The 86,026-nt window shown below is 63.0% G+C and carries 84 protein-coding genes and 2 tRNA genes; 40 read left to right on the top strand and 46 right to left on the bottom strand.

Annotated features, from left to right (window positions below):
* Both G6N73_RS36325 and G6N73_RS15300 read left to right on the top strand, forming a co-directional pair.
* The coding region (locus G6N73_RS36325) for a hypothetical protein (RefSeq protein WP_206078867.1) at positions 1 to 218 on the top strand (218 nt) is incomplete at its 5' end.
* Positions 211 to 987, top strand: coding sequence for a sulfite exporter TauE/SafE family protein (locus tag G6N73_RS15300; RefSeq protein WP_165028987.1), 777 nt, complete (start codon positions 211 to 213; stop codon positions 985 to 987). The genes G6N73_RS36325 and G6N73_RS15300, both read left to right, overlap by 8 nt.
* A 23-nt stretch (positions 988 to 1,010) precedes the next feature.
* Here the strand turns inward: G6N73_RS15300 and G6N73_RS15295 are convergent, their stop codons facing one another.
* Positions 1,011 to 1,628 (bottom strand): TetR/AcrR family transcriptional regulator, encoded by a 618-nt coding sequence (locus G6N73_RS15295; protein ID WP_165028984.1) that lies wholly within the window; start codon positions 1,626 to 1,628, stop codon positions 1,011 to 1,013.
* A 94-nt stretch (positions 1,629 to 1,722) separates the two neighbouring features.
* On the opposite strand from G6N73_RS15295, the gene G6N73_RS15290 reads away from it, so the two are divergent.
* The 4 genes from G6N73_RS15290 (at position 1,723) to G6N73_RS15275 (ending at position 5,040) form a co-directional block, all read left to right on the top strand.
* The gene (locus G6N73_RS15290; RefSeq protein ID WP_165028982.1) at positions 1,723 to 2,487 is read left to right on the top strand and encodes an NIPSNAP family protein; all 765 of its coding nucleotides are present in this window, start codon (positions 1,723 to 1,725) and stop codon (positions 2,485 to 2,487) included.
* A gap of 97 nt (positions 2,488 to 2,584) precedes the next feature.
* Positions 2,585 to 3,982: a class II fumarate hydratase gene (fumC, locus tag G6N73_RS15285; protein WP_165028980.1), complete on the top strand. Its 1,398-nt coding sequence runs from the start codon at positions 2,585 to 2,587 to the stop codon at positions 3,980 to 3,982.
* A 101-nt stretch (positions 3,983 to 4,083) separates the two neighbouring features.
* A complete protein-coding gene (locus G6N73_RS15280) occupies positions 4,084 to 4,509 on the top strand; it encodes a DoxX family protein (protein ID WP_165028978.1) in 426 nt (141 codons plus the stop codon).
* A gap of 129 nt (positions 4,510 to 4,638) precedes the next feature.
* Positions 4,639 to 5,040 carry a DoxX family protein gene (locus tag G6N73_RS15275; protein ID WP_165028976.1) on the top strand — a complete coding sequence of 134 codons (402 nt, stop codon included), beginning with the start codon at positions 4,639 to 4,641 and terminating at the stop codon, positions 5,038 to 5,040.
* A 15-nt stretch (positions 5,041 to 5,055) separates the two neighbouring features.
* Here G6N73_RS15275 and ppx read toward each other — a convergent pair whose 3' ends face one another.
* Both ppx and G6N73_RS15265 read right to left on the bottom strand, forming a co-directional pair.
* Positions 5,056 to 6,594, bottom strand: a complete 1,539-nt coding sequence (ppx, locus tag G6N73_RS15270) for an exopolyphosphatase (RefSeq protein WP_165028974.1) — start codon at positions 6,592 to 6,594, stop codon at positions 5,056 to 5,058.
* On the bottom strand, positions 6,594 to 8,795 hold the full coding sequence (locus G6N73_RS15265) for an RNA degradosome polyphosphate kinase (RefSeq protein ID WP_165028972.1): 2,202 nt from the start codon (positions 8,793 to 8,795) through the stop codon (positions 6,594 to 6,596). The genes ppx and G6N73_RS15265 overlap by 1 nt, the downstream gene beginning before the upstream one ends.
* Positions 8,796 to 8,960: 165 nt before the next feature.
* Here G6N73_RS15265 and G6N73_RS15260 point away from each other — a divergent pair, with 165 nt between their 5' ends.
* Positions 8,961 to 9,203, top strand: coding sequence for a zinc-finger domain-containing protein (locus tag G6N73_RS15260; protein WP_165028970.1), 243 nt, complete (start codon positions 8,961 to 8,963; stop codon positions 9,201 to 9,203).
* Between the two features lie 20 nt (positions 9,204 to 9,223).
* Positions 9,224 to 10,438: an FAD-dependent monooxygenase gene (locus G6N73_RS15255; RefSeq protein ID WP_165028968.1), complete on the top strand. Its 1,215-nt coding sequence runs from the start codon at positions 9,224 to 9,226 to the stop codon at positions 10,436 to 10,438.
* A 24-nt stretch (positions 10,439 to 10,462) separates the two neighbouring features.
* On the opposite strand, the gene G6N73_RS15250 is transcribed toward G6N73_RS15255, so the two are convergent.
* From G6N73_RS15250 to G6N73_RS15235, 4 genes are all read right to left on the bottom strand, one after another.
* Positions 10,463 to 11,266, bottom strand: coding sequence for an amino acid ABC transporter ATP-binding protein (locus G6N73_RS15250; protein ID WP_165028966.1), 804 nt, complete (start codon positions 11,264 to 11,266; stop codon positions 10,463 to 10,465).
* A 22-nt stretch (positions 11,267 to 11,288) separates the two neighbouring features.
* Positions 11,289 to 12,443 (bottom strand): amino acid ABC transporter permease, encoded by a 1,155-nt coding sequence (locus G6N73_RS15245; protein WP_165028964.1) that lies wholly within the window; start codon positions 12,441 to 12,443, stop codon positions 11,289 to 11,291.
* 4 nt (positions 12,444 to 12,447) lie between these two features.
* Positions 12,448 to 13,695, bottom strand: coding sequence for an amino acid ABC transporter permease (locus G6N73_RS15240; RefSeq protein WP_165028962.1), 1,248 nt, complete (start codon positions 13,693 to 13,695; stop codon positions 12,448 to 12,450).
* A gap of 65 nt (positions 13,696 to 13,760) precedes the next feature.
* A complete protein-coding gene (locus G6N73_RS15235) occupies positions 13,761 to 14,789 on the bottom strand; it encodes an amino acid ABC transporter substrate-binding protein (RefSeq protein ID WP_165028960.1) in 1,029 nt (342 codons plus the stop codon).
* 397 nt (positions 14,790 to 15,186) lie between these two features.
* Here G6N73_RS15235 and G6N73_RS15230 point away from each other — a divergent pair, with 397 nt between their 5' ends.
* A complete protein-coding gene (locus G6N73_RS15230) occupies positions 15,187 to 16,365 on the top strand; it encodes a cystathionine beta-lyase (protein WP_165028958.1) in 1,179 nt (392 codons plus the stop codon).
* Positions 16,366 to 16,433: 68 nt separating this feature from the next.
* Here G6N73_RS15230 and G6N73_RS15225 read toward each other — a convergent pair whose 3' ends face one another.
* The 5 genes from G6N73_RS15225 to G6N73_RS15205 are packed head-to-tail and all read right to left on the bottom strand — an operon-like array spanning position 16,434 to position 19,888.
* Positions 16,434 to 16,616 carry a DUF5985 family protein gene (locus G6N73_RS15225; RefSeq protein ID WP_206078866.1) on the bottom strand — a complete coding sequence of 61 codons (183 nt, stop codon included), beginning with the start codon at positions 16,614 to 16,616 and terminating at the stop codon, positions 16,434 to 16,436.
* An 8-nt stretch (positions 16,617 to 16,624) separates the two neighbouring features.
* Positions 16,625 to 16,822 carry a DUF5985 family protein gene (locus tag G6N73_RS15220; RefSeq protein ID WP_206078865.1) on the bottom strand — a complete coding sequence of 66 codons (198 nt, stop codon included), beginning with the start codon at positions 16,820 to 16,822 and terminating at the stop codon, positions 16,625 to 16,627.
* A 26-nt stretch (positions 16,823 to 16,848) separates the two neighbouring features.
* Positions 16,849 to 18,090, bottom strand: coding sequence for an arsenite efflux MFS transporter ArsK (gene arsK / locus G6N73_RS15215; protein ID WP_165028956.1), 1,242 nt, complete (start codon positions 18,088 to 18,090; stop codon positions 16,849 to 16,851).
* Positions 18,087 to 19,514, bottom strand: a complete 1,428-nt coding sequence (locus G6N73_RS15210; protein ID WP_165028954.1) for an NAD(P)-binding domain-containing protein — start codon at positions 19,512 to 19,514, stop codon at positions 18,087 to 18,089. Before G6N73_RS15210 ends, arsK begins: the two co-directional genes overlap by 4 nt.
* Positions 19,515 to 19,567: 53 nt before the next feature.
* Positions 19,568 to 19,888, bottom strand: coding sequence for an ArsR/SmtB family transcription factor (locus tag G6N73_RS15205; RefSeq protein ID WP_165028952.1), 321 nt, complete (start codon positions 19,886 to 19,888; stop codon positions 19,568 to 19,570).
* Between the two features lie 358 nt (positions 19,889 to 20,246).
* Between G6N73_RS15205 and G6N73_RS15200 the strand changes: the two genes are divergently transcribed.
* The 3 genes from G6N73_RS15200 to G6N73_RS15190 all read left to right on the top strand — a co-directional run bounded on the left by G6N73_RS15200 (position 20,247) and on the right by G6N73_RS15190 (position 23,059).
* Complete coding sequence (locus G6N73_RS15200) at positions 20,247 to 20,561, top strand: co-chaperone GroES (protein WP_165028950.1); 315 nt, start codon at positions 20,247 to 20,249, stop codon at positions 20,559 to 20,561.
* 59 nt (positions 20,562 to 20,620) lie between these two features.
* Positions 20,621 to 22,252 carry a chaperonin GroEL gene (gene groL, locus G6N73_RS15195; protein WP_165028948.1) on the top strand — a complete coding sequence of 544 codons (1,632 nt, stop codon included), beginning with the start codon at positions 20,621 to 20,623 and terminating at the stop codon, positions 22,250 to 22,252.
* 252 nt (positions 22,253 to 22,504) lie between these two features.
* Positions 22,505 to 23,059 (top strand): adenylate/guanylate cyclase domain-containing protein, encoded by a 555-nt coding sequence (locus G6N73_RS15190; protein ID WP_425484091.1) that lies wholly within the window; start codon positions 22,505 to 22,507, stop codon positions 23,057 to 23,059.
* Between the two features lie 51 nt (positions 23,060 to 23,110).
* On the opposite strand, the gene G6N73_RS15185 is transcribed toward G6N73_RS15190, so the two are convergent.
* Positions 23,111 to 24,724 (bottom strand): glycoside hydrolase family 43 protein, encoded by a 1,614-nt coding sequence (locus G6N73_RS15185; RefSeq protein WP_165028944.1) that lies wholly within the window; start codon positions 24,722 to 24,724, stop codon positions 23,111 to 23,113.
* 290 nt (positions 24,725 to 25,014) lie between these two features.
* On the opposite strand from G6N73_RS15185, the gene G6N73_RS15180 reads away from it, so the two are divergent.
* The 3 genes from G6N73_RS15180 (at position 25,015) to G6N73_RS15170 (ending at position 25,559) form a co-directional block, all read left to right on the top strand.
* Positions 25,015 to 25,091 (top strand) — tRNA-Pro (locus G6N73_RS15180).
* Between the two features lie 27 nt (positions 25,092 to 25,118).
* The gene (locus G6N73_RS15175; protein ID WP_165028942.1) at positions 25,119 to 25,424 is read left to right on the top strand and encodes an ETC complex I subunit; all 306 of its coding nucleotides are present in this window, start codon (positions 25,119 to 25,121) and stop codon (positions 25,422 to 25,424) included.
* 58 nt (positions 25,425 to 25,482) lie between these two features.
* Positions 25,483 to 25,559, top strand: a tRNA-Arg gene (locus G6N73_RS15170).
* Between the two features lie 275 nt (positions 25,560 to 25,834).
* Here the strand turns inward: G6N73_RS15170 and G6N73_RS15165 are convergent.
* Positions 25,835 to 27,085, bottom strand: a complete 1,251-nt coding sequence (locus tag G6N73_RS15165) for a glycoside hydrolase family 5 protein (protein ID WP_165028940.1) — start codon at positions 27,083 to 27,085, stop codon at positions 25,835 to 25,837.
* A gap of 299 nt (positions 27,086 to 27,384) precedes the next feature.
* Between G6N73_RS15165 and G6N73_RS15160 the strand changes: the two genes are divergently transcribed.
* Positions 27,385 to 28,185 (top strand): class I SAM-dependent methyltransferase, encoded by an 801-nt coding sequence (locus G6N73_RS15160; protein ID WP_165028938.1) that lies wholly within the window; start codon positions 27,385 to 27,387, stop codon positions 28,183 to 28,185.
* Positions 28,186 to 28,331: 146 nt separating this feature from the next.
* On the opposite strand, the gene G6N73_RS15155 is transcribed toward G6N73_RS15160, so the two are convergent.
* From G6N73_RS15155 to G6N73_RS15140, 4 genes are all read right to left on the bottom strand, one after another.
* Complete coding sequence (locus G6N73_RS15155; protein WP_165028936.1) at positions 28,332 to 29,108, bottom strand: GGDEF domain-containing protein; 777 nt, start codon at positions 29,106 to 29,108, stop codon at positions 28,332 to 28,334.
* Between the two features lie 90 nt (positions 29,109 to 29,198).
* The gene (gene hdaA, locus G6N73_RS15150; RefSeq protein ID WP_206078870.1) at positions 29,199 to 29,900 is read right to left on the bottom strand and encodes a DnaA regulatory inactivator HdaA; all 702 of its coding nucleotides are present in this window, start codon (positions 29,898 to 29,900) and stop codon (positions 29,199 to 29,201) included.
* A complete protein-coding gene (locus tag G6N73_RS15145) occupies positions 29,887 to 31,083 on the bottom strand; it encodes an AI-2E family transporter (RefSeq protein WP_165028934.1) in 1,197 nt (398 codons plus the stop codon). Before G6N73_RS15145 ends, hdaA begins: the two co-directional genes overlap by 14 nt.
* Entirely contained in the window at positions 31,055 to 31,612 is a 558-nt protein-coding gene (locus tag G6N73_RS15140) for a CDP-alcohol phosphatidyltransferase family protein (RefSeq protein ID WP_165028932.1), read from the bottom strand. The genes G6N73_RS15145 and G6N73_RS15140 overlap by 29 nt, the downstream gene beginning before the upstream one ends.
* Before the next feature lie 183 nt (positions 31,613 to 31,795).
* On the opposite strand from G6N73_RS15140, the gene purM reads away from it, so the two are divergent.
* From purM to G6N73_RS15115, 5 genes are all read left to right on the top strand, one after another.
* Positions 31,796 to 32,860, top strand: a complete 1,065-nt coding sequence (purM, locus tag G6N73_RS15135) for a phosphoribosylformylglycinamidine cyclo-ligase (RefSeq protein WP_165028930.1) — start codon at positions 31,796 to 31,798, stop codon at positions 32,858 to 32,860.
* Positions 32,857 to 33,570: a phosphoribosylglycinamide formyltransferase gene (gene purN, locus G6N73_RS15130; protein WP_165028928.1), complete on the top strand. Its 714-nt coding sequence runs from the start codon at positions 32,857 to 32,859 to the stop codon at positions 33,568 to 33,570. Before purM ends, purN begins: the two co-directional genes overlap by 4 nt.
* Before the next feature lie 28 nt (positions 33,571 to 33,598).
* A complete protein-coding gene (locus G6N73_RS15125) occupies positions 33,599 to 34,111 on the top strand; it encodes a SixA phosphatase family protein (protein WP_165028926.1) in 513 nt (170 codons plus the stop codon).
* A 95-nt stretch (positions 34,112 to 34,206) separates the two neighbouring features.
* Positions 34,207 to 34,494 carry a type II toxin-antitoxin system ParD family antitoxin gene (locus G6N73_RS15120; protein WP_165028924.1) on the top strand — a complete coding sequence of 96 codons (288 nt, stop codon included), beginning with the start codon at positions 34,207 to 34,209 and terminating at the stop codon, positions 34,492 to 34,494.
* The gene (locus tag G6N73_RS15115; RefSeq protein ID WP_165028922.1) at positions 34,487 to 34,783 is read left to right on the top strand and encodes a type II toxin-antitoxin system RelE/ParE family toxin; all 297 of its coding nucleotides are present in this window, start codon (positions 34,487 to 34,489) and stop codon (positions 34,781 to 34,783) included. The genes G6N73_RS15120 and G6N73_RS15115 overlap by 8 nt, the downstream gene beginning before the upstream one ends.
* Before the next feature lie 27 nt (positions 34,784 to 34,810).
* On the opposite strand, the gene G6N73_RS15110 is transcribed toward G6N73_RS15115, so the two are convergent.
* A complete protein-coding gene (locus G6N73_RS15110; RefSeq protein WP_165028920.1) occupies positions 34,811 to 36,919 on the bottom strand; it encodes a molybdopterin-containing oxidoreductase family protein in 2,109 nt (702 codons plus the stop codon).
* A gap of 106 nt (positions 36,920 to 37,025) precedes the next feature.
* Positions 37,026 to 38,903 (bottom strand): ABC-F family ATP-binding cassette domain-containing protein, encoded by a 1,878-nt coding sequence (locus tag G6N73_RS15105; protein WP_165028918.1) that lies wholly within the window; start codon positions 38,901 to 38,903, stop codon positions 37,026 to 37,028.
* A gap of 241 nt (positions 38,904 to 39,144) precedes the next feature.
* Here G6N73_RS15105 and G6N73_RS15100 point away from each other — a divergent pair, with 241 nt between their 5' ends.
* Together G6N73_RS15100 and G6N73_RS15095 are read left to right on the top strand one after the other, a co-directional pair.
* Positions 39,145 to 40,071 (top strand): ABC transporter ATP-binding protein, encoded by a 927-nt coding sequence (locus G6N73_RS15100; protein ID WP_165028916.1) that lies wholly within the window; start codon positions 39,145 to 39,147, stop codon positions 40,069 to 40,071.
* Positions 40,068 to 40,829 carry an ABC transporter permease gene (locus G6N73_RS15095; RefSeq protein ID WP_165028914.1) on the top strand — a complete coding sequence of 254 codons (762 nt, stop codon included), beginning with the start codon at positions 40,068 to 40,070 and terminating at the stop codon, positions 40,827 to 40,829. The genes G6N73_RS15100 and G6N73_RS15095 overlap by 4 nt, the downstream gene beginning before the upstream one ends.
* A 2-nt stretch (positions 40,830 to 40,831) precedes the next feature.
* On the opposite strand, the gene G6N73_RS15090 is transcribed toward G6N73_RS15095, so the two are convergent.
* Both G6N73_RS15090 and G6N73_RS15085 read right to left on the bottom strand, forming a co-directional pair.
* Complete coding sequence (locus tag G6N73_RS15090; RefSeq protein ID WP_165028912.1) at positions 40,832 to 42,148, bottom strand: amidase; 1,317 nt, start codon at positions 42,146 to 42,148, stop codon at positions 40,832 to 40,834.
* Positions 42,141 to 42,653, bottom strand: a complete 513-nt coding sequence (locus tag G6N73_RS15085) for a DinB family protein (protein ID WP_165028910.1) — start codon at positions 42,651 to 42,653, stop codon at positions 42,141 to 42,143. Before G6N73_RS15085 ends, G6N73_RS15090 begins: the two co-directional genes overlap by 8 nt.
* Positions 42,654 to 42,723: 70 nt before the next feature.
* On the opposite strand from G6N73_RS15085, the gene G6N73_RS15080 reads away from it, so the two are divergent.
* Together G6N73_RS15080 and ndk are read left to right on the top strand one after the other, a co-directional pair.
* Entirely contained in the window at positions 42,724 to 43,416 is a 693-nt protein-coding gene (locus tag G6N73_RS15080) for a glutathione S-transferase family protein (RefSeq protein ID WP_165028908.1), read from the top strand.
* Positions 43,417 to 43,510: 94 nt separating this feature from the next.
* Positions 43,511 to 43,933, top strand: coding sequence for a nucleoside-diphosphate kinase (gene ndk / locus G6N73_RS15075; RefSeq protein WP_165028906.1), 423 nt, complete (start codon positions 43,511 to 43,513; stop codon positions 43,931 to 43,933).
* A gap of 72 nt (positions 43,934 to 44,005) precedes the next feature.
* Here ndk and G6N73_RS15070 read toward each other — a convergent pair whose 3' ends face one another.
* The 6 genes from G6N73_RS15070 to G6N73_RS15045 all read right to left on the bottom strand — a co-directional run bounded on the left by G6N73_RS15070 (position 44,006) and on the right by G6N73_RS15045 (position 50,669).
* A complete protein-coding gene (locus tag G6N73_RS15070; protein WP_425484090.1) occupies positions 44,006 to 46,252 on the bottom strand; it encodes a putative bifunctional diguanylate cyclase/phosphodiesterase in 2,247 nt (748 codons plus the stop codon).
* Between the two features lie 149 nt (positions 46,253 to 46,401).
* Positions 46,402 to 46,878, bottom strand: a complete 477-nt coding sequence (locus tag G6N73_RS15065; protein ID WP_165028902.1) for a molybdenum cofactor biosynthesis protein MoaE — start codon at positions 46,876 to 46,878, stop codon at positions 46,402 to 46,404.
* 1 nt (position 46,879) lies between these two features.
* Positions 46,880 to 47,134, bottom strand: coding sequence for a molybdopterin converting factor subunit 1 (gene moaD, locus G6N73_RS15060; RefSeq protein ID WP_165029002.1), 255 nt, complete (start codon positions 47,132 to 47,134; stop codon positions 46,880 to 46,882).
* An 8-nt stretch (positions 47,135 to 47,142) separates the two neighbouring features.
* Positions 47,143 to 47,733, bottom strand: coding sequence for a CDP-diacylglycerol--glycerol-3-phosphate 3-phosphatidyltransferase (pgsA, locus tag G6N73_RS15055; RefSeq protein WP_165029000.1), 591 nt, complete (start codon positions 47,731 to 47,733; stop codon positions 47,143 to 47,145).
* Between the two features lie 93 nt (positions 47,734 to 47,826).
* Complete coding sequence (uvrC, locus tag G6N73_RS15050; RefSeq protein WP_246252075.1) at positions 47,827 to 49,830, bottom strand: excinuclease ABC subunit UvrC; 2,004 nt, start codon at positions 49,828 to 49,830, stop codon at positions 47,827 to 47,829.
* 74 nt (positions 49,831 to 49,904) lie between these two features.
* The gene (locus tag G6N73_RS15045; RefSeq protein WP_165028898.1) at positions 49,905 to 50,669 is read right to left on the bottom strand and encodes an SDR family oxidoreductase; all 765 of its coding nucleotides are present in this window, start codon (positions 50,667 to 50,669) and stop codon (positions 49,905 to 49,907) included.
* 394 nt (positions 50,670 to 51,063) lie between these two features.
* Here G6N73_RS15045 and G6N73_RS15040 point away from each other — a divergent pair, with 394 nt between their 5' ends.
* Complete coding sequence (locus G6N73_RS15040) at positions 51,064 to 51,729, top strand: outer membrane protein (RefSeq protein WP_165028896.1); 666 nt, start codon at positions 51,064 to 51,066, stop codon at positions 51,727 to 51,729.
* A 70-nt stretch (positions 51,730 to 51,799) separates the two neighbouring features.
* On the opposite strand, the gene G6N73_RS15035 is transcribed toward G6N73_RS15040, so the two are convergent.
* Both G6N73_RS15035 and G6N73_RS15030 read right to left on the bottom strand, forming a co-directional pair.
* Positions 51,800 to 52,396 carry a glutathione S-transferase family protein gene (locus G6N73_RS15035; protein WP_165028894.1) on the bottom strand — a complete coding sequence of 199 codons (597 nt, stop codon included), beginning with the start codon at positions 52,394 to 52,396 and terminating at the stop codon, positions 51,800 to 51,802.
* 89 nt (positions 52,397 to 52,485) lie between these two features.
* Positions 52,486 to 53,208, bottom strand: a complete 723-nt coding sequence (locus G6N73_RS15030; protein WP_165028998.1) for a winged helix-turn-helix transcriptional regulator — start codon at positions 53,206 to 53,208, stop codon at positions 52,486 to 52,488.
* Between the two features lie 191 nt (positions 53,209 to 53,399).
* On the opposite strand from G6N73_RS15030, the gene G6N73_RS15025 reads away from it, so the two are divergent.
* On the top strand, positions 53,400 to 54,572 hold the full coding sequence (locus G6N73_RS15025) for an acyl-CoA dehydrogenase family protein (protein WP_165028892.1): 1,173 nt from the start codon (positions 53,400 to 53,402) through the stop codon (positions 54,570 to 54,572).
* Between the two features lie 63 nt (positions 54,573 to 54,635).
* On the opposite strand, the gene G6N73_RS15020 is transcribed toward G6N73_RS15025, so the two are convergent.
* The 6 genes from G6N73_RS15020 to G6N73_RS14995 form a co-directional block, all read right to left on the bottom strand.
* On the bottom strand, positions 54,636 to 55,355 hold the full coding sequence (locus G6N73_RS15020) for a ribonuclease T2 family protein (RefSeq protein WP_246252072.1): 720 nt from the start codon (positions 55,353 to 55,355) through the stop codon (positions 54,636 to 54,638).
* 139 nt (positions 55,356 to 55,494) lie between these two features.
* Complete coding sequence (locus G6N73_RS15015; protein ID WP_165028890.1) at positions 55,495 to 55,971, bottom strand: hypothetical protein; 477 nt, start codon at positions 55,969 to 55,971, stop codon at positions 55,495 to 55,497.
* Between the two features lie 83 nt (positions 55,972 to 56,054).
* Positions 56,055 to 56,915 (bottom strand): 23S rRNA (adenine(2030)-N(6))-methyltransferase RlmJ, encoded by an 861-nt coding sequence (locus G6N73_RS15010; protein WP_165028888.1) that lies wholly within the window; start codon positions 56,913 to 56,915, stop codon positions 56,055 to 56,057.
* 10 nt (positions 56,916 to 56,925) lie between these two features.
* Positions 56,926 to 57,540 (bottom strand): hypothetical protein, encoded by a 615-nt coding sequence (locus G6N73_RS15005; protein ID WP_165028994.1) that lies wholly within the window; start codon positions 57,538 to 57,540, stop codon positions 56,926 to 56,928.
* Between the two features lie 28 nt (positions 57,541 to 57,568).
* Positions 57,569 to 58,018 carry a DNA polymerase III subunit chi gene (locus G6N73_RS15000; RefSeq protein WP_165028886.1) on the bottom strand — a complete coding sequence of 150 codons (450 nt, stop codon included), beginning with the start codon at positions 58,016 to 58,018 and terminating at the stop codon, positions 57,569 to 57,571.
* 21 nt (positions 58,019 to 58,039) lie between these two features.
* The gene (locus tag G6N73_RS14995; protein ID WP_165028884.1) at positions 58,040 to 59,539 is read right to left on the bottom strand and encodes a leucyl aminopeptidase; all 1,500 of its coding nucleotides are present in this window, start codon (positions 59,537 to 59,539) and stop codon (positions 58,040 to 58,042) included.
* 337 nt (positions 59,540 to 59,876) lie between these two features.
* Between G6N73_RS14995 and lptF the strand changes: the two genes are divergently transcribed.
* The 7 genes from lptF (at position 59,877) to G6N73_RS14960 (ending at position 67,826) form a co-directional block, all read left to right on the top strand.
* Complete coding sequence (gene lptF, locus G6N73_RS14990; RefSeq protein WP_165028882.1) at positions 59,877 to 61,079, top strand: LPS export ABC transporter permease LptF; 1,203 nt, start codon at positions 59,877 to 59,879, stop codon at positions 61,077 to 61,079.
* Positions 61,076 to 62,164 (top strand): LPS export ABC transporter permease LptG, encoded by a 1,089-nt coding sequence (lptG, locus tag G6N73_RS14985; RefSeq protein ID WP_206078864.1) that lies wholly within the window; start codon positions 61,076 to 61,078, stop codon positions 62,162 to 62,164. The genes lptF and lptG overlap by 4 nt, the downstream gene beginning before the upstream one ends.
* A 159-nt stretch (positions 62,165 to 62,323) precedes the next feature.
* A complete protein-coding gene (locus G6N73_RS14980; protein ID WP_246252070.1) occupies positions 62,324 to 64,603 on the top strand; it encodes an LPS-assembly protein LptD in 2,280 nt (759 codons plus the stop codon).
* 92 nt (positions 64,604 to 64,695) lie between these two features.
* A complete protein-coding gene (locus G6N73_RS14975) occupies positions 64,696 to 65,634 on the top strand; it encodes a peptidylprolyl isomerase (RefSeq protein ID WP_165028876.1) in 939 nt (312 codons plus the stop codon).
* A 5-nt stretch (positions 65,635 to 65,639) separates the two neighbouring features.
* Positions 65,640 to 66,656, top strand: a complete 1,017-nt coding sequence (gene pdxA / locus G6N73_RS14970; protein ID WP_165028874.1) for a 4-hydroxythreonine-4-phosphate dehydrogenase PdxA — start codon at positions 65,640 to 65,642, stop codon at positions 66,654 to 66,656.
* The gene (gene rsmA, locus G6N73_RS14965) at positions 66,653 to 67,480 is read left to right on the top strand and encodes a 16S rRNA (adenine(1518)-N(6)/adenine(1519)-N(6))-dimethyltransferase RsmA (RefSeq protein ID WP_165028872.1); all 828 of its coding nucleotides are present in this window, start codon (positions 66,653 to 66,655) and stop codon (positions 67,478 to 67,480) included. The genes pdxA and rsmA overlap by 4 nt, the downstream gene beginning before the upstream one ends.
* A 4-nt stretch (positions 67,481 to 67,484) precedes the next feature.
* Entirely contained in the window at positions 67,485 to 67,826 is a 342-nt protein-coding gene (locus G6N73_RS14960; RefSeq protein ID WP_165028870.1) for an ASCH domain-containing protein, read from the top strand.
* 11 nt (positions 67,827 to 67,837) lie between these two features.
* On the opposite strand, the gene gmk is transcribed toward G6N73_RS14960, so the two are convergent.
* The 8 genes from gmk to fabD form a co-directional block, all read right to left on the bottom strand.
* Positions 67,838 to 68,494 (bottom strand): guanylate kinase, encoded by a 657-nt coding sequence (gene gmk / locus G6N73_RS14955; protein ID WP_206078863.1) that lies wholly within the window; start codon positions 68,492 to 68,494, stop codon positions 67,838 to 67,840.
* Positions 68,495 to 68,498: 4 nt separating this feature from the next.
* The gene (locus G6N73_RS14950; RefSeq protein WP_165028868.1) at positions 68,499 to 69,389 is read right to left on the bottom strand and encodes a YicC/YloC family endoribonuclease; all 891 of its coding nucleotides are present in this window, start codon (positions 69,387 to 69,389) and stop codon (positions 68,499 to 68,501) included.
* 92 nt (positions 69,390 to 69,481) lie between these two features.
* Positions 69,482 to 70,666, bottom strand: coding sequence for an endolytic transglycosylase MltG (mltG, locus tag G6N73_RS14945; RefSeq protein ID WP_165028865.1), 1,185 nt, complete (start codon positions 70,664 to 70,666; stop codon positions 69,482 to 69,484).
* Between the two features lie 99 nt (positions 70,667 to 70,765).
* Positions 70,766 to 72,028, bottom strand: coding sequence for a beta-ketoacyl-ACP synthase II (gene fabF, locus G6N73_RS14940; RefSeq protein WP_165028863.1), 1,263 nt, complete (start codon positions 72,026 to 72,028; stop codon positions 70,766 to 70,768).
* 35 nt (positions 72,029 to 72,063) lie between these two features.
* Positions 72,064 to 72,300 carry an acyl carrier protein gene (locus tag G6N73_RS14935; RefSeq protein ID WP_008836051.1) on the bottom strand — a complete coding sequence of 79 codons (237 nt, stop codon included), beginning with the start codon at positions 72,298 to 72,300 and terminating at the stop codon, positions 72,064 to 72,066.
* 215 nt (positions 72,301 to 72,515) lie between these two features.
* The gene (gene fabG / locus G6N73_RS14930; protein ID WP_165028861.1) at positions 72,516 to 73,253 is read right to left on the bottom strand and encodes a 3-oxoacyl-[acyl-carrier-protein] reductase; all 738 of its coding nucleotides are present in this window, start codon (positions 73,251 to 73,253) and stop codon (positions 72,516 to 72,518) included.
* 18 nt (positions 73,254 to 73,271) lie between these two features.
* A complete protein-coding gene (gene relB, locus G6N73_RS14925; RefSeq protein ID WP_165028859.1) occupies positions 73,272 to 73,493 on the bottom strand; it encodes a type II toxin-antitoxin system RelB family antitoxin in 222 nt (73 codons plus the stop codon).
* A gap of 65 nt (positions 73,494 to 73,558) precedes the next feature.
* Positions 73,559 to 74,497: an ACP S-malonyltransferase gene (fabD, locus tag G6N73_RS14920; protein ID WP_165028857.1), complete on the bottom strand. Its 939-nt coding sequence runs from the start codon at positions 74,495 to 74,497 to the stop codon at positions 73,559 to 73,561.
* Positions 74,498 to 74,678: 181 nt separating this feature from the next.
* Between fabD and G6N73_RS14915 the strand changes: the two genes are divergently transcribed.
* Together G6N73_RS14915 and G6N73_RS14910 are read left to right on the top strand one after the other, a co-directional pair.
* Positions 74,679 to 76,649 (top strand): LTA synthase family protein, encoded by a 1,971-nt coding sequence (locus tag G6N73_RS14915; RefSeq protein ID WP_246252067.1) that lies wholly within the window; start codon positions 74,679 to 74,681, stop codon positions 76,647 to 76,649.
* A gap of 177 nt (positions 76,650 to 76,826) precedes the next feature.
* Positions 76,827 to 79,226, top strand: a complete 2,400-nt coding sequence (locus tag G6N73_RS14910) for an EAL domain-containing protein (protein ID WP_165028989.1) — start codon at positions 76,827 to 76,829, stop codon at positions 79,224 to 79,226.
* A gap of 364 nt (positions 79,227 to 79,590) precedes the next feature.
* On the opposite strand, the gene G6N73_RS14905 is transcribed toward G6N73_RS14910, so the two are convergent.
* The gene (locus tag G6N73_RS14905; RefSeq protein WP_165028853.1) at positions 79,591 to 81,225 is read right to left on the bottom strand and encodes a pilus assembly protein; all 1,635 of its coding nucleotides are present in this window, start codon (positions 81,223 to 81,225) and stop codon (positions 79,591 to 79,593) included.
* Positions 81,226 to 81,649: 424 nt separating this feature from the next.
* On the opposite strand from G6N73_RS14905, the gene rpsF reads away from it, so the two are divergent.
* The 4 genes from rpsF to G6N73_RS14885 all read left to right on the top strand — a co-directional run bounded on the left by rpsF (position 81,650) and on the right by G6N73_RS14885 (position 84,629).
* Positions 81,650 to 82,144: a 30S ribosomal protein S6 gene (rpsF, locus tag G6N73_RS14900; RefSeq protein ID WP_165028851.1), complete on the top strand. Its 495-nt coding sequence runs from the start codon at positions 81,650 to 81,652 to the stop codon at positions 82,142 to 82,144.
* Complete coding sequence (gene rpsR, locus G6N73_RS14895) at positions 82,144 to 82,392, top strand: 30S ribosomal protein S18 (RefSeq protein WP_006203718.1); 249 nt, start codon at positions 82,144 to 82,146, stop codon at positions 82,390 to 82,392. The genes rpsF and rpsR overlap by 1 nt, the downstream gene beginning before the upstream one ends.
* A 250-nt stretch (positions 82,393 to 82,642) precedes the next feature.
* Positions 82,643 to 83,218 carry a 50S ribosomal protein L9 gene (gene rplI / locus G6N73_RS14890; RefSeq protein ID WP_165028849.1) on the top strand — a complete coding sequence of 192 codons (576 nt, stop codon included), beginning with the start codon at positions 82,643 to 82,645 and terminating at the stop codon, positions 83,216 to 83,218.
* A 121-nt stretch (positions 83,219 to 83,339) separates the two neighbouring features.
* Positions 83,340 to 84,629, top strand: a complete 1,290-nt coding sequence (locus G6N73_RS14885; RefSeq protein WP_165028847.1) for a cyclopropane fatty acid synthase — start codon at positions 83,340 to 83,342, stop codon at positions 84,627 to 84,629.
* Positions 84,630 to 84,675: 46 nt separating this feature from the next.
* On the opposite strand, the gene G6N73_RS14880 is transcribed toward G6N73_RS14885, so the two are convergent.
* Positions 84,676 to 85,659 (bottom strand): NAD-dependent epimerase/dehydratase family protein, encoded by a 984-nt coding sequence (locus G6N73_RS14880; protein WP_165028845.1) that lies wholly within the window; start codon positions 85,657 to 85,659, stop codon positions 84,676 to 84,678.
* Positions 85,660 to 86,026: the final 367 nt, after the last annotated feature.

Genomic DNA, 86,026 nt, shown 5'->3' with positions numbered 1-86,026 from the left:
CGGCGAATCCCGAACCATCCGGCGATGAGGCCAATTGGGGCCCGAGGATTCGCTTTTCAAAATTTGCGCGGCGTCACGATATTTCCGCCAAGCCGGCCGCCGTCTCTGGAATATCGTACTTTGCCCACAGGGGGGCCGGCATGCTCTACAATGCGGAAGGGCAGGCCCGATCCACAGGCCTGCATACAGCGCACTTCATGGCGGACACCAATGACTGAATTCATTCTGTTCGCCATAGTCGGCTTTCTGGCCCAGGCGGTCGACGGCGCGCTCGGCATGGCGTATGGCGCGATCTCCTCCACGGTTCTGCTCTCCTTCGGCGTCCCGCCGGCGCAGGCTTCAGCCGCCGTGCACGCGGCGGAAGTGTTCACCACGGCTGCATCCGGCACGGCGCACCACTACCACCGCAATATCGACTGGAAGCTGTTCTGGCGGCTTGCACCGTTCGGCATCCTCGGCGGCTGCCTCGGCGCCTTCGTGCTGACATCCTTCGACGGCGACATGGTGAAACCCTACGTCACGACTTATCTCGCCGTGATCGGGCTCTGGCTGTTCCTGCGGTCGTTCCGCAAGATCCCCACCAATCCGGTTCCCACCCGCCTTGTGGCGCCGCTGGGCACCGTCGGCGGCTTCCTCGACGCGGCCGGCGGCGGCGGATGGGGTCCGATGGTCGTGACTGGTCTTCTCGGCGCCGGCGCGCCGCCACGCTACGTGATCGGCACCGTCAATGCCGCCGAGTTCCTGATCACGCTCGCGGTGTCCATCACCTTCATCGTCGCGCTCGTCACCGGGCACTGGCAGGAAGCGGGGGCGCTGTCGACGCATGCAAGCTCGGTGCTGGGGCTGATCGTGGGCGGCATAGTCGCCGCTCCGCTCGCCGGATGGATGGTCAAGGCCATACGCGAGCGGACGCTTTTGCGCCTCGTCGGCTTCCTGATCATGCTGCTTGCTCTGTTCCAGACCGCCCAGCAACTGGGATTCGTCTGAGGAGCGAACCGGTTCCGGTAGGTTCAGCGGGTCCCTTGCCCCGCGGCCAAAGCCTCGGCGCACACCTTCAGCATCGCGGCGTCCTGCTCGGTTTTGGCCATCGACATCGCCCCCGAATAGGCCGCGACAGTCAGCGCGGCGAAGCGGTCCGGGTCGACGCCTTCTTCGGCCCCGGCTTCCTGGTCGAGGCGCATCCTGTCGGCGATCGCCGCCCGCCACGCCTCGAAGATGCCGGCAAGCACCATGCGGAAATCGTCGTCGGCGAGCGACAGTTCATGCGCCAGATTGTTGAGCGGACAGCCGCGCACGAAACCCTGGCGCTCCAGTTCTTTGGCCACCGCCGCAAAAACCTGCGCAACGCCCTCGCGCGCGGAAGGGGCTTCTTCGATCCGCCTCAACCAGGTCTCCTCGACCGAGGCCGCCACCCGTTCGGCGATCACCGCCATGCCGAGCGCCTTCTTGGTCGCGAAATGGTGGTGCAGCGCACCTCCCGTTACCCCCGCCGCATGCATCAGGTCGCCCAGGCTGGTGGCGTGGTAGCCCCGCTCCTGGAAGGCCAGTTCGGCTACGTCCAGGATCCTCTGCCGCATGCCTTCGGGGTCGTTCGTCCGCTTGCGCGCGGGCTCTCGCGTTTCGGCCATGATGCTCTCCTTCATGGCAAAATAGCACATTGACAAAACCGGACAACCGGTCTGTTATAAACAGGACGATTGACCTGTTTTTGGAGGAAGCGTTTTGTACGAGCAAGCACAGGATGACGTCGCATCAGCGGCAGGGTCACGAGCCACCTTCTCGCCGGTTGTCGAACTTCGCCAGTATACGCTTCATCCCGGCAAGCGCGATGCGCTGATCGATGTCTTCGACAACCATCTCGTCGAACCGCAGGAAGAGACCGGCATGAAGGTCATCGGCCAGTTCCGCGACCTGAACCGTCCCGACCGATTCGTCTGGCTGCGCGGCTTCGACGATATGGAATCGCGACGGGCGTCGCTGAGCGCCTTTTACGGCGGCCCGGTCTGGGCCGAGCACAAGGACGCCGCCAACGCGACGATGATCTCGTCCGACGACGTGCTGCTGTTTGGGCCGGCCTGGCCAGGTTCAGCCTTCGATCTGGCAGGGGCCGAGCGCGGCAGGCGCGACCCGGCAGACGCGATCGTTACGGCGAGGATCTTTCATATTGAACCTGCCGGAGAAGGCGATTTCGTGGAGTTTTTCCGGAACGAGGCAGCGCCGTTGCTTGCCGACCTCGGCGCGCCGCTCCTCGCCGCTTTCGTCACCGAGCACGCCGAAAACAGCTTTCCGCGCCTGCCGGTCCGGGCCGACGAAAATGTCTTCGTCGCGTTCTTCCGCTTTGCCGATGCCGCAGCGCATGCGCGCTATGAAACCGCACTGGCCGATTCCGCCGCTTGGCAAGGCGACCTGCTCCCCCGCCTGCAGAGGCATTTTTCCAGACAACCGGAGACGCTCAGGCTCGCACGAACGGAGCGTTCGCTGCTTTGAACCGATTTGCATCTGGCGCGCACCCAATCTCTGCTTGAAGCCTATTGTGCAAAGCGGTAGGCCGTTGCCGGCATTGCAAAATTTCCGGGAGACGGCCGTGGGCGCTGAGAATTCCAGAACCGAAACCGATACATTCGGGCCGATCCAGGTCGCCGCCGACCGCTATTGGGGCGCGCAGGCCGAGCGCTCGCTCGGCAATTTCAAGATCGGCTGGGAAAAGCAGCCTCTGTCGGTTGTTCGGGCGCTGGGCATCGTCAAGCGCGCCGCGGCGGAAGCCAATATGGAACTCGGCCGCCTCGATCCGACGCTGGGCGAAACGATCGTCAAGGCGGCGCAGGAAGTCATAGACGGCAAGCTCGACGAGCATTTCCCGCTGGTGGTCTGGCAGACCGGCTCCGGCACGCAGTCCAACATGAACGCCAACGAGGTCATTTCCAACCGCGCCATCGAAATGCTGGGCGGCGTCATGGGGTCGAAAAAGCCCGTGCATCCCAACGACCACGTCAACATGAGCCAGTCGTCGAACGATACCTATCCAACGGCGATGCACATAGCCTGCGCCGAGCGGATCGTTCACCACCTGCTGCCTGCCCTGCGGCATCTGCACGCCGCCCTGGAAGCCAAGACCAGAGCATTCGCCGATATCGTCAAGATTGGCCGCACCCATACGCAGGACGCCACGCCGCTGACGCTCGGCCAGGAATTTTCCGGCTACGCCGCGCAGGTCGCCTCGTCGATAAAGCGGATCGAACTGACCCTGCCGGGGCTCATGGAGCTGGCGCAGGGCGGTACCGCTGTCGGCACCGGCCTCAACGCGCCGGTCGGCTTCGCCGAAAAAGTCGCCGAGCGTATTGCCGCGATCACCGGGCTTGCCTTCGTCACCGCGCCCAACAAGTTCGAGGCGCTGGCCGCGCACGATTCCATGGTGTTTTCGCATGGCGCGATCAACGCCGCCGCCGCCGCTTTGTTCAAGATCGCCAACGACATCCGTTTCCTCGGCTCGGGCCCGCGCTCCGGGCTCGGAGAACTGGCGCTGCCGGAAAACGAACCCGGCTCGTCGATCATGCCGGGCAAGGTCAACCCGACCCAGTGCGAGGCGCTGACGCAGGTCTGCGTGCAGGTGTTCGGCAACAACGCAGCCATTACCTTTGCCGGCAGCCAGGGCCATTTCGAGCTCAACGTCTACAATCCGCTGATGGCCTACAATTTCCTGCAGTCGGTGCAGTTGATGGCCGATGCGGCGGTCTCGTTCACCGATAATTGCGTCGTCGGCATCGAGGCGCGTGAGGACAATATCAAGGCCGCTCTGGACCGCTCGCTGATGCTGGTGACGGCGCTGGCGCCGAAGATCGGCTACGACAATGCCGCCAAGATCGCCAAGACGGCGCATAAGAACGGTACGACATTGCGCGAGGAGACGCTCGCCACCGGCCTCGTCACCGCTGAGGAATATGACCGGCTGGTCCGTCCCGAGGACATGACGCGTCCCGGCTAAAACTATTTCTGTTGTGAACGATCTGTCGTCAAATTCCGGGCTTTGGTGAACGGCCGGACTTGTTTATCTGGGGGAGGAACAAACCCTCCGGAGAATCTCGCATGTCTTCTTCCAATGTCGCTGTCGTCAAGAGCGGCTTCGTCGTCAACAACGCCGCCCTGATCGCCGTCGGGCGCGTCCTGCTTTCGCTGATCTTCATCCTCGCCGGCTACGCCAAGCTCACCGGCATCGCCGGAACGGCCGGCTGGTTCGGCAGCATCGGCCTGCCCTTCCCGACGGTTGTTGCGGTCCTGGTCGGCCTGCTAGAACTCTTCGGCGGCCTCGCCATTCTGGTCGGCTTCCAGACGCGGCTCGCCGCGATCGCCCTGGCGCTCTTCACCATCGCAGCCACCCTGATCGCGCATCTCGACTTCGCCGACCAAGTCCAGCTTCTGTTCTTCCAGAAGAACCTGGCGATTGCCGGCGGTCTGGCCGTGCTTGCCGCGTTCGGCGCCGGAGCGCTTTCAGTCGACGGCCGCCGCGGCTGATCTTCTCTGCATCGCTTAGGAAAGCCCGGGTTCGCCCGGGCTTTTTGCGTTCGGGTGCTCCCTCAGCCGTGATTCGCCCGCAAAAGAAAACGCGATATCTTTTCCCGATCTGCAATTCGGGAAATCACCATGACTGGCAGCGCAATTGTCCTCGTCGGCCGGATCCTCCTTTCGGCCATGTTCATCCTCGCCAGCTTCGACAAGTTCGGCGACATCGCCGGCACGACTGACTATTTCGCTGGCCTCGGCCTGCCGATGCCGGGCCTGGTGACGCGGGCGAGCGGCCTCTTTGAATTGATTGCAGGGCTGTGCATCCTCATCGGTTTCGAGACCGCGATCGCGGCCTACCTGCTCGCCGCTTTCTGCCTCGTGGCCGCGTATATCGGCCACTACGGCCAGGGCGGCGACGATCCGACCCTGGTCCTGATGAACATGCAGGCGCTTATGAAGAACATCGCCATTGCCGGCGGCTTCCTGGTGCTCGCAATCCATGGGCCCGGCTCGCTGTCGGTCGATGCGCGGCGCAACTGACGCGTGGCTGGCCGGTTATTTGGCCGCGAAAATCGCCTGCTCGCCTTCAACGGCGAGTTCGAGCCTGCGCCCAGTGAGCTTTGCCAGTTGCGCCAGACGCCCGGCAGGGCGCTCGCCGTCCAAGCCCGCATGGCTGGCCGGGATGACCAGAGCCAGGGCGCCGTTGGCGCGGCTTTCCCATCTGAGCTTCGGAATGACGCCAGGCATGGAGGCCGACAGCAAATAGACGACGCGCAGCAGTCCGCCGAGCAGCCGCGCTCGCTCGACATAACGCGGCGTGGCCAGCGCGGTCAGTTCCGAAGCGGCCGCCTCGGTGAACAGCCCTTCATGACGGTAGAAATTGGCCAGCGCCAGGAAGGCGCGCCCGGGATGGTCGACCCCGATGAAGGAAGCATGCGCGATGATGTTCAGCGACTGCGTGCCGCGATATTCGGGATGCGCGCGCCAGCCGATATCGGCGAGCAGGCACGCGGCGTGGCGATAGCGCGCCTCCTCTTCAGTCTCCTCGACCCCGAAGGCGGCAAGCGATTGCCCTGTCCACTGCACCAGTTCGTGGGCATGCGTGACCGAACGGGCTCGCAGCACGGCAAGCTCCTCCGACGCAGTAATCAGCGGGTCGAGGCGCTGCTCCTCTTCGGACAGCAGTGAAAACAGGAAGCCTTCACGCACGCCGAGCGCCGACACCACGATGTTCGACGGCTTCATGGCGGCGATGATCTCCAGCAGCACGGCGGCTCCATAGGGAAGAAGCGCGCGGCGGTTCTTCGAGATTCCCTCGATGCCCTTCATCTTGTCGATGTCGCCGCGCGCGACCTGCCTCAGGAAGCTGGCCGAGCTTTCGATGCCGACTTCGTAATGGTGCATGACGTTGAGCGGGTAGCCGGTCATGTTCATGTGCAGCCGGGCAAGGTTTCGCCATGTGCCGCCGACGGCGTAGAACACCCTGCCCTGCCCGGCTTTGAGCAGCCTGGCCCTGGCAAGCTCCTCGCGAACGATCCGGGCTGCGACGCCGGGCGAGTTCTTCGACATGTCCTGCAATCTCAGGCCGCCGAGCGGCAGGGTAATGCCGTCGCCGATCGCCTCGCCGGCGACGTCGACCAGTTCCAGGCTGCCGCCGCCGAGATCTCCGGCGATGCCGTCTGCCGGGTGGAAGCCCGATATGACGCCGAGCGCCGAATAATAGGCCTCTTCGCGGCCGCTAAGAACGCGGATTTCCGTGCCGAGGATTTTTTCGGCGCGATGGATGAAATCGGGACCGTTCACCGCCTCGCGGGCCGCGGCGGTGGCGATCACGAAAAGCTCCTCGGCGCCGGCCTGGTCAGAGAGGGCACGGAAACGGCGGAACTCCTCGATGGCGCGGGTCACTGCTTCCGGGTCGAGCTTGCCGGTCGAAACGATGCCGCGGCCGAGACCGGCCAGCATCTTTTCGTTGAACAGAACGGTCGGCGAGCGGGCGATGCCCTCATAGATGACGAGGCGGATCGAGTTCGACCCGATGTCGATGATCGACAGCGGCCGGCGATTCTGCAGCCGGCCCTGGGATTGGGCAATCATCAGTCGACGGACGCGACGGATTTCTTGCGGCGCTTGAACTGCGCGATGCGCTTGGGCGCATGCGATTTCAGCGCGTCACCCCGTCCCGAAAGGCTAGGATTGGTCATGAAATATTCCTGGGCGTTGAACGGCTCTTCGCCCTCGTCCAGCGTCACGCGCCGCGAGGTACCGTCAGGCAATACTTCGAAACTTTGCTGGTTGTCCATAATGTTGCCGAGCATGATCTGGCCGAGCACCTGTTCGTGCACAGTCGGGTTGGTGATCGGCACCATGGTCTCGACGCGGCGGTCGAGATTGCGCGGCATCAGATCGGCCGAGCTGATATAGACGATGGCCTCGTCCGACGGCAGGCCGTGGCCGTTGCCGAAGCAATAGATGCGGCTGTGCTCGAGAAAACGGCCGACGATCGACTTGACCCTTATGTTTTCCGACAGGCCGGGCACCTGCGGCCTCAGGCAGCAAATGCCGCGCACTACGAGGTCGATTTCGACCCCGGCGCGGCTGGCGTCGTAAAGCGCGTCGATAATGACGGGATCGACCAGCGAATTCATCTTCATCCAGATGCGCGCCGGATGACCTTCGCGCGCATGCGCTATTTCATCCGAAATGTGCTGGAGAATGCGGCTTCTCAGCGTAAACGGCGAAATCGCAAGGCGCATCTCCCCCGCCGGCTCGGCATAGCCTGTGATGAAATTGAACAGTTGCGCGACGTCGCGGGCGATCTGCGGGTCGGTGGTGAAGAAGGACAGGTCGGTGTAAATGCGCGCTGTGATCGGGTGGTAATTTCCCGTGCCGAGATGGACGTAATTGCGCAGGCGGCCGTCCTCGCGCCGAACCACCAGCGATATTTTCGAGTGGGTCTTCAGCTCCAGGAAGCCGAACACCACCTGCACGCCGGCACGTTCGAGGTCGCGCGCCCAGCGGATGTTGGCTTCCTCGTCGAAGCGCGCCTTGAGCTCGACCAGCGCCGTCACCGACTTGCCGGCTTCGGCCGCGTCGATCAGCGCGCGCACGATAGGGCTGTCGTTGGAGGTGCGGTAGAGCGTCTGCTTGATCGCCACGACTTCAGGGTCGGCCGACGCCTGGCGCACGAACTGCACAACGACATCGAAGGATTCGTAGGGGTGATGGACGATGATGTCCTTCTCGCGGATGGCGGCAAAGCAGTCGCCGCCGTGCTCGCGGATGCGCTCCGGGAAACGCGGATTGTAGGGCGGGAACTTCAGATCGTCGCGGGGAACGGCGACAATCTCGGAAATCTGGTTGAGCGCCAGCGGGCCGGTCAAAACGCTGATGCGGCTGCCCGATACGCCAAGTTCGCCGGCCACGAAGTCGCGCAGTTCCCACGGCATCTGCGCGTCGAACTCGATGCGGATCACTTGGCCGCGCCGCCGGCGCTTCAGCGCCGTCTCGAAGAGTTGCACCAGATCCTCGGCTTCTTCCTCGACCTCGATATCGCTGTCTCGGATGATGCGGAAAGTGCCCGATCCCCTGACCTCGTAGCCCGGAAACAGCTTGCCGATGAAAACGCCGACGGTTTCCTCGATCGGGATGAAGCGGACCGCACCCTTGCGATCGGGCAGCCTGATGTAGCGCTTGAGCGCGACCGGCAGGCGCAAGAGCGCCGTCATCTGCTCGCTGTTCTTGCGGTGACGGAGTTGCAGCGCGATCGAGAAGCCGAGATTTGGAATAAACGGGAACGGATGCGCCGGATCAATCGAAAGCGGCGTCAGCACCGGAAAAACCTGTTCCAGGAAGTGGTCTTCCAGCCAGATCTTCTCGTCTTTGGTCATCGCCTCGGCAGTGACAATCTCGATGCCTTCCTTCTTGAGGAGGCTCATCAGTACCGACAGGCTTTTCTGCTGATCCTCCTGCAGACGCCCGACCTCGAGCAGCAATTGCTCGAGCTGCTGTTCCGGCGTCCGTCCGTCAGGGCTTCTGAGCGCGATGCCCTCGCGGATCTGGCCGGCGAGGCCGGCGACGCGGACCATGAAGAACTCGTCTAGATTGTCGGCCGAGATCGACAGGAAGCGCACGCGCTCCAGTGCCGGATGATTCGGGTTGAGCGATTCCTCCAGCACCCGCCGATTGAACTGCAGCCAGGAGAACTCCCGGTTGACGAAGCGGTCGGGATTGCCCGACACGTCGGCCTCAGCCGCGACCGTGGTGAATTCGGACTGGACTGGTTTTAGCTCGTTCATCGTTGCCGCTGCCCTTCTTCGCTCTCGTTCGCTCTCGGCCGTTATCCGGCTCAGCTTAGCTTCTGACAGGCTTTTGCGACAGTTTGATTTCACATGGCTTGCAAACGGATTGGCTATGCTGCAAGCGCTTGCTGTGACGCGACGCGCAAGCGACAGGAGACGATGATGGCCGGCGGCACCATTCCCCACTTCCAGAACGATGCGGGCCATCCCGTCATCGAAATCGGCGTCAAGGAATTCATGTGCGTCGGCGCCAATCCGCCTTTCGACCATCCGCACGTGTTCCTCGACATGGGCAGCGACGACGAGAAGGTCTGCCCCTACTGCTCGACGCTCTTTCGCTTCAACAAAGCGCTGAAGGCCGATGAGACCCGACCGGAAGGCAGCTTTTACCACCGCGCCGCCTGATTGGGCCGCTTGGCCGTCCGGTGAACGGCGCCCGCCACACTGAAATCATTATAGCCGGCGCAGGCATTGCCGGGCTCACCGCAGCACTGGCCTTCGCGTCGCGCGGCTATGCGGTGCAGGTGTTCGAGCGCGCGCCGCAACTGGAAGAAGTCGGCGCCGGCATCCAGCTCTCGCCTAACGCGACCCGCATCCTCGCCCGGCTCGGCGTTCTGCCTGCGCTGCTGAAAACCGCTGTGCGGCCGGACGCCGTGCTCTTGCGAGAAGGCCGCACGCTAGCCGAACTGGCCCGGGTGCCGCTCGGCGAGGCGGCAGAAAGGCGCTGGCAAGCGCCCTACCTCGCGCTTCACCGCGCCGACCTGCAAAGCGCGCTGCTTTCACGGGTGGTCGAAACGCCCGCAATCCGCCTGGTCGCAAACGCCGCCGTCACCGGCGTGGCGCAATCGAGCGCTGGCGTTGCGGTGACAATCGTCAGCGAGGCAGAGCGAAGCGAAGCGAGCGGCGTGCTGCTTGTGGGGGCCGACGGCGTCCGGTCGGCGGTCCGGGCTTTCTTTGGCCCATCCCGCGAGAGCCGTTATTCCGGGGAAGTCGCCTGGCGAACCACCCTACCGGCCGACAGCGCCGCAGGCCGGGCCTTGCTCGAAGCGACACCCGCTGACACCGTCACCGCCTTCCTCCACAGCGGCTTTCACCTGATCGCCTATCCGGTGCGCGGTAGTGCTGCAATCAACCTCGCCGCCTTTACGGCGGGAGCGGGCCTTGCCGAAAAATGGCTGGGCAAAGTGGATGTCGCACCGCTGCGGAACGCGATGCGCGCCACTGCACCGGTGCTTTCCCGGCTCGCCGACGAAGCCGGCCCATGGACCGCGTGGCCCATTCACACCGTTGACCGCCGGCCGGCCTGGACCTTCCCCGGCGTAGCACTGATCGGCGACGCCGCCCATGCGATGACGCCGTTTGCCGCGCAGGGCGCGGCGATGGCCATCGAGGATGCATGGACGCTCGCCGCCTCCGTCACAGCCGCTCCGGGCGATCTCGCGGGAGCTCTTGCCGCCTGGGAGGCCGCCCGCCGCTCGCGCGTTGAAAAGGTAGCGCGGCGCGGTGCCTTCAATCGCTTCGCCTGGCACGCATCCGGACCGGTGGCGCTCGCTCGAAATCTTGTGCTGAAAACCCGTCCGCCGGGAAAACTCGCCGCCGACCTCGACTGGCTCTACGGGTGGGAGCCGCCCGACTTCTGAGTTCCGGCCGATCACTGTCCGTGATCAGTGCAATATCTGACTCAAGAACAGTTTCGTGCGCTCGTGCTGCGGGTTATCGAAGAACTGGCCCGGCGTGTTCTGCTCGACGATCTGGCCCTGATCCATGAAGATCACCCGGTTGGCGACCTTACGGGCAAATCCCATTTCGTGGGTCACGCAGATCATCGTCATGCCCTCTTCGGCGAGGCCGACCATGGTTTCGAGCACTTCCTTGATCATTTCGGGATCGAGCGCCGAAGTCGGCTCGTCGAACAGCATGATGCGCGGGTTCATGCATAGCGAACGCGCGATCGCCACGCGCTGCTGCTGGCCGCCCGAAAGCTGACCCGGATATTTGTTGGCCTGTTCGGGGATCTTCACCCGCGTCAGGAAGTGCATCGCGATTTCTTCCGCCTGCTTCTTCGGCGTCTTGCGCACCCAGATCGGCGCCAGCGTGCAGTTCTCCAGGATGGTCAGGTGCGGGAACAGGTTGAAGTGCTGGAACACCATGCCGACTTCGCGGCGGACCTCGTCGATCTTCTTCAGATCGTTGGTGAGTTCCTTGCCGTCGACGATGATCTTGCCCTTCTGGTGCTCTTCCAGCCGGTTGATGCAGCGAATCATAGTCGACTTGCCCGAGCCGGAAGGCCCGCAGACGACGATGCGCTCTCCGCGCATCACCCTCAGATTGATATCCTTCAGGACATGAAAATCGCCGTACCATTTGTGCATGTTGACAATGTCGATGGCGACATCCGTCTCCGAAATATGCATCTTGCCGACGTCGACCTTGATCTCTTCGGCGCTTACAGCGTTTTCTATGGCCATCGGCCTTCCCCTTGTTTTTCTATCATTTGTGGCCGGTATCGAGCCGGCGTTCCATGAACATCGAGTAGCGCGACATGCCGAAGCAGAAGAGCCAGAACACGAAGCCGGAAAAGACCAGCCCGCTCATCGGCGTCTGGGCGGACGCCCAGGCGGCGTCGGCGAAATTCTGCCGGACGATGCCGAGCAGATCGAACATGCCGATGATGTAGACGAGGCTGGTGTCCTTGAACAGGCCGATGAAGGTGTTGACGATGCCGGGAATGACGAGCTTGAGCGCCTGCGGCAGGACGATAAGGCCGGTTTTCTGCCAATAGCTGAAGCCAAGCGAATCGGCGCCTTCATATTGCCCCTTCGGAATGGCCTGCAATCCGCCACGGATCACCTCGGCCATATAGGCCGACGCAAACAGCGCCACCCCGATCAACGCCCGAAGGAACTTGTCGAAGGTCATGCCGGCAGGCAGGAACAGCGGCAGCATGACGCTCGCCATGAACAGGACGGTGACCAGCGGCACCCCGCGTATGGCTTCGATGAAGATGACGCAGACCATCTTGACCACCGGCAATTTCGAACGCCGGCCAAGCGCCAGAACGATCCCGAGCGGCAACGACACGGCGATGCCGACGAAGGACAGGACCAGTGTGACCATCAGGCCGCCCCAGAGCTGCGTCTCGACATAGGGCAGGCCAAGGACGCCGCCGACAAGCAGGACGAACGCGACGATCGGAAAAATGCCGAAAAGCATGATGGCGTTCAGTCCCTTGTAGGGAGCGCGCGGGATCATCAGCGGCACGAGCAACGCCACGAACATGATGGCCACCAGCCATACCCGCCAGCGTTCCGAGATCGTGTAGCGGCCGACCATGAACTGCTCGAATTTGGCGTTGACGAACGCCCAGCAGGCGCCGGACCAGCCGTCCGGCTGGAGGCCTCCTTGCGAGACGGTTGCACAGACGCTGCGGTCGGGGCCGCTCCATTGCGCACTGATAAACAGCCAGTTGACCAACGGCGGCAGCACCAGCCCAAGAATGGCGATGCCGATGACGGTCATGATGGCGTCCGCCGGCGTGGCGAAAAGGTTGATGCGCAGCCAGCGGACGAGGCCGCGCTCGCCCAAAGGCGCGGCCTGCGCATTCACCATCTCGGCGCGGACGTAGGAGAGATCGTGTTCTTGCATGATCCTACCTCTCGACCAGCGCCATTTTGGCGTTGAACCAGTTCATGAAGGCGGATGTTGCAAGGCTGAGGCCGAGATAGACCACCATCCAGATGGCGACGATCTCGATGGCCTGCCCCGTCTGGTTGAGGATGGTCCCGCCGATAGCCACAAGGTCGGGATAGCCGATCGCGATGGCCAGCGACGAGTTCTTGGTCAGATTGAGGTATTGGCTGGTCAGCGGCGGAATGATGATGCGCATCGCCTGCGGAATGATGACCAGCCGCAACGCCTGGCCCGAGCGCAGGCCGAGCGCGTAGGACGCTTCCGTCTGGCCTTTGTTGACGCCCAGAATGCCGGCCCGAACGATCTCGGCGATGAACGCCGCGGTATAGAAGGACAGAGCGAGGTAAAGCGCCAGGAACTCCGGCTTGACCTGGAAGCCGCCGACCAGGTTGAAGGTCGAGGCGGTCGGGAATTCCAGCGTCAGCGGGAAGCCGGCCAACGCGAAGGCCAGCAGCGGCAGGCCGATGATCAGCGCCACCGACGTCCAGAATACCGGGAATTGCTGCCCCGTTGCTTCCTGGCGCTGGCGCGCCTTCCGGGCGACAAACCAGATCATGGCAATCGCAACGACGATTGCGGCGGCGATGAGCCAGGCGCCATCGCCCCATACCGTCTTCGGCAGGAAGAAGCCGCGATTGTTGAGATACGAGCCGAAGCTCAGGAAGTAATCCAGCCCATAGAAACCCCGTGAGGTTTCGAAGCCAAGCGGAATGCCGAGCGCAATGCTGTCGCGCGGCGCAGGCAGCACCGAGATGACGCCGAAATACCAGAAGAAGATGACGAGCAGCGGCGGAATGTTCCGGAACACCTCCACATAGACCATGCAGATCTTGCGGATCAGCCAGTTCCTGGAGAGCCGCCCGACGCCGACGATGAAGCCGATGATCGACGCCGTCACGATGCCGACCCCGGCCACGAGCAACGTGTTGAGAAGTCCGACGAGCAGTGCGCGCGAATATCGTGAATCGGAGGAGAATGAGATCAGGCTTTGACTGATGTCGAAGCCGGAGCGGCCGTTCAGAAAGGCAAAGCCCGACGAGATGTTGGCGCGCCTGAGATTCTCGACCGTGTTGCCGACGATCCAGTAGATGAAAAACACCAGCGCGACGAAAAGCAGAACCTGATAGGCGATCCCGCGGATCTTCGGATCATTCAAATAAGTGGCGAGTGAGCTCTCCGCCCGCCCGGCTACATCCTGCGAAGCCATGTTGTCTCCTTTGCACGGAGACCGGAAGGCGGATTCCCGCCTTCCGGATCGCCAAGTCGTTCAACTCAGCGGATCGGCATCGCGTATTGCAGTCCACCCTTGGTCCACAGCGCGTTAAGGCCGCGGGCGATCTTGAGCGGGCTGCCCTGCCCGATGTTGCGCTCGAAGCTCTCGCCGTAATTGCCGACGCCCTTGATGATATTGACCACCCAGTCATTGTTGAGGCCGAGGTCGGTGCCGAGCTTGGAATCGGCCTCCTGCCCAAGGATGCGCTTGATGTCGGGGTTCGGCGAGTTCTTCATTTCCTCGACATTCGCCTGCGTGATGCCGGCCTCTTCGGCCAGGACCATCGCGTAGAGGGTCCACTTCACGATGTCCATCCACTGATCGTCGCCCTGGCGGACGGCGGGGCCGAGCGGCTCCTTCGAAATGATCTCGGGAAGAACGACATGATCGTCCGGAGCAGCCAGCGTCAGGCGGATCGAATAGAGGCCCGACTGGTCGGTGGTGTAGGCGTCGCAGCGGCCGGCATCATAGGCGGCGTTGACCTCCTCGAGCTTCTCGAACACCACCGGATTGTATTCGAGGTTGTTGGCCTTGAAATAATCGGCGAGGTTGAGCTCGGTGGTCGTGCCGGTCTGCACGCATACCGAGGCGCCCGAAAGCTGCAGCGCGGAGTTCACGCCGGGGAGCTTCTTGGCATTGATCATGAAGCCCTGGCCGTCATAGTAGTTGACGCCGGCGAAGTTGAAGCCGAGCGAAGTGTCGCGGCTCAGCGTCCAGGTGGTGTTGCGGGAGAGAAGGTCGATCTCACCCGACTGCAGCGCAGTGAAGCGCTCCTTGGCGTTGGTGGGGGTAAACTTCACCTTGGTCGGATCGCCAAAGATCGCAGCCGCGACTGCGCGGCAGAGATCGACATCGAAGCCGGTCCATTCGCCTTTATCATTCGGCGCAGAAAAGCCCGCCAGCGCCGTGTTGACGCCGCATTGCACGAACCCCTTCGCCTTGACATCGTCCAGCGTGGCGGCGGAAGCGGCCGAGGCCGCCATTCCGAGCGCGGCCGCGCCGAGAATGACTTTCACAGTGTGTTTCATACCCACTAACCCTTTTCTGTTGTTCGGGATCAAATCCCTGTTTTTTTCGTGCGAAAGCAGCAATGCCGTCCCGGCCCACTTCCGAAACGTCGCCTCGCGTGCTGCGCTGCTGCCGTGCTCCCGTTCACGAACTGCATCGAAGGCGATTATTTTAGTGAGGTCAAGTGGAATGACTGAATCGGGCTGAGTTTGAAAATCCGGCGCCCAAAATGACCATTTGCTGGGCCGAATGCGCGCGAAATGGCCGTCGGGAGACCGGTTTTGACGCGAATTTGGGCTCGACAGGGCCAAGGGCCGTTCTGGCTCAAACGACTTCTCCCGGCTCGCTAGCCTGTCCGGTTGCGTCCGCTACTGCGCCGCTCTATGCGTTGGGCCTCATCAGCATGGCAGGACCAAGATGGCCGGACAAGATTTCGACAGCATGGGAATCCACACGCGGCTGGCGCATGCCGGCAATGACCCGCGCAACTATTTCGGCTTTGTCAATCCGCCTGTCGTGCATGCCTCGACTGTGCTGTTTCCAGACGCCGCGACAATGGCGGCGCGATCGCAGAAATACACCTATGGCACGCGCGGCACGCCGACCAGCGACGCGCTCGCGGAGGCCATAGATGCACTTGAAGGCTCGGCCGGCACAATCATAGTCCCGTCGGGGCTTGCGGCCGTCACCATTCCGCTGCTCGCCTTCCTGTCGGCGGGCGACCATGTGCTGATCGTCGATTCCGTCTATTTTCCGACACGCAATTTCGCCAACACGATGCTGGCGCGCCTCGGCGTTGAGGTCGAGTATTATGATCCGCATGTCGGTGCGAGGATCGCGGCGCTGATGAAGCCGAATACGAAAGTCGTCTTCACCGAATCGCCCGCCTCCAACACCTTCGAAATGCAGGACATTCCCGCCATCGCCAAGGCGGCGCACGCCGGCGGCGCGGTGGTGATGATGGACAATACCTGGGCGACGCCGCTCTATTTCAAGCCGCTCGATCACGGCGCCGACATTTCCATCCACGCGGCGACCAAATACCCAGCCGGCCATTCCGACGTGCTGCTCGGCACGGTTTCGGCCAATTCCGAATGTTGGCCGAAACTGCAGGAGGGGTTCATCACGCTCGGCTGCTGTTCCGGTCCCGACGACGTCTACCAGGTGCTGAGGGGCTTGCGCACGATGGGCATCCGCCTGGAAAGGCACCAGGAAAGCGCGCTCGACATTGCGCGCTGGCTGGAGACGCAGTCGGGCGTCGCACGCGTCCTGCATCCGGCGCTGGAAAGCCATCCCGGGCATGCGCTATGGAAACGCGATTTCTGCGGTTCGAGCGGCATTTTCTCGGTGGTTCTGGCCGGCGGCGGCGTGAAACAGGCGCACGCCTTTCTTGACGCGCTCAGGATTTTCGGGCTGGGCTATTCCTGGGGCGGCTATGAAAGCCTGGCGGTGCATATCTCGCTCGCCGACCGCACCATCGCCAAGGGACCGTATGAAGGCCCGATCATCCGGTTGCAGATCGGACTGGAAAACGTCGAGGATCTGAACGCCGACATCGCCAGGGGGCTGGCGGCCGCCGCGGCCGCCTCAACCTAAGCGCGCCGGCTTTTCGCGATCACGGCTAAAAGTATCAGGGTAAAGGCGCCGTGGCGCAACAGATAGAGCTAGCTGCGCTCCTCGATCGGAATCCGCACGAAAACGAGCAGCGCCTGGTTGGCGGCCAGCATCAAGAACGCGACGGCGACGGCGGCGCACAGACGATCGCCCGTTCGCCGCCAGAAGCGGAGGAAGAACAGGCCAGCGACCACGAAACCCATGGTGATCAGCCCCGAACCGAATTCGAACATGGCCGCTCCTATTCCGTTTCCCAAACCAGCCCGAGCAGCAGGGTTCCCACCGCCGCCAGCGAAGCCGCGTGGCGAAACACCTGCAAATTGGCGCTGGGGAAGACCAGTATGTCGAAAATGACGACAATGCTGTTGAGCGACAGGAAGCCGAAGCACAGGCCGCTCCAGAACAGGAGCCGCGTGCCGCTGCGCCAGTAGCCGCGCAACCCGCGGCTGCGGCACGGGCGTCCGGCTAACCAGATCCGCCTTCCATCGCGAGTTGAGTTCGACCACTCCGCGGCCTGCGGCACATAAAAGCGACTGCCGCGAATGCGAGGAGGCCGAGAGCGCCCACCGCGGCCAGCCAGCCCAGCGCGGCGGCCGTGCCTCCGAGCGCGATCATCATCGACAGGCCGAACGGCGCGACGGAGGATGAAAGCTGGCGCGCGGCGGACACCCAGCCCAGCCGGGCGCCGTAGCCCTGCCTGCCGAAGAGTTCGAGCGGCAGCGTTCCTCCAACGATGCTGGTCAGGCCCGAGCCGAGCCCGAACAGGATCACGAAGGCAAGGCCGCCGGCCAGCATCGGGGACGTCAAAAGGAGCATGCCGAGGCCGATCGGAAGCAGGCCGGCGGCGATCACAGACAACCTTGTCTGCGCCAGCCGCCCGCCGAAGAGCATGTTGGTCAGGCGACTCAACACCTGCGCCGGACCAAACAGGGTCGTAACGAACACGCCCGCCGCTCCGAACCCGAGGGCCGCTGTCAGCGGCACCATGTGCACCAACACCGACGAAAGAACGAAGCCTTCTATCGCGAAGCCGGCGAGCATCAGCAGGAATATTCCGGGCCGGCCGATTGCGCGTCCATTGTTCTCAACGCCTGGCGCCGGCTGCGCTGCATCCTCACCCGCCGATTTAATCTCGGTCCGGACCGGAAGGCGGGCGAGCCAGATGTGGATCGGCAGGCACAGAAAGAGATTGAGAGCTGCGAAGACGAAATAGACTTCGCGCCACTCCAGATGCGCATGCAGCGCCGCCGTCAGCGGCCAGAACAGGGTCGAGGCGAAGCCGGCGATCAAGGTGAGATGCGTGATGCTGCGTTGCGCGCCCTGCCCTCCGATCTGCACGATTGCCGCAAAGGCCGTGCTGTAGAGGACGAAGGAGGCCGCGATTTCCAGGATGATCAGCGCCACCACGAATATCGGACCTGTCGGGGCAAGCGCCGATGCAGCAAGCGCCAGGGCAGCGAACACCGATCCGAACGCCATCAGGCGGCCGGCGCCGAAGCGGTCCGCCCAATGGCCGGCCACCGGAGCCACGATCGCTCCGGCGAGCAGCGACGCCGACAGCGCCCCGAAAATCCACTGCTCGGGCCAGCCGAAATCGGCGGCCATCGCCGGCGCAAGAATGCTGAACCCGTAGTAGAGCGTGCCATAGCCGAGGATCTGGGTGAGCCCCAGCGCCCAGATGACGGCGGCCGGCGTCTTCTGTGTCATTCGGCGGGTTCCATCGACTTGTCCAAAGCATTCGCTTTAATGGCTGCGGATCTGTCGCCGCAACCGCAGCCGGCGCGGCCCTCCGCCCTGGCGTCCGCATCGGCAACGCAGCACGCGTCGACCTGTTTCGGCGCAGGTCCGCCACAGCATCCAGCCGAAGAGGCTGGCGTGGCGCTGCAGACGCCGGTCTCCGGCAGGACGAGGCGCACCTCGCGTGCGGCGCGGTGGTCGCCGGCTATCTCGGCGACCACCGAGCGGACCTGCTCGTAGCCGGTCGCCATCAGGAAGGTCGGCGCGCGGCCGTAGGACTTGGACCCAACGATCGTGAAAGCTGGCTCGGGATGGGCGAGTTCGTCTATGCCATGCGGCGGGACTGTGCCGCAGGAATGAAGGTTCGGGTCGATTAGCGGTGCAAGCGCCGGCGGCGCTTCGACGGCTGGATCGAGCGCGATGCGGATTTCGCTTAGGAACGATAGATCTGGCCGGAAACCTGTCGCGACGACGATGCGGTCCACCGACAGGCTGAAGGGTTTTCCCGCGAGAGTCGCCTCGATCGTGAGATCGTCGCCCGTCGTGTCGATGCGCTCCACCGAGAAAGGAGCCAGCATGTTCATGCTGCCGTTCTCGATCGCCCGCTTGGCGGCAAGGCCAAGCGCGCCGCGCTCCGGCAGCTGGTCGTTCAGGCCGCCGCCGAGAAGCTTCGCGACGCTGTTTCGGCGGAGCGCCCAGAAGATCTCCGTGCCCGGCGCCTCGCCCTGGAGCTCCATCAGCGCCAGCGCGACGTTGATCGCGGAGTGTCCGCCGCCAATAACGAGCACGCGTTTTCCGGCATAGTCGCTCCTCCGCGACCCGATGACGTCCGGAATGCCATAGGCGATCCGGCCGCCTGCCTCGCGCTCACCTGGAACAGGCAGACCGTCGATGCCGATCGGATTTGGCCGCGACCAGGTTCCCGATGCGTCGATCACGGCACGGGCAAGAATGCGGCGCTCCCCATCCGCGTCCCTATAGCGGACGACGAATGGCGACTCCTGCCTGCCTTCATCGGATACCTTGTCGTGTCCCCGGCGCGTGATCGCAGTCACGGTCGCGCCGAGTTTCAGGTGAGGCGCGATCTGCGGAAGCGTCGCCAGCGGCGCAAGATAGTCCCTGACAATTTCCGATCCGGTCGCCAGCGCCGCGTCGTCCGGCGCACGCCAGCCCGATTGCTCGAGCAGCAACCGTGCCGCCGCATCGATGTTGTAGCGCCACGGCGAAAACACTCGGACATGACCCCATTCGAGCAGTGTCGAGCCGATCCTCTCGCCCCGTTCGAAGACAATCGGCGTCAAGCCGCGCGATACAAGATGGGCAGCCGCCGCCAAGCCAACGGGGCCGGCGCCGACGATCGCGACAGGAAGTTCTCCGTTCAACGTCATGACCATTATCTTCGATCCTTCTGGTAGTTTCGAATTAATAAGCCAAAAAAAAGCCGCCCTTATACGACGGCTTCTTTCGCCACTGGCGGGCAGGTTCCGTCAGCGCAGCATTCGTCAGCCAGATAGCCGATCAGCGCCTGCATGCCGGGATAATGGGCGCGGCAGATCAGCGTCGTCGCCTGCCTCTCCTGCGTCACCAGCCCGGTGTCGACCAAGCGCTTCAAATGATGCGAGAGCGTCGAGGCGGCGATGTCCAGCTTTTCCTGGAGGCGCCCGACCGGCAGCCCCTCATCACCCGCGCGAACAAGCGTGCGGTAGAGCTGAAGCCGGGTCGGATTTCCCAGCGCTTCGAGTTGATCGGCTGCTTTTTCGAGTTTCATGGAAATACCCTATTGTCGGCTTTGCGGGTTGTCAATAGAATTTCGATGAAACTCGAAATAGTGTGATGGCGCGACCGGAGTCAGCTTTGGCGGCCTTGCCTGCTCGGACGGACAGCTGCTCGAAAATGCAAGCAGTTGCCTTCAATCTAGACCAGGACAACCACGGATCACGGTGTATTGGCACTCGATGGCTATGAGTGCTAAAATTTCTGCTGATGCCTCTTGAAAGCCGAAAATGGCTGAATTAGCTCGATATATGCGCGATGCCTGAACAAGGGTTGCGGCTTCCCGCGCCGTCCGTTTTCGCCGGTCCGGCGCGCAGGAACCTCAAAAACTGTTTGTCCATGAGGAGAACACCATGACGTTCCGTCCATTGCACGACCGTCTCCTGGTCCGCCGCGTCGAGGTCGACGAAAAGACGGCCGGAGGCATTATCATTCCCGACACCGCCAAGGAGAAGCCGCAGGAAGGTGAAGTCATCGCCGCCGGACCCGGCGCGCGCAACGAAGCCGGGCGGCTTCAGCCGCTCGACGTCAAGGTCGGAGACCGTATCCTGTTCGGCAAATGGTCCGGCACCGAGATCAAGCTGAATGGCGAGGATCTGCTCATCATGAAGGAAAGCGACGTGATGGGCGTGATCGAGAAGACCGCTGAAATGAAGAGCGCCGCCTGACGGCTTCTGACGGCAAACCAACCAGTCAACGAAAGCTGCCTATTTGAAGGAGTGATCCAATGGCTGCCAAGGAAGTGAAATTCCACACCGAAGCGCGCGAAAAGATGCTGCGCGGCGTCGACGTCCTCGCCAACGCCGTCAAGGTGACGCTCGGCCCGAAGGGCCGCAATGTCGTCATGGACAAATCGTTCGGCGCCCCGCGCATCAGCAAGGACGGCGTCACCGTCGCCAAGGAAATTGAGCTCGAGGACAAGTTCGAGAATATGGGCGCGCAGATGGTGCGCGAGGTCGCCTCCAAGACCAGCGACGTCGCCGGTGACGGCACCACGACCGCGACCGTGCTGGCTCAGGCCATCGTCAGGGAAGGCGCCAAGGCGGTTGCCGCCGGGATGAACCCGATGGACCTGAAGCGCGGCATCGACAAGGCCGTGGAAGCGATTGTTGCCGAACTGAAAAGCAATGCCCGCAAGGTCACCAACAATGACGAGATCGCGCAGGTCGGCACCATCTCGGCCAATGGCGATACCGAAATCGGCCGCTTCCTTGCCGAGGCGATGCAGAAAGTCGGCAATGAAGGCGTCATCACCGTCGAGGAAGCCAAGACCGCCGAGACCGAGCTCGAGGTCGTCGAAGGCATGCAGTTCGATCGGGGCTATCTCTCGCCCTACTTCATCACCAACCAGGACAAGATGCGCGTCGAGCTGGAAGAGCCCTACGTGCTGATCCACGAGAAGAAGCTGTCGAACCTGCAGGCGCTGCTTCCCGTTCTGGAAGCGGTGGTCCAGTCCAGCAAGCCGTTGCTGATTATCGCCGAAGACGTCGAGGGCGAGGCTCTGGCGACGCTGGTGGTCAACAAGCTGCGCGGCGGACTCAAGGTCGCGGCCGTGAAGGCACCGGGCTTCGGCGATCGCCGCAAGGCCATGCTGGAAGACATCGCGATCCTGACCGGCGGTACGGCCATTAGCGAAGACCTCGGCATCAAGCTGGAGAATGTCACGCTGGAGATGCTCGGCCGCGCCAAGAAAGTGGTGGTCGAGAAGGAGAACACCACCATTGTCGACGGCGCCGGCTCGAAGACCGAAATCCAGGGCCGGGTAAGCCAGATCAAGGCGCAGATCGAGGAGACCACCTCGGACTACGACCGCGAGAAGCTGCAGGAGCGGCTGGCCAAGCTCGCCGGCGGCGTCGCCGTCATCCGCGTCGGCGGCTCCACCGAGATCGAGGTCAAGGAGCGCAAGGACCGGGTCGACGACGCGCTGCATGCGACGCGTGCCGCCGTCGAGGAAGGCGTGCTGCCAGGCGGCGGCGTGGCGCTGCTCAGGGCCGCCAAGGCGCTCGATACGGTAGAGGTGGACAATCCCGACCAGAGGACCGGCGTCGAGATCGTGCGAAAGGCGCTCGAGTGGCCGGTGCGGCAGATCGCCGAGAATGCCGGCGCCGAGGGTTCGATCATCGTCGGCAAGCTGCGTGAGAACGCGGATTTCGGCTATGGCTGGAACGCTCAGACCAATGAGTTCGGCGACCTTTTCGGCCAGGGTGTGATCGACCCGGCCAAGGTGGTGCGCACCGCCCTCCAGGACGCTGCTTCGATAGCCGGCCTGCTCGTGACGACGGAGGCCATGATAGCGGAGAAGCCGAAGAAGGAAGCACCGGCTCCGGCCATGCCGGGCGGCTCGGGCATGGACTTCTAGCACGGCGCAGGTCCACGCTCCCATTGCTGGGCGTGGACCTTGCCTGAACGGCTGCCAGACATGCGAAGCTGGTCTGCAGCTATGCCTTCCGGCAGCGTTTGAACCGTGTGCGATCGGCGTTAAGTAACTCCGATGGACCGAGATACCAGCCCGGCACGGAGTTCCGCCGACGCGGCGGCTACCGTCGCCTTCATAGACCTTGCCGGTTTCAGCGCCATTGCGGACGTCTATGGAGACGCAGCCGCGATAGACGTGCTCGAGATCTTCGAGAAAATGGTCCGCGAAGCGCTGCGCGGGTATGAACCGCCGATCAAATGGATCGGCGATGAAGCCATGCTCTCGTTTCCCGAGCCGGAAATCGCGATCCAGGTCCTTGGGACCCTATTACAGGCATGCCGAAAAGAGCCGCGCCTGCCGCTAACGCGCGCAGGGCTGAACCATGGGCAGGTCATCCGCAGGGGGAATGATCTCTTCGGATCGACCATCAACATAGCAGCGCGCATTGCCGCGCTTGCAGGCCCCGGCCAGTTGCTTGCTACCCAGCCCATTGCCGAGACTGCTGCCGCCAAAGGCATCCTGGTGCGTGATCTCGGAAAAATGGCGCTTCGATCGGTAGCCGATGAGGTCCCTCTTTACGAGATCGAGCTTGCTCCGTCGCCGGAGCCGGCCTGGATCGATCCGGTATGCAAGATGCATGCTCCCTACGCATCGTATCGGCGGGCTGCTCCGGACGGCCCGTGGTTTTGCTCGCCCCAATGCGAAGAGGCGTATCGGAAGTCGCCGCAGACTTATCCGTTGCCTCGATGAGATGCTAGCCATTTTCGAGACCAACCCCGCCCGCGTCGCCAGAGCGTCGCGTCAACCCTCGCGCCTGGTATAGCTGAAATAGTCGAAATCGGCTGGCATGCCGGAGCCGCTTGTGTCGAAAGCAGCCATGCCGATGAAGGCGCCGGTGAAGGAGCCATGTTCCCCGCGGCCGCCCTCGTCGGAGATGACGCTGGCGTCCAGCACCGGTCCAGCCTTCGCCCAGTCGCCGCCGTCGCGATACCAGAACTGCAACGCATCGCCCGCCACCTCGGCGGCGAGGCCAACCGGACCGTCGGCGCGGAGCGGCAGCGGATCGGCGAGCAGAAAATCGAGCTTGCCGTTCGGCCAGTCACCGGGGCAAGACAGGATGGTGAGCACGCGGCCGCGGCGGGCGTCATGCGTGACGGCCAGGAAATGAAACTTGTGGCGGTTGTAATAATGCGTCAGCCCGGCCGCCTGCTGGAAATTCTCCGGCGCAAAGGCGAGTTCGGTTTCGGCGCGGAACGAAAAATCCTCCTGCCGCCGAGCGACCAGCGCCTGCTCGTACCAGCTGCCGATCGATTCGCGCCCGAATAGGCGCAGCACACCGGGCTTTTCGGACAGAGATAAAAGCCGTTCGGGATACGGCGTGCGCAGCCACTGGAAATCGAGCGGCAGTTCCGGCCCGTCGAAATCATGGCTTATGGTCTCCCGGCGCGGCTTGCTCGTAACCGCGACTGGCGCCAGCACCTCGACCTCCGGCACGGGTCCGCCCTTCTCGAGCCGCAGCCAGCCGTCCTCGCCCCACACGCACTTTTGGATCGCGGTCTCGCGGCCGAGCGGCGAGCGCCGCAACCCCGGCAGGGGCCGCGAGCAGAGATGCGTGTGATAGACCGCGCCTTCGGGCGTCTCGACGATCTGGCCGTGGCCGGCGCGCTGCAGCACGGCCGCCGGCGCATCCTTCGAGGTGATGACGTGAGTGTCGGGGTGAAGCTCGTACGGGCCACCGATGTCGCGCGAGCGGGCCATGGTGACGGCGTGGTCGTAGCCGGTGCCGCCTTCGGCGGTGGTGAGATAATACCAGCCGTCGCGCTTCAAGAGATGCGGCCCCTCGACCAGCCCATGCGGGCTGCCGGCAAAGATGTTCCGGACCGTCCCGACGAGCTTCTTCGCCTCCGGGTCATACTCCTGGAGAAGTATGCCGGCGAAGGATGGATGCCTGGGGCTGCCGCCGACACCGGTGGAGATATGGTTCCAGACCATGTTGAGGAACCATTTCCTGCCGTCGTCGTCATGGAAGAGCGACGGGTCGAAGCCGCTCGAATTGACGTAGACCGGATCCGACCATGGGCCTTCGATCGAGGGCGCCGTCACGATGTAGTTGTGCGCATCCTTGAAATTGCCGTCGAGCCGCTTGACGTCGGTATAGACCAGCCAGAACAGCCCGTCGGCATAGGACAGGCACGGCGCCCATATGCCGCCGGAATCGGGAGCGCCGCGCATGTCGAGCTGGGCGGCGCGATCGAGCGGGCGCTTGACCAGCCGCCAGTTCACGAGATCGGTCGAATGGTGGATCTGGACGCCGGGATACCATTCGAAAGTCGAGGTGGCGATGAAGTAGTCCCGCCCGACGCGGCAGATCGACGGGTCGGGATTGAAACCGGGCAGGATCGGATTTCGGATCATTCGGTGTCGCCTGTTGCTTGCGGGCCGGCGCTCTTCCTAGCGCGTCGGTCTGCCGCCGCAAAGACCTCGATGACTTCATCGCTCGGAATGATTTCTTCTGGGCGAATTGCATCGCGAATCGCTAGTCAAATCCGAGAACGATGTTGAACGCTGGTGGGATTTCCGTGGGGATTTCGGCGCCAATCCGTACCGCTCCGGACGATTTATCCCTATTTATGGCGCGGTCACGTCGTTCTGGCCTTGCGCCAGAACAGCGGAAACTCTAGGGAATTCAGCGCCGAACGTCGGCACGGAGCGTAGCGCAGCCTGGTAGCGCATCTGGTTTGGGACCAGAGGGTCGCAGGTTCGAATCCTGCCGCTCCGACCATCGGCTCGAAACAAGAATGAGGGATCGATGTCCGCGCGCATTTTCAGCCCCGCCAAGACCGCCATGCAGTCGGGCAAGGCCAAGACCGGCTTCTGGGTTCTCGAATTCGACGCCGAAGAGCCGCGCAAGATCGACCCGCTGATGGGCTACACGTCATCCGGCGACATGAAGAGCCAGATCCGCCTCACCTTCAATTCGAAGGAAGAGGCCCTCGCCTATGCGCAGAAGCACGGCATCGCGTTCAGAGTGCAGGAGCCGAAGGAAGCCAAGCGCCGGCAGATTTCCTACGCGGAGAATTTCCGCTATGACCGCAAGATCCCCTGGACGCATTGAGCGCGAATTCTCGCGCTAAGGCGTCCGCGGCGGACGCTGGCTTCGTATGCCGGCATGCGGTCCCGTAGCTCAGCTGGATAGAGCACCGGCCTTCTAAGCCGATGGTCGCAGGTTCGAATCCTGCCGGGATCGCCAAAATTCAAGGGTCCATTCCGGACACATAGGTTACATTTTATACCGGAGACATGGGTAACAGTTTGTCCCTAAGACATAGGTGACAAACTCGTGCCGCTCGCTTGATCCCCTCCCCGTTGCCCGGCGGCGCTTTGGGCGCATCCTGCGCGGCGCGTGGCGATCGCATTTCCATCGTGCTGCGCGACCGCGATCTCTCGTCGCCGGACGACCCAAATTATCGCTACGAGACGTACTGAACGCTCCCTACGGCATCGCCAGGGCGGAAATGACTGTTCTCATTCGCCAACTTGTTTGATCACTTCCAGAACATCCTTCTCAGCTTTCTGTCCGCCAAATTCTTCGACGATGCCGAAAGCCCCGCCATATCCCCAAAGCGACCACGCGAATCCGCGGTCTTCGGCAAGCCCAATCATGTCGCGCACATAGGCGGCCCGCCATTGCGGGGGCATAATGGCGGGATTTCCGTATTCCTGGCGGATCATGCCGAACTCGCTGAGTATGATATCGCTTGGTTCAATGCCGTTTTTCTGCGCCCACTCCGCCACCACACGAAATGGCGCACTCATCTCCGCTTCCAATTCCTCCTTGGTATCGACCAGTGCGATTTGCTCTTCGAGATAGGCGAGCATGCCCGGGCGGCGCGTCAAGGGAGCGTCGCTGCCAATCTTTTGACGCGCGTTCTCGACGCCTTCGGCCAACTCCTTTGGAAAGGCATAGGGCGGATAGGGAATGCCGGTCACGTAACGGATGAAATCGCCGGCCCATTGGGCTCCCTGCATTGTAAGGATGAATGGCGCGTAGGAGTGAAATCCCCAAAGAATATTGTCATCCCAAATCGCTTTTGGATCGACAGCGGCAAGGCCTTCCGCACTGCTCCAGCAGGCGCCGGTAAGCACCAGGGTCAATCGTGGTGCGGAACTGCGAGCAGCGGCAAAGAGCCGGGTCAGCTTGTCGCGCCACTGGTCGGCCTCTTCCCCTTCGCAGCCGATAACCGGCTCGTTCATGAGCTCGAAGGCAACGCGCTCGGGATCCTGGCCTGAAAGCGTGCGACCCATCTCACGAACGAGGTCGAGATAACGCTCGAACAGCGCTTCGTCCCGCAAGAGCTCTTCGGCTCCGGCAAAGCGGTCAGCCCCGAGCGGGATCGGATGCAGGTCCACGATGGCTTTCAAGCCGGCGGCGTTAGCAAGCTGCACCGCTTCCAGAACCGAGGCAAGCAGGCGCGGCCTCAGTGCTGCCGATTGCGACGACAAGAACGGCAGCGGGTCGACCGGTATGCGAACAAAGTCAAAGCCCGTTCCCTTCAAGGCGGCCAGTTCATCGAGACCGACCGTTCGCCGCCATTCAGGGTAAGGAAGCAAGACGTCCTCTTTTGACCACTCCGCTTCATCCGGCCAGGTGACCCAGAGGTCGAGATTGATTCCGCGTTTGGCTGAGAAGCTGGCAGCGTGCAGCGGCGTCAAGGAAAGAAGCAGGGCTGCCCCGACCAGGACCAAAGGATTTTTGAAGAAAGCGGCTTTTATCATCGAGCGCCTGCAAAATGGAATCATCGTCAGACTTCTTTGGTTAGCGCTGTGGCGGCTGCCGATAATTTTGCGCTTAAACCTCGCTCAAGTCGGTTGAATTGCTGGTCATCAAAGTTCGTTTTCTACGAAGACCGAGGCGAATTAACCGTGCTTCAACTCGCCGGCAGCCTCCTCCTTGAGCTGCCGCCATGACGGCGTATAAGAACTGAACTAACGAACCATAACAATTTCAACTCGCATTTTCTGAACGCGGCAGTTGCCGATTTCTGGCGATAAGCAATGGCGCAGGAGCTGGATACATGACGGTGGTTGACCGATGGCGACCAGAGACGGCGGCGGGCGGATTTACTCGGGACGATGAGGACATAGCGTTCTACACGCATGTCAACGCCCTGGTGAGCCCAGATATGGTCTTGGTCGATTTGGGAGCTGGACGGGGGTCCCGCTTCGATGACGGAAGCGCTCCATTTCGCAAATCGTTTTGCAACTTTCAGGGCCGCGTCAGGAAGGTCATCGGGTTAGACGTCGATCCTGTTGTCATGAAGCATCCACATCTTGACGAAGCTCACGTCATCGAGGCGGGCGCCAGCCTGCCGCTGGCGGATAGCAGCGTCGATGTCATCTTCTGTGAATGGGTGATCGAGCATGTCGAACATCCCAAGGAATTTGCACGGGAGGTCCAGAGGATTCTCAAACCCGGCGGATGGTTCTGCGCGCTTACACCAAACCGTTTTGGCTATGTCGGCATCTCCAACAGGATCGTCCCGGAAGCGTTCAAGGACCGCCTGATGCGGCGTGTGTGGCCAGAGCGGCCGCAAGAGGACGTGTTCCCCACATTCTATCGAATGAACACTTTGGGCAGCATCCGGCGCGCATTGGGCGAAGAAAACTGGACGCACCACGGGTATACTTCCAACGGCACCCCAAGATATCACGGAGGGACGGCAGTCGGGTTTGCCCTCGTCTCGCTTCTGCAATGGTCCATGCCGCCTGCTATGCGCACCAATCTCCTTGTGTTCTCCCAAAAGCGGCCGCAGGCGACAGGTGCGCACGCATTTTCACTGGACGCTGTTCGGGGAGGTTCGCAGCTAACTCACTAATGACGCGATACTGCGGCTTGATGTGCGGCGATGATCGTCGGGCGGGTCCACACCTGCGCGGCGCGGTGATCGGATCTCCATCGTGTTGCACGACAGCGACCTCTCGTCGCCGGACGACCCGGACTATCTCCACAAGACGTGCTGAGTTACGCCACCGCCGGCACGGCGTAGTCGAATGCGACGCGGTTGCGGCCAAGCCGCTTGGCTTCGTAGAGGCAGCGATCGGCCTGACGCAGCACATCGGCGATCTTTGCAGAGCTTCGGTCCATCACCGCCCCACCGATGCTGACGCTCAGCCCTGGCGCTTCCGAAACGTCGAGCTGCCACGGGATGCACTGGACCTGCCGCCGGATGAGGTCGGCCATCTGCATACCTTCCTCGAGGCTGACCGAGACCAGCAATATACCAAACTCCTCGCCACCGATCCGGCCGACGACATCCTTCCGGCGCACCGCATATTGGAGCGCCCTGGCGATCTTCATCAGCGCCTCGTCGCCCTTGGGATGCCCGTAGCGGTCGTTGATGCGCTTGAAGTGATCCGCATCGGCGATCAGCACCACATGGCTGTCGTTGCGCCCGCGGCACTGCTCCAGCTGGTGCAAAAAGCCCTCACGGTTGAGCAGGCCAGTCATCTGATCGTGACGGGCGACGAAGGCCAGGCGCTCATGCGCCTTGTTCAGCTCGAGATGCGCCTTCTCAAGCTTCGCGTGGGCAGCCTGCAGATCCTCGCCCTGGGAGAAGACGTACCAACCTATCGGCGTTCCGATGACGATTGGGATCACCAGGCACTCGACCCAGCTCAGCCAGTCTATCGGCATGCCCGCCGCCCACCGCACGGAAAAGGAAATCGTATAAGTCGCCGCCACTGCGATGGCGGTGACGATCGAGATCCGGCCGAGAATGCGCTTTGTCCGCTGGTCCATGGCTCGACCATAGCGGATACAAGATGAAACGCCGTTTATTGAATTTCGTAAATTTTTAGCCGCGCGCTCGAATAGAGCGCCCTCTCGACCTCAAATATCGAACTCGGCCTGGCCGCGATCGATCGCGTCGATCGTATCTGCGGCGAGGTTGCGGGTAATGCGCGTCTTCTGCTCGAGCGCGGCGCGGTCCAGCCGATCGACGATGCGTATGGCCGTCGCCAGCGAGCGCTCTATGCGCCGGACCAGGAACTGCACCACATTGGCGTCGACCTCGATCTGCCGGTCGGCGAAGAGCTTGGTGATGACTCCGGCCAGGAGCAGATCGTCCGGCTCGTGGATTTCTACCGTTGCGGCGGCCTTGAGCCGTGAGATGAGGTCGGGGAGCGTCACACCCCAGGCCGCCGGAAAGCGCCGCGCGGTGAGCAGCACATGCGCGCCGGCCGCCCGCGCCGCATTGATCAGGTGGAACAGCCCCTGCTCGTCGAGGCCGCCGCGGTCGGCATCGTCGATAAGCGCAGGCCGGCCGGCTTCGAGCGCGGCCGCATCCGTTTCGATCCGTGCCGGATCGAGCACCACCGCGCCGGTCGCTTCGCGCCAGATCGAAGCCAGATGCGATTTGCCCGAGCCGGCAGGACCGGCCAGCACGACCACCGTCGCCGGCCAGTCCGGCCAGCGGTCGATCAGCGCCACGGCCTGCCTGTTGGCTTGCGAAACCACGAGGTCGTCGCGCGAATAGCCCGTGGAATGGCCGAGATCGAGCGGCAGCTGGCGCGGTTTTTCAGGCGCGCGCATCGCCGTCACGTTCACCGTCGCCGCCCGTCGGCTTTGTCAGCCGGACGGCCTTGGCCTTTACCGGTTCTTCGACATGGCCCTTGTAGAGAGGCGATTCGAGATAACGCGAGATGGCAAAGCGCACCAGCACCGCCACGGCCGCAGCGGCCGGCACCGCGATCAGCAGCCCGACGAAACCGAACAGCGCGCCGAACGCGAACAGCGCAAACATCAGCCAGACCGGGTGCAGCCCGACACTCTTGCCAACAAGGCGCGGCTGCAGGATGTTGCCCTCGATGAACTGGCCGGCGAAGAAAACGCCGGCAACCGCAAGCACCATGGTCCAGTCCGGCCAGAACTGCACGACCGCAAGACCGACGGATAGCACCAGCCCGACCAGCGACCCGACATAGGGGATGAAACTGATCAGCCCGGCGAACAGGCCGATGAGGATGCCGAAGTTCAAGCCGGTGAGCGTCAGCCCGAAAGCATACATGGCGCCGAGGATCAGGCAGAGTGTGCCCTGCCCGCGCACGAAGCCGGCCGCCGCTGTGTTGATGTCGGTAGCCAGTTGGCGGACCGTCTCGACATGGTCGCGCGGCACCCAGCCGTCGACAGTCGCCACCATACGGTCCCAGTCGAGCAGCATGTAGAAGGCCACGACCGGGGTGACGATAAACAGGCCGGCAATGCTGAATATGGCGACGCCTGAGTTCCAGATCGACTGGAACACAGTGGCGACGAGGCCCATGCCCGATGTCAGCAGCGAATTCAGGCCTTCCTGCAGGCTGCCCGCATCCAGTCCGAATCTCTGTTCCAGCCAGTTCGGATCATAAGAGGTGACCAGGGCCTGGAACCGGCTCAGATATTCCGGCAGCTTGACGAGAAAATCGGAAAGCTGGGAGGCGAGCACCGGGATCAGTATCACCAGCGCAAGCACCAGCACGATGAGGAAGGCGATCAGGATCAAGATCGTCGCCATCACCCGCGACAGGCCGATCCGCTCGAGCCGGTCGGCGACCGGATCGAGGAAATAGGCGAGCACCATCCCGGCCACGAAAGGCAGCAGGATGTCGCTGAACAGATAGACGAATGCGGCGAGAATGATCGCGGTGATGATCCAGAACCGGATCTGCCGGCGGAACGCCGCGGAGGCGGCGTCCTGGAGCGTCACGTCAACCGTCTGGAGTTTTGCTTTCGCCATAGCCGCTCATATGCCTCAGCCAGGCCACGAGATAGGCTGCGGCCGAAGCGACGGTCAAGAGCCCGGACAGGAATATCAGGCCCGTGCGGAGCGGGCCGAAAGGCGTCTCGAAGGCCAGTTCGGCAAGCACCACGGCCGCCAGCACGATCTGGATGAGCGTGTTGGCCTTCGAAACCAGCAGCGGTTTCATCGCCACCGGCTTGCCCATGATCGTCGACAGAAGCACGGCGCAGACGATGAGCGCGTCGCGCGAGACGGCGGCGATCACCAGCCACAGCGGCAGCTCGCCCATAAAGCCAAGCACGACGAAGACACTGACCAGAAGCAGCTTGTCGGCCATCGGGTCCATATAGGCCCCGAGTTCGGAGCGCTGGTTGAAATGCCGGGCGACGAAACCGTCGACGCCGTCCGAAATGCCGGCGATCAGGAAGCCGGCGAAGGCCCAATCCATGCGGCCGACCAGCAACGCGTAGACGACGCCCGGCACCAGCACGAAGCGCAGGATCGTGATCATGTTGGCGACGGTCACATCATCTCCATATTCAGATCGACCCTTCCGATACATGGTCAAGGCGAGCATCGGCCGCAAGGCGCGGGCGCGCAAGGTCTGTTTTCCGGTGCGCCAAACCGTTCCGCAACCGAGCGTCGTCTTGCGACCTTGTCTGGTTCATGCGAATAGCGCCATGATAGCGGCCGCAGCCAGGGAAGCGAAATGGGCGAACGGAAAAACGGGCTGACCTACGCCGAGGCTGGCGTCGACATCGACGCCGGCAATGCGATGGTAGAAAAGATCAAGCCGCTGGTCCGCTCGACCAGGCGTCCCGGCGCGGATGGTGAGATCGGCGGGTTCGGCGGCCTGTTCGACCTGAAGGCTGCCGGCTTTTCCGATCCCATACTGGTCGCCGCCAATGACGGCGTCGGCACCAAGCTCAGGATCGCGATCGAGGCTGGAAAGCACGACACGATCGGCATCGATCTCGTCGCGATGTGCGTCAACGACATCGTCGTGCAGGGCGCCGAGCCGCTGTTCTTCCTCGACTATTTCGCCACGGGTAAGCTCGACCCCGAGCAGGGCGCCGCGATCGTGGCGGGCATCGCCGAAGGCTGCCGCCAGGCCGGCTGCGCGCTGGTCGGCGGCGAGACCGCGGAAATGCCCGGAATGTATCACGGCAACGACTACGACCTCGCCGGCTTCGCCGTTGGCGCCGCCGAGCGCGGCCAGCTCCTGCCCACCGACGACATCGTCGAGGGCGACGTGCTGCTCGGCCTCGCCTCCTCCGGACTGCATTCCAACGGCTTTTCGCTGGTCCGGCGCATCGTCGCCGCAAGCGGCGTCGGCTGGCAGGATGCCGTGCCTTTCGCCGACGAAGGGACATTGGCCGAAACGCTGCTCGAACCCACCCGCATCTATGTGAAGTCGGTGCTCAAGGCGATCCGCGGCACCCACGGCATCAAGGCGCTGGCGCACATCACGGGCGGCGGCTTTCCCGAAAACATCCCGCGCGTGCTGCCCAAGGACTTTTCCGCCGAACTCGACCTTGAAGCCATCGACGTGCCGCCGGTCTTCGGATGGCTGGCCAAAACGGGCGGCGTCGCGCCCACCGAAATGATGCGCACCTTCAATTGCGGCGTCGGCATGATCCTCGTCGTCGCCTCGGGCCAAGCAGCGCAGGTCGCCGCAGTGCTTCAGGAGGCCGGCGAAACCGTATCGCCGATCGGCCGCATCGTGCCGCGCCGCGACGCCGGCGTCATCTACCGGGGAGCGATCGCGTTATGAGCATCAGCCGCAAACGCACGGTCATCATGATTTCCGGACGCGGCTCCAACATGGCGTCGCTGATCGAAGCAGCTTCCGAGCGGAGCTTCCCGGCAGAGATCGTCGGCATCATCTCGGACAAGGCGGACGCACGCGGCCTCCACATCGCCGCCAGCAGGGGCCTGCCGGCGCGCATCATCGCCCGGGGCGATTTTTCCAGCAAGGAAGCTCATGACGCGGCCATCGATGATGCGCTGTCGACCTTCGAGGCGGAGATCGTCTGCCTCGCCGGCTATATGCGGCTCTTGACCACCGGTTTCGTGGAAAAATGGCAAGGCCGGATGCTTAACATCCACCCTGCCCTGCTTCCTGCTTTCCGGGGACTCGACACCCATGCGCGCGCGCTCGAAGCCGGCATGCGCATCCATGGCTGCACCGTCCATTTCGTCACGGCCGAAACTGATTCCGGCCCGATCATCACGCAGGCCGCGGTTCCGGTGCTTCTCGACGACACCGAGGCTGCGCTCGCCGCCCGCGTGCTCAAGGCGGAGCACCATCTCTATCCGCTCGCCCTGCGCATGGTCGCGCTCGGCATGGCGCGGATGGAAGGCGGCCGCACCGTCTTTGCCGATACCGAGCTGGTCGAGCAGAGCGCAGGCGGCTTCCTGTCGTCACCGAGCGCCGTCCGCGAAGCCGTGGACCTGGAGCAGCTAGCTCGCTTCACGCCGTGACACGGCCCGTCAACCGCGAACCGGGTTCATGAAACTGCTTCTGCTGCGCCATGGCAAGTCAAGTTGGGACGATCCGTCCCTCGCCGATTTCGACCGGCCGCTCGCACCGCGTGGACGCAAAGCCGCTGAGCGCATGGGGCGAGAACTTGCCGCCCGCAACTGGCTGCCGCAACTGGCGCTGGTGTCGCCGACCGCGCGCACGTGCGAGACGTGGGAGGTGGTCGCGGCCGCATTGCCCGGCTCCGTGTCGGCTGATTTCTCCGACACTCTCTACGACGCTACAGCGGAAGACGTGCTGTCCGAAATTCAACGAACGCCGAAAGCCGTAAAAACGCTGCTCATCCTCGGCCACAATCCGGGCCTCGAAGACCTCGCCAGACGACTTGCCGGCGCCAACTCCGAGGCCAAGGCTTTGCAGCGGCTTCGCGAAAAATTCCCGACCGCGGCGCTGGCCCGCTTTGATTTCGACGGCAAATGGGCTGAACTTGGCTTCGGCCGCGCGCGGCTCACACATTTTCTGCGGCCGAGGGACCTGGGCTGACGGTCGGAAGGGGCATGCCTGCGGAAATCCTAATCGATACCGAATCTTGAACCCGGTGGCAAAATTTGCTACCAGTCTCCCAGGGAGTTCGCTGAATGTCGTCTGTCGAAAAAGTAAGCATAGCGCTGTCGCCGGAATTGCTTGACGTGGTCAAGAAGGCCGTCGCCACTGGTGAATATGGTTCGGCAAGTGAGGTCATCCGCGAGGCTCTGCGTGAGTGGCGGCTTCGGCAACCCCTGCGCCAAGCCGAGTTAGATCGGCTAAGAAATGCCTGGGCCCAAGGGCTTGAAAGCGGCCGGCCCGAGCCTTTTGATATCGACGACATTATGCGGCGCGCGCGCAATCGGTTCGAGAGCGGATCGGACACACCGCGCAATGGCTGAGTATCGGATCGTCCGAAGCCCGGCGGCTGAAGACGATCTCATTGATATCTGGTGCAGTATCGCGATGGACAATCCCGCCGCAGCAGATCGGGTTCTCGAAACCTTTGCTGTTCGGATCAAGCAGCTTGCGACATTCCCCGATTCAGGCTCGCGAAGGCCCGATATCGCTCCAGATGCCCGCGCGCTGGTTGTCGGAAGTTATCTGGTGCTCTACCGCAACACGGATAAACACGTCGAGATTGTCCGCATCGTGCACGGCGCGCGAGATATCACAGCCCTGTTGTTGTAGTCCCTCTTCCGCCGCGAACAGCTCGCCTTATTCCGCCACCCGCACCCACACCTTGTTGTCGTGGAACGCCGCGCCGCCATAGGGCGCCGGAGCATCGGCGCCGGTCAGCACGTTGATCCCCTCGCCGCGTTCATGCGCATCGTTCGGCCAGATGCCCTCTGCGATCACCACGCCGCGTTTCACCCCGTCGAAAAGCTTTGCGTGCAGCACCACTTCGCCGCGCAGATTGCCGATCTCGACACGGTCGCCGCCGGCTATCGCCAGTTCGGCCGCGTCTTCGGGATGGATAAGCAATTCCGGCCGGCCTTCGCGGGCCTTCGAAACCGGCGTCTCGGTGAAGGTCGAGTTCAAGAAATTGCGCGCCGGCGAGGTCGCCAGCCGGAACGGATGCGCCTCGTCCGCTACTTCGATCAGTTCGACATGGTCGGGGAATTCCGGCAGAAGCTCATGCGGGCCGAAGATGCCCATGCTCTTGGGCGGACGATTGGGCGCGGCCTGCCCGATCCAGTCGGGCTTGAAGCGGAATTTTCCGTCGCGATGTCCGAAACCTTTAAGAAAATGCGCGTCTTCGAAATCCGGCTGCAGGTCGGCCCAGCGCTGCTCCCTGAAGGTGTCGAAGCTGCCCAGTCCCTTCTTCTCGAGCATAATTTCGATGTGTTCACGCTCCGTCATGCCGAAGCCCGGCAGATGCGACACTCCCAGCCGCTTGCCCAACTCCTCGATCACGAAATGGTTCGTGCGCGGGCCTTCCGGCGGGTCGATCAGCTTCGGGCCGAGCGTGATGTGCTGGTTGCCGCCGCCCTTGTAGATATCGTCATGTTCCATGAACATGGTTGCTGGCAGCACGACATCCGCGAGTTTCGCTGTGTCGGTCATGAACTGCTCGTGCACGCAGGTGAAGAGGTCGTCGCGCAGAAAACCCTGCTTCACCAGCCGCTGCTCGGGCGCCACATTGGCCGGATTGGTGTTCTGGATCAGCATCGCCGTAACGGGCGGGCCGCCGTAGAGAGCATCGGCGGCGCCCGTAAGCACCGCCCCGATCCGCGAATGGTCGAGATAGCGGATTTTTGGATCGCGCAGCCGCGTGCCCTCGTGCAGTTCGCCATTGAGCTTGAGCACACCCGAATTGGAATGGAAGGCGCCGCCGCCCTCATACTGCCAGCACCCCGTCACCGACGCGATCGACATCGCCGCGTGCATGTTCACCGAGCCGTTGCGCTGGCGCGAAAAGCCGTAGCCAAGCCTGAAGAAGGTCCGCTTGGTGGTGCCGACCAGCCGCGCGAACGCTTCGATCTCGGTCACAGACAGCCCCGTGATCGCCGCCGCCCATTCCGGCGTGCGGGTCGCCAGATGCGCTTCCAGCCCCTTCGGATCGTCAGTGTATTTTTCGAGGTAATCGCGATCGGCCATGCCGTCGCGGAACAGCACATGCATGACCGCGCAGGCCAGCGCGCCGTCGGTGCCGGGCTTCAGCACCAGCCCCATGTCGGCCTGCTTCATCGTCGCGTTCTCGTAGACGTCGATGACGACGATCTTCGCCCCACGTTCCTTGCGCGCCCTGACCGCGTGGGTCATCACATTGACCTGGGTGACCACCGCATTGGTGCCCCAGATCACGACGCAATCCGACTTCGCCATCTCGCGCGGGTCCGGCCCCCGCAACGCTCCGGCGCCCATCATCCAGCCCGTCCAGGCCAGATTGGTGCAGATCGATCCGAAGAAGCCCGAATATTTTTTGGCGTGGCGCAGCCGCTCAATGCCGTCGCGCTGCACTAAACCCATCGTCCCGGCGTAAAAATACGGCCAGACCGTCTCCGAGCCGTGCTTCTCCTCGGCGGCGACGAACTTTTCCGCAACGAGATCGAGCGCCGCCTCCCAGCTTGCGTCCTTCCAGACGCCCTCGCCCTTGGCGCCTGCGCGGACCAGCGGCTTCAGCAACCGGTCGGGGTGGTGAACGCGGTCGGCATAGCGCGCGACCTTGGCGCAGATCACGCCGGCCGTGTAGCTGTTGTCCTTCGCCCCGTGCACCCGTCCGATGCGGCCGCCGTCGAGAAGCTCCACGTCGAGCGCGCAGGTCGACGGACAGTCGTGCGGGCAGGCCGAATGGCCGATTTTTATCGTCGCGTGCTGGTTCATGGGAGCGAACCTACAGGCATTTGCGGTCGGGGTGTAGGGCCAGCGAATAGCCTGCGGAAGTGCAGAAGCAGTCGTTGGCAGCCCACCCTCAGGTGAATCTCGCAATCTACTCCGCCGTGCCTTCCTCATATTCCGCCGACAGCGCCAGCCATTTTTCCTCGTGGCCGGCGAGAGTCTGCGTCAGCTGCGAGCGCTCCTTGGCGAGCCGTGTCGCCGTCGACGGGTCCTTCTCGTAGACCGCCGGATTGGCCAATTCGTCCTCGATTCCGTCGATGCGCTTGCGGATGCGGTCCATCAGCGCTTCGGTTGCGCGGATCTCCTTGGCGACCGGCTCCATCGCATTGCGGCGCTGGGCAGCCTCGCGGCGGCGATCGGCCTTGGATGCCTTCTCCGCCTCACGCCGGTCCTTACGGTCGCCGGCGACGCCGGTGACCTGCTGGCGATAGTCCCCGAGATCGCCGTCGTAAGGGTTCACCTGGCCGTCCTTGACCAGCCACAGTCTGTCGGCCGTCGCCTCGATTAGATGCCGATCGTGCGAGATCAGGATCATCGCGCCTGGAAAATCGTTGAGCGCATGGATCAGCGACTCGCGGCTGTCGATATCCAGATGGTTGGTAGGCTCGTCGAGGATGAAGAGGTTCGGCCCCTCGAACGCCGATAGCCCCATCAGGAGACGCGCCTTCTCGCCGCCGGACAGATCCTTGGCCGGCGTGTTCATCTTCTCGGTCGCCAGGCCGAACTGCGCCACCCGCGCCCTGACCTTCGATTCCGGCGCGTCCGGCATCAGCCGCCGGACATGCTCGTAGGCGTTCTCCTCCGGCCGCAGGTCGTCGAGCTGGTGCTGGGCAAAGATCGCGACTTTCAGCCCCGGCGCGACCGTCATCGTGCCGGTTTCCTGCTTCAGGCGGCTGGCTAGCAGCTTGGCGAAGGTCGACTTGCCGTTGCCATTGGCGCCAAGGAGAGCGATGCGGTCGTCAGCATCGATTCGCAGCGTCATCTTCTTCAGGATCGGGTTGCCCGGCTGGTAACCTACATTAACGTGGTCGAGCGCCACGATCGGTGAGGCAACAGTTTTCACCGGTTCGGGGAAGGAAAAGGGCCTGACGCTTTCGTTGACCACCGCCGAGATCGGTTTCATTTTTTCGAGCGCCTTCAGGCGCGACTGCGCCTGGCGCGCCTTGGAAGCCTTCGCGCGGAACCGTTCCACAAACGATTCCATGTGCTTGCGCGCAGCCTCCTGCTTGGCGCGGCTCTTTTCCTGCAACAGCGCCTGCTCGGCGCGCTGGCGCTCGAACTGGTCGTAGGCGCCACGCCAGAAAGTCAGTTTCTGCTTGTCGAGATGCACGATCGAATTGACCGCGCGGTTGAGCAAATCTCGGTCATGCGAGATCAGCAGGACAGTGTGCGGATATTTGGAGACATAGGTTTCCAGCCACAGCGTGCCTTCGAGGTCGAGATAGTTGGTCGGCTCGTCGAGCAGCAGCAGGTCCGGCTCGGAAAACAGCACCGCCGCCAGCGCCACGCGCATGCGCCAACCGCCGGAGAAGGAAGAAGCCGGCCGCTTCTGCGCCTCGGCATCGAAGCCGAGGCCCGCCAGGATGGTCGCCGCGCGCGCTTCCGCCGAATGGGCGTCGATGTCGGCCAGCCGCATGTGGATCTCGGCGATGCGGTGCGGATCCGTCGTCGTCTGCTCCTCGGCGAGCAGCGCCGTGCGCTCGACGTCGGCCTTGAGCACGATTTCGATCAGCGGCTCCTCGGTGCCGGGCGCCTCCTGCGCCACCTGGCCGATGCGCGTGTTCTTCGGCAGGCTGACGGAGCCGGTCTCGGCGGCCATGTCGCCGGTGATCGCCTTGAACAGCGTGGTCTTGCCGGTTCCGTTGCGGCCGACGAGCCCCGCCTTCGTTCCCGACGGCAGCGTCAGCGAGGCATGGTCGAGAAGCAGGCGTCCGGCGATACGGAGCGAAATATCGTTGATTATAAGCATGGGCGGCGTTTTGGCCGAGACCGCCGCGGAAGGCAAGGCCCCGATATTGCGCCGCACCCTTTAAGCTGTCAGCGACCAAGCGTCGGGAGATGCCGGGCTCGCCTCGTGTTTTTGATCTCGTGCCTAAGCCTTGTGCATTCACTCGCAGCCCATATATTCGTCTGACTTTTGATCCCGCCACATTGCTTCGACGATCCACCCCGCGACGCGAGCCTCCCCTCCAACCGCTATCGCCATTCCCATGCAGCCAGTCATCTCCGTCTCGAACCTTTCCAAGACATACGCGTCCGGATTCCAGGCGCTCAAGAACATCGACCTAGAGATCAGGCGCGGCGAGATATTCGCGCTTTTGGGGCCGAACGGCGCGGGCAAGACCACGCTGATCGGCATCATTTGCGGCATCGTAAATCCGACCGAAGGAACGGTGCTCGCCGACGGCTACGACATCATCGCCGACTACCGCCACGCCCGCTCGCAGATCGGCCTTGTGCCGCAGGAACTGACGACGGACGCGTTCGAGACAGTCTGGGCGACCGTCAGCTTCAGCCGCGGCCTGTTCGGCAAAAGGCGCGACCCGGCGCATGTCGAGCGCGTGCTGCGCGACCTGTCGCTCTGGGACAAGAAGGACAGCAAGATCATGACGCTCTCGGGCGGAATGAAGCGCCGGGTGATGATCGCAAAGGCGCTCTCGCACGAGCCGCGCATCCTGTTCCTCGACGAGCCTACGGCCGGCGTCGACGTCGAGCTGCGCCGCGACATGTGGAATGTCGTGCGCTCGCTGCGCGACACCGGCGTCACCATTATACTGACGACGCACTATATCGAGGAGGCCGAGGAGATGGCCGACCGCATCGGTGTGATCCACCAAGGCGAGCTCATCCTCGTCGAGGACAAGGTCGAGCTGATGCGCAAGCTTGGCAAGAAGCGGCTGACGCTGCAGCTCCAGTATCCGCTGGCCGCCATACCGGAGAACCTGCGCTCCTACGGAATGGAACTCGCCGAAGACGGCCAGGAGCTGGTCTATACCTACGACACCCAAGGCGAGCGGACCGGCATCACGACACTGCTGCAGGATTTGAGCGCGGCGGGAATACGGTTCAAGGATATCCAGACCAACCAGAGTTCGCTCGAGGAGATTTTCGTCAGCCTGGTGAGGGAGCGGCCATGAACTTCCACGCGATCCGGGCGATCTACCTCTTCGAGATGGCGCGCACCTGGCGCACCCTCCTTCAGAGCATCGTTTCGCCGGTCATCTCGACGTCGCTCTATTTCGTCGTCTTCGGCGCCGCCATCGGCTCGCGCATCCCTGAGATAGACGGCGTCAGCTACGGCGCGTTCATCGTGCCGGGGCTGATCATGCTGTCGCTGCTCACCCAGAGCATCTCGAATGCCTCGTTCGGCATCTATTTCCCGAAGTTCGTCGGCACGATCTACGAGATCCTCTCCGCGCCCGTGTCGTTCCTTGAGATCACAATCGCCTATGTCGGCGCGGCGGCGACAAAATCCGTCATTCTCGGCACGATCATATTGGCGACCGCGGCGCTGTTCGTGGACCTCACGATCCTCCATCCCTTCTGGATGATCCTGTTCCTGGTGCTGACCGCGGTTACGTTCAGCCTGTTCGGATTCATCATCGGCATCTGGGCCGACGGCTTCGAGAAGCTGCAATTGGTGCCGCTCCTCATCGTCACGCCGCTGACCTTCCTCGGCGGCAGCTTCTATTCCATCAGCATGCTGCCGCCCTTCTGGCAGAACGTGACGCTGTTCAATCCGGTGCTCTACCTGGTCAGCGGCTTTCGCTGGAGTTTTTATGGTGCGGCCGATGTCAGCGTCGGCGTCAGCCTCGGCATGACGCTCGCATTCCTCGCACTCTGCCTCGGCGTGGTCGCCTGGATTTTCCATACCGGCTATCGGCTCAAAACCTGAGTCTACGAAGCCCGGCGAAAAAGCTCCTCGACAGCGGCGGCTGTGCTTAGCAGGCGGCGGTCATGGCCGTTGCGAGCGAACAGCATCAGGCCGGCCGGAAGGTTCATTCCCGGCATCGGGAGCGAAATCGCGGTCAGGTCGAACTGGTTTGCGACCTGCGGATTGCGCAGCAGCAGCCCGTCCGTGCGGTCATACAGGTCGTCATCCTCGAGCAGCGGCTGGATGGCCGGGGCGATCATCGGCGTCGTCGGCAGAGCCAGCACATCAATCGGCCGCAGCCGCTGGTCCATGGCGGCGGCGAGCGCCGCCCGCTTTCGGAGCACTCTGATATAGGCGTAGGCTGGCACGGCGGCTCGGCGCTTGATCGGCCCGCCGATGCGCGGGTCGACCAGCGACCATGCCTGCGTCGCGGCGAGGTCGGCATGAATTTCTGCTGCCTCGACCGAGGCGATTGAGGCTCCCTTCGTCGCTTCGGCCATACCGTTCAGCAGGTCGTCGATCGGATGATCGGCGATTTTTGCGCCCGCAGCCTCCAGCGCTTTCAGGCTGCGCGCGAAGCCCTCGGCCACGGCAGCATCGATGTCGCCGAATAGCCGGCCTTGCGGAATGCCGATCCGCAGCCCGCTGAGCGGAAATGGTTCAAGCGCATCCGGCTCCTCGCCTGCCATGATGGCATCGGCGATGGCGCAATCCGCCACCGTGCGCGCCAGCGGGCCGACGGAATCGAGCGTACTGGACAGCGGAAATACGCCGGAGAGCGGAACGCGCCCGGCCGTCGGCTTGAAACCGACCACGCCATTCAATGCCGCGGGAATGCGTACCGACCCGCCCGTGTCCGAGCCGATGGCGATCTCGCTCGTGCCTTCGGCGACCGATACGCCGGCGCCCGACGAGGAGCCGCCCGGTACGCGCGTCGAATCGGCGGCGTTGCCCGGCGTCCCGAAATTCCGGTTGAGGCCGATGCCGGAAAAGGCGAATTCGGTCATGTTGGTCTTGCCGACAATCACGGCCCCTGCTCGCCTCAACCGCGCCACGACCACGGCGTCCCGGGTCGCGGGCGGCGCATCGGCGAGTGCGGCCGAGCCGGCGGTCGTCGTCTCGCCCGCAACGTCGAAAAGATCCTTGATGGAGATGATCCTGCCGTCGAGCGGGCCAAGGGAGATTCCTGCTCGGCGGCGCGCATCTGCAGCGTCGGCAAAAACTCTGGCCGCGTCGGAATACAGCTTCAGGAAAACGCGTTCCTCGGCTTCGCGCTCGGCGAGCCGCGCCAGGACTTCTTCCAACCGGTCCCTCGCCGAACCAGTCGCCGGCTCACGCATAGGCCCTGCCCTCTTCCGTGCGCTGGAAGTAGACAAGGTCGAGTTGCAGTGAAGGCTGGCCGAGCACGGTCAGGATCATATGCGCCTGGCCGCGATGGTGGGTCTGATGGTTGAAGAAGTGGTCGAGCGCCGGCGCGAGCCGCTGCGACACGGTGCGCATGTCGGTGACTGTCATGTAGGTGAACCGCCCGGAAAAGGCCTTTTCGTTTAGGCCGCCGATCCATTTGGAGATCCGCTTGTCCTCCGCCTCGCGGACCGCCCGCAGCTTCGTGAAATCCTCGTGGATGATGGCGTCGAGCGCCGTCGGCGCATCACCCTCACCGGTAAAGCGCTTCATCCAGATGCGGTCGGCGGCAACGAGGTGGTTGAGCGTGCCCATCATCGACTTGAAGAATGCACCGGTGTCGCGCCGGAATTCCTCCGGCGAAAGCGCAGCCGCCGCGTCATAGACCCGCTGGTTGGCCCATGAATTATAGGCCGCGAACATCGTGAAATGCTGTTTCATGGACTTTACCTTTGACGCTCGAAGCGCTGTATATGCGCGCCATTCCTAAACTGCAGTGAGAGAAGCGCCAATGACCATTCTGCTCTATGACCTTGTCGGCCGCGACGCCTCCCGCCCCTTCAGCCCGCATTGCTGGAAAGCGGCGATGGCGCTGGCCCACAAGGGGCTCGATTTCGAGAGCGTGCCGACGCCGTTCACTGCGGTGCCAACCGTCGAGGGCGGCGCCAGCAAGATCGTTCCGGTGATCCGCGACGGCGACAAGACCGTGTCGGATTCCTTCGCCATCGCGCTTTATCTGGAGGACGCCTATCCGGACCAGCCGACACTGTTCGGCGGCGAAGGCGGCAAGGCGATGGCGCGCTTCATCGAGCGCTGGTCGCAGCTGACCATCCATCCTTATCTCGGTTCCGCGGCGATGATGGACATCCATGACGTGCTGGCGCCGGAAGACCAGGCCTACTTCCGCAAAAGCCGCGAGCCGCGCTTCGGCAAGCGGCTGGAAGAGGTGCCGGCCGGGCGCGAGGCCGGGCTCGCCGCGTTCCGTGCGTCGCTGGAACCGCTCAGGTCGATGCTTTCCTACCAGCCCTGGATCGGCGGTGCAGCGCCGCTGTTCGCCGACTACATCGTCTTCGGCGCCTTCCAGTGGGTGCGCATCACCTCCCCCTTCCAGGCGCTCGCGGCGGACGATCCGGTGGCGGAGTGGCTCGGCCGCTGCCTCGATCTGCACGGCGGCATCGGCCGCAGGGTTCCCGCGGCCGCATAGGAGCGCGGCAAGCGGCTTCGGGCCTTGGCAATGGGGCGGACCGTCTGTATAGGTCCGCCACCTTTTTCATCCCCATTGCCCAGAAGGATACACCATGGCGATCGAACGCACGTTTTCGATGATCAAACCCGACGCGACCCGGCGCAACCTCACCGGCGCGATCACCAAGATGCTGGAGGATACCGGCCTGCGCGTCGTCGCTTCCCGCCGCGTCTGGATGAGCCGCCGCGAGGCGGAAGGCTTCTACGCCGTCCACAAGGATCGCCCCTTCTTCGGCGAGCTGGTCGAATCCATGTCGTCGGGCCCGACGGTCGTGCAGGTCCTCGAAGGCGAGAACGCCATTGCAAAAAACCGCGACGTGATGGGCGCCACTAACCCGGCCAACGCCGCCGAAGGCACGATCCGCAAGGTGCATGCCCTGTCGATCGGCGAGAATTCGGTGCACGGCTCCGACGCGCCCGAGACTGCCGCCCAGGAAATCAAGTACTGGTTCTCCGATACCGAGATCGTCGGCTGACAATTTGAATCCGTTTCGCGCCGCAAGCGCCTGAATGAAAAACGAAAAGCCGGGGCAACGCTCCGGCTTTTTTCAGGCCGTCTGCAGCATGACCGGCTGCGGCACGGCGACCTGCGGCGGCGCGTCGTGGAACATGTCTGCGAACCGGTCGGCCGGAACGGCGGGGCTGTACAGGAAGCCCTGAAAGAAATCGCACCCGAAGGCCCTCAGGAACGCTTCCTGCCGGACATTCTCGACATGCTCGGCCACAGCCGACAGGCCGAGCGTGCGCGTCATCGCCAGTATCGTCTTCACCAGCGCCCGGTCGCCGTCGGAATTCTCGATATCGGCCACGAACCCGCCGTCGATCTTGAGCTCATCGAACGGCAATTGCTTGAGGTAGGCCAGCGACGAATAGCCGGTGCCGAAATCGTCAAGCGACAGACGAACACCCAGCTTCTTGGCCTCGGCCATCCTGGCGGCGACGAGCTGATGGTCCTTGGCCATTACATGCTCTGTCAGCTCGAAGGTCAGCATGGTCGGATCGACGCCAAAGGCCTTGATCTTGCTCCGGGCCATACCGATGAAATCGTTGCTCGAGAACGATTGCACGCTGACATTCAGCGCCAGCCGCAAATGCGCCATCACCGGGTCGCGCTGCCAGCCGGCCAGCGCCTCCAGTCCCTTGGCGAACACGAAATTGGCAAGCTCGTCATTGAGACCGAACTGCTCGGCCAACGCGACGAACTCGTCCGGAAGAATTCTTCCCAGCGTGGGATGTTCCCAGCGCACCAGCGCCTCGGCGCCGGTCACGCGGCCGGTATGGTCCACCTGCGGCTGGAAGTAGAGGTCTAGCTGGTTGTCGGAAAAAGCGGTGCGAAGGTCGCTGAGCATACGGTAGCGTTGCGCTTCCCGGTCCATGGTCGCCGGATCGAACAGCGCCGTGCTATTCCGACCCGCGGCCTTGGCCTGGTACATGGCGATGTCGGCGCGCTTCAAAATCTCGTCGGCGCGCTTTTCGCTACCGTCGAACACCACGACACCGACGCTGGCCGAACCGACATGGCGCAACGGGCCGAGTTCGAACGGCCTGTTCAGCGCAGAAAGTATCTGGTTCGCCGTGGTGATGGCCCGAAGCGTGCCGTGCGCCGCCTCAGAGCCGGTTTCCTCCAGCACCACCACGAATTCGTCGCCGCCGATGCGGGCGACCATGTCGCGCGGATTGACGCAGCGGCGGAGCCGGTCTGCGACCTGCACCAGGAAGCAATCGCCTATGTCATGGCCCTGCGTGTCGTTCAGTGTCTTGAAGTTGTCGAGGTCGATGAACAGAAGCGCCCCGGTATCGCCTCGCCGCTCACAGGCGGCGATAGCCTGCGTCATGCGATTGAGGAACATGCGACGGTTCGGCAGCCGGGTCAGCGGATCGAAATAGGCCAGTTCCTCGATTTCCATCTCGTGCCGCTTGCGCACTGAAATGTCGGCGACATAACCATGCCAGGTGATGCACTCTTCCGACCGCTCCGGACGAGCGTCCATGCTCACCCATTTCTCCTGGCCATCGCGGCTGCGTATCCGGACCTCACAATTCCACGGCTCCAGCTTCGCGGCAGCCTCGTGCTGCGACGCGAGGTAGGCTTCGCGGTCTTCGTCGATGACCAGATTGGTAAACGCCCAAGAGTCGGCCAGATGCTCCTCCGGCGAAATGCCGGAGATTTGTTCGATGCCGGCGCTGACGTAGAGCATTTCACCGCGCTCGTTAGGAAAGTTTCTGAACTGGAACAGGCCGCCCGGCAACCGGCTCGTCAGCTTCTGGAACTGCTCCTCGAGCTTCAGCCGCTTGATTGTTTCGGTGATCTCGCGAACCGAACCCTCGTAGAAAAGCTTGCGGCCGGTCTTCCGATCGTAGACGAGCCTGGCGGATTCGGTGATCCAGATGCGCTCGCGCGTCTTGTGGCGGTGGATTTCGGAGACGAAATCCTCGACCTTGCCGTCGCGCATCAGGATCGCCTGGAACTCGGCGCGGCGACCCGGCTCGACATACCACGGCTTATCGCTGTCGAGGATGCCCGCCAGCATCTCCTCCTCGCTCTCATAGCCGTTCAGACGAACCAGCGCCTGGTTGCCCTTGATATGGCGACCATCCGGCAGCGCACGGTAGATGCCCTCCGACAGATTCTCGACCAGATCGTTGTTGTTTTCCTGCTCGGCGAGCGCCCGCAAGTAGAGGCTGCGGTAACGGATCATCCAAAGCGAGACAAACGCCGACAATACGACGCTTGCGGCGATCAGCCAGTCTTTGCCGGCCCAAACGTCGAACAATGAACTCAGCAATGGATGCATTCTGCTTCGCGACGCGTTTATCGACGGCGACCGTAATTCACGACAACTTTAGAAAGCTCTAAACCGGCAAACCGTCGAAACGCATGCTTAACGGCAGGTTTCGGCCCGATGGCCGAAATCTTTTGAGAGTGCGCTAAAGTCGGGAAGAATTATCGAGAAGAATTCCAGCGCGCGGCGGCCTGGTCGTCGGCATCCTTGGCATCGACCCAATTGCCTTCGGAGCCGTCAACGCGATGCTCCTTCTTCCAGAAGGGCGCGCGCGATTTCAGATAGTCCATCAGGAAGGACGCCGCCTCGAACGCCACCTGCCGGTGCGCAGACGCCGCTACGACGAGCACGATGTTTTCGCCCGGAGCGATCTTGCCGAAGCGGTGGATTGCGCTGAGACCCATCAGCGGCCAGCGGCCCAACGCCTCCTCGGCGATGCGCGCGATCTCGGCTTCGGCCATGCCCGGATAGTGCTCGAGTTCGAGCGCGGCGAGCGCGCCCGCTTCGTCGCGGCACAGGCCCGAGAACGTCACCACTGCGCCGACATCGGTGCGCCCCTCCGTCAGTCGGCCGATTTCCGCGGCAATGTCAAAATCTTGCCGCTGGATACGCACCATGGGCACTACACCGGCCGGCATCTCAGCCTCCGGTCATCGGCGGGAATAGGGCGATCTCGCGCGCGCCGGCGATCTTCTCGCGATGATCGACGTGCTCGTGATCGATCGCGACGCGGATCACTTCCGGATATTGCAGCGCGTTTTCATATTCCTCGCCGCGCGCCTTCAGCCAAAGCAGGAGGTCGGCCACCGTCTCGACCGTCGAGGGCAGAAAAACCTCTTCCTCCGGCTTGCCGATCCGTTCCCGCACCCAGGCGAAATAGACAAGTTTGGTCAGGGGCTCTGTCATTCGTCCATGATATGCTTGGCGCCGGCGCGAAAATAGTCATAGCCGGTGTAGAGCGTCACGATAGCCGAGACCCAGAGCAGGAAGATACCGATCTGCGTCCAGTAGGGGACCATCTTGTCGCCTGCCGGGCCGAGCAGCAGGAAAGCGATGGCGACCATCTGGATCGCCGTCTTCCATTTGGCGAGCTGAGTCACCGGCACACTGACCTTGAGGGCGGCGAGATATTCGCGCAGCCCCGACACGAGAATTTCGCGGCACAGTATGATGATCGCTGCCCACAAGGACCAGCCGGCGATCGTCCTGTCGGTATCGGCTGCGAGCAGCAGCAGGCAGGTCGCGACCAGAAGCTTGTCGGCGATCGGATCGAGCATGCGCCCGATATTGGAAGTCTGCTGCCAGGCGCGGGCGAGATAACCGTCGAGATAATCGGTCACGCTGGCGGCGATGAAAATCACAAGCGCTGTCCAGCGCGCGAAGTCGCTGGATTGAAGCCGGCCTTCCAGAAAAAAGCACAGCACGACCATCGGCACGGCCAGAATTCGCGCATAAGTCAGCATATTGGGAAGATTGAATGCGCCCTTGCCCATGTCTTTCCGCAATTCTCCAGATCCAGAGATACTCAAATCAGATGCCTCCGTGCCGGGTCAATCATCGAAAAGCGATGAGCCAGCGCAATTGTGTCAATTTTCGTGGAAGTGATTGTAGACCAACTTTGCAATCGATTCCGAAATTCCGTCGACCGCCGTCAGATCTTCCACCGCGGCGCGGCTCACCGCCTTGGCTGTTCCGAAATGCAGGAGCAGCGCCCGCTTGCGGCCCGGCCCGATACCGCTGATCTCGTCGAGCGGATTCTTCACCATCTCCTTCTTGCGCCGGGCACGATGCGAACCGATGACGAAGCGATGCGCCTCGTCGCGCAGGCGCTGCACGAAATAGAGCACCGGGTCGCGCACCGGCAATGAGAAGGATTCGCGCCCCTTGACGAAAAACCGCTCGCGGCCGGCGTCGCGGTCCTGCCCCTTGGCGACGCCGATCGCCACCACGCGATCGGCAATGCCAAGATTTTCCAGGATCGAACGGACCGCACTCATCTGCCCCTGCCCGCCGTCGATCAGAACCACGTCGGGCCAGGCCGGGAAGCCCGAGCCGTTGACCTCGTCCGTCTCGCTTTCCCCGACATCACCGTCCTCGCCATGCTCCTTCAAAAGCCGCGAAAAGCGCCGCTCCATCACTTCGCGCATCATGCCGAAATCGTCGCCCGGCGTGATCTCGGTTGAACGGATGTTGAATTTACGATACTGGTTCTTCACGAAGCCTTCGGGGCCGGCGACGATCATGGCGCCGACCGCGTTCGTGCCCATGATATGCGAGTTGTCATAGACCTCGATACGCACCGGCGGCTTTTCCAGCCCGAACGTCTCCGCCATCCCGGCCAGCAGCCTTGTCTGGGTGGAAGTCTCGGCGAGCCTGCGGCCTAGCGCCTCGCGAGCGTTCTGGACGGCGTGGTCGACGAGATCCTTCTTTTCGCCGCGCTGCGGCACGGTGACCGTGACCTTGTGACCAGCGCGCGTCGCAAGCGCCGCCGACAGCAATTCCTGGTCTTCGACCGTATGCGACAGCAGGATCAGCCGCGGGCATGGCTTGTCGTCATAGAACTGCGCCAGGAACGAGCCGAGTACCTCCGCTCCCTCCAGCGCCGGATCTGCCTTCGGAAAATAGGCGCGATTGCCCCAGTTTTGGCCGGTGCGGAAGAAGAACACCTGGATGCAGACCTGCCCGCCCTCCTGGTGGATGGCGAACACATCGGCTTCCTCGATCGATTGCGGGTTGATGCCCTGATGGCTCTGCACATGCGACAGCGCAGCCAGCCGGTCGCGGTAGATCGCGGCGCGCTCGAAATCGAGGTCTTCCGCGGCCTCCTGCATGGCCGCCGAAATCTCGGTCTTCACCTTCTGGCTGCGGCCCGACAGGAAATCCTTCGCCTCCGAAACCAGTTCGGCATAGTCGGCCGCGGAGATCTCGCCGGTGCAAGGACCTGAGCAGCGCTTGATCTGGTAGAGCAGGCAGGGCCGCGTACGGCTCTCGAATACCGAATCGGTGCAGGTGCGCAAAAGGAATGCGCGCTGCAGCGAATTGATGGTGCGGCCGACTGCGCCGGCGGAGGCGAAAGGCCCGAAATAGTCGCCCTTGCGCGAGCGCGCGCCGCGATGCTTGAAAATGCCGGGTGACGGGTGATCGCCGGTCAGCATGATGTAGGGAAATGATTTATCATCGCGCAGAAGAACATTGAAGCGCGGCCGCAAGCGCTTGATAAGATTGGCTTCGAGCAGCAGCGCTTCGACCTCGGTGCGTGTCACGACGAATTCCATCGTCGCGGTCTCGCGCACCATCCGGCCGATACGGTTGGTGTGGAACCTGCCCTGCGCGTAATTGGTCACGCGCTTCTTCAGGCTTCGCGCCTTGCCGACATAGAGAACGTCGCCGGCCGCGTTCATCATCCGGTATACGCCCGGCGCGTTGGGCAGGCGCTTGACCAGTGTCTGGATGACTTCGGCGCCCACCATGCCGTCGGCGTCGCCGGCATGCGCGCTCCAGTCGATCGCGGTGAACGGCACATCCGGTCCGGCAACGGGCGACGCCTCGACCGTGGGCTCGTCGTCCTCCTCGACGTCATGGCCGGGCATATAGCCGGCTATGTCGCCGCCTGCCTTGTCGCCGCGCGGTATCGGCGGCCTCTTTATCGTTTCGTCCTTGACCGTCATTCCGCCATGCCTGTCACATCCGGCGTCTGCCATGCAAGGTGCTGGCCGCCATCTATGGCGATCATCTGGCCGGTCACCGAGCGCGCCTCCCAGAGATAGCGGATCGTCGCACCGAATTCCGAAAGCTGCGGTCCGCGGCCGAGAATCAGGCCATCGACCTGGGCGGCAAAATCCCAAGGCTGCTGCCTTACATTGGCGAGCGTCGGCCCCGGACCGATGGCGTTGACGCGGATGCGCGGCGCCAGCGCCTGCGCCATCGTCCGCGTGGCTGCCCAGAGAGCCGATTTCGACAGCGCATAGGAGAAGTAGCGCGGCGTCGGCTTCCAGACGCGCTGGTCGATGATGTTGACGATCAGTCCCTCCTCGCCCTCGGGAAGTGCTGCCGCGAACCGGCCGGCCAGCAGCGCCGGCGCCTTGACGTGCACGGCGAAATGCCGGTCCCAGGCGGCCCAGTCGGGATCCGTCACTGAATCATCCTCGAAAACCGAAGCGCTGTTGACGAGCAGCGACACGGGCCCGACGGCGCGTCCAGCGGCTTCGAGCAATCCGCCAGCCTGCGCCATGTCGGTCAGGTCCGCCGCGACCACTGCCGCGCGGCCGCCTCCGTCACGTACCGCTCGGGCCAAGGCCTCGGCTTCCGCCCGTGAACGGTTGCAGTGGATGGCCACGGCAAAGCCGTGCGCCGCGAGATCTTCCACGATCGCCTTGCCGATGCGTTTTGCCCCGCCGGTCACCAGTGCTGTCTTGCGGGCTTGCGCCATGGTCGAAATCCCGATGAGATGCCCGGCGGCGGTTTCGTAACTTTCGGTTCGTTCTTTTGGCGGCAATGTGGCGAGGAGCGCGATCCGGCGCTGACGCCCGCCGCAAAGCCAAGGAGTCTCCGCCGCAATATAGGTCTCGCAAGGCCTTGCACCAAGCCGGCTTGCGGTCGGCGCCGGCAAAGCTCCTGACAGGCTTGTTGCGCATGTGCAACGCCACGCTTCTGCCTCATTGGCGCCGGGGAATGACCCGATTTCTGGTAAGCTCCAGCCGCATTTGGCCCCGAAATTCGGAACGGTGAGGCGCCGAGCCCGTTTATCCTCCCCGCGGGCAGGGGCTCCTATCGAACGAAATACCACAGCCTGTTTTTGAGTGCGCTGTGGCAAGGAGTAAAAAATGAAAAGCAAACTGAATCTCGCGTGGCCTACGGCTACCGCTTTGGGGCTCATCGCCTTCATGGGCATGAATGCGGCAAACGCCGCCGATGTCATCATGGAAGAGCCGCCTGCACCGGCGCCGATCGAGGAACTGCCGGTGGCGTCCTGGGCTGGCCCCTATGCCGGTCTCAGCGCCGGCTACGCCTTCGGCGGCGAGTCCGAAGATGAGTCGTTCAACAATTCGATCGACACCGACGGCTTCGTCGGCGGCGCTTTCGCCGGCTACAATTGGGAAACCGGCGGCATCGTGGCTGGTGTTGAAGCCGACATCGGCTACAGCGGCGTCAAGGGCGACAATGCCGGCACTGAAGTCGAATCCGGCGTCGAAGGCTCGCTGCGCGCCCGCCTCGGCTATGTCGTGACCCCGGACGTGCTGCTCTACACCACCGCTGGTGGCGCCGCGAAGCAGATGGAAGTCACCGAAGGCGGCGTCTCGGATGACAACACCATGGTCGGCTGGACGGCCGGCGTCGGCACCGACGTCAAGATCACGGAGCAGGTGTTCGGCCGTGTCGAGTATCGCTACACGGACTACGGCAGTGAAGAGTTCACCACGGCCGGCGGTTCGGGCGATGTCGATGCCAAGGATCACCGCATCACCTTCGGCGTCGGCATGAAGTTCTGATCGGCATATATAGCGATCGAAAGAAAGCCGGGCGTTTCGACGCCCGGCTTTTTTTTGCATCCGCTGAAAGTCAGGCCGGAACGTACTGCTTCAGCTCCGGAAACTTCTCGTCGAAGCGCGCCGCCCAGCGCTTCAGCCTGGCGCGGCCCTTCTCCCACTGCCCGGGAAAGCGCAGGTCGATGTAGCCGACGCAGGCGCGCAGCGCGATGTGGCCGGCGGTGATCTTTTTGGGCAGCTTCGGCGGGTTGGCGTTCAAGAGATCGAAGGCGCGCATCGCCTTCGACCATTGCAGGTCGAGCCATGGTTGATGCACCTTCTCGGCCGGCCGCATGCGCCGTTCATAGACGTGGGCGAGCAGGCAGTCGCAGACGCCGTCGGCCAGGGCCTCCAGCATTTCGGCCTCGAGCCGCTTCGTAGGATTGCGCGGAAACAGCGCATTGCCCGACAGGCGGTTCAGGTACTGGGTGATCGTCCGGCTGTCATAGATCCCTCGCCCTTCGTCGGTCACCAGCGTAGGAATCTTGCCGAGCGGATTGGGGCCTGTCAGTTCGGCCGGCTGCGAATTCGTGTCGACCACCACCGCTTCCAGCGGAACGCCGGCATAGGCCGCGGCCATGCGCACCTTGGCGCTGTAGGGGGATGTCGGCGAATAGAGAATTTTGGGCATGCAGGCCTCGCTTCTGGGGTTTCGGCGCAACGCTATTGCTGCCGGCGCACGGGAGCAACGGCGAACAGCGTTCATCCCGTCGTGATTTGCTAGGCCAGTTCTGAAAATCTGCCGGTCGGATCAGGAACGCGCCGGCTCTCGGCGGCGAAGGGACTGAGGCCGAGCCATCGCTGCATCGAATTCGCGATCGACGGATCGCCGTCCAGTTCGAGGCGTCCGGCCTCGATCTCCGTACGGACCACGGTCAGACCCATCCATATCGCGGTCATGGTCTTCAGCGAACACCTGACCAGGAGGTTCAGTTCGTAGCCCGGGTCGAAGCCGCAAAGATCGACGTTCCCGTCCTCGATTACCAACCACCAGTTCTGCCGCGCGGGCGGCAATTCGGGGTACTGAAACTGAATCGTGCACCGCCCGGGCGGCAGGGGCTCGGGATTGAGCTTGCGCCGCATGTCCCACATCAGCAGGGACGGGTCGAGATTCTTCAGCGACAGGGTCGATTCAACCCAGCGCTGGCCCCAGAATCCCATTGCCATCACGATCGGGCCAAGCTCTTCGCCGGCCGGCGTCAGACGGTATTCGACTGATCCCCCGGCGCTGCGCACGGTCGCTATGACGCCGGCTTTCTCGAGTTCTTTCAATCGCTTGGATAGCAGGGACGGCGACATGCGGGGAACGCCGCGCCTCAGGTCGTTGAAACGCGTTGTGCCGCAGAGCAATTCGCGCACGATCAGCGTCGTCCACCGCGTGCACAGTATTTCCGCGGCCATTGCTACGGGACAGAACTGTCCATATCCGCCGCGTTCTTCCATGCCCACTCCCTTTGAAAGCAATTTCCATGTCGAGGATACGCCGCGGCGGCGCTCCTGCCAAGTTGACTCGCAGTACCGTTCAGCCCCCTGCCGGCGTTTTTTATGGCGATACAGTTCCTGAACTGGACGTGATGTTGTCCCGGCGCAATTCTTCATGGGTGTTTGAAAATTGGCCAAGGAGGAATCAAGGCATGAACACCACAGGACTTGCAGTCGCCATGAAAACTGAGCAGGCAAACCCAACCCCGACTGACTTCGTTGCAATCGCCCGCTCGCTCGGCCCGCAACTTGCCGCGCGCGCCGCCGACGCCGACGAGAATGACCGCTTCGTCGCGGAAAACTACAAATCGCTCAAACAAGCCGGCCTAGTCGAAGCGGCGGTGCCGCGCAAACTCGGCGGTGGTGGCGCGGAAGTCCCCGAACTCGCGGCGATGCTGCGCGAACTGGCACGCCACTGCGGCTCGACCGCCCTTGCCTTCTCCATGCACACGCACCAGGTCGCCATTCCGGCTTGGCGGTGGCGTCACCAAAAGGCGGCCGCCGTTGAGCCGTTGCTGAAAAGGATCGCCGGCGAACGCCTCGTTCTCCTGTCGAGCGGCGGTTCCGACTGGATCGCCGGCTCTGGACAAGCCGTCAAGGTCGACGGCGGCTACCGGATTTCGGCGCGGAAAGTATTCACCTCCGGCGCTGAAGCAGGCGACTTGCTGATGACGGGCGCGATCGTCCAGTCGGATGGCGAACCGGACATGGTCATTCACTTCCCGGTGTCGATGAAGGCGCCCGAAGTGAAGATCGTCAATACCTGGCGCACGCTCGGCATGCGCGGAACCGGGTCGAACGACGTTGTGATCGAAGGCCTGTTCGTACCCGATGCTAGCGTCGCCGTCACGCGGCGCAGCGGCGAATGGCATCCGCTGTTCCAGATCATCGCTACCATCGCCTTTCCGCTGATCTACTCGGTCTATCTCGGCGTGGCCGAAAGCGCCCGCGACATAGCGATCGAGCTCGCAAAGAAGAGACCGGCCACCCATCACGCCATGGAGCTTGCCGGGCGTATGGACACCGCCTTGCGAGCAGCCCAGCTTGCGCAGCGGCATATGATAGAAATCGTCGAGCGCAATGCGCCATCGGCGGATTCGATCAACGAAATCATGATCGGCCGCACGCTGGTCGCCCGGTACGCGATAGAAGCCGTCGAGCTGGCGATGGAACTCGCCGGGGGCGCAGGCTTTTACCGCAGCCAGGGCCTGGAGCGGCGTTTCCGCGACATACAAGGCGCGCGCTACCACCCGCTGCAGTCAGGGCCGCAGGCCGAATATGCCGGCGCAACGGCGCTCGGCCTTCCGACTGCGAACATCTTCTGAGGGCACGCGTGGGTGTAGAGATTCAGGTCGGGCCGGCCCTTGCAGGCCGGCATGACCTGAATCTCAGCGCACCGGCGGCATCACCACCCTGTCCAGCCGGCAGGCGCGGTGGTCGACCTCCGGGCACTCACGGAACGCCAGATCCTTCGTCAGGCAGATGCGCACTTCGCGCAAGAAGCGCTTGTCACAAGTAACGGCCACTCCCTCGCCGGCGAGTCCTGGATTGGCGGCGACAAAGGCGCGTTCGGCGTCGTCGGGATCGAGCGTCTGATAGGCGTCGAGCCGGCGAAACTCTGCAGGAATCGCGACCACCTCGCGGGCGGCGCGCAGCACGTCAAAATAATCGTCCTGCGAAAGTCCGGCGCAACTGCCGTGCTTGCGCCACTGATGCCTGATCAGGCCGGCCGACGGCATGATGTCGTAGAGGGTGCGCAGCGTCGCATTGTCGACGCTCTCCTCGTCAGCGCGGCAGTTTTCCGGATAGCCGCGTTCAAATTGCGGCCACAGCCCGTGCACAACGAAGGCATAGGGCCGCGCAGACGCGCATTGCTGACGATTGGCGTCCTCGCCTTCGGCCTCGCAATAGCTCGGCGACCACGATAGAGACAAAACGTAAAAGTCGAAACCGGTCCCGGCTGGCACATCGCCCCGCGCCAGGACGGCAGGCTGGTTGATCGTCTCGCCGACGCCCTGGCCTGCGGGTTTCCAGAACATGGCCAGCGCGACCGCAATCAGCGCCAGCCCCGCCCCCGCGGCATACAATCGGCTTCGGCCCGCCGCCATGTGTCGGCTTAGGGTGTGTTGCGATTCAGGTCAGGACGAGCCGGATCGAAGAGGGCGCGCAACGACCAAAATGGCGGATTTCGAGAACCGGAGCAGAGCGTGTATTCGGGTACGTGGTCGCCGGAAGCGCAGAAAGCCGTCACTTGTAGGCCGTCCTCACCTGAATCCCTTCCATACCCGGGCGCAGGACGCGGCAGCGCCCGTTGTACACGTACCAGCGGTCGAAGCCGTCGACGCAGAATTCGACATTGTCGCCGATGCCGGCAAATCCCATGCCGCCCTCGATCAGATACCAGATGTTGCGTGTGTAACCGTCGGAAAGCACGACATCGGCCTCGCAATATTGCCGCGCGATGGGTTTACGCTCGGCTCTCGGCTCGAAAAGGGTGGCGCGGATGCGCTGGAAATCGGTTATCGCGACGTCGGGCAGGTGCGGAACGTGCCGCACCTGGTAACGGAAGCGGTCGGTGATCTTGGCCAGAAAGCGCCTGTCGGCGCAGACGCCCGAATCCTGCTCCTGGTAGATCCTCATGTCGGCCGCAGGCGCCGCTGCCGGCGCCATGAAGGAGCCAAGGGCCAGCGTTGCGGCCATGGCGAAACGGGCGATTCGGGTCATGGATGTCCCTCGTGAATAGGCGTGCGGCGCGAAGCACTAAGACCGGCAGTTTGCGCAAAGGCCGCGCAACGGTCAAGCCGCCGTCAAACGTTCGCGTCTTCCGCCGTCAGCCATCCGACCTGCCAACCGGCTCCCCTGCTCTCGGCCAGCACCGCATGCAGCGCCGGCAGCATGACGGCGAGTTCCTTCTCCAGCGTGAATGGCGGATTGACGACGATCATGCCAGTCCCATCGAGACGCGGCTCGTCACTAGCCGGCCTGATGTCGAAGCGAATGTCCATGATCTTCGGGATGCCTAAGCCGACCAGCGCCTCGCGGAAGCTCCTCACCGCGGCGCGGTCCTTGACCGGGTACCACAGCGCATAGATGCCGCCGGGCCAGCGCCGATGCGCCCTGCGCAGTCCCTCCGCCAGACGCGCGAACTCGCCCTGCTGCTCGAAGGGCGGATCGACCAGCACCAGACCGCGCTTTTCCTTCGGCGGCAGATGTGCACCCAGCGCCAGCCACCCATCGAGTTCCAGCACGCGGACCTGATAATCGTCGGCGAACAGGGCTTTCAGTGCGGCGAAATCCTGCGGGTGCAGCTCGATCGCCGACAGGCGGTCCTGCTTGCGCAAAAGCCCGCGCACGATCAGCGGCGAGCCCGGATAGCGCAAAAGCGCGCCATCGGGGTTTGCCGCCCGCACTGCATCGAGATAGGGCGCAAGCAGCGCCGCCGCTTCGGGCGCGAGCCTTGCATCGAGCAGCCGCGCTATTCCGCTTCGCCATTCGCCGGTTTTCTGCGCCTCTTCCGCCGAGAGATCGTAGAGCCCGACACCCGCATGGGTATCGATGACGCGGAACGCCTTGTCCTTGAGCTTCAGATACTCGACGAGCCGGGTCAGCACCGCGTGCTTGACCACATCGGCGAAATTGCCGGCATGATAGGCGTGGCGGTAGTTCATCCGCCCCTCTTCAGCGCGGCTCGCCGCCCCTGCCCCAACGGGGTTTCGGCGGCTGCGAGTTGGGGTTGCGCTCGGGCCTGCCGCGCCGCATCGCCAGCACGAAACCGATGAAGCCGATCGCCATCAGCGAAAAGCCCAGCGGCTGAGCCCGCTGGTCATAGGCGCCAGCGCCGGCGAGCAGGATCAGGTCGACGGACTCCATATCAATGCCTTCCGCGTCTCCGGGTCCGAGCGTGAAGGTATGAACGCCGTCCTCGATCTCGTCGATTGCACCGGCGTCGATGCGGTAGATCTTCTGCAGGGTTTGCGGCGTGTCGTCACGCGTGGTCGCGCCGGCCAACCCAAGCGTCTCGGCCAGCACCGTCCGGCCGCCGCCCGCAGCCGTGATGGTCAGAACGGCTGCGTTCGCGGCGGCCTGCAGCGTAGCCGAGCTTGTGATATCGACCAGCACCCGGACCGGCGTGTCGGTCGCGCCCAGCGTCGCCTCGATCGGCCGGAAACCGCCGACACCGTCGTAAACGCGCCATGTCCCGATCTCATGACCGGAGAGATTCCGGATCACGTAGGGATAGCCGACGCCGATCGCCGCACCGACAAGAAAGATGAGCAGGAACAGCAGGCGCATCATAAAACCCGTTCGACCGCGCCTGGCATCACGCCTTGCGCTCCCAGCGACGCTCCGGCGTCTGCTGCCAGTAGGTGACGGCGTGCCCGCCCGCCTTCATCGCCTTCCAGTGTTCGCGCGCCTTTTCAAGTTGCTCGGCATCGTGGCCGTCGAACATGAATACCGCCCGCTCATAGGCTGCGACGTCGGGTGGCGTCGCGCCGTCGACGATGAAACGGATCTCGGCGCCGTTGCCGTTTTCCGCCTCGGTCGTCAGCAGCACCGGCTGTTCGACCGTATGCGGCTCGCGATCCGTCCCGTGCGCCAGGAAGGAATCGTCGCGAAATGTCCACAGATGCGCATCGAGCGCATCGCGCCGCTCCTCGGTTCCGGTCTGCACGACCGCCCGCCAGCCGCGCTGGACGCTCTTTTCCAGCAGACCTGGCAGCGCTTCTTCCAACGTCGATTCGGTCAGGTGGTAAAACAGCACCTCTGTCATCACGCTATCAATGTGAATTTGTTAGCTTTCATAATGATCGCGGACGAGTTGATCGAGCAGCCGCACGCCGAAACCGGAACCCCAGGACTGGTTGATCTCGTTCGAAGGCGACCCCATTGCGGTGCCGGCAATGTCGAGATGCGCCCATGGCGTATCCTTGACGAAGCGCTGCAGGAACTGCGCCGCGGTAATCGCGCCGGCAAAGCGCCCGCCGATATTCTTCATGTCGGCGTTCTTGGTGTCGATCAATTTATCGTATTCGGCGCCAAGCGGCATGCGCCAGAGCTTTTCCTGGGTGGAGAGGCCGGCCGCGGTCAGCCGCCCGGCCAGCTCGTCATTGTTGGAGAACAGGCCGGCATGGCTCTGCCCGAGCGCCACCATGATGGCGCCGGTCAAGGTTGCCAGATTGACCATGAATTTCGGCTGGAAGCGGTCGTTGCAATACCAGAGCGCGTCGGCGAGCACGAGCCGCCCTTCCGCGTCGGTGTTCAAAACTTCGATGGTCTGGCCCGACATCGAGGTGACGATGTCGCCGGGACGCTGCGCGTTGCCATCGAGCATGTTTTCCACGCATCCGAGAATGCCGACGGCATTGACTTTCGCCTTGCGCGCGGCCAGCGCCCGCATCAGGCCGGTCACAGCGGCCGCACCGCCCATGTCCCCCTTCATGTCCTCCATGCCGGCCGCGGGCTTGATCGAGACGCCGCCCGAATCGAACACCACACCCTTGCCGATGAATGCGACCGGCTTGTCCTTGGCCTTGCCGCCGTTCCAGCTCATTATCACCAGCCGCGGCGGTCGCGCGGAGCCCTGGGCGACCCCGAGCAGCGCGCCCATGCCGAGTTTACGCATCTCCTTCTCGGTGAGAATCTCTACCGTCACGCCCAGCGCCTCGAGTTCCTTGGCGCGCGCGGCGAATTCCACCGGCCCCAGGATATTTGCCGGCTCGTTGACCAGGTCGCGCGCCAGAGTCACGCCGTCCACCACCGCTTCAGAATCGGCGAACGCTTTCTTGGCGGCTGTCGGATTGGGGCAGTGTATGGTGATCTTGGCCGGCTTGGCTGCTTTTGGCTGCTCGCCTTCGGCATTGTCCTTCTTGGTCTTGTACTTGTCGAAGGAATAGGTCCTGAGCAGGATGCCTGCGGCGACGTTCGCCACCGCCGCCGCATCGACTTCCAAGCCCGGAAGGTCGGCGATGACCGCCACTTCGCTCGCCTTGCGCAATTGGCCCGCAACCGCGCCGCCGAGCTTCATCCAGGCGTGAGCGTCCAGGCCGTCCACCTTGCCAGCGCCGAGCGCCACCAGGCGATCGAACTGCGTATCCTGCGGCGCCAGCACCTCGACGGCGCTGGCCAACTTGCCATTGAAGTCGGCCACCGGGAAGGCGCGCGCAAAGGTGTCGCCAGGATCGCAGGCTTTCGCCGCGTCGCTCAGCGCGCCGCCCTCGGCCGCCAGAACGATGACGCTGCGCTTTTTCGGCACGCCGGGTTTCGCAAAGCTGATCGATGGTCTGGACGTCATGGATTCCTGCTTTCGGGGATGGACTGTCGTGGTGCGCGACATTTGGTCGTTTTACTGCATTTGGCAAGGCGAAAGCCGTTGCGCCAGCTTTTTGCTCCAATTGCTCGCCACAGTCGCGCGGCCGCCAAACGCCGGTTAATATCCAAGTAACCATTCGCGTTGGCACTTCCTTATCCAGTAGTGGGGACAATTTGAGCATGCCGGAAAGTCGAGACGGGACGGTTACCAATTCGAGCCGGTTGTGCTCCCGCTGTCCGGCGGGTAGTTTGCGCGCGTATCTGGTTGCGGGAACGGTCCGCGGCAGGACAGTCGCCCCCGTAACGGAATCGCGCGTCTCATGAAGGTCGTCGAACGCTACATATTGCGTCGCACGCTCGAAGTTTTTGCAGCCGCGCTGTTCTGGACGCTGGCGATCGTCTGGACCACGCAGGTTCTGGCGCGCATTGACCTCGTCACCGACAGCGGCCAGTCCGCCCTCACCTTCTTCGAAATCGCGACGCTGATCCTGCCGTCAATCATCCCGATCGTCATTCCCTTCGCCCTGATCATCGCCGTCGCGCAGACACTGAGCGTGATGAACACCGATTCGGAGCTGGTCGTCATCGCCGCGGCCGGCAGTTCGCGCTCGACGGTCATCCGCCCGGTCATCATCCTCGCGCTCGCGGCGAGCGCTTTCTCGTTCGCGGTCGACAATGGCGTCGATCCCTATGCGCGTGAGCGCGGCCGCCAGCTGGTCGCGGCGGCCAGGGCCGATCTCCTCTCGCTGGTCATCCAGGAGGGAACGTTCCGCAAGATCGATGAGGGCCTTTTCGTTCAGGTCGGCGAGCGGTTGCCGGACGGCCAGCTCGGCAGCATCTTCGTCGCCGACTCTCGCGAGGAGGGCATCGACCTCGTCTACTACGCCAAGAAGGGCTCGGTGGTTGAAAGCGACGACAAGAGCCTGCTGGTGATGGCCGACGGCGTCGTCCACCGGAAAACGCCCGCCGGCGAGGTGTCCGTTATCCGCTTCACTTCCTACGCCTTCGATCTTTCGGCCTTTTCGTCATCCGGCGACAGGATCACGATGTATCCGAAGGACAGGACAATCGCCTACCTCCTGAACCCTGATCCCAACGACGACATCTACCAGCAGAAGCCGCAATCGTTCCGCGCCGAACTCCACAGGCGCTTTACCGAATGGACTTACCCGCTGGTCTTCGCCCTGATTGCGCTGGCCGTCGCCGGCGACGCGCGCTCGCATCGCGAGGCGCGAATCAATCCGCTGATAACCGCTGTGACGATCGCGCTTTTCGTTCGCTGGCTGGGCTTCTTCGTGACCAACCAGGCGCAATCATCAGCCGCATTCACGCCGTTCGTCTACGCCGTGCCTATAGCGGCCTCGGCTGTGGCGATTTGGTTCATCAGAAGCAACCGGACCATGGAACTGCCCATTGCGTGGGCTGAACGGATGGCCTCTATCGGCCGCAGTATCAGCGACCGCCTTGGCCGGCTCTGGCAGAAGCTTGCCGGCCGCCGTGCCGCCTCGCCGGGAGGCGCATGATGGGCTGGACGCTTGGCCGCTATTTCTTCATCCGCTATTCGACCATCACGGCATGGTTCTTCGTCGGCATCTTCGCGCTGGTCTTCCTGATCGACTTCACGGAATTTTCCAGCCGAACCTCCGGCCTGCCCGGCTTCACCTTCCAGACAGCGCTTACGGTTTCAGCGCTGCGCGTTCCCATGATCATGCTGCAGACAGTGCCTTTCATCGCGCTGTTTGCGGCGATGGCCACGCTGATCTCGCTCAACCGCAAATATGAACTGGTCATCGCCCGGTCCGCCGGTATTTCCGCATGGCAGTTCCTGCTGCCGGCCTGCATCGGCGCGCTGCTGTTCGGCATATTGAGCGTCGCCCTGCTCAACCCTATTGCGGCACACGGATTCTCACGCTCGGAAATCCTCGAATCCAGATTGCGTTCGGGCGAGTCCAACCAGGTCTCGGCTTTCTCCGCACCGTGGATCCGCCAGAAGGCCAACAATGTCGACACCATCATCGGCGCCCGGGCCATCCTGAACCAGGGTTTGGAATTGGCGGATGCGGTGTTTTTCGAGATCGACGCCGACGGCGACATCGTCGAGCGCAAGGACGCCAAGCGCGCCTATCTGCGCGACGGCTACTGGGAACTCGACGACGTCAAGCGTTCTCGCGGCGGCGGCGCGGCAGAATCGCTCGCGCAGGATCGTGTCGCGACGAACCTCAAACCCGAATTCGTGCAGGAGCGGCTGGCGCGGCCCGAAACCATCCCGTTTTTCGACCTGCCGAGCAAGATCGAGGTGGCCCGTTCCTTTGGCCTCAGGGCCAACGCTTTCGCCATGCAATTCCACTCTTTGCTGGCGCTTCCTCCGCTTCTCGTGGCCATGACGCTGATCGCCGCCACAGTGTCGATGCGCTTCGCCAGAATGGGGCAGTCGGCGACGATGATTCTGGGTGGCGTCCTCGCCGGCTTTCTGCTTTATGTCGTTTCGGTATTGGTAAAAGCGTTTGGCAATGCGGGATTCGTTCCGCCATTCGTGGCGGCGTGGCTGCCGGTTGTCGTAGCATTATTTTTCGGGGTGACGTTCCTGCTCTACAAGGAGGACGGTTAGTTGGGGTTGGCGGTGACATCTGACCGCAAATCGGCCCGTTTGGCGCGCCTGTATGGCGCGACGGCGCTTGCCTGCGTTTTGACGTGCGTTTTGCCTGCTTTGCCTGCCTCCGCGCAGGAATTGCCCGATATCGGAGCGGACGTTCCAGAAGGCAGCCAGATGCTGCTTGAGGCCGACACGCTCGTCTATGACAACGACGCCAATACGGTGACTGCGGTCGGCGGCGTGCAGATCGACTATGGCGGCAATCGCCTCGTCGCCCAGCGCGTCACCTATGACCGGAAGACCTCGCGGCTGATCGCCAGCGGCAATGTCGAGATCGTCGACAGCAGCGGTACGAGAATCTTCTCCGATGAGATCGACATCACCGACGATTTCGCCGACGGCTTCGTCAACGCGCTCCGTGTCGAGACCGTCGACAAGACCTATTTCGCGGCCGAGAGCGCCGAGCGCAAGGGCGGCAGGCTCACCACTTTCAACAATGGCGTCTATACCGCCTGCGAACCCTGCGAGGAAAAGCCGGACCAGGCGCCGATCTGGCGCATCAAGGCGCGCAAGATCATCTGGGACGGCAAGGCCAAGACCGTCCGCTTCGAGAATTCGCGATTCGAGTTCTTCGGTTTCCCGCTCGCCTTCCTGCCCTCATTCGAGATCGCCGACCCGACCGTGAAGCGCAAGAGCGGCTTCCTGTTCCCCGGCATCAAATACAAGAGCGAACTCGGCGTCGGCGTATCGATCCCGTATTACCTCGCTTTGTCGCCGACCTACGATCTGACGCTGACCGGCACCGGCTACACGAAGCAGGGTTTCCTCGGCGAGGCCGAATGGCGCCAGCGCTTCAACAATGGCGAATACAGCCTGAAGATCGCCGGCATCCACCAGAACGATCCTGACGCATTCATCGACGAGACTGGCCCCAACGTCGATTCCGGCCGCCCGGGCGATCCCAACAAGTTCCGCGGCATGTTCGGCACGCAAGGGCGCTTCGACATCAATCCGCGCTGGGTTTTCGGTTGGGACGTGCTCGTTCAAACCGACAAGAATTTCTCGCGCACCTATGAAATCGAAGGATACAACGACTACGTCCACAGGTCGGAAATTTATCTGACCGGCCTTCACGACCGGAATTTTTTCGACCTGCGCGGCATGTATTTCCAGCTGCAGGAGGACGCTTTCGATAGCAATAGTGGCTCGGCAGCCGAAAAGCAGCCTTGGGTGCTGCCATCGTTCGACTATTCCTACACGCCGGATGCGCCCGTCGCAGGTGGGGAACTCAACATCGACATCAATTCGCGCTCGGTTCTGCGCTCCAAGCTCGACCAGGTCTTTCCTCCCTCCGGAACTCCCGACCCGAAATCTACGATCGTTCGCGGTATAGAAGGTGATTCCGCCCGGCTGACCGCCGAGGCCGAGTGGAAGCGGTCATACATCACGGATGGCGGTCTGGTGGTTACCCCGCTGCTGGCCTTCCAGGCCGACACCACCTATGTGAGCCAGTCGGATAGATCGATCAAAGCCATCAATGATATGGCCCGCGATCCCGATATCGGCGTCGCGGCCGACATTCGTTCGGCGTACTACCGGGCCATGGCGACCGCCGGCCTCGAACTGCGCTGGCCCGTCCTGTTCTCCACCACCAGCGCCACCCACGTGCTGGAGCCGATGGCACAGGTCTTCGCGCGCCCAGATGCCCGTTACGAAGAGACGCTCGGCATACCGAACGAGGACGCGCAGAGCTTCGTCTTCGATGCCTCGACGCTATTCGAGCGCGACAAGTTTTCCGGCTATGACCGCATAGAGGGCGGCTCGCGCGCCAATTTAGGCCTGCGCTATTCCGGCTCGTTCGGTAATGGCTGGGCCACCAACGCGCTGTTCGGTCAGTCCTATCAGCTCGCCGGCGACAATCCTTTCGCCGCGCCCGATCTGGTCAATGCCGGCGCCTATTCGGGCCTCGACACCGAAACTTCCGACTATGTTGGCTTGGCCGGATTCACAGCGCCCAACGGCCTCTCCGCCTCGGTCAGCGCCCGCTTCGACGAGCAGACCTTCGAGATAAGACGCGCCGAGACGAAAATCGGCTACTTCAGCGCGCCGCTTTCCCTCACCGCCCAGTACGCCTTCGTCCAGGCCCAGCCGCTCTACGGCTTCAGCGAAGACCGGCGTGAAGTCACCCTGGCCGCATCGAGCCGCGTCCACGAGAACTGGCGGGCTTTCGGTTCCGGCACCTACGATTTGGAAGCCGGCGTGCTCGTGAGAAATTCGGTCGGATTTGCTTACGACGACGAGTGCTTCTCCTACACGATGACCTGGTCGACCAAGCGGGATAATGACCAGGTAGTCTCAAATCGGGAAGACGACGAGCATTCGATCGGCTTCAACATCTCGTTCCGCACGCTCGGCGACTTCGGTTCCACTACCAGCGAGATCATCGAGCAGTAGCGGGACGGCGCGGCGTCATCGTTTCGCCGCATAGGATGGGCATCACGGCCATATCCATTCAGAACAAAAGCGGAATGCGGGGAGTGTCTGGCATGTTTTCGATCGGGAGATATTTGTTTTCGGCAAGTTTTGCTCTGGCCGTTGCTGCGGGTTCCGTTCCCGCTGCGATGATCGCTTCGCCCGCGGCGGCGAGCGAGATCAAATATGTCGTCAACAATGTCCCGGTCACCACCTACGACATCCAGCGCCGCGCCGCATTCCTGAAGCTGCAGAACCGCAAGGGCAATCTGAACCAGATGGCCGCCGACGAGATGGTCGAGCAAACGCTGCGGGTCGCCGAGATCAATCGCCTCGGCATCAGGATTACCGACCAGGCGGTCGATGCCGCTTTCAAGCGCTTCGCAGGCTCCAACAAGCTTTCGCCGGCGCAGATGTCCGACATCCTCAACAAGGCCGGCATTACCGAAGGGCATTTCAAGGATTTCATTCGTTCCCAGATGGGCTGGAATCAGGCGCTTTCGGCGCGGTTCAAGTCGCAGGGCGGCACTATGAGCGAGCAGGATGTGGTGCGCCGCATGCTGCAGGAAGGCGGCAACAAGCCGAGCGCCACCGAATACATGCTCCAGCAGGTCATTTTTGTCGTGCCGGCGGCGGAAAAAGGAAAGATGGGTCAGCGCAAGCGCGAAGCCGAAGCCATGCGCGCGCGCTTCAACGGCTGCGACAGTTCGCGTGAGTTCGCCAAGGGCCTGCTCGACGTGACGGTGCGCGATCTCGGTCGCGTGCTTGCCCCGGAGCTGCCGCCGGAATGGGCCGACCAGATCAAGCAGACCAAGACCGGCGGCGCGACCGCAGTCAAGGAAACCGACCGCGGCGTCGAATTCATCGGCATCTGCAGCAGCCGCGAAGTCTCGGACGACCGGGTCGCCAAAATGGTATTCCAGTCCGAAACCAAGACCGACGACCAGGCCGGCGAACTCGACAAGAAGTACATCGCCGAGTTGCGGAAACGAGCCCGCATCGTCGAACGCTAGCAGCTGTGAGCAGTCCGCCTCTGGCGCTGACGGCCGGCGACCCTTCGGGTATCGGTCCCGAGATCGCCATCGCCGCATGGTTTCGGCGCGCTGAAAACGCTATCACACCATTCTACCTCCTCAGCGATCCTGCGTCGGTTGCGGCCTGCGCTCGGCGTCTTGGGCTTGAGATCCCGATAATCGAGACGACGCCTGAAAAAGCCGCCGCCCGGTTCGCAAATGGCCTGCCTGTCGTGCCGCTCGCGGCGCGCTTCGTCGATGTACCGGGCCTGCCCGACAAGGCTAATGCCGACGGCATCGTCGAGGCGATCGACCGCGCCGTGACCGACACCTTGTCCGGTCTCGCTTCGGCGGTCGTCACCTGCCCGATCGCCAAGAAGCCGCTCTACGATGCCGGTTTCCGCTTTCCAGGCCACACCGAATACCTCGCCTATCTGGCCGGCCTGAAGACCGGCGCGGAAGTAACGCCGGTGATGATGCTTGCCGGGCCCGACCTGCGCGCCGTGCCGGTAACGATCCACATTCCCTTGGCCGAAGTTCCCGACGCTCTGACTACGGAGGCGATCCTCCGCACCGCGCGGATCACCGCGCGCGACCTAAAAACCCGTTTTGGCATCGCAAATCCGCGCCTTGCCGTCTCCGGCCTCAATCCGCACGCAGGAGAGAGCGGCGCCATGGGTACAGAAGATGAGACGGTCATCCGTCCGGCGATCGAGACACTTCAAAACGAAGGCATCGAAGCCTTCGGGCCGCTCCCTGCCGACACGATGTTCCATGCCCGCGCCCGCCAAAACTACGACGCGGCGATCTGCATGTATCACGACCAGGCGCTTATCCCTGCCAAGGCGCTGGCATTCGACGAAACCGTCAACGTCACGCTCGGCCTCCCCTTCATCCGCACCTCGCCCGACCACGGCACGGCTTTCGACATTGCCGGCAAGGGCATCGCCCGGCCCGACAGTCTGATCGCGGCGCTGAAGCTGGCGCGGCGTCTCGCCGACAACGAAAGCCGTTCTCGATGAGTTCTCCGGACGGCCTGCCGCCGCTGCGCCAGGTCATCGAACGGCATGGATTGCAGGCGAAGAAATCGCTCGGCCAGAATTTCCTGCTCGACCTCAATCTGACCGGCAAGGTCGCCCGCGCCGCTGGCGACCTTTCGCAGGTGACCGTCGTCGAAATCGGTCCCGGTCCCGGCGGCCTGACCCGCGCGCTTTTGATGAACGGGGCTTCCCGAGTAATCGCCATCGAGCGCGACGAGCGCTGCCTGGCGGCGCTGGCCGAGATCGCAGCGCATTATCCGGGCCGGCTCGAAATCATTTCCGGCGACGCGTTGAAGACCGATTTCGCCGCCATCGCCGGCGATGGGCCGGTCAAGATCGTCGCCAACCTGCCCTACAATATCGGCACCGAACTTCTCGTGCGCTGGCTCACCGTCGCCGAATGGCCGCCCTTCTACCAGTCGATGACGCTGATGTTCCAGCGCGAGGTCGCCGAGCGCATCGTGGCGCGGCCAGGCAGCGATGCCTATGGCAGGCTCGGCGTTCTCGCGGGCTGGCGCACCGAGGCCAGGATCGCCTTCGACGTGCCGCCGCAGGCTTTTACGCCTCCGCCCAAGGTCACTTCCTCCGTGGTCCATCTGGTCCCACGGCTAGCTCCGTTGCCTGCCGATGTGCGCACGCTCGGACGCGTCACCGAGGCGGCCTTCGGCCAGCGCCGCAAGATGCTGCGCCAGAGCCTCAAGGGCATGGAGGGCGCGCGCCTGCTCGAGGCAACCGGCATCGACGGAACCCGGCGCGCCGAAACGCTCAGCGTCGAAGAGTTCGTGGCGCTGGCCAACGCAGTGTAAGGCCATGCAGACACTGGGAGTCGTCGCACGCCTTTTCCCGCTGATCGAGGCCGGCGAAAAGACGTCCACCATCAGATGGCGCGAGACCATGATCGTCCCCGGTTATCTCCGCTACCTATGCGATGGAGATCCCGCGAAGACTGCCATTGTGTGGGTCACCCGCTGCACCGACATTCCGCTATCGGAAGCAGCCGCTTTCGTCGGGCGGGAAGTTGAATGGCCGAAGGAAATGATGCTGGCTGGAATGCGCGAGCACTATCCGGAAATACAGTGGGACGACGTGGTGCAGATCGTCGAGCATCTGACGCCCGCTGAAACGCTCAAGCGTTCAGATTTCCCGGCATAGACCTGATCGCCTTATGCGGTCTTCTCATCCAACAGCCCCGACACGAAGTCGAACAGGCCCGGTCGGCGGTCGCGCCGCAGCCTTTCGGCGGTGACGATCGCCCGCACCTCGGCATAGGCGCGGTCGAGATCGTTGTTGATGACGATGAAGTCGTATTCCTTCCAGTGCTCGATCTCGGTGCGGGCGTTGGTCAGCCGCGTCTCGATCACCGCCTCCTGGTCCTCGGCGCGGCGCTTCAGCCGCGCCTTCAGTTCGCGCATGGAAGGCGGCAGGATGAAGATCGAGACAATGTCGGCGCGCATCTTCTCCTTGAGCTGCTGCGCACCCTGCCAGTCGATGTCGAACAGCATGTCGCGGCCCTCGGCCATCGCCTTTTCCACCGGTTCTCGCGGCGTTGCATAACAATTGCCGTGAACTTCGGCCCATTCCAGCAGGGCATCCGAATCGCGCAGGCGGTCGAACTCGCGCTGCGAGACGAAGTGGTAATGCACCCCATCGATCTCGCTGGCGCGGCGCGGCCGCGTGGTCACGCTGACCGACAGGCTGAGATCGTGGTCCTTCTCCAGGAGATTGCGCGCGATCGTCGACTTGCCGGCGCCCGACGGCGACGACAGAACCAGCATCAGGCCGCGACGGCGAATGGCTGGAGGAACGATATCCGCTGTCATTGGGTTATTCCAGATTCTGAACCTGTTCGCGGAACTGGTCGACCACTGCCTTCAGTTCCAGTCCGATGGCGGTCACTGTCGCCGCATTGGACTTCGAGCATAGAGTATTCGATTCGCGGTTGAATTCCTGCGCAAGAAAATCGAGCTTGCGGCCGACCGCGCCGCCGCCGTCGAGCAGCGCACGCGCCGAGGCGACATGCGTCTTCAGCCGGTCGATCTCCTCGCGTATATCGGCCTTGGTGGCGAGGAACGCCGCCTCCTGGTGCAGCCGGTTCTCGTCAAGATTGGCCGACGCGTCCATCAGCAGCGCGACCTGCTCGGCGATGCGGGCGCGTATCGCCGCCGGCTCGCGCGACGGGTCGGCTTCGGCCCTCAGCACCAGCACCTCGATTGTGCCGATATGGACGCTGAGCACGGCCTTCAGCGCCGCGCCTTCGGCCTGTCGCGCCTGTTCGAGCCCATCCAGCGCCCTCTCGAGCACGGCAAGAACGGCAGCATCGATTGCGGCGCGCGCCTCCTCCGTTTCGGTCGCTTCGGGAATTTCGAGCACGCCGCGCAGCGCCAAAAGCCCATCGGCGCTCGCGGGCGCCAAGCCGAACTGCTCCTCCAGACGTTTTGCCAGCCCTGCCAGGTCCTTCAGGAACGCTTCGTTGATGACCGGCTGCACCAGCGTTCCGGCGGCCCGACCGACGGTCAGCGACGCCTGGATGTTGCCGCGCGAAAAGCGCTTCTGCACCAATTGCCTGACGAGGGGCTCCAGCCTCTCGAAGCCCTGCTGCAGGCGCAGCCTGGCCTCGATGGTCTTGCCGTTGACCGATTTCAGCTCCCAGGCGATCGACGCGCCGTCATGTTCGGCGGCGGCACGCGAAAAGCCGGTCATGCTCTGCAGATTCATGGCGCGCCCCGCGTCCCCAACGGCATGACCCGGAGTGGACCACACCTCAAATAACCCGGTTCGACCCCGACGAACCAGGCTCTGTTGCCACGCTATTGCGCGGCGGCCGGCTCCGCCTCGGTACCGGCAGCCGCCTTGGCCGCTTCTTCCGCCTGCTGCTTACGGATCTTGCGCCAGCGGGCGACGTTCTCGTTGTGCTCTTCCAGGGTCTTGGCGAAGACATGCCCGCCGGTGCCGTCGGCAACGAAATAGAGGTCGTCGGTCTTGGACGGGTTGGCGACGGCTTCTAGCGCAGCCTTGCCCGGATTGGCGATCGGCGTCGGCGGCAGCCCGTCGATCGTATAGGTGTTGTACGGCGTCGGCTTCTCGATATCGGACTGGTAGATCGGCCGGTCAGCCGGCTTTCCGGAACCGCCGAACAGGCCGTAGATGATCGTCGGGTCCGATTGCAGCCGCATATTGTTCTTCAGCCGGTTGAGGAACACCGCGGCGACACGCGAACGCTCGTCGCCCTTGCCGGTTTCCTTTTCGACGATCGAGGCCAACGTGATGAACTCGTTGATATCGGCCAACGGCAGGTCGGGCGCGCGGCGCGCCCAGATTTCCTCGACCAGCTTCTTCTGGTCCGCCAGCATCTTGTCGATGATCTGCTTGCGCTCGGCGCCGCGTGTGAAGCGCTGCGTGTCGGCCGCCAGCATGCCCTCCGGCGGGATCTCGGAAGGCATGTCCCCGGTCAACGCCTCGTGCTCGGCGATCCTGTGGAAAGCCTGCACGACTGTCAGACCTTCGGGAATTGTCAGCGACTGCATCACCGACTTGCCGCTCTTCAGAATCTCCATGATGTCGCGCATCGAGGCGCCGGCTGCGATCTCGTATTCGCCGGCCTTCAGCGCGCCTTCGTTGCCATAGGCGCGGACACCGAGGTGGAAAACGCGCGCATCGCTGATCAGGCCACGCCGTTCGAGCTGGTCGGCAATGTCGATCAGGCCGCTATTGGGCTTGACCAGGAAGGTCTGCGCGGTCGCTGAAGGTCCCGGACCATCGAACTCCTGTTTGCCTAGATAGACCGCAAGGCCTGCCGCCAGCACCAGGAGCATTGCCGACGAGACGATGAAATTCATGAACACCACGATCTGGTTGCGCGAGGCGCGCGAACGCTTCGGCGGCGGCGTCCCGATTTCGGGCCGCAGGGCCTCGCTCGCGGTTTTCGGCACGATCGGCTTCGGCGCTTCGGTACGCTGGCCGAACTCCCCCGGGTTCGCTGGACTGGTGTTCATATCGCCTCGACAAATCCACATGCGCCGGCCACGCCGCGCATCATTCCTCAACCACCAGAGTATGGCAAAATTCGCGGCGAAGCAGCGCTATTCCGGCGCTCAGCCATTGTAGCGCTGGAAAACCAGCGATGCGTTGGTGCCGCCGAAGCCGAAAGAATTCGACAGCGCGACATCGATCTGGCGCGAGCGGGGCTTGTGCGGCACGAGGTCGATCGCCGATTCGCGCTCGGGATTGTCGAGATTGATGGTCGGCGGCGCGATGTTGTCGCGGATGGCGAGAACCGAGAAGATTGCCTCGGCGGCGCCGGCCGCGCCGAGCAGATGGCCGGTCGACGATTTGGTCGACGACATCGAGACCTTCGACGCCGCATTGCCGACCAGCCGCTCGACGGCGCCGAGCTCGATTGTGTCGGCCATGGTCGAGGTGCCGTGGGCGTTGATGTAGTCGACATCGGCGGGCGCCAGTCCGGCGCGCTTCAGCGCCGCACTCATGCAGCGGAACGCGCCGTCGCCGTCGGCCGCCGGAGCGGTGATGTGATAGGCGTCGCCAGTCAGGCCGTAGCCGGTCACCTCGGCGTAGATTTTCGCGCCGCGCGCCTTGGCGTGTTCCAGTTCTTCCAGCACCACAACACCGGCGCCCTCGCCCATGACGAAACCGTCGCGGTCGCGGTCATAGGGGCGCGAGGCGGTCCCGGGCGCATCGTTGCGGTCAGTCGACAGCGCCTTGCAGGCGGCAAAGCCCGCCAGCGACAGGCGCGTGACCGGCGATTCCGCGCCGCCCGCGAGCATCACGTCGGCATCGCCGAAGATGATCAGCCGGGCAGCATCGCCGATCGCGTGCGCGCCGGTAGAGCAGGCAGTCACCACGGCATGGTTCGGACCCTTGAGCCCGTGCCGGATCGACACCTGGCCCGATACGAGATTGATGATGTTACCGGGAATGAAGAACGGGCTGATGCGGCGCGGGCCGCGCTCCTTCAGCACCATGGCGTTTTCGGCGATGCCGTCAATGCCGCCAATGCCGGAGCCGATCATGACGCCGGTGGCGCAGCGGTCTTCTTCCGTTTGCGGCTCCCAGCCGGAATCCTTGAGCGCCTCGTCGGCGGCCGCGATCCCGTAGAGGATGAAGTCGCCGATCTTCCTGAGTTCCTTCGGCTCGAGATACGCTTCAGGGTTGAAGCTGCCATCGCTGCCGTTGCCGCGCGGAATGACATGCGCAACCTTGCAGGGAAGGTCCTCGACCTCGAATTCGGTGATCCGCTTGGCGGCGCTGCGGCCGGTGAGCAATTCACGCCAGCCGTGCTCGACGCCCACGCCGAACGGCGAGAGCAGGCCCATGCCGGTGACGACTACACGTCTCATTGCGAAAATTCCCGAACCGACCGCTGGCGAAAGCGTCAGGCCGATGCCTTGTCGATGTACTTGACGGCGTCGCCGACGGTCAGGATCGTCTCGGCCGCATCGTCCGGGATCTCGACGCCGAATTCTTCCTCGAAGGCCATCACGAGTTCGACCGTGTCAAGGCTGTCGGCGCCGAGGTCGTCGATGAAGCTTGCCGCTTCCGTCACCTTTTCGGCTTCGACGCCGAGGTGTTCGACAACGATCTTTTTGACGCGCTCTGCGGTGTCACTCATTTGGGCATCCTCGTCTATGTGTTTGTCTGGTCTTCGTTAGCGGGCGGAATGCCGCTAATCAAGCTGAAAGATGTTCCCTGCAGGAACGCAACCGCCCGCGGCGCGAACAGGTGCGAACCGCCGGGTTGAGGGCGGCATTACACGAAAAAACGCGCACGTCCAAGGCGAAAACCTCTTTATCCCGCTCTCAGGCAAGAGGCTGTTCGGACAGCCGGTCAGATCATCGCCATGCCGCCGTTCACATGGACGGTCTGCCCGGTGATGTAGGCGGCCTCGTTCGAGGCCAGGTAGACCACCGCCGAGGCGACTTCCGCGCCGGTGCCCATGCGCTTGGCCGGGATGGCGGCCATGATTGCTTCCTTCTGCTTGTCGTTCAGCTTGTCGGTCATGGCCGATTCGATGAAGCCGGGCGCCACGCAGTTAACCGTCACGCCGCGCGTCGCGATCTCCTGCGCCAGCGACTTCGACATGCCGATCATGCCGGCCTTGGAGGCGCAATAGTTCGCCTGGCCGGGATTGCCGGTAACGCCGACCACGGAGGTGATGTTGATGATGCGGCCGTTGCGGCGGCGCATCATCGGATGGGTCAATTCGCGGGTGAGTCTGAACACCGCGGTCAAATTGACTTCGAGCACCGCGTCCCAGTCCGCGTCCGACATGCGGACAAAGAGCCCGTCCTTGGTGATGCCGGCATTGTTGACCAATATGTCGACGCCTTCGAGATCAGCTTCAGCCTTTGCGCCGAGCGCCTTGACCTCGTCGCGATTCGAGAGGTTCGCCGGAAACAGCTTCACTCGCTCGCCAAGTTTGGCAGCCAGCGCCTCGAGCTTTTCGACACGCGTGCCGTGCAGGCCGACGGTCGCGCCTTGAGCGTGCAGCGCTCGCGCCACGGCCTCGCCGATACCACCGCTTGCCCCGGTGACGAGCGCCTTCTTTCCAGTCAAGTCGAACATATATGAAACCTTTTCCCTTTAAGCGTCCAAGTCACGCCAGAATTCCTCGCCACTCAGGATCTCTTCCTCGCCGCGACGCACGCGTTCCATGACTTCCACGGCGAGGTAATAGTCCTCGAGATCTTCCAGGCCGCGCTCGACCAATTCGCGCAGATAATATGCCTTGGTGCGACCGGTGCGTTGCGCGAGCGCATTCAGCCGCGTCTCGGTTTCTTCCGACAATCTGACGGATGTGGGCATCTCGAATTCCCAATGCGATACATGTATTCAGTATCGCATCAGCCCCGTTTCGCAACCCACGCGGATCAAAGCGCCGCCACCGCCGCCTCGACATCGGCTGGCGTGTTGACAGCGACCGTCGCAATGTCGCGGTTGATACGCCGCGCCAAGCCCGACAGCACCTTTCCCGAGCCCACTTCGTAAAGCGTCGTCACGCCGTTTGCCGCGAACCACTCCACCGTTTCGCGCCACCGCACACGGCCGGTCACCTGTTCGACCAGGCGCGCAACGATCTCGTCCGGGTCGCTCAGCGGCGTCGCGGTTACGTTCGCCACGACGGGCACGGCCGGCGCATTCTTCTTCACGCCGGCCAGCGCCTCGCGCATCGTCTCGGCGGCAGGCGCCATCAGCGCCGAATGGAACGGCGCGGAAACCTGGAGCATCAGCGCCCTCTTGGCGCCTTTTTCGGTGCAGAGCTTCGCCGCCAGTTCCACCGCCGCCTTGGCGCCGGAGATCACCAGTTGCCCGCCGCCATTGTCGTTGGCGACTTGGCACACCGAGCCCTTCGCGGCCTCGGCGCAGGCAGCCTCGGCATCGCTTTGCTCCAAGCCGATGATTGCGGCCATCGCGCCCTCGCCGACCGGAACAGCGGCCTGCATGGCGTCGCCGCGGATGCGCAGGAGCCTGGCCGTATCGGCGATGGTGAACATGCCGGCGGCGGCAAGTGCGGAATATTCGCCGAGCGAATGGCCGGCGACGTAGGAAACCTTCTCCTTCAGCGAGAAACCTCGCGCCTCCAGCGCCCGCACCGCTGCGAGGGATACCGCCATAAGCGCCGGCTGCGCATTGGCCGTCAGCGTCAGCGTCTCTTCCGGCCCTTCCCACATGATTTTCGAAAGCTTCTGGCCGAGCGCGTCGTCGACCTCGTCGAACACCCGCCTCGCTTCCGGAAATGCATCAGCCAGGTCCTTGCCCATGCCGACAGCCTGGCTGCCCTGCCCCGGAAAGGTGAATGCGACGGCCATGATCTCTCGCTCCGCAGTGCCTTGTCTTGCTGCCGTGTGGCGCGAGGCGGGCCGGCGAGTCAAGCCCGCGCTGGCTTCGCACCGAAAATGCAGGCAGTCCCCGCTTTGGACGGACCGCACGAGCCGCTCTTCTCAATTTTGCCACAGGCCCTAGCTTCTGTGACGGAACGATGACACTTGCATGACGTTTTTATTACGAGTTGAGGATATTGAGTTGGCAAAAATCGTTGCAGGCCAAGGGCCGGTGGCGCCGGAAGGGTTTGAAGTGGAGCGGACGGTCAAGACGGATAGGCGCCGCAGGCATCTGCTGCGCCTTGCCAGATCGATCGGACTGACGCTGCTGGTTTCGACGATCCTCGTATTTTCGGTCGAACTGATCGTGCGCGGCTCGCTCTCGGAAACGCTGCTCTTCTTCCAGCAGCCTTTCCGCCCAAGCTGGACCACGGTTATCCTTTTCGCGCTGCTCATCCTCTTCTTCGACGCGCTCCTCGGCCGCGCCTATCTTGCATTGCTGGTGGTTGCGCCAGCCGTGCTGCTTCTGGCCTTTGTCGGCCACCAGAAGTCGCAGTATCTCGGCGATCCGCTCTATCCGACAGATTTCCTCTACGCGCGCCAGATAATCGAACTGGCGCCGCTTCTGGTGCGCGAGCGTCCGGTTCTGGCCGTCGTGCTCGGCGTTTCCTTGGTGGCGGGCATCGCGCTTCTGGTGACCCTGTGGCGTTTCTGGCGGCGGCGATTTCCCGCCCTGCCGCTGAGGGCCCGCGCAGCCCGGCTCGCGGTCGCCCTCCCCGCGCTCCTGTTCTTCGGCTCGATCATGGATTACGCGACATTCTCCTGGGCGCGCGACCGGCTGCAGATCATTCCGATGATGTGGGACCAGAAGGAGAATTACGCCTCCAACGGCTTTGCCATAGCCTTTGCGCTCAACGTGCCGATGGCCAAGGTGAAGGCCCCCGAGGGCTATTCGGAGGAGGCGATAGAGGCGATCCGGAAACCTGTGGGCGCTTCGCCATCGGTTCCACCGGAACGCCCCGACATCATCGTCGTGATGAGCGAATCCTTCTGGGATCCGACCCGGCTGCCGGGCGTCACGATCACGCCCGACCCGATCGCCAATGTCCGCGCGATCCAGTCCGGCCATGTATTTTCGCCGGAATTCGGCGGCATGACCGCCAATGTCGAATTCGAGGCGCTGACCGGCTTCTCGAACGCCTTCCTGCCCTATGGCAGCATCCCCTATCAGCAATATGTCCGCGAGCCGCTTCCCTCGCTCGCGACCTTCCTTAAGACCCAGGGCTATGCCACCCGCGCGATCCACCCGTTCGAAGGCTGGTTCTGGAACCGCTCGCCGGTCTACGAGGCGTTCGGATTCGACAGCTTCATGTCGGAGGAGAACCTGCCGCCATTGGCCACGCGCGGACCGCTCGTCTCCGATGCCGCCTTGACGGAAGAAATCATCCGCGAGGCCGACGCGACCGCCGAACCGTTCTTCTTCTTCGCCGTGACGCTGCAGAGCCACGGCCCCTATGAGCCGAACCGCTATACCGGGACCACGCACACGGTCGAGACTTCGGCCAGCGCCTGGGCCAAGGGTTCGATCCTGACCTTCGCCGAGGGCGCCGCCGATGCCGACCAGGGCCTGGCCCGGCTGATCGAGTGGGCTGAAAAGCGCGAGCGCCCGACCGTCATCGCCTTCTTCGGCGACCATCTGCCGCCGCTTGGCCCTGTCTTCGTCGAGACCGGCTTCATGAAAAAGCCTGTAGCCGAGCGCAAGGCGCCGCTGGCCAAATTGCGCGCGCAGCACGAGACACCATTGGTGATCTGGTCGAACCGCAAGGGCCCGGTCGGCCATCTCGGCTCGATCAGCCCCGCCTTCCTGCCGCTGCACGTGCTGGAGACGGCCGGCATCAGCCATCCCTATTACACCGGCTTCCTCGGCGATATGCGCCAGCGTTTTAGCGTCGTCGACCGCAACGTGCTCGTGACGCAGCGCGGGATGACGACGCCGGACTGGGGGCGCGCCAAGGAGATCGACCCGGCGATCCGCGATTTCCGCCTGCTGCAATTCGACATCATGTTCGGCAAGCGCCACGGCGCGAAGGCGTTCTTTCCGGAAACAATGCCCGGCAAAGCCGTTGTTGGGACCATGTGAAAGGCCCATGGACGCCAAAGAAGCGACATGAAACAGAGTCATCGACGGTCACGTTAAACAATTGCGAACGCTGCCAAAGGCTGAACCGCCAGCAGCGAACTGGCGGCATTTACGTATTCTTGATAATCGGTAGCTAGTTTTACACCTTGAGTCTTCTCGGCGGTGTGGGGCTACTCCGTGCTCAAGGTCTATACTTGCATTGTCCAGGAACACGATCTGCGTCTGGTCGTGCTTGCGGCGTTTGTCTGCCTTTTGGCTTCCTTCACCGCGATCGATCTCGTCCACCATGTCCGCAGGTCGGCCGGCTCGATGCGGAAAATCTGGCTTGGCGTGGCCGCAACGGCGAGCGGATTCGGCATATGGGCGACGCATTTCATCGCCATGCTCGCTTTCGAGCCGGGGATACCGAGCGGCTACAACATCACGCTCACCCTTCTGTCGCTGCTCGCGGCCATCGCGCTCACCGGCATCGGCCTGAACGTCGCCTTGTCGAGCAAGCTGACGGGCGCAGCCTGGCTCGGCGGCGCCGTGGTCGGCGGCGGCATCGCCGCCATGCACTATACCGGTATGGCCGCTTTCGAAGTCCAGGGCATCATCGTGTGGGATCCCGTTCTCGTCGTCGTATCCATTGTGGCTGGCGCGCTGATCGGCGCAGCAGCAACCAGAGTCGGCCTGATCGACGGGCACCGGAAGTGGAAGGTTTACGGGGCGCTGCTGCTCACCGCCGCCATTTGCAGCCACCATTTTACAGCGATGGGCGCGGCCTCGATCATTCCTGATCCAAGGTACACGGTTCCCGAAACGGCCATTCCTACCGGCTGGCTCGCCGCAGCTGTTGCGCTTGCAAGCCTGGTCATCCTGCTCCTCGCCTGTTGCGGCCTCGCTCTCGACATTCGCGACCGCCGCAAGATGGAGCAGGAGGCGGATCGCATGCGTGGCCTTGCCAACGCTGCCGTTGAGGGGTTGCTGGTGTGCGACGGCGCGAGAATCGCAACCGCCAACAGGAGCTTCGCCAACATGGCCGGGGTCTCCGAGCAGGACATCTCTGGCACCCTGCTGTCAGCATTCTTGCCCGACGAATCGATGCGGGCGAAGTTACTCGGCCAATCCGGCGAATTGATCGAAACAATGCTGCGCCCTGCCGAAGGCGGGATGATCCCCGTTGAACTCGTCGGGCATCCGGTCAGCTTTGCCGGTCAGCCGCATCAGGCGATAGCGGTCCGCGATGTGCGCGCACGCAAGAAGGCGGAGGCCGATCTGCACCATCTTGCCCAGCACGATGCACTGACCGGTGTGCCCAACCGCCGCAGCTTCAACAACAGGCTCGACCGGGAAATAACGCTTGCCGCGACGACTGGCGGCAAACTGGCGCTGCTTTGCCTCGACCTCGACCGGTTCAAGGAGGTCAATGACCTTTTCGGGCATGCAGCCGGCGACAAGCTGCTGCAATCGGTCGTCCGCTGCATCGGCGCCGTGCTTAACGGTGATCAGATGCTGGCGCGTCTAGGAGGCGATGAATTCGCCGTAATCGTGCCCGGCCTGCACGATCCGGCTGCCGCCGGACGCATCGCCGAAAGGATCATCGATGCATTCCGCGCCGAAAACGAGGACGCCGCCAGCGGCGGCATGATGTCGACCAGTGTCGGCATCGCGATCTATCCGGACGACGCGCTCGATAGCGAAAGCCTGATGAGCCACGCCGACACGGCACTTTACCGGGCCAAGGTCGAAGGACGCGGCACCTACCGGTTCTTCGAGGCGGCGATGGGTGCCGAGGTCAAAGAGCGGCGGCTTATCGAGCACGATCTGCTGCATGCGGTTTCCCGCGGCGAGTTGCGGCTCGCCTATCAGCCGCAGAAGCAGTTGACCAGCGGAGCAGTTATCGGCTTCGAGGCGCTTCTACGATGGCAGCATGCGACGCGCGGCGTCATCTCGCCCGACGCGTTCATCCCGATCGCAGAGGAGAGCGGATTGATCCTGCAGATCGGCGAGTGGGTCCTGCGCACCGCCTGCCGCGAGGCGGCGACATGGCAGCGGCCACTCGTCATGGCGGTCAACGTCTCGGCGGTGCAACTGCATTCAGCGCAGTTCGCACAACTTGTGCACGAAGTCCTGTTCCAGACCGGGCTTTCGCCCAAGCGCCTGGAGCTTGAGATCACCGAAACGGCCCTGATACGCGACAAGAACCGCGCCCTTGCGACACTGCGCCAGCTCAAGTCGCTCGGCGTGCGGATCGCCATGGACGATTTTGGCACCGGCTATTCGTCGCTCTCCAATCTGCGCGCCTTTCCGTTCGATAAGATCAAGATCGACGCCTCGTTCATCCGCTCGGTGGACACCAGCGACGAGGCCGCCGCGATCGTGCGCGCCGTGCTTGGACTTGGCCGTGGGCTCGGATTGCCCGTGCTAGCCGAAGGCGTGGAGACGGCCGGCGAACTCGCGTTTCTGGCAGCCGAACTCTGCCACGAGGGACAAGGCTACCTTCTCGGCCGGCCATGTCCGATCGAAAGCTATGAAGCTCTGGTCGCCGCTTCCGGCGGCAAGCCAGTTGCTGCTGCGGCGCGACGCTCCGCTTAGGCAGGACTCGTTCGATACCACTTGCCCTCCAAACCCTGGGTCGACCGCCGCAATCTGCCCGCCGCGCCGTGGCTGAATGGAAGGGGCCGGAGGCAAGCGTCGCTCCATGTGAAGCCAGAGGCGTCTGTCTGCGTCAGTACGAAATCATTTTCAGCAAGCGCCACCGCGCGAAGGCGTTCTTCCCAACTCCGAAAAGGACGAGCAGAGCACCCTATGCGCTTCTGAAGGCGGGTATTCTAGATCATACCGAGGAGGGACGCGTCGTATTCCCCTACGACGCAATCCACGTCGACTTCATGATAACCAAGGCGGCATAGCCAACATCCCAGCAGCGAAGGCGGTAGAGCCGTCGCTGCTATCCCCGTCAGTTCGTAACCGAAAGCTGCGAGATGGAATAGCTGATCTGCTTGAAGGCGGCCTTGAGCTGTTCGGGGTTCTTCGTTGGATAGTAGTCAGCCGTGCTTGTGGCGCAGGCGCTATAGAGATCGCGGTTTTTCCGCGAATCGGCGCCCAGCACGACTGTAAAAATCCGCACATCCTTGTTCCTCAGCGCGGTGCACGCGCCGAGAGTCAGCTTGTTCACATTATCCAGCGCCGTGTTCCGGTTGGTCGTTCCCATGCGGCCTGTGTCCAGAAAATTGTATGAGCCGTAATCGGACTTGTTGATCGAGGCGTTCGCAGCGCCGAACACGTTGTTTTCGCCGTCGGTGAAGACGACGACGACCTTGGTGGTCTCCTTGGCGTCGAAGGGGTCTCCCTGCGTATATGGCTTGCCCGGCGAGAGCACCCGCAAACCCCAGGCCAGCCCTTCCGACACATTCGTGCCGGAGCCAAACCAGTAGACCATTTTTGCGATTTCAGCCTTGAGCGCCTTCAGATCTTCGGTAAGCGGGGCGATCGGCGTTGCGCAGGCATAGTTCGGGCCGCTGGTCAGCGGCGCCGTCTCGTCGATGATGTTGGCGATGCCTTTGGTGCTGTATTTCAAAATGGATTTCTGGCGCCCTGCGTCGGTATTTGTTCCCGGCGGTACGACGTCATCGAGATAGGTGTTGTTCAGTCCGTTTGAACTGTTAATCGCCGCGCGAGCGTCCCCAGGCTCATCCGGAGCGAAATACGGCACGAACAAGGTTTCCGGCTTCGACGGATTGGGCGGCGTATCGTCCAGATTCGGCGTGTCGCCCAACTTGGGCGTGCCGTCCGCATTGAATCTGGCAAGCCGCGCCTCCACACAGCCTTTCCACTCGACGTCAGGGTTGATTGCCTTCAGTTTGTTGAACAACAGCCAGTGCCCGACACGCTTCCCATTTTCTTTGTCGGACTCGAAATTCCTGCCATTCAAGCCGAGGTCGTCCTCAGACAGGTTCGTCCTGGTGTCGATCCACGACATATAATCTTCACCCGCTGTCTTGATATTCACCGCAGTGACGAAAGGAACGAGAGCCGCGCGAATTTTGCGTTCGGACTTTGCCTTTTTCTCGTCCTCTCTCTGGTCCTCCAGGGCTTCTATCAGGTCGGTCGCGGCTTCCCGCAAGGCCTTCATGTTGGTTTCGCCCATCGAGCCGGTATTGTCGAGCACCAGGGCGACTTCGAGGTTTGCGGTCGATTCATAGGCGCTGGCTTCGGCGGTTACTCTGGCGCTCTTGCCGAAGAGGAAGGCGAAATGCAGCTTGACGTCGGCATAGGCGGTGGCCGACGTCTTGATGGAGTTGACCCCCTCCTCCACCGACAATTCGGCTTCGGCGCTCTCCAGCCCGTTGCGGCCGTAAATGTTGGCGGCGAAGAAACCGTCGAACGCCTCCTTGCGCGACTGCGATCCGTCCATCAGGCGCGAGGCGGCAAGCACCGCCGAATCCAGTGCGTTCTGAAGATTGGTCCTGGCCGTCAGAAGATTGGCCACGTCGATCGCCAGGCCCGCGGCCCCGAGGATAGCCGGCAACCCGACCACCATCATCATGCTGAAATTTCCGGCCGTCGAGCGCCAGAACCGTTTGAGAAGCATCTTGAACCCCAAAAAAAATCAACCCGCATGCGACTTCTGCCTGCGCTTGATGAAAATTGGATTGATGCGCGCCGCTCCGTGCGGCTGCGATGACGACCGTGGTTAACCAATATTTGCCGCGTCCCCGATGGCGCTTTTGCCGCACGGGTTCCGGCAAGCCTTGCCTTCCGGCTGGATTGCTGTATAGACCCGCGCAATCTGCCGGTCCCAGCTGGGGGCTGAACGGAGGGCCGGAGGTTTTGCCAAACAAAGCCGCCGTGTGAAGCAAAAGTGCTTCCGCCTCCCGTGTCTCCGCTCTCGACCGTCTCGTAATGCTCCTTTCTTCCCCTGAGGAGACCGCAAGGTCCCTCGAAGGGTCCAAGAGAAGTTGCAGAGGCTTTAGCCGCCGGGAACCGGACAGGGAAACGAAGAAAGGCAAAGAACAATGGCTCTATACGAACATGTGTTTCTTGCCCGGCAGGACCTCTCGCAGCAGCAGGTCGACGCCCTTGTGGAACATTACAAGGATGTCGTCTCCTCGCATGGCGGGTCGGTCGGCAGGGTCGAGAACTGGGGACTGAAGTCCCTCACCTACCGGGTCAAGAAGAACCGGAAGGCTTACTACACGCTGATGGACCTGGACTGCCCCCCGGCCGCCCTCAACGAGATGGAACGCCAGATGGGCCTCTCCGAGGACGTGCTGCGCTTCCTGACCGTCAAGGTCGACAAGCATGAGGAAGGCGCATCCGCGATGATGCAGAAGCGCGAAGAGCGTTCCGACCGCGGCGGCTTCGGCGACCGCGACCGTGGCGATCGTGGCCCGCGCTCGTTCGGCGATCGTGACCGCGGCGACCGCGGCCCGCGCTCGTTCGGTGACCGCGAAGGTGGCGATCGTGGCCCGCGCCGTCCGCGCGAAGGCGTTGAAGGAGGTGCAGAATAATGGTCGACATCAACCAGATCCCGACCCGGCGCCCGTTCCATCGCCGCCGCAAGACCTGCCCGTTCTCCGGCGCCAACGCTCCGAAGATCGACTACAAGGACGTGCGTCTCCTGCAGCGCTACATCTCCGAGCGCGGCAAGATCGTGCCGTCGCGCATCACGGCGGTCAGCCAGAAGAAGCAGCGCGAACTCGCCAAGGCGATCAAGCGCGCCCGTTTCCTCGGCCTCCTGCCATACGTGGTGAGGTAAAGCGCCAGGGACAGTTTACTTTCTTTCCGCAGATGGGCTAAGCCGCTTCAAGGCTGGCGCGGGCGGAAAAAAGTAAACTGTCCCCGGCTATTCCGCTTCGGGAGCGGACCAGAATCCCGAGTTGGGCGACAGTCGTCGCTCTAACTGCCCGACAGGCAGGACAGCGAAACCGGACGCAGCGCGTCCTTTCACTTCCCCGCCTGTTCCGAATTTGATCGCGGCCAAGCCCGCAAACGAAAGGAACAAAGAGATGGAAGTCATTCTTCTCGAACGCATTTCCCGCCTCGGCCAGATGGGCGACACCGTCAAGGTCAAGGACGGCTTCGCTCGCAATTTCCTCCTGCCGCAGGGCAAGGCGCTGCGCGCCAACGAGGCCAACAAGAAGAAGTTCGAAGGCCAGCGCGCCCAGCTCGAGACGCGCAACCTCGAGCGCAAGTCGGAAGCCCAGCAGATCGCCGATCAGCTCGACGGCAAGAGCTTCATCGTCGTGCGCTCGGCCGGCGAAACCGGTCAGCTCTACGGCTCGGTCTCGACCCGCGACATTTCCGAGATCGTCACCGCCGAAGGCTTCACGGTCAGCCGCAACCAGGTCGAGCTCAACCAGCCGATCAAGACGATCGGACTCACCAATGTGGCTATCGCGCTGCATCCCGAGGTCGAAGTCACGATCACGCTCAACATCGCCCGCACGGCCGACGAAGCCGAGCGCCAGGCCAAGGGCGAGACGCTGACCACAGCCGAGGCAATCTACGGCGAAGACATCAACGACAATGCGCGGCCGGACAACTTCTTCGATCCAAATGCGGAGGAAGGCGAGGAAGCCTGAACCTGTCCGCATAACGCTGGACCAAAAGCCCGGACCTTGTGTCCGGGCTTTTTTTTGCTATTTGGAATCTATTGGGGACCGCATGGGCTTGATTTCGCTTCGCGATGATCGGGATTTTGCGATGAACAAACTGCTGCAGCGTGTTGTCGAACGGCTGGTAAGGACGGGAAATCTCACCGTCACCGGTCCGGACGGAACCACCCATTTTTTCGGCGACGGCAGCGGCGATTCCGTCCATGTCGTGATCAAGACAAAGCACGCCGAACGCGCCATCACCTTCGATCCCATGCTGGCGCTGGGCGAAGCGTTTATGGAAGGCGAGTTGGAAGTCGTCGAGGGCGATATGCTCGGCCTCCTGCGTGTCGTCTACCAGAATATGGGACCGGGCGGCATCGAGGCGTCATGGACCAAGGCTGTCGAAGGCTTGCGCCATGCTTTCCGCCGTTTCCAGCAGGTCAACACGGCCGCCCGCGCCCGGCGCAACGTCCAGCGCCATTACGATCTGTCGGGCGAATTCTACAAGCTCTTCCTCGACGCCGACATGCAATATTCCTGCGCCTATTTCGAGCGCCCCGGCATGACGCTGGAAGAGGCGCAGATGGCCAAGAAGCGCCACATCGCCGCCAAGCTCGGAATGAAACCCGGCCAGACCGTGCTCGACATCGGTTCCGGGTGGGGCGGGCTCGGCCTCTATCTGGCGCGCAGCTTCGAGGCCGAGGTGCTCGGCGTCACGCTTTCGACCGAACAGCACGCCGTCGCCACCGAGCGTGCCCATGCCGAAGGCCTGGAGAACCACGTCCATTTCGAGCTCAGGGACTATCGCGAACTCACCGAACGCTTCGACCGCATCGTCTCGATCGGCATGTTCGAGCATGTCGGCGTCAATCACTACGCTACCTTCTTCAACAAATGCGCTTCCCTGCTGAAGCCCGATGGCGTCATGCTTCTGCATTCGATCGGCCGCAACGGCCCGACCTGGGCCACCAACGCCTTCATCCGCAAGCATATTTTCCCGGGCGGCTACATCCCGGCGCTTTCCGAAGTGCTGCCGGCGATCGAAAACTCCGGGCTCATGCTCGGCGACGTTGAGATCCTGCGCCTGCACTACGCCGAGACCCTGAAGCACTGGCGCGAGCGCTTCCTCGCCAATCGCGACCGCGCCAAGGAGATCTATGACGAACGCTTCTGCCGCATGTGGGAGTTCTATCTCGCCGGCTCGGAAGCCTCGTTCCGTTGGCAGGATCTGATGGTTTTCCAGATCCAGCTCACGCGCCGCAACGACACGCTGCCGGTCACTCGCGACTATATCGGCAAATGCGAGAAGGCGCTGGCCATCCACGAGGAGGCGCATCGAAAACCCGCCATTGCCCGAAGGCCGCGCAAGAAGCGGATGCCGGAGCCCGGCGAATAGTCACAGCCACCTCGTCTCCCGCCAGGTGTCGACCGCAGCCGACGCATCACTCCACCGGATACGGCCCCTCGGCGAACGCTTCGGCGTGATAGCCTTTCGACCCGACGATCCGGGCCAGAGGGCTGACGACCTCGCCGCCCTTGCCCAGGCGTTCGACGAGCGACCCGAAATCATGGCGCGGCCGCCAGCCGAGTTCGGTTCGCGCACGCTCGTTCACATAGACCCGTTCGATGCTCGGAAACATTTTCCAGCCCCGCCGCCGGTATTCCGCCTCGTAGCCGGGAACGCGCTTTCCCACCACGCGCGGCGCGTCGGCGCGCAGGTCGGCCAGATCTTCGGGCAGGAAGGGCGTGGTCGCGCTGATTATGTATTTGCGAAATCCGATCGCCGGCGCATGTTCCGCGGCAAGCAAATGCGCGCTCACCACATCCTCGATATCCACGCGGCGGTAGAGATACTCGTTCGCCTTCAAATTCTCGTCCGAATAGGTCTCCCGCACTTCCCTGCTGTCGTCCTCTTCCGGAAAGAAGCGCGAGGTCCGTAGCACGATGCAGGCAAGCCCGTTGTTCCTGCTGAACAACTGGCAAAGGTCTTCGGCCGCCGCCTTGGTGACGCCATAGATGTTCTTTGGCCGGGGATTGACCTCTTCGGTCACCCAGGCGGCCGGGGCGCCGGCCGGCGGCACGAGCGCGTCGCCGAAGACGCTGGTCGTGCTCGTATAGACGAATGACTTGACGCCTGCCCTTGCCGCTTCCTCCAATAGGTTGAGCGTGCCCGAAATGTTGGTGTCGACAAAATCCTGCCGGCTGTGGGTAGCGACATGCGGCTTGTGCAGGGTGGCCGCATGAAACACCGCTTGCACGCCGACCATGCACCGCTCCACGCAAGAGCGGTCGGTTATCGAGCCGGTCTCGGTCGTGAATGGCGACGCCGCGATATCGAGACCCACGACCTCATATTGCAAATTCCTTAAGGCGCGGACCAGCGCCTCGCCCAGGTGACCGGCGCTTCCCGTAACCAGAACTCTCATGCTGCCTCGCTCTTCGCCTGACCTTGGAATCGCGCCGAACCTAGCAGGGAAGTGCCGCAGTACGAATTCCCGTCTATATGCCGCCGCCGGAATAGCTTTCTTGTTTTGTTCTCTTTCGTCGGCGATTAGACTCTTCCTCTGATTCGCGTCAACAGCAATTCCGGCGGCGGCTGGACAGTCCTGTGGACGGTTTCGCGCCTGTGTGAATTGCGGGCGTGAATGGCCGAATCTTCAGCACGCGGAAAGTTCTTCTGCTACCGACATTCGGGGATCGAGACCGGGGACAAAAATGGCAGAGGCAGCGCACAAATTCGGCGTGGCGGAGCAACCGCTTTATCGCGAGGCGCCCAACAATATCGAGGCCGAA

This window comes from Allomesorhizobium camelthorni, from assembly GCF_011045125.1.
Classification (GTDB): Bacteria; Pseudomonadota; Alphaproteobacteria; order Rhizobiales; family Rhizobiaceae; genus Allomesorhizobium; species Allomesorhizobium camelthorni.
The sequence above is the reverse complement of the archived record's forward strand: the minus strand, read 5'-3'. Positions and strand labels throughout refer to the sequence as shown.

What these genes read in the sequence shown, in the direction of transcription:
- G6N73_RS15105 (WP_165028918.1), bottom strand. Translation starts at nt 38,903, where the DNA reads ATGCTTATAATCAACGATATTTCGCTCCGTATCGCCGGACGCCTGCTT.
- G6N73_RS14960 (WP_165028870.1), top strand. Translation starts at nt 67,485, where the DNA reads ATGCAGACACTGGGAGTCGTCGCACGCCTTTTCCCGCTGATCGAGGCC.
- hdaA (WP_206078870.1), bottom strand. Translation starts at nt 29,900, where the DNA reads ATGCGCGCGCCTGAAAAACCGCGCCAGCTGCCGCTCGATCTCGGCCAT.
- G6N73_RS14975 (WP_165028876.1), top strand. Translation starts at nt 64,696, where the DNA reads ATGTTTTCGATCGGGAGATATTTGTTTTCGGCAAGTTTTGCTCTGGCC.
- relB (WP_165028859.1), bottom strand. Translation starts at nt 73,493, where the DNA reads ATGCCCACATCCGTCAGATTGTCGGAAGAAACCGAGACGCGGCTGAAT.
- G6N73_RS15065 (WP_165028902.1), bottom strand. Translation starts at nt 46,878, where the DNA reads ATGCCGGCCGGTGTAGTGCCCATGGTGCGTATCCAGCGGCAAGATTTT.
- G6N73_RS14885 (WP_165028847.1), top strand. Translation starts at nt 83,340, where the DNA reads ATGAACAAACTGCTGCAGCGTGTTGTCGAACGGCTGGTAAGGACGGGA.
- G6N73_RS15120 (WP_165028924.1), top strand. Translation starts at nt 34,207, where the DNA reads ATGTCGTCTGTCGAAAAAGTAAGCATAGCGCTGTCGCCGGAATTGCTT.
- G6N73_RS15200 (WP_165028950.1), top strand. Translation starts at nt 20,247, where the DNA reads ATGACGTTCCGTCCATTGCACGACCGTCTCCTGGTCCGCCGCGTCGAG.
- G6N73_RS15115 (WP_165028922.1), top strand. Translation starts at nt 34,487, where the DNA reads ATGGCTGAGTATCGGATCGTCCGAAGCCCGGCGGCTGAAGACGATCTC.
- fabD (WP_165028857.1), bottom strand. Translation starts at nt 74,497, where the DNA reads ATGGCCGTCGCATTCACCTTTCCGGGGCAGGGCAGCCAGGCTGTCGGC.
- G6N73_RS15035 (WP_165028894.1), bottom strand. Translation starts at nt 52,396, where the DNA reads ATGCCCAAAATTCTCTATTCGCCGACATCCCCCTACAGCGCCAAGGTG.
- G6N73_RS15090 (WP_165028912.1), bottom strand. Translation starts at nt 42,148, where the DNA reads ATGCGTGAGCCGGCGACTGGTTCGGCGAGGGACCGGTTGGAAGAAGTC.
- G6N73_RS14935 (WP_008836051.1), bottom strand. Translation starts at nt 72,300, where the DNA reads ATGAGTGACACCGCAGAGCGCGTCAAAAAGATCGTTGTCGAACACCTC.
- rplI (WP_165028849.1), top strand. Translation starts at nt 82,643, where the DNA reads ATGGAAGTCATTCTTCTCGAACGCATTTCCCGCCTCGGCCAGATGGGC.
- G6N73_RS14915 (WP_246252067.1), top strand. Translation starts at nt 74,679, where the DNA reads ATGACGTTTTTATTACGAGTTGAGGATATTGAGTTGGCAAAAATCGTT.
- G6N73_RS15265 (WP_165028972.1), bottom strand. Translation starts at nt 8,795, where the DNA reads ATGAACGAGCTAAAACCAGTCCAGTCCGAATTCACCACGGTCGCGGCT.
- G6N73_RS15295 (WP_165028984.1), bottom strand. Translation starts at nt 1,628, where the DNA reads ATGGCCGAAACGCGAGAGCCCGCGCGCAAGCGGACGAACGACCCCGAA.
- G6N73_RS14995 (WP_165028884.1), bottom strand. Translation starts at nt 59,539, where the DNA reads ATGACGTCCAGACCATCGATCAGCTTTGCGAAACCCGGCGTGCCGAAA.
- G6N73_RS14880 (WP_165028845.1), bottom strand. Translation starts at nt 85,659, where the DNA reads ATGAGAGTTCTGGTTACGGGAAGCGCCGGTCACCTGGGCGAGGCGCTG.
- gmk (WP_206078863.1), bottom strand. Translation starts at nt 68,494, where the DNA reads ATGACAGCGGATATCGTTCCTCCAGCCATTCGCCGTCGCGGCCTGATG.
- G6N73_RS15235 (WP_165028960.1), bottom strand. Translation starts at nt 14,789, where the DNA reads ATGAAACACACTGTGAAAGTCATTCTCGGCGCGGCCGCGCTCGGAATG.
- G6N73_RS15010 (WP_165028888.1), bottom strand. Translation starts at nt 56,915, where the DNA reads ATGAACTACCGCCACGCCTATCATGCCGGCAATTTCGCCGATGTGGTC.
- G6N73_RS14980 (WP_246252070.1), top strand. Translation starts at nt 62,324, where the DNA reads ATGCTGCTTGAGGCCGACACGCTCGTCTATGACAACGACGCCAATACG.
- fabG (WP_165028861.1), bottom strand. Translation starts at nt 73,253, where the DNA reads ATGTTCGACTTGACTGGAAAGAAGGCGCTCGTCACCGGGGCAAGCGGT.
- G6N73_RS15080 (WP_165028908.1), top strand. Translation starts at nt 42,724, where the DNA reads ATGACCATTCTGCTCTATGACCTTGTCGGCCGCGACGCCTCCCGCCCC.
- G6N73_RS15175 (WP_165028942.1), top strand. Translation starts at nt 25,119, where the DNA reads ATGTCCGCGCGCATTTTCAGCCCCGCCAAGACCGCCATGCAGTCGGGC.
- G6N73_RS14950 (WP_165028868.1), bottom strand. Translation starts at nt 69,389, where the DNA reads ATGAATCTGCAGAGCATGACCGGCTTTTCGCGTGCCGCCGCCGAACAT.
- lptG (WP_206078864.1), top strand. Translation starts at nt 61,076, where the DNA reads ATGATGGGCTGGACGCTTGGCCGCTATTTCTTCATCCGCTATTCGACC.
- ndk (WP_165028906.1), top strand. Translation starts at nt 43,511, where the DNA reads ATGGCGATCGAACGCACGTTTTCGATGATCAAACCCGACGCGACCCGG.
- purN (WP_165028928.1), top strand. Translation starts at nt 32,857, where the DNA reads ATGAGCATCAGCCGCAAACGCACGGTCATCATGATTTCCGGACGCGGC.
- G6N73_RS15260 (WP_165028970.1), top strand. Translation starts at nt 8,961, where the DNA reads ATGGCCGGCGGCACCATTCCCCACTTCCAGAACGATGCGGGCCATCCC.
- G6N73_RS15210 (WP_165028954.1), bottom strand. Translation starts at nt 19,514, where the DNA reads ATGGTCATGACGTTGAACGGAGAACTTCCTGTCGCGATCGTCGGCGCC.
- G6N73_RS15275 (WP_165028976.1), top strand. Translation starts at nt 4,639, where the DNA reads ATGACTGGCAGCGCAATTGTCCTCGTCGGCCGGATCCTCCTTTCGGCC.
- G6N73_RS15110 (WP_165028920.1), bottom strand. Translation starts at nt 36,919, where the DNA reads ATGAACCAGCACGCGACGATAAAAATCGGCCATTCGGCCTGCCCGCAC.
- G6N73_RS15185 (WP_165028944.1), bottom strand. Translation starts at nt 24,724, where the DNA reads ATGATCCGAAATCCGATCCTGCCCGGTTTCAATCCCGACCCGTCGATC.
- G6N73_RS15155 (WP_165028936.1), bottom strand. Translation starts at nt 29,108, where the DNA reads ATGGACCAGCGGACAAAGCGCATTCTCGGCCGGATCTCGATCGTCACC.
- rsmA (WP_165028872.1), top strand. Translation starts at nt 66,653, where the DNA reads ATGAGTTCTCCGGACGGCCTGCCGCCGCTGCGCCAGGTCATCGAACGG.
- G6N73_RS15280 (WP_165028978.1), top strand. Translation starts at nt 4,084, where the DNA reads ATGTCTTCTTCCAATGTCGCTGTCGTCAAGAGCGGCTTCGTCGTCAAC.
- lptF (WP_165028882.1), top strand. Translation starts at nt 59,877, where the DNA reads ATGAAGGTCGTCGAACGCTACATATTGCGTCGCACGCTCGAAGTTTTT.
- G6N73_RS15030 (WP_165028998.1), bottom strand. Translation starts at nt 53,208, where the DNA reads ATGGAAGAACGCGGCGGATATGGACAGTTCTGTCCCGTAGCAATGGCC.
- G6N73_RS15300 (WP_165028987.1), top strand. Translation starts at nt 211, where the DNA reads ATGACTGAATTCATTCTGTTCGCCATAGTCGGCTTTCTGGCCCAGGCG.
- rpsF (WP_165028851.1), top strand. Translation starts at nt 81,650, where the DNA reads ATGGCTCTATACGAACATGTGTTTCTTGCCCGGCAGGACCTCTCGCAG.
- purM (WP_165028930.1), top strand. Translation starts at nt 31,796, where the DNA reads ATGGGCGAACGGAAAAACGGGCTGACCTACGCCGAGGCTGGCGTCGAC.
- G6N73_RS15230 (WP_165028958.1), top strand. Translation starts at nt 15,187, where the DNA reads ATGGCCGGACAAGATTTCGACAGCATGGGAATCCACACGCGGCTGGCG.
- G6N73_RS15020 (WP_246252072.1), bottom strand. Translation starts at nt 55,355, where the DNA reads ATGGCGGCGGGCCGAAGCCGATTGTATGCCGCGGGGGCGGGGCTGGCG.
- pgsA (WP_165029000.1), bottom strand. Translation starts at nt 47,733, where the DNA reads ATGGGCAAGGGCGCATTCAATCTTCCCAATATGCTGACTTATGCGCGA.
- G6N73_RS15095 (WP_165028914.1), top strand. Translation starts at nt 40,068, where the DNA reads ATGAACTTCCACGCGATCCGGGCGATCTACCTCTTCGAGATGGCGCGC.
- G6N73_RS15005 (WP_165028994.1), bottom strand. Translation starts at nt 57,540, where the DNA reads ATGCGCCTGCTGTTCCTGCTCATCTTTCTTGTCGGTGCGGCGATCGGC.
- fabF (WP_165028863.1), bottom strand. Translation starts at nt 72,028, where the DNA reads ATGAGACGTGTAGTCGTCACCGGCATGGGCCTGCTCTCGCCGTTCGGC.
- G6N73_RS15160 (WP_165028938.1), top strand. Translation starts at nt 27,385, where the DNA reads ATGACGGTGGTTGACCGATGGCGACCAGAGACGGCGGCGGGCGGATTT.
- G6N73_RS15165 (WP_165028940.1), bottom strand. Translation starts at nt 27,085, where the DNA reads ATGATAAAAGCCGCTTTCTTCAAAAATCCTTTGGTCCTGGTCGGGGCA.
- G6N73_RS15245 (WP_165028964.1), bottom strand. Translation starts at nt 12,443, where the DNA reads ATGCAAGAACACGATCTCTCCTACGTCCGCGCCGAGATGGTGAATGCG.
- rpsR (WP_006203718.1), top strand. Translation starts at nt 82,144, where the DNA reads ATGGTCGACATCAACCAGATCCCGACCCGGCGCCCGTTCCATCGCCGC.
- G6N73_RS14905 (WP_165028853.1), bottom strand. Translation starts at nt 81,225, where the DNA reads ATGCTTCTCAAACGGTTCTGGCGCTCGACGGCCGGAAATTTCAGCATG.
- G6N73_RS15045 (WP_165028898.1), bottom strand. Translation starts at nt 50,669, where the DNA reads ATGGCGCAAGCCCGCAAGACAGCACTGGTGACCGGCGGGGCAAAACGC.
- arsK (WP_165028956.1), bottom strand. Translation starts at nt 18,090, where the DNA reads ATGACACAGAAGACGCCGGCCGCCGTCATCTGGGCGCTGGGGCTCACC.
- G6N73_RS15070 (WP_425484090.1), bottom strand. Translation starts at nt 46,252, where the DNA reads ATGCATCCATTGCTGAGTTCATTGTTCGACGTTTGGGCCGGCAAAGAC.
- G6N73_RS15240 (WP_165028962.1), bottom strand. Translation starts at nt 13,695, where the DNA reads ATGGCTTCGCAGGATGTAGCCGGGCGGGCGGAGAGCTCACTCGCCACT.
- G6N73_RS15085 (WP_165028910.1), bottom strand. Translation starts at nt 42,653, where the DNA reads ATGAAACAGCATTTCACGATGTTCGCGGCCTATAATTCATGGGCCAAC.
- G6N73_RS15225 (WP_206078866.1), bottom strand. Translation starts at nt 16,616, where the DNA reads ATGTTCGAATTCGGTTCGGGGCTGATCACCATGGGTTTCGTGGTCGCT.
- G6N73_RS15000 (WP_165028886.1), bottom strand. Translation starts at nt 58,018, where the DNA reads ATGACAGAGGTGCTGTTTTACCACCTGACCGAATCGACGTTGGAAGAA.
- G6N73_RS15040 (WP_165028896.1), top strand. Translation starts at nt 51,064, where the DNA reads ATGAAAAGCAAACTGAATCTCGCGTGGCCTACGGCTACCGCTTTGGGG.
- G6N73_RS15025 (WP_165028892.1), top strand. Translation starts at nt 53,400, where the DNA reads ATGAACACCACAGGACTTGCAGTCGCCATGAAAACTGAGCAGGCAAAC.
- mltG (WP_165028865.1), bottom strand. Translation starts at nt 70,666, where the DNA reads ATGAACACCAGTCCAGCGAACCCGGGGGAGTTCGGCCAGCGTACCGAA.
- groL (WP_165028948.1), top strand. Translation starts at nt 20,621, where the DNA reads ATGGCTGCCAAGGAAGTGAAATTCCACACCGAAGCGCGCGAAAAGATG.
- G6N73_RS15125 (WP_165028926.1), top strand. Translation starts at nt 33,599, where the DNA reads ATGAAACTGCTTCTGCTGCGCCATGGCAAGTCAAGTTGGGACGATCCG.
- ppx (WP_165028974.1), bottom strand. Translation starts at nt 6,594, where the DNA reads ATGATTGCCCAATCCCAGGGCCGGCTGCAGAATCGCCGGCCGCTGTCG.
- uvrC (WP_246252075.1), bottom strand. Translation starts at nt 49,830, where the DNA reads ATGCCCGGCCATGACGTCGAGGAGGACGACGAGCCCACGGTCGAGGCG.
- G6N73_RS15100 (WP_165028916.1), top strand. Translation starts at nt 39,145, where the DNA reads ATGCAGCCAGTCATCTCCGTCTCGAACCTTTCCAAGACATACGCGTCC.
- G6N73_RS15145 (WP_165028934.1), bottom strand. Translation starts at nt 31,083, where the DNA reads ATGGCGAAAGCAAAACTCCAGACGGTTGACGTGACGCTCCAGGACGCC.
- G6N73_RS15205 (WP_165028952.1), bottom strand. Translation starts at nt 19,888, where the DNA reads ATGAAACTCGAAAAAGCAGCCGATCAACTCGAAGCGCTGGGAAATCCG.
- G6N73_RS15015 (WP_165028890.1), bottom strand. Translation starts at nt 55,971, where the DNA reads ATGACCCGAATCGCCCGTTTCGCCATGGCCGCAACGCTGGCCCTTGGC.
- G6N73_RS15250 (WP_165028966.1), bottom strand. Translation starts at nt 11,266, where the DNA reads ATGGCCATAGAAAACGCTGTAAGCGCCGAAGAGATCAAGGTCGACGTC.